This window comes from Halosimplex rubrum (assembly GCF_013415885.1).
In the GTDB taxonomy this organism is placed as follows: domain Archaea; phylum Halobacteriota; class Halobacteria; order Halobacteriales; family Haloarculaceae; genus Halosimplex; species Halosimplex rubrum.
The window spans coordinates 2,963,127-3,072,289 of sequence record NZ_CP058910.1; the positions used below are offsets into that span (position 1 = coordinate 2,963,127).

The 109,163-nt window shown below is 66.7% G+C and carries 117 protein-coding genes, 3 tRNA genes and 1 pseudogene (2 of these 121 cut by a window edge); 61 read left to right on the forward strand and 60 right to left on the reverse strand.

Going from position 1 to position 109,163, the window contains the following annotated elements; genetic code table 11:
* Positions 1 to 468: the 3' portion of a hypothetical protein gene (locus HZS55_RS14760; protein WP_179908355.1), read on the forward strand. Its footprint begins 435 nt before the window's first position; only the last 468 of its 903 coding nucleotides appear in the window; the start codon falls outside the window, past its left edge; it ends in the stop codon at positions 466 to 468.
* A 195-nt stretch (positions 469 to 663) separates the two neighbouring features.
* Here the strand turns inward: HZS55_RS14760 and HZS55_RS14765 are convergent, their stop codons facing one another.
* Both HZS55_RS14765 and HZS55_RS14770 read right to left on the reverse strand, forming a co-directional pair.
* A complete protein-coding gene (locus HZS55_RS14765; RefSeq protein ID WP_218927230.1) occupies positions 664 to 1,749 on the reverse strand; it encodes a hypothetical protein in 1,086 nt (361 codons plus the stop codon).
* Between the two features lie 25 nt (positions 1,750 to 1,774).
* Positions 1,775 to 3,115, reverse strand: coding sequence for an ISH6 family transposase (locus HZS55_RS14770; protein ID WP_179908185.1), 1,341 nt, complete (start codon positions 3,113 to 3,115; stop codon positions 1,775 to 1,777).
* A 129-nt stretch (positions 3,116 to 3,244) separates the two neighbouring features.
* Here HZS55_RS14770 and HZS55_RS14775 point away from each other — a divergent pair, with 129 nt between their 5' ends.
* The 4 genes and pseudogenes from HZS55_RS14775 (at position 3,245) to HZS55_RS14790 (ending at position 5,811) form a co-directional block, all read left to right on the forward strand.
* Entirely contained in the window at positions 3,245 to 4,078 is an 834-nt protein-coding gene (locus tag HZS55_RS14775; RefSeq protein WP_179908357.1) for a hypothetical protein, read from the forward strand.
* Complete coding sequence (locus tag HZS55_RS14780; protein WP_179908358.1) at positions 4,075 to 4,719, forward strand: hypothetical protein; 645 nt, start codon at positions 4,075 to 4,077, stop codon at positions 4,717 to 4,719. The genes HZS55_RS14775 and HZS55_RS14780 overlap by 4 nt, the downstream gene beginning before the upstream one ends.
* 191 nt (positions 4,720 to 4,910) lie before the next feature.
* Positions 4,911 to 5,546 (forward strand): annotated as a pseudogene (locus tag HZS55_RS14785) (IS6 family transposase).
* A gap of 55 nt (positions 5,547 to 5,601) precedes the next feature.
* A complete protein-coding gene (locus tag HZS55_RS14790; RefSeq protein ID WP_179908359.1) occupies positions 5,602 to 5,811 on the forward strand; it encodes a ribbon-helix-helix domain-containing protein in 210 nt (69 codons plus the stop codon).
* Between the two features lie 25 nt (positions 5,812 to 5,836).
* Here HZS55_RS14790 and HZS55_RS14795 read toward each other — a convergent pair whose 3' ends face one another.
* From HZS55_RS14795 to HZS55_RS14810, 4 genes are all read right to left on the reverse strand, one after another.
* Entirely contained in the window at positions 5,837 to 6,247 is a 411-nt protein-coding gene (locus tag HZS55_RS14795) for an MPN domain-containing protein (RefSeq protein WP_179908360.1), read from the reverse strand.
* A gap of 86 nt (positions 6,248 to 6,333) precedes the next feature.
* On the reverse strand, positions 6,334 to 7,011 hold the full coding sequence (locus HZS55_RS14800) for a hypothetical protein (RefSeq protein ID WP_179908361.1): 678 nt from the start codon (positions 7,009 to 7,011) through the stop codon (positions 6,334 to 6,336).
* Positions 7,012 to 7,092: 81 nt separating this feature from the next.
* Positions 7,093 to 7,395 (reverse strand): DUF5779 family protein, encoded by a 303-nt coding sequence (locus tag HZS55_RS14805; RefSeq protein ID WP_179908362.1) that lies wholly within the window; start codon positions 7,393 to 7,395, stop codon positions 7,093 to 7,095.
* 455 nt (positions 7,396 to 7,850) lie between these two features.
* On the reverse strand, positions 7,851 to 9,632 hold the full coding sequence (locus HZS55_RS14810) for a hypothetical protein (RefSeq protein ID WP_179908363.1): 1,782 nt from the start codon (positions 9,630 to 9,632) through the stop codon (positions 7,851 to 7,853).
* Positions 9,633 to 9,765: 133 nt separating this feature from the next.
* On the opposite strand from HZS55_RS14810, the gene HZS55_RS14815 reads away from it, so the two are divergent.
* The 4 genes from HZS55_RS14815 (at position 9,766) to HZS55_RS14830 (ending at position 13,095) form a co-directional block, all read left to right on the forward strand.
* Entirely contained in the window at positions 9,766 to 10,596 is an 831-nt protein-coding gene (locus tag HZS55_RS14815; protein WP_179908364.1) for a type IV toxin-antitoxin system AbiEi family antitoxin domain-containing protein, read from the forward strand.
* Positions 10,593 to 11,378: a nucleotidyl transferase AbiEii/AbiGii toxin family protein gene (locus HZS55_RS14820; RefSeq protein WP_179908365.1), complete on the forward strand. Its 786-nt coding sequence runs from the start codon at positions 10,593 to 10,595 to the stop codon at positions 11,376 to 11,378. The genes HZS55_RS14815 and HZS55_RS14820 overlap by 4 nt, the downstream gene beginning before the upstream one ends.
* A gap of 136 nt (positions 11,379 to 11,514) precedes the next feature.
* Positions 11,515 to 12,063, forward strand: coding sequence for a DUF1684 domain-containing protein (locus tag HZS55_RS14825; protein WP_179908366.1), 549 nt, complete (start codon positions 11,515 to 11,517; stop codon positions 12,061 to 12,063).
* Between the two features lie 63 nt (positions 12,064 to 12,126).
* Positions 12,127 to 13,095: a VOC family protein gene (locus tag HZS55_RS14830; RefSeq protein WP_179908367.1), complete on the forward strand. Its 969-nt coding sequence runs from the start codon at positions 12,127 to 12,129 to the stop codon at positions 13,093 to 13,095.
* A gap of 54 nt (positions 13,096 to 13,149) precedes the next feature.
* Here HZS55_RS14830 and HZS55_RS14835 read toward each other — a convergent pair whose 3' ends face one another.
* Positions 13,150 to 14,091 (reverse strand): VOC family protein, encoded by a 942-nt coding sequence (locus HZS55_RS14835; RefSeq protein WP_179908368.1) that lies wholly within the window; start codon positions 14,089 to 14,091, stop codon positions 13,150 to 13,152.
* A 90-nt stretch (positions 14,092 to 14,181) separates the two neighbouring features.
* On the reverse strand, positions 14,182 to 14,841 hold the full coding sequence (locus tag HZS55_RS14840) for an alpha/beta hydrolase (protein ID WP_179908369.1): 660 nt from the start codon (positions 14,839 to 14,841) through the stop codon (positions 14,182 to 14,184).
* Between the two features lie 183 nt (positions 14,842 to 15,024).
* On the opposite strand from HZS55_RS14840, the gene HZS55_RS14845 reads away from it, so the two are divergent.
* On the forward strand, positions 15,025 to 16,515 hold the full coding sequence (locus tag HZS55_RS14845; protein ID WP_179908370.1) for an aldehyde dehydrogenase family protein: 1,491 nt from the start codon (positions 15,025 to 15,027) through the stop codon (positions 16,513 to 16,515).
* Positions 16,516 to 16,547: 32 nt separating this feature from the next.
* On the opposite strand, the gene HZS55_RS14850 is transcribed toward HZS55_RS14845, so the two are convergent.
* Positions 16,548 to 17,378 carry an SDR family NAD(P)-dependent oxidoreductase gene (locus HZS55_RS14850; RefSeq protein ID WP_179908371.1) on the reverse strand — a complete coding sequence of 277 codons (831 nt, stop codon included), beginning with the start codon at positions 17,376 to 17,378 and terminating at the stop codon, positions 16,548 to 16,550.
* 477 nt (positions 17,379 to 17,855) lie between these two features.
* Between HZS55_RS14850 and HZS55_RS14855 the strand changes: the two genes are divergently transcribed.
* The 9 genes from HZS55_RS14855 (at position 17,856) to leuD (ending at position 27,010) form a co-directional block, all read left to right on the forward strand.
* Positions 17,856 to 18,932: a hypothetical protein gene (locus HZS55_RS14855; RefSeq protein WP_179908372.1), complete on the forward strand. Its 1,077-nt coding sequence runs from the start codon at positions 17,856 to 17,858 to the stop codon at positions 18,930 to 18,932.
* A gap of 15 nt (positions 18,933 to 18,947) precedes the next feature.
* A complete protein-coding gene (locus tag HZS55_RS14860) occupies positions 18,948 to 19,379 on the forward strand; it encodes a hypothetical protein (protein ID WP_179908373.1) in 432 nt (143 codons plus the stop codon).
* A gap of 247 nt (positions 19,380 to 19,626) precedes the next feature.
* Positions 19,627 to 20,847, forward strand: coding sequence for a LeuA family protein (locus HZS55_RS14865; protein WP_179911888.1), 1,221 nt, complete (start codon positions 19,627 to 19,629; stop codon positions 20,845 to 20,847).
* A gap of 306 nt (positions 20,848 to 21,153) precedes the next feature.
* Positions 21,154 to 22,989: a biosynthetic-type acetolactate synthase large subunit gene (ilvB, locus tag HZS55_RS14870; RefSeq protein WP_179908374.1), complete on the forward strand. Its 1,836-nt coding sequence runs from the start codon at positions 21,154 to 21,156 to the stop codon at positions 22,987 to 22,989.
* 1 nt (position 22,990) lies between these two features.
* Complete coding sequence (ilvN, locus tag HZS55_RS14875; RefSeq protein WP_179908375.1) at positions 22,991 to 23,647, forward strand: acetolactate synthase small subunit; 657 nt, start codon at positions 22,991 to 22,993, stop codon at positions 23,645 to 23,647.
* Positions 23,640 to 24,638: a ketol-acid reductoisomerase gene (gene ilvC / locus HZS55_RS14880; protein WP_179908376.1), complete on the forward strand. Its 999-nt coding sequence runs from the start codon at positions 23,640 to 23,642 to the stop codon at positions 24,636 to 24,638. The genes ilvN and ilvC overlap by 8 nt, the downstream gene beginning before the upstream one ends.
* A gap of 19 nt (positions 24,639 to 24,657) precedes the next feature.
* The gene (locus tag HZS55_RS14885) at positions 24,658 to 24,972 is read left to right on the forward strand and encodes a hypothetical protein (RefSeq protein ID WP_246308272.1); all 315 of its coding nucleotides are present in this window, start codon (positions 24,658 to 24,660) and stop codon (positions 24,970 to 24,972) included.
* Positions 24,969 to 26,390 carry a 3-isopropylmalate dehydratase large subunit gene (gene leuC / locus HZS55_RS14890; RefSeq protein ID WP_179908377.1) on the forward strand — a complete coding sequence of 474 codons (1,422 nt, stop codon included), beginning with the start codon at positions 24,969 to 24,971 and terminating at the stop codon, positions 26,388 to 26,390. Before HZS55_RS14885 ends, leuC begins: the two co-directional genes overlap by 4 nt.
* Positions 26,387 to 27,010 carry a 3-isopropylmalate dehydratase small subunit gene (gene leuD, locus HZS55_RS14895; protein ID WP_179908378.1) on the forward strand — a complete coding sequence of 208 codons (624 nt, stop codon included), beginning with the start codon at positions 26,387 to 26,389 and terminating at the stop codon, positions 27,008 to 27,010. Before leuC ends, leuD begins: the two co-directional genes overlap by 4 nt.
* A gap of 74 nt (positions 27,011 to 27,084) precedes the next feature.
* Here the strand turns inward: leuD and HZS55_RS14900 are convergent, their stop codons facing one another.
* The gene (locus HZS55_RS14900; protein WP_179908379.1) at positions 27,085 to 27,918 is read right to left on the reverse strand and encodes a hypothetical protein; all 834 of its coding nucleotides are present in this window, start codon (positions 27,916 to 27,918) and stop codon (positions 27,085 to 27,087) included.
* 149 nt (positions 27,919 to 28,067) lie between these two features.
* Positions 28,068 to 31,433 (reverse strand): methyl-accepting chemotaxis protein, encoded by a 3,366-nt coding sequence (locus tag HZS55_RS14905; RefSeq protein ID WP_179908380.1) that lies wholly within the window; start codon positions 31,431 to 31,433, stop codon positions 28,068 to 28,070.
* A 144-nt stretch (positions 31,434 to 31,577) separates the two neighbouring features.
* On the opposite strand from HZS55_RS14905, the gene HZS55_RS14910 reads away from it, so the two are divergent.
* Together HZS55_RS14910 and HZS55_RS14915 are read left to right on the forward strand one after the other, a co-directional pair.
* Complete coding sequence (locus tag HZS55_RS14910) at positions 31,578 to 32,249, forward strand: cyclase family protein (RefSeq protein WP_179908381.1); 672 nt, start codon at positions 31,578 to 31,580, stop codon at positions 32,247 to 32,249.
* Positions 32,250 to 32,318: 69 nt separating this feature from the next.
* The gene (locus HZS55_RS14915; RefSeq protein WP_179908382.1) at positions 32,319 to 33,299 is read left to right on the forward strand and encodes an isocitrate/isopropylmalate dehydrogenase family protein; all 981 of its coding nucleotides are present in this window, start codon (positions 32,319 to 32,321) and stop codon (positions 33,297 to 33,299) included.
* A gap of 27 nt (positions 33,300 to 33,326) precedes the next feature.
* Here HZS55_RS14915 and HZS55_RS14920 read toward each other — a convergent pair whose 3' ends face one another.
* Together HZS55_RS14920 and HZS55_RS14925 are read right to left on the reverse strand one after the other, a co-directional pair.
* Positions 33,327 to 33,776 (reverse strand): DUF5799 family protein, encoded by a 450-nt coding sequence (locus HZS55_RS14920; RefSeq protein WP_179908383.1) that lies wholly within the window; start codon positions 33,774 to 33,776, stop codon positions 33,327 to 33,329.
* Positions 33,777 to 33,847: 71 nt separating this feature from the next.
* The gene (locus tag HZS55_RS14925; protein ID WP_179908384.1) at positions 33,848 to 35,302 is read right to left on the reverse strand and encodes a DHH family phosphoesterase; all 1,455 of its coding nucleotides are present in this window, start codon (positions 35,300 to 35,302) and stop codon (positions 33,848 to 33,850) included.
* Between the two features lie 102 nt (positions 35,303 to 35,404).
* On the opposite strand from HZS55_RS14925, the gene HZS55_RS14930 reads away from it, so the two are divergent.
* Positions 35,405 to 35,478 (forward strand) — tRNA-Lys (locus HZS55_RS14930).
* Between the two features lie 136 nt (positions 35,479 to 35,614).
* Here HZS55_RS14930 and HZS55_RS14935 read toward each other — a convergent pair.
* The 3 genes from HZS55_RS14935 to HZS55_RS14945 all read right to left on the reverse strand — a co-directional run bounded on the left by HZS55_RS14935 (position 35,615) and on the right by HZS55_RS14945 (position 37,110).
* Entirely contained in the window at positions 35,615 to 35,788 is a 174-nt protein-coding gene (locus HZS55_RS14935; RefSeq protein ID WP_179908385.1) for a DUF7556 family protein, read from the reverse strand.
* 220 nt (positions 35,789 to 36,008) lie between these two features.
* A complete protein-coding gene (locus HZS55_RS14940) occupies positions 36,009 to 36,851 on the reverse strand; it encodes an aldo/keto reductase (protein ID WP_179908386.1) in 843 nt (280 codons plus the stop codon).
* Between the two features lie 70 nt (positions 36,852 to 36,921).
* The gene (locus HZS55_RS14945; RefSeq protein ID WP_179908387.1) at positions 36,922 to 37,110 is read right to left on the reverse strand and encodes a hypothetical protein; all 189 of its coding nucleotides are present in this window, start codon (positions 37,108 to 37,110) and stop codon (positions 36,922 to 36,924) included.
* A gap of 107 nt (positions 37,111 to 37,217) precedes the next feature.
* On the opposite strand from HZS55_RS14945, the gene HZS55_RS14950 reads away from it, so the two are divergent.
* From HZS55_RS14950 to HZS55_RS14965, 4 genes are all read left to right on the forward strand, one after another.
* Positions 37,218 to 37,496 (forward strand): hypothetical protein, encoded by a 279-nt coding sequence (locus HZS55_RS14950; RefSeq protein WP_179908388.1) that lies wholly within the window; start codon positions 37,218 to 37,220, stop codon positions 37,494 to 37,496.
* A 5-nt stretch (positions 37,497 to 37,501) separates the two neighbouring features.
* Positions 37,502 to 38,245: a DUF2321 domain-containing protein gene (locus HZS55_RS14955; protein WP_179908389.1), complete on the forward strand. Its 744-nt coding sequence runs from the start codon at positions 37,502 to 37,504 to the stop codon at positions 38,243 to 38,245.
* Between the two features lie 78 nt (positions 38,246 to 38,323).
* The gene (locus HZS55_RS14960) at positions 38,324 to 38,467 is read left to right on the forward strand and encodes a hypothetical protein (RefSeq protein WP_179908390.1); all 144 of its coding nucleotides are present in this window, start codon (positions 38,324 to 38,326) and stop codon (positions 38,465 to 38,467) included.
* Between the two features lie 431 nt (positions 38,468 to 38,898).
* Positions 38,899 to 39,495: a hypothetical protein gene (locus tag HZS55_RS14965; protein ID WP_179908391.1), complete on the forward strand. Its 597-nt coding sequence runs from the start codon at positions 38,899 to 38,901 to the stop codon at positions 39,493 to 39,495.
* Position 39,496: 1 nt separating this feature from the next.
* On the opposite strand, the gene HZS55_RS14970 is transcribed toward HZS55_RS14965, so the two are convergent.
* The 4 genes from HZS55_RS14970 to HZS55_RS14985 all read right to left on the reverse strand — a co-directional run bounded on the left by HZS55_RS14970 (position 39,497) and on the right by HZS55_RS14985 (position 40,737).
* Positions 39,497 to 39,769 (reverse strand): tyrosine-type recombinase/integrase, encoded by a 273-nt coding sequence (locus HZS55_RS14970; protein WP_246308273.1) that lies wholly within the window; start codon positions 39,767 to 39,769, stop codon positions 39,497 to 39,499.
* Between the two features lie 66 nt (positions 39,770 to 39,835).
* Positions 39,836 to 40,237 carry a type II toxin-antitoxin system VapC family toxin gene (locus HZS55_RS14975; RefSeq protein WP_179908393.1) on the reverse strand — a complete coding sequence of 134 codons (402 nt, stop codon included), beginning with the start codon at positions 40,235 to 40,237 and terminating at the stop codon, positions 39,836 to 39,838.
* Positions 40,234 to 40,458 carry a DUF7557 family protein gene (locus HZS55_RS14980; protein WP_179908394.1) on the reverse strand — a complete coding sequence of 75 codons (225 nt, stop codon included), beginning with the start codon at positions 40,456 to 40,458 and terminating at the stop codon, positions 40,234 to 40,236. Before HZS55_RS14980 ends, HZS55_RS14975 begins: the two co-directional genes overlap by 4 nt.
* 205 nt (positions 40,459 to 40,663) lie before the next feature.
* Positions 40,664 to 40,737: transfer RNA gene (locus HZS55_RS14985), tRNA-Val, on the reverse strand.
* An 89-nt stretch (positions 40,738 to 40,826) separates the two neighbouring features.
* Here HZS55_RS14985 and HZS55_RS14990 point away from each other — a divergent pair.
* The 4 genes from HZS55_RS14990 to HZS55_RS15005 all read left to right on the forward strand — a co-directional run bounded on the left by HZS55_RS14990 (position 40,827) and on the right by HZS55_RS15005 (position 44,404).
* Positions 40,827 to 41,342 (forward strand): DUF192 domain-containing protein, encoded by a 516-nt coding sequence (locus tag HZS55_RS14990; protein ID WP_179908395.1) that lies wholly within the window; start codon positions 40,827 to 40,829, stop codon positions 41,340 to 41,342.
* Positions 41,343 to 41,442: 100 nt separating this feature from the next.
* On the forward strand, positions 41,443 to 43,389 hold the full coding sequence (locus HZS55_RS14995; protein WP_179908396.1) for an ABC transporter ATP-binding protein: 1,947 nt from the start codon (positions 41,443 to 41,445) through the stop codon (positions 43,387 to 43,389).
* Positions 43,390 to 43,514: 125 nt separating this feature from the next.
* A complete protein-coding gene (locus tag HZS55_RS15000; protein WP_179908397.1) occupies positions 43,515 to 43,880 on the forward strand; it encodes a universal stress protein in 366 nt (121 codons plus the stop codon).
* Entirely contained in the window at positions 43,877 to 44,404 is a 528-nt protein-coding gene (locus HZS55_RS15005) for a GNAT family N-acetyltransferase (protein WP_179908398.1), read from the forward strand. The genes HZS55_RS15000 and HZS55_RS15005 overlap by 4 nt, the downstream gene beginning before the upstream one ends.
* A 64-nt stretch (positions 44,405 to 44,468) precedes the next feature.
* Here HZS55_RS15005 and HZS55_RS15010 read toward each other — a convergent pair whose 3' ends face one another.
* A complete protein-coding gene (locus HZS55_RS15010; protein WP_179908399.1) occupies positions 44,469 to 44,906 on the reverse strand; it encodes a universal stress protein in 438 nt (145 codons plus the stop codon).
* Positions 44,907 to 45,069: 163 nt separating this feature from the next.
* On the opposite strand from HZS55_RS15010, the gene HZS55_RS15015 reads away from it, so the two are divergent.
* Both HZS55_RS15015 and HZS55_RS15020 read left to right on the forward strand, forming a co-directional pair.
* Positions 45,070 to 45,519 carry a universal stress protein gene (locus tag HZS55_RS15015; protein ID WP_179908400.1) on the forward strand — a complete coding sequence of 150 codons (450 nt, stop codon included), beginning with the start codon at positions 45,070 to 45,072 and terminating at the stop codon, positions 45,517 to 45,519.
* Positions 45,520 to 45,640: 121 nt separating this feature from the next.
* Positions 45,641 to 46,735 (forward strand): DHH family phosphoesterase, encoded by a 1,095-nt coding sequence (locus HZS55_RS15020; RefSeq protein ID WP_179908401.1) that lies wholly within the window; start codon positions 45,641 to 45,643, stop codon positions 46,733 to 46,735.
* Positions 46,736 to 46,739: 4 nt separating this feature from the next.
* Here HZS55_RS15020 and HZS55_RS15025 read toward each other — a convergent pair whose 3' ends face one another.
* The 4 genes from HZS55_RS15025 to HZS55_RS15040 form a co-directional block, all read right to left on the reverse strand.
* Positions 46,740 to 47,837, reverse strand: a complete 1,098-nt coding sequence (locus HZS55_RS15025; RefSeq protein WP_179908402.1) for a phosphotransferase family protein — start codon at positions 47,835 to 47,837, stop codon at positions 46,740 to 46,742.
* A gap of 16 nt (positions 47,838 to 47,853) precedes the next feature.
* Positions 47,854 to 48,285, reverse strand: a complete 432-nt coding sequence (locus tag HZS55_RS15030; RefSeq protein WP_179908403.1) for a DUF5807 family protein — start codon at positions 48,283 to 48,285, stop codon at positions 47,854 to 47,856.
* Positions 48,286 to 48,356: 71 nt separating this feature from the next.
* Positions 48,357 to 49,154 (reverse strand): molybdate ABC transporter permease subunit, encoded by a 798-nt coding sequence (locus HZS55_RS15035; RefSeq protein WP_179908404.1) that lies wholly within the window; start codon positions 49,152 to 49,154, stop codon positions 48,357 to 48,359.
* The gene (locus tag HZS55_RS15040; protein ID WP_179908405.1) at positions 49,129 to 50,082 is read right to left on the reverse strand and encodes an extracellular solute-binding protein; all 954 of its coding nucleotides are present in this window, start codon (positions 50,080 to 50,082) and stop codon (positions 49,129 to 49,131) included. The genes HZS55_RS15035 and HZS55_RS15040 overlap by 26 nt, the downstream gene beginning before the upstream one ends.
* 65 nt (positions 50,083 to 50,147) lie before the next feature.
* Here HZS55_RS15040 and HZS55_RS15045 point away from each other — a divergent pair, with 65 nt between their 5' ends.
* Positions 50,148 to 50,852, forward strand: a complete 705-nt coding sequence (locus HZS55_RS15045) for a molybdenum-dependent transcriptional regulator (RefSeq protein WP_179908406.1) — start codon at positions 50,148 to 50,150, stop codon at positions 50,850 to 50,852.
* 18 nt (positions 50,853 to 50,870) lie between these two features.
* Here the strand turns inward: HZS55_RS15045 and HZS55_RS15050 are convergent, their stop codons facing one another.
* The 3 genes from HZS55_RS15050 to HZS55_RS22840 all read right to left on the reverse strand — a co-directional run bounded on the left by HZS55_RS15050 (position 50,871) and on the right by HZS55_RS22840 (position 53,097).
* Positions 50,871 to 51,299 (reverse strand): GNAT family N-acetyltransferase, encoded by a 429-nt coding sequence (locus HZS55_RS15050; RefSeq protein ID WP_179908407.1) that lies wholly within the window; start codon positions 51,297 to 51,299, stop codon positions 50,871 to 50,873.
* Positions 51,300 to 51,353: 54 nt separating this feature from the next.
* The gene (gene guaB, locus HZS55_RS15055; RefSeq protein ID WP_179908408.1) at positions 51,354 to 52,844 is read right to left on the reverse strand and encodes an IMP dehydrogenase; all 1,491 of its coding nucleotides are present in this window, start codon (positions 52,842 to 52,844) and stop codon (positions 51,354 to 51,356) included.
* A gap of 118 nt (positions 52,845 to 52,962) precedes the next feature.
* On the reverse strand, positions 52,963 to 53,097 hold the full coding sequence (locus HZS55_RS22840) for a hypothetical protein (RefSeq protein ID WP_281372724.1): 135 nt from the start codon (positions 53,095 to 53,097) through the stop codon (positions 52,963 to 52,965).
* 36 nt (positions 53,098 to 53,133) lie between these two features.
* On the opposite strand from HZS55_RS22840, the gene HZS55_RS15060 reads away from it, so the two are divergent.
* The 3 genes from HZS55_RS15060 to HZS55_RS15070 all read left to right on the forward strand — a co-directional run bounded on the left by HZS55_RS15060 (position 53,134) and on the right by HZS55_RS15070 (position 54,646).
* A complete protein-coding gene (locus HZS55_RS15060; protein WP_179908409.1) occupies positions 53,134 to 53,349 on the forward strand; it encodes a hypothetical protein in 216 nt (71 codons plus the stop codon).
* Positions 53,350 to 53,352: 3 nt separating this feature from the next.
* Positions 53,353 to 54,252 (forward strand): DUF5794 domain-containing protein, encoded by a 900-nt coding sequence (locus HZS55_RS15065; protein WP_179908410.1) that lies wholly within the window; start codon positions 53,353 to 53,355, stop codon positions 54,250 to 54,252.
* Positions 54,253 to 54,415: 163 nt separating this feature from the next.
* Positions 54,416 to 54,646, forward strand: coding sequence for a DUF5795 family protein (locus tag HZS55_RS15070; protein WP_179908411.1), 231 nt, complete (start codon positions 54,416 to 54,418; stop codon positions 54,644 to 54,646).
* Positions 54,647 to 54,673: 27 nt separating this feature from the next.
* Here HZS55_RS15070 and HZS55_RS15075 read toward each other — a convergent pair whose 3' ends face one another.
* Complete coding sequence (locus tag HZS55_RS15075) at positions 54,674 to 55,309, reverse strand: IS6 family transposase (RefSeq protein ID WP_179907913.1); 636 nt, start codon at positions 55,307 to 55,309, stop codon at positions 54,674 to 54,676.
* Positions 55,310 to 55,417: 108 nt separating this feature from the next.
* Here HZS55_RS15075 and HZS55_RS15080 point away from each other — a divergent pair.
* Positions 55,418 to 55,594, forward strand: a tRNA-Trp gene (locus HZS55_RS15080).
* 513 nt (positions 55,595 to 56,107) lie between these two features.
* Positions 56,108 to 56,704 carry a hypothetical protein gene (locus HZS55_RS15085; RefSeq protein WP_179908412.1) on the forward strand — a complete coding sequence of 199 codons (597 nt, stop codon included), beginning with the start codon at positions 56,108 to 56,110 and terminating at the stop codon, positions 56,702 to 56,704.
* A 347-nt stretch (positions 56,705 to 57,051) separates the two neighbouring features.
* Here the strand turns inward: HZS55_RS15085 and HZS55_RS15090 are convergent, their stop codons facing one another.
* The 8 genes from HZS55_RS15090 to HZS55_RS15125 form a co-directional block, all read right to left on the reverse strand.
* On the reverse strand, positions 57,052 to 58,089 hold the full coding sequence (locus HZS55_RS15090) for a tyrosine-type recombinase/integrase (protein WP_179908413.1): 1,038 nt from the start codon (positions 58,087 to 58,089) through the stop codon (positions 57,052 to 57,054).
* A gap of 490 nt (positions 58,090 to 58,579) precedes the next feature.
* A complete protein-coding gene (locus HZS55_RS15095) occupies positions 58,580 to 59,581 on the reverse strand; it encodes a hypothetical protein (protein WP_179908414.1) in 1,002 nt (333 codons plus the stop codon).
* Between the two features lie 82 nt (positions 59,582 to 59,663).
* Positions 59,664 to 60,530: a DUF58 domain-containing protein gene (locus tag HZS55_RS15100; protein WP_179908415.1), complete on the reverse strand. Its 867-nt coding sequence runs from the start codon at positions 60,528 to 60,530 to the stop codon at positions 59,664 to 59,666.
* 3 nt (positions 60,531 to 60,533) lie between these two features.
* A complete protein-coding gene (locus tag HZS55_RS15105; protein ID WP_179908416.1) occupies positions 60,534 to 61,484 on the reverse strand; it encodes an AAA family ATPase in 951 nt (316 codons plus the stop codon).
* Between the two features lie 10 nt (positions 61,485 to 61,494).
* On the reverse strand, positions 61,495 to 62,451 hold the full coding sequence (locus HZS55_RS15110; RefSeq protein WP_179908417.1) for a DUF7502 family protein: 957 nt from the start codon (positions 62,449 to 62,451) through the stop codon (positions 61,495 to 61,497).
* Positions 62,448 to 63,260: a chromosome partitioning protein gene (locus HZS55_RS15115; RefSeq protein WP_179908418.1), complete on the reverse strand. Its 813-nt coding sequence runs from the start codon at positions 63,258 to 63,260 to the stop codon at positions 62,448 to 62,450. Before HZS55_RS15115 ends, HZS55_RS15110 begins: the two co-directional genes overlap by 4 nt.
* Positions 63,257 to 65,689, reverse strand: coding sequence for a VWA domain-containing protein (locus HZS55_RS15120; protein WP_246308274.1), 2,433 nt, complete (start codon positions 65,687 to 65,689; stop codon positions 63,257 to 63,259). Before HZS55_RS15120 ends, HZS55_RS15115 begins: the two co-directional genes overlap by 4 nt.
* Positions 65,689 to 67,482 carry a DUF7408 domain-containing protein gene (locus HZS55_RS15125; RefSeq protein WP_179908419.1) on the reverse strand — a complete coding sequence of 598 codons (1,794 nt, stop codon included), beginning with the start codon at positions 67,480 to 67,482 and terminating at the stop codon, positions 65,689 to 65,691. The genes HZS55_RS15120 and HZS55_RS15125 overlap by 1 nt, the downstream gene beginning before the upstream one ends.
* A 161-nt stretch (positions 67,483 to 67,643) precedes the next feature.
* Here HZS55_RS15125 and HZS55_RS15130 point away from each other — a divergent pair, with 161 nt between their 5' ends.
* Positions 67,644 to 67,937 (forward strand): HalOD1 output domain-containing protein, encoded by a 294-nt coding sequence (locus HZS55_RS15130; RefSeq protein WP_179908420.1) that lies wholly within the window; start codon positions 67,644 to 67,646, stop codon positions 67,935 to 67,937.
* Between the two features lie 2 nt (positions 67,938 to 67,939).
* The gene (locus HZS55_RS23120; RefSeq protein ID WP_449405175.1) at positions 67,940 to 68,104 is read left to right on the forward strand and encodes a DUF7576 family protein; all 165 of its coding nucleotides are present in this window, start codon (positions 67,940 to 67,942) and stop codon (positions 68,102 to 68,104) included.
* Position 68,105: 1 nt separating this feature from the next.
* On the opposite strand, the gene HZS55_RS15135 is transcribed toward HZS55_RS23120, so the two are convergent.
* The 4 genes from HZS55_RS15135 to hflX form a co-directional block, all read right to left on the reverse strand.
* Positions 68,106 to 71,063 (reverse strand): MEDS domain-containing protein, encoded by a 2,958-nt coding sequence (locus HZS55_RS15135; protein WP_179908421.1) that lies wholly within the window; start codon positions 71,061 to 71,063, stop codon positions 68,106 to 68,108.
* A gap of 373 nt (positions 71,064 to 71,436) precedes the next feature.
* The gene (locus HZS55_RS15140; RefSeq protein ID WP_179908422.1) at positions 71,437 to 72,492 is read right to left on the reverse strand and encodes an alcohol dehydrogenase catalytic domain-containing protein; all 1,056 of its coding nucleotides are present in this window, start codon (positions 72,490 to 72,492) and stop codon (positions 71,437 to 71,439) included.
* 86 nt (positions 72,493 to 72,578) lie between these two features.
* A complete protein-coding gene (locus HZS55_RS15145) occupies positions 72,579 to 73,661 on the reverse strand; it encodes a lamin tail domain-containing protein (protein WP_179908423.1) in 1,083 nt (360 codons plus the stop codon).
* A gap of 88 nt (positions 73,662 to 73,749) precedes the next feature.
* Positions 73,750 to 75,048: a GTPase HflX gene (gene hflX / locus HZS55_RS15150; protein WP_179908424.1), complete on the reverse strand. Its 1,299-nt coding sequence runs from the start codon at positions 75,046 to 75,048 to the stop codon at positions 73,750 to 73,752.
* A gap of 480 nt (positions 75,049 to 75,528) precedes the next feature.
* Between hflX and HZS55_RS15155 the strand changes: the two genes are divergently transcribed.
* Together HZS55_RS15155 and HZS55_RS15160 are read left to right on the forward strand one after the other, a co-directional pair.
* Positions 75,529 to 75,957 (forward strand): NUDIX hydrolase, encoded by a 429-nt coding sequence (locus HZS55_RS15155; protein ID WP_179908425.1) that lies wholly within the window; start codon positions 75,529 to 75,531, stop codon positions 75,955 to 75,957.
* Positions 75,958 to 76,090: 133 nt separating this feature from the next.
* Positions 76,091 to 76,687, forward strand: a complete 597-nt coding sequence (locus HZS55_RS15160) for a helix-hairpin-helix domain-containing protein (protein WP_179908426.1) — start codon at positions 76,091 to 76,093, stop codon at positions 76,685 to 76,687.
* A 29-nt stretch (positions 76,688 to 76,716) separates the two neighbouring features.
* Here the strand turns inward: HZS55_RS15160 and HZS55_RS15165 are convergent, their stop codons facing one another.
* Positions 76,717 to 77,472 (reverse strand): SAM hydrolase/SAM-dependent halogenase family protein, encoded by a 756-nt coding sequence (locus HZS55_RS15165; protein ID WP_179908427.1) that lies wholly within the window; start codon positions 77,470 to 77,472, stop codon positions 76,717 to 76,719.
* 103 nt (positions 77,473 to 77,575) lie between these two features.
* On the opposite strand from HZS55_RS15165, the gene HZS55_RS15170 reads away from it, so the two are divergent.
* Together HZS55_RS15170 and HZS55_RS15175 are read left to right on the forward strand one after the other, a co-directional pair.
* Positions 77,576 to 77,863 (forward strand): AbrB/MazE/SpoVT family DNA-binding domain-containing protein, encoded by a 288-nt coding sequence (locus HZS55_RS15170; RefSeq protein WP_179908428.1) that lies wholly within the window; start codon positions 77,576 to 77,578, stop codon positions 77,861 to 77,863.
* Positions 77,856 to 78,317, forward strand: a complete 462-nt coding sequence (locus HZS55_RS15175; RefSeq protein ID WP_179908429.1) for a type II toxin-antitoxin system VapC family toxin — start codon at positions 77,856 to 77,858, stop codon at positions 78,315 to 78,317. Before HZS55_RS15170 ends, HZS55_RS15175 begins: the two co-directional genes overlap by 8 nt.
* A gap of 9 nt (positions 78,318 to 78,326) precedes the next feature.
* Here HZS55_RS15175 and HZS55_RS15180 read toward each other — a convergent pair whose 3' ends face one another.
* From HZS55_RS15180 to HZS55_RS15195, 4 genes are all read right to left on the reverse strand, one after another.
* On the reverse strand, positions 78,327 to 79,373 hold the full coding sequence (locus tag HZS55_RS15180) for an ABC transporter ATP-binding protein (protein ID WP_179908430.1): 1,047 nt from the start codon (positions 79,371 to 79,373) through the stop codon (positions 78,327 to 78,329).
* A complete protein-coding gene (locus tag HZS55_RS15185; protein WP_179908431.1) occupies positions 79,366 to 81,108 on the reverse strand; it encodes an ABC transporter permease in 1,743 nt (580 codons plus the stop codon). Before HZS55_RS15185 ends, HZS55_RS15180 begins: the two co-directional genes overlap by 8 nt.
* Positions 81,109 to 82,302 carry a thiamine ABC transporter substrate-binding protein gene (locus HZS55_RS15190; protein ID WP_179908432.1) on the reverse strand — a complete coding sequence of 398 codons (1,194 nt, stop codon included), beginning with the start codon at positions 82,300 to 82,302 and terminating at the stop codon, positions 81,109 to 81,111.
* A 169-nt stretch (positions 82,303 to 82,471) separates the two neighbouring features.
* Entirely contained in the window at positions 82,472 to 83,350 is an 879-nt protein-coding gene (locus tag HZS55_RS15195) for an aldo/keto reductase (protein ID WP_179908433.1), read from the reverse strand.
* 194 nt (positions 83,351 to 83,544) lie between these two features.
* Between HZS55_RS15195 and HZS55_RS15200 the strand changes: the two genes are divergently transcribed.
* Positions 83,545 to 84,081 carry a multiprotein bridging factor aMBF1 gene (locus HZS55_RS15200; RefSeq protein WP_179908434.1) on the forward strand — a complete coding sequence of 179 codons (537 nt, stop codon included), beginning with the start codon at positions 83,545 to 83,547 and terminating at the stop codon, positions 84,079 to 84,081.
* Positions 84,082 to 84,129: 48 nt separating this feature from the next.
* On the opposite strand, the gene HZS55_RS15205 is transcribed toward HZS55_RS15200, so the two are convergent.
* Positions 84,130 to 84,690: a response regulator transcription factor gene (locus tag HZS55_RS15205; RefSeq protein ID WP_246308276.1), complete on the reverse strand. Its 561-nt coding sequence runs from the start codon at positions 84,688 to 84,690 to the stop codon at positions 84,130 to 84,132.
* 176 nt (positions 84,691 to 84,866) lie between these two features.
* Between HZS55_RS15205 and tpiA the strand changes: the two genes are divergently transcribed.
* The 4 genes from tpiA to HZS55_RS15225 all read left to right on the forward strand — a co-directional run bounded on the left by tpiA (position 84,867) and on the right by HZS55_RS15225 (position 87,931).
* Positions 84,867 to 85,514: a triose-phosphate isomerase gene (gene tpiA / locus HZS55_RS15210; RefSeq protein ID WP_179908435.1), complete on the forward strand. Its 648-nt coding sequence runs from the start codon at positions 84,867 to 84,869 to the stop codon at positions 85,512 to 85,514.
* A gap of 291 nt (positions 85,515 to 85,805) precedes the next feature.
* Positions 85,806 to 86,162, forward strand: coding sequence for a thioredoxin (gene trxA, locus HZS55_RS15215; protein WP_179908436.1), 357 nt, complete (start codon positions 85,806 to 85,808; stop codon positions 86,160 to 86,162).
* Positions 86,163 to 86,209: 47 nt separating this feature from the next.
* Positions 86,210 to 86,590, forward strand: coding sequence for a hypothetical protein (locus tag HZS55_RS15220; protein WP_179908437.1), 381 nt, complete (start codon positions 86,210 to 86,212; stop codon positions 86,588 to 86,590).
* Positions 86,591 to 86,665: 75 nt separating this feature from the next.
* Positions 86,666 to 87,931 (forward strand): MFS transporter, encoded by a 1,266-nt coding sequence (locus HZS55_RS15225; RefSeq protein ID WP_179908438.1) that lies wholly within the window; start codon positions 86,666 to 86,668, stop codon positions 87,929 to 87,931.
* Between the two features lie 259 nt (positions 87,932 to 88,190).
* Here the strand turns inward: HZS55_RS15225 and HZS55_RS15230 are convergent, their stop codons facing one another.
* A complete protein-coding gene (locus HZS55_RS15230) occupies positions 88,191 to 90,326 on the reverse strand; it encodes a helicase HerA domain-containing protein (RefSeq protein ID WP_179908439.1) in 2,136 nt (711 codons plus the stop codon).
* A 187-nt stretch (positions 90,327 to 90,513) separates the two neighbouring features.
* Between HZS55_RS15230 and HZS55_RS15235 the strand changes: the two genes are divergently transcribed.
* Together HZS55_RS15235 and HZS55_RS15240 are read left to right on the forward strand one after the other, a co-directional pair.
* Positions 90,514 to 90,861: a hypothetical protein gene (locus tag HZS55_RS15235; protein WP_179911892.1), complete on the forward strand. Its 348-nt coding sequence runs from the start codon at positions 90,514 to 90,516 to the stop codon at positions 90,859 to 90,861.
* 66 nt (positions 90,862 to 90,927) lie between these two features.
* Complete coding sequence (locus tag HZS55_RS15240; RefSeq protein ID WP_179908440.1) at positions 90,928 to 91,722, forward strand: CAP domain-containing protein; 795 nt, start codon at positions 90,928 to 90,930, stop codon at positions 91,720 to 91,722.
* 37 nt (positions 91,723 to 91,759) lie between these two features.
* On the opposite strand, the gene HZS55_RS15245 is transcribed toward HZS55_RS15240, so the two are convergent.
* From HZS55_RS15245 to hisC, 9 genes are all read right to left on the reverse strand, one after another.
* Positions 91,760 to 93,079: an MFS transporter gene (locus tag HZS55_RS15245; protein ID WP_179908441.1), complete on the reverse strand. Its 1,320-nt coding sequence runs from the start codon at positions 93,077 to 93,079 to the stop codon at positions 91,760 to 91,762.
* Between the two features lie 85 nt (positions 93,080 to 93,164).
* A complete protein-coding gene (locus HZS55_RS15250; RefSeq protein WP_179908442.1) occupies positions 93,165 to 93,884 on the reverse strand; it encodes a fumarylacetoacetate hydrolase family protein in 720 nt (239 codons plus the stop codon).
* Positions 93,885 to 93,934: 50 nt separating this feature from the next.
* Positions 93,935 to 95,242 carry a DNA polymerase IV gene (gene dinB, locus HZS55_RS15255; RefSeq protein ID WP_179908443.1) on the reverse strand — a complete coding sequence of 436 codons (1,308 nt, stop codon included), beginning with the start codon at positions 95,240 to 95,242 and terminating at the stop codon, positions 93,935 to 93,937.
* A gap of 121 nt (positions 95,243 to 95,363) precedes the next feature.
* Positions 95,364 to 96,074, reverse strand: coding sequence for a hypothetical protein (locus HZS55_RS15260; protein ID WP_179908444.1), 711 nt, complete (start codon positions 96,072 to 96,074; stop codon positions 95,364 to 95,366).
* Positions 96,075 to 96,485: 411 nt separating this feature from the next.
* Entirely contained in the window at positions 96,486 to 96,683 is a 198-nt protein-coding gene (locus tag HZS55_RS15265) for a hypothetical protein (protein ID WP_179908445.1), read from the reverse strand.
* A gap of 146 nt (positions 96,684 to 96,829) precedes the next feature.
* On the reverse strand, positions 96,830 to 97,177 hold the full coding sequence (locus HZS55_RS15270; RefSeq protein ID WP_179908446.1) for a hypothetical protein: 348 nt from the start codon (positions 97,175 to 97,177) through the stop codon (positions 96,830 to 96,832).
* Positions 97,178 to 97,369: 192 nt separating this feature from the next.
* The gene (locus HZS55_RS15275) at positions 97,370 to 97,978 is read right to left on the reverse strand and encodes a CDP-alcohol phosphatidyltransferase family protein (RefSeq protein WP_179908447.1); all 609 of its coding nucleotides are present in this window, start codon (positions 97,976 to 97,978) and stop codon (positions 97,370 to 97,372) included.
* A 13-nt stretch (positions 97,979 to 97,991) separates the two neighbouring features.
* A complete protein-coding gene (locus HZS55_RS15280) occupies positions 97,992 to 98,498 on the reverse strand; it encodes an adenylate kinase family protein (RefSeq protein WP_179908448.1) in 507 nt (168 codons plus the stop codon).
* A gap of 34 nt (positions 98,499 to 98,532) precedes the next feature.
* On the reverse strand, positions 98,533 to 99,615 hold the full coding sequence (gene hisC, locus HZS55_RS15285) for a histidinol-phosphate transaminase (RefSeq protein WP_179908449.1): 1,083 nt from the start codon (positions 99,613 to 99,615) through the stop codon (positions 98,533 to 98,535).
* A gap of 179 nt (positions 99,616 to 99,794) precedes the next feature.
* Here hisC and HZS55_RS15290 point away from each other — a divergent pair, with 179 nt between their 5' ends.
* The 5 genes from HZS55_RS15290 (at position 99,795) to HZS55_RS15310 (ending at position 102,650) form a co-directional block, all read left to right on the forward strand.
* Positions 99,795 to 100,451 (forward strand): chemotaxis protein CheC, encoded by a 657-nt coding sequence (locus HZS55_RS15290; protein ID WP_179908450.1) that lies wholly within the window; start codon positions 99,795 to 99,797, stop codon positions 100,449 to 100,451.
* Between the two features lie 100 nt (positions 100,452 to 100,551).
* The gene (locus HZS55_RS15295) at positions 100,552 to 101,031 is read left to right on the forward strand and encodes a CopD family protein (protein ID WP_179908451.1); all 480 of its coding nucleotides are present in this window, start codon (positions 100,552 to 100,554) and stop codon (positions 101,029 to 101,031) included.
* Between the two features lie 420 nt (positions 101,032 to 101,451).
* A complete protein-coding gene (locus HZS55_RS15300) occupies positions 101,452 to 101,940 on the forward strand; it encodes a type II toxin-antitoxin system death-on-curing family toxin (protein WP_179908452.1) in 489 nt (162 codons plus the stop codon).
* Between the two features lie 25 nt (positions 101,941 to 101,965).
* A complete protein-coding gene (locus tag HZS55_RS15305; RefSeq protein ID WP_179908453.1) occupies positions 101,966 to 102,106 on the forward strand; it encodes a hypothetical protein in 141 nt (46 codons plus the stop codon).
* A gap of 181 nt (positions 102,107 to 102,287) precedes the next feature.
* The gene (locus HZS55_RS15310) at positions 102,288 to 102,650 is read left to right on the forward strand and encodes a MarR family transcriptional regulator (protein WP_179908454.1); all 363 of its coding nucleotides are present in this window, start codon (positions 102,288 to 102,290) and stop codon (positions 102,648 to 102,650) included.
* Between the two features lie 522 nt (positions 102,651 to 103,172).
* Here the strand turns inward: HZS55_RS15310 and HZS55_RS15315 are convergent.
* Together HZS55_RS15315 and HZS55_RS15320 are read right to left on the reverse strand one after the other, a co-directional pair.
* Positions 103,173 to 103,502, reverse strand: coding sequence for a hypothetical protein (locus tag HZS55_RS15315; protein ID WP_179908455.1), 330 nt, complete (start codon positions 103,500 to 103,502; stop codon positions 103,173 to 103,175).
* Entirely contained in the window at positions 103,503 to 103,865 is a 363-nt protein-coding gene (locus HZS55_RS15320; protein ID WP_179908456.1) for a hypothetical protein, read from the reverse strand.
* 222 nt (positions 103,866 to 104,087) lie between these two features.
* Between HZS55_RS15320 and HZS55_RS15325 the strand changes: the two genes are divergently transcribed.
* The gene (locus HZS55_RS15325; protein WP_179908457.1) at positions 104,088 to 104,480 is read left to right on the forward strand and encodes a hypothetical protein; all 393 of its coding nucleotides are present in this window, start codon (positions 104,088 to 104,090) and stop codon (positions 104,478 to 104,480) included.
* Positions 104,481 to 104,492: 12 nt separating this feature from the next.
* Here HZS55_RS15325 and HZS55_RS15330 read toward each other — a convergent pair whose 3' ends face one another.
* Entirely contained in the window at positions 104,493 to 105,332 is an 840-nt protein-coding gene (locus HZS55_RS15330; protein WP_179908458.1) for a CPBP family intramembrane glutamic endopeptidase, read from the reverse strand.
* Between the two features lie 195 nt (positions 105,333 to 105,527).
* On the opposite strand from HZS55_RS15330, the gene HZS55_RS15335 reads away from it, so the two are divergent.
* The 4 genes from HZS55_RS15335 to hisD all read left to right on the forward strand — a co-directional run.
* Entirely contained in the window at positions 105,528 to 105,719 is a 192-nt protein-coding gene (locus tag HZS55_RS15335) for a hypothetical protein (RefSeq protein WP_179908459.1), read from the forward strand.
* A gap of 126 nt (positions 105,720 to 105,845) precedes the next feature.
* Positions 105,846 to 106,979 (forward strand): J domain-containing protein, encoded by a 1,134-nt coding sequence (locus HZS55_RS22435; RefSeq protein ID WP_218927232.1) that lies wholly within the window; start codon positions 105,846 to 105,848, stop codon positions 106,977 to 106,979.
* Positions 106,980 to 107,072: 93 nt separating this feature from the next.
* Positions 107,073 to 108,227, forward strand: coding sequence for a winged helix-turn-helix domain-containing protein (locus HZS55_RS15345; protein WP_179908460.1), 1,155 nt, complete (start codon positions 107,073 to 107,075; stop codon positions 108,225 to 108,227).
* A 120-nt stretch (positions 108,228 to 108,347) separates the two neighbouring features.
* Positions 108,348 to 109,163, forward strand: partial view of a histidinol dehydrogenase gene (gene hisD, locus HZS55_RS15350; RefSeq protein ID WP_179908461.1) — the 5' portion only. The gene runs 504 nt beyond the window's last position; 816 of the gene's 1,320 nt are visible here — the first part of the coding sequence; the start codon lies at positions 108,348 to 108,350; its stop codon lies beyond the right edge, outside the window.

Sequence of the window (109,163 nt, forward strand, 5' to 3'; positions counted from 1 at the left end):
TCGCCAACGTGGAAACACCCGTACCTGCAGGAAGGTTTCGAGCAGGCAGTGTCAGTCCGTACGCAAGCACATTTCGCCACTGAGCTACAGTACAATTTCTTGATTCATCTCGCGGAGAGACAGCATACGAAGACACTCTTGAAGGGCGTCCTTGCCCACGGAACGCGTCGAGGCGGGATCACACCGACGGCCGTTCGTGAACTCGGTGTTACCGACGAGGAGCTGGCTGCGCTTCGATCTCACCGTTTGTGGCGGCCTCTCGGATATCTTCGCCCGCGGTACTTGTGGAGTGATGTTGCATTCCTCCCCGAATACGCCCTTTTCGGCTCATTGCTCCTTGTGAGTGAGGCAGCGGACATCTCGGGTCCCTATGCCCGGGCGTTCCACGGCAACCACCCGTGGACATCAGTTATCGACGAAATCACTGCCTCAACACCCGGCTGGTTCTGGCGTCTCTATCATCAATAACAACCATCCTGACGCACGAAGGCGAGTCTTCAGCTAGCTTATCGACCTGTTCAAGGTCCTACTCCTAGGGATCAGCGGCTGTCCTCAATAGGTTTCATCGTGGCGTAATTCCGATGGGGACCATGGCGTGACTGATCGAGAAACCAATTACAGGAGAGCAATTATGCTCGACTCGCTCTGTTACTGTGGATACTGTTATCGGTATGGATTCCACTCGTAGACAGTTTCACCATCATCTGTCTCGGAGGCTTGATAATTGACTGAGTGGTCCCAGCCACCATGTCGCCAGAGCTGATCGAACGTCTTCCGCATCACATCCGGGACATCGACATCTGGATTGTCGATTTGGACGCGATTCAACCGTATCTCGTCCTTGGTGAAAGGTCGCACATTGCTGGGTGGTCGGTTTGATCCACTTGGTCGGGAAAGTGTGTACCCCTCGGCACCCAGTATGCTGACGTACACATAGTAGGGCGGGTAGATGTCTGCTTCGTCAAACGTCCCGAGAGCAGTGGGGACGAAGTTCGCTATGAGTCGATCAATAGACGTCCGGAGTTGGGGGTTGTCGCTGGGATACAGAGCTGTGAAGATACCTTCAGTCCACCCGTCCCGATGGATAGCAGTGTATCGCTCCCTCTCGGTGCCATCATGGAAGCGTCGATTATTTTCGGTGATCTTCACCTTCGGTCGTGTTACAGCGTATGCATCACGTTTTTCGAACTGAGGTGGGTGGGGGAGGTCGCCTGCATACCGGTCGTGATGGTCGTCAACGGCTTCCTGAGGAATGACATGGACGACAACCAAGGCAGGGTCCTCGACAATTGTCCCATCGGGAGCTTGTCGGCGCTTCACACGATCCAGCAAATCCTCATAGAGATCATCTACTTCTGACTCAATGTCTACGAACGGTCGATTGGGGTTGACACGGAGGTGTTCCCGGATCAGATCGTTGTTTTCACGATCGCCCACCAAGCTGTTCCGGATTTTCGAGAAGTCCCAAACCGTCGTAGGAATTCCCCATTCCTCGTGGAGCTCCTCTTCAACCCGATCCCGTTTGGTCGTACTGGGGTCTTGTGTTGTGGCGAAAATGTAGAAATCAAAGTCACGATCGAAGTTCTCAACAGCTGTTTCGATGTCGTCGTGGGCTTTCCCGACCCAATTGTCTTTCTGCACGGAGCAATGAAGGATCCCGTCTCGGTCACCATCCACGAGGAAGGCGTCGCGACCGCCATCGGGACCGCTTGTCCCCGTTGGATCCACTGTGTATCCTTCCCGCTCCAATAAATCGGTCGCGTCGCAAAGCGGTCTAGAGTTTGCCTCTGGTGCTCTCAATTGAGAGGTCACAGCTCATTGCTGTTTTGGTCGATCGCTGGAGCAGTTCGTCGAGGAACGACTGGTAGTGCTCTGGATCGGCGTACTTCACCAGCCGAAGCTGGAGTATCGCCTCTAACCCCTCCGTTGTCCAGCGCATCCACTGGTTCTTGCACCGCTTGCTGACTTCGCCCATCAGCCGTTCGACGGGGTTCGAGGTCCACGGCACCTCGAACCCCTCGACAGCCTGCTCGGCAAACGTCACGATCGACGGCAGCCACCGCTGTAGATACCCCGCAGCTTTCTCTGACCCGAACTGATCCAACTGCCACGCTGTCTTCTCGATACGCTCGGTCGTTCGCGCGATCCGCTCGCGGATCGCCGCGAACTCCTCGTTTGGACGGTGCTTGGCGACCGAATTCTTCAGATGGAACACCTCGTCGATCACCTCCGAGACGATCTCGTTCCGCCGATCCAAGGAGAACACGCCGTCGTCCCAGAGGTTGTAGTCCAGCGTTCGGCCGACGTGGACGAGATCAAGTTGATGATTACGGTTTTCGTCGGTAAATGCCGTGACGATACCCTCATCAGCGTCACTGACGACCGTCGCGTCGTCAGTGACTGCGTCCATGTCATCGAGTTTGGCGGCTGTCTCGTCCCAGTCAGCGTTGATCGAGAGATCCAGCAGAGAGCGTGATTCCTTGGCAGTATCTTCGCCGAGCGTGGCCTGGACGGAGTGGTACGCGCGGTCGTCGTCTTGGCTGTGACACTTCGTGCCGTCAGGAATAACGGCGTCAGCGTCTGTGTCAGCGACACAGTCTGGAAGGAACTGCTTGAGCTTGTTGCCGTACTCTTTGGCGCGACGATTGATGGTGGTCGGCGACGGCATCTTCGAGAGGATGCCGTCGCCGTGGTCAGCAGCGTCACGATAGCTGACCGAAGTAGCGAGATCGACGCTCTTGGCGGCGATGTCCTGCTGATAGCGGTTTTGCCCGTCGAAGCTGAGAACATCTTCGACGGGCCGGAAGTAGCTGGATTCGTCGTGGTCAGCGGCGGTGTCTTCGACGTAGTGAAGGTCGAATTCGTGCTCACCGGCGGTTGTGACGGCTGTGCGGGTGTCAGTACCGGCGCGTTGGAATCGCTGATCACCATTGCCGTGAGCGTGTTTCTCACCACAGAGCGCCTCGACGCGGCTCGCGTCGAGGCTCTCGACCATCGATTCGAGCAGTACAGATTCGACGTTCTGCTCGGTAACGAATTCGGCAAGCGTGGCGAGCGGTACCGTTTTGTCCTCGTCGATGCTAATCGTGAACCGCACGTCGATTGTGGCGTGCATGGGACACCTCTTGGGTGGACACCAGAGGCGTCCCGTTCCTCACGGGAGCCAGTTGCTACTGAACTCTAGAGGACTTTGCGACACGACCAGAATCTTAAGAAACTTGCTGAGGATGGAGAATATGAAGATGTGGCTACTGGCGACCTCCCATCCGGACAATATGCCGATATTGGTTCCCTTGATGGCCGTGATGTGTTAATCGTCGATACTGACAATATCCCTATTCGGACTATCACCGATAAAGCTAGATCGAACGATTCAGTAGAGGAATATTCCGATCTCATAGATACCTTCAAGCATCTGCACAAGGTCTCCGATGGCTTCCCGATTAAAGACTGGCGAGGCGTTTCGAAAGTGATGAACACAGAGGGTGGGATGATTGATGAGGTAATTGACCGGTTCCATGGTCGGGTTCACCCTCAGTTCCTCCCGGTTATTGAGGAAGCGTTAGTGCTTCGGGAAATGGATCGAGTTCGCGGGCTCAGCCAGGAGGAGGTATACGACATCCGGTCCGGCATCGGACAGCGCTATGCTGATCGTGGTCATGACCCGGAGGAAGCTCAGTACCTTGTGTCAATGTGTTCGATGGGTTATCTTGACAAGGGAAGTGTGTTTGATCAGATGTACTCTGACCTCGTGATTAATGGAAAAAAGACCGAAAATGAATACCGAGATACATTTAAAATGTATGTGAGTAACAACCCGTTTGCCGTCTTCGTGCGACCACAGGACAAGAGCGTTGCCGATCTAGTTGATGAAGCCACAGATAAGGCTGGCCAGATATTTGACTGGCCAGGGTCTCCAGAATTCGTTGATGTCTGTGCCAAGGGAGGTGCGCGCGCTCTCGCTCGTGACGCACGGGCTGAACTACAAAACGAGTTTGACGGTGAGATGGAAGTCACGCGGAATGATGAGTTAGAACAGTATATTCTGACTCTCCACCCCAACGTCACTATCCGATGAGCCGTCTGACTGATGGATTACGTCTGCTGGATGAGGAGGCAATTGCGCTGGCTTTTCTCCCGGTGATCAATTTCACATATATCGTCTGGCAGCTTCCTGATCCTGGATTGGCCTTGTACGGTGTAGCCGGTCTTGCTGCTCTGGTTAGCGCAGCCACCTATAATTCATACACATATATTGACTTTAGATCCTTTGAGTTTTCACAGTATGGTGAGTTTGAAACGAAAGAAGACGGAACGCCCTATAAGAAGCGAAAGGGAAATATTGTTGGAATACCGATATTGGCGGTTTGCAGCCTACTCACTATCTCTTGGGTAGCTCTACTCGGTTACAGTCTCTACCGTCTCTATTTGCTTGATAACGGGTCTATCTGGCCGATATCTCTCATTGCTATTTCTATACTCTTTGTGTGTATAGTTAGTACAGGAGTGATTTTCTCCTCGTATGAGGTGGACGGAGATGAGGATGACTCTCCGGATATTGACCGATTCGTAGATGAGCAGGCGGGTGTCGTAATCTACATTATCACTCCTTCTAGAAGTGTAGAGTCAGTTGTTGAAGTTATTCCTATTGACGAAACGGAATTAAATTTAGAAGCGAGTGTGAACGTAGACTCTAGTAGGGAGTCGATTAGTAAGTAGTCTATATCTTGTACGGCATTTCTAATAGACTTCTTATAAGTCATCGCTAGGAGAGGTCACTGAACAACCTGTACGGACCGCTCTCGCGAGTAGACCGGGGAGCGGTGGCCGGCGGCTCTCCCCGCTCGCGGCCGGCGGGGCGGTGTTCAGATAAGGATGAAGAGTGAGGCGGTACGTTTTCAAAGTGATCTATGCCCGAAAACGACCGCCTCGGTGGATGTTTGGACGAGATTGACTTAGCGTTTGTTGAACGCGAGGCGACACCGAAGCTGCTGATGAAGCTCAGTATTCAGCTGCATCTTGCTGGACTTTCGCTTTCGAATACTGTTTCGTTTCTAGAGGTATTCGGTGTCAATCGTGCTCGTTCGACCGTTCACAACTGGGTTCACAAGGCCGATCTACAGCCGGAGGCTGGTCGGTCACCGGATCACGTTGCGGTTGACGAAACCGTGATCCGGATCGACGGCGAGCAGTACTGGCTGTACGCCGCCGTCGATCCCGATTCGAACGAATTACTCCACACGAAGCTTAAACCGACGAGAACGAACGCTCTCGCCGAGATGTTCTTCGGTGAACTCCGCGAGAAACACGATGTCGACGATGCCGTGTTTCTCGTCGACGGCGCCACTCCGCTGAAAGAAGCCTGCGACTGACACGGCCTCGATTTCAGATACGAACGCCATGGAAATCGCAACAGCGTCGAACGTGTCTTTCGCGAGGTAAAACGCCGAACTAATTCGTTCTCAAACTGTTTCAGTCATGTCGATCCAGCAACCGCCGATGACTGGCTTAGCTCTTTCGCGTTCGCATGGAATCGGCTTATCTGAACACTGCCTCGCGGCCAGCCACAACGACTAACCCCGCCCCTCCCCATCCGCCGGTATGACCGACTACACCACCGTCTCGATCCCGAAGGACCTGGCCGACCGCGTCGACGAGACCATCGAGGGGACGAGCTTCTCCTCGACGAGCGACCTCGTTCGCTTTCTCCTGCGGAGCATCGTCATCCAGAACCAGCAGCAGGGCGAGCTGACCGAGGCGGAGTTCTCCGAGATCGCCGACCAGCTCGAAGACCTGGGCTATCTCGACTGAGCCGCCGGGCCGCCGCTGACTCCGCCTACTCGGGGAACTCCTCGGGCGGCTCGACGTCGAGTAGTTCGAGCGGCTGGCGCTCGCCGCCGCGGTCGAACACCGCGACCGACTCCTCGTCCCACGGCGGGACGGCGACGAAGATGAGTTCCTTGAAATCGTCGCGCTGGCGGACGCGCAACTCGCCGTTGGGGTGGGAGACGAATCGGCCCTGCGTCTGCCCGACGGGCGTCCCCATGTCGACGCCGAAGACGAAGTTGACCGACCCCGCCGAGTCGGGATAGTAGAAGTGCGTGAACACGGGTGTCTCGGGGGGCAGATCCGCGCCGAGTAACTCCTCGGCGGGCGTCACCGACAGCGAGATCGTCACCGGGTCCGGGTCGGACTCCCGTGCGAACCTGAGACAGGACTCGACCAGTCCGCGCGTCGCGTAGACCACGGCGGGTTATTCGCGGCACCCGGCAAAACTCCGTCGTTCGCGCGCCTCGTCGCGCCGGTGGCTCTCGACGCCGTGACGGTGGTGGCTCAAAACAGGAACTCCCGCGCGGTCTTGGCGTACAGCCGCGGCGTCCGCTTGCGCGACCCGGCGAGCGCGTCCGCCAGCGCCTCGGCCGCACCCTCCATGACGCCCTCGCCGTGGCCGACCAGGATCCGCTCGGGGGAGTAGCGACCGAGCGCCTTCGGCGGTTTGAGCCGGAGCGCCGGATGGACGCCGAGGCGCTCGTCGCTCGTGCGCATGTACGACGACGTGCCGACCGCTTCGGCGACGACCAGCGTCTTCGAGTCCTCGTCGTAGAGAAAGCCCTCTTTCCAGACCGGGTTGTCCACGAGTTTGTGGAGGTCGTAGCCGCTGTCGGCCAGACTCCGCCGGATCGGCTCGACCGGTGCCGTCAGGTCCGAGCGCACGTCGTCCATCCACTCGGGGACGTAGACGGGGACCTCGTAGCGGCGGGCGAGTGCCTCCGCGTCGCGCTTGTGTCGGTCGAGCAGGAGGACGATCCCGCGGACGGTGCCGTGCTCGGCGAGGGCGTCGTCCAGCCCGTCGATGTCGATGGGGTCGACGAGCCACACGTCGCCGTCGGAGACCAGGGCGTGGCTCACCCGCTGCATCGCCTCCTCTGGGTGGGCGAGCCAACTGATGCCGCCGTCCCACCGGTTGATCTCGCGCCACGACGTCGACCGTCCGGAGCCTTTCATCGTCATACCCCGGTGTTGGCACGCCGGCTACATAAGCGACGACGCTCACGAGTTGGGCGCCTCCCACCGGTTCGCCGCGGCTGGGGGTCAGTCCAGCCGGCTCGCGTCGATGCCGACGCCCGGCGGCGTCACGACGAGAAAGCCGCGGAACTGCATGAGGTCGCCGTCGATCTCGCGCACGCCGCCGGCGAACCCCGCGGCCAGTTCGTTCACGTCCCCCTCGATGGAGAGCACGAGCGTCCCGCCGTCCTCGACGATCTCGACCCACTCCTCGTCGGGGGTGGAGCCGTCGAGCACGCCCAGCACGACCCGCCCGCCCCCGTCGTCGCCCTCCTCCTCGTCGTCAAGCTCCTCCTCGACCGTCTGGAGGTCGAGGTCGATCTCGCCCATACCCGCCCCCTCGCGGTCGACCGAGAAAAAGGTGTGTCCGACGGGTGGCGTCGGTCGTGATGAGAACGGTCGGGGACGCAAAGGTCGCGCAGTCGTCCGCCGAAATCAGACTCGGACAATTGACGAACTCGAAGTCTCCCGCCACACCATCAACCGCTACAAAACCGCCTTCGCAGACATGACCCCCACAGAAAGACTAACCCTCATCTCCTCTCTCACACAAGAAAAACTCCTCAACAAAGCAAATGGAGGAGAACAATAGTGGCTTACGAACGGCCAAGCACAGATTTTGGATAGGAATGATGAGGAAGGTCAACCGACTGAAGGCCTAAGAAGTGTATATACGGACTGGAGGGACTCATTATCAGGTAACGGAGTAGGATTCAACAGCGATACCTCATTGAGTAGTATAAACAGTGAGGTAACAAGATAGTGAAATATAGGGGAGAAGAGTTTTAAGCTGCTTCAGTCTCTAAGATGGCCTTTGCATCGTCAAATTGGCCATTTTTGTCCCCCCATATTTGGTTAACTGTTGCTCTCTCCACACCTTCAATAGTCCATGGATTATCTACAGTACCCCCTATCACATAGTTTTCATCTTTGTCTGATACCATTTCATTAAGCATTTTAGAATGGGACTTAATTTTCTCGAATGTATCAGAATCAGTTTCTTCATAATTATTCCAGAACCTTATCTTATCAGTTAGATCAATAATATAATCATTAGTAACTGATACATTAATATCATTGAATAAACCTCTGCCTGGTTCAGGGTTCTGCTCACTCTGTATTGAATCACTCCAACCTGTAGCTACACTTCTAAGCACAGAAGCAGCATACTTCTTAGCAACACCAAACCCAATTTCATTAAACCCTTCCGCTACCTCCCTCTCCTCGCTTCTATATTCGTCTGCAAATCTTAGTGGGTGATACCATTCGTCGGAGGCAGAGTGTTCCATGTCGAGGTAGTCTGATTCTTCTATTCGTGGGTGGAAGGTATCATTATTTGTCACTGGGGTATCATGTGATTCTACCAGTAGCATTTCGTTGTTGGTTTTGTCGTATGCTAGGCCGTTTCCGTGTGTAGATGCTGGGGCTTCCGGTAGATTGACTTCCCAGAACTGTGATTCTATGTCTGTGTGGTCGTCTATTCCTTTCTGAAGTACTGCTGCATACATCTGGTCTTCATCGGAGCGAGGTCCGGGACCTGGATAACGGAGTTGGAATTCGAAGAGGTATGGGTGAAGCCAGTCTAATGCTTCGGATAGTGTATCTGCATTAGAAAATTTATCGTAGTTAAATTCTCCTTTATCCCCACTGATAGTGCCATCCCCATCATTCTGCACATTATTATTGGGGTACTGATTTGTACGCGGATTTTCCATCGCTTCTCTTGCACGATTTTCTGCCTCTTCGAGTGGGCCGATGCTTTCTACGAAGTCGATGGCTTCTTGTGGGTTTCCGGCGACGCCTCCGTCTCCTTGGTACGGGTAGTCGTTGTCGTGGTGCCATTCCCATGCAGCCAAATCAATTTCTTTGTCGTAGTGTTCTACGCCGTCCGGTGTATCGTACTGGTTGAGTACCGGCGAGTCTGTTATCTCTGTCTGTCCGACTTGTTCTTCGAAGTAGTCTTCCCCATACTGGTTTTTGGCTTCGTCTCTGAGGTCTTCGTTTTTCTCATGCACCCAGTTTACTAGATGTGTTTCCGGTGTCTGTTTGGCTATTCCCACTGGATCCGACTGGATTTGAGTGTCGTCTTCGGTCACTCCCGAGACAGAGATCCGATTCTCGCCTGCGTTCAGCTGAGCCGGATTCACCGAGACCGTGACCTCTGCATCGTTGTCCACTTCGATCTCCCGTAGAACCGACTCGTCGGTGCGAAGTTGGAGTTGCTGGACCTGTTCCCCGCTCACCGTCCCGGGAACGGTCACCGCTACCTGATACGAATCGATGGTGTCGTCCGCTTCCCAGATCGGCGGTAACGAGATCCGCCCGGAATCCGATTCGCCCGGTGTCTCCACCTGAAATTCGATCTGGACTGGTGTGTTCGGCGGTGTCCCGGTCGGTGTCTCCGCGTCCGTCTCGCTCGGGGTCGCCGTCGGTCGTTCAGTAGGGGTGTCCTGGCCGGAATCCGTCGATCGGGTGTCGTTCCCCAGGTTCTGACACCCCGCGACAGATCCGACCCCAGCCAGCGAAAGCGCAGCGAGGAAGCGTCGCCGCTCCCAGCCCTCGGTCATACCTCGTGTTGTACGCGACAATCGACAAGAAAGTGGCTATCAGCGCCATCGACCTGAGAGCGTAGCCGTTCGAACGGACGGAAGGGTTTTGTAAACTACAGGTATTATATTCCTTGTAGCGTTAGATCCGATTATGGGTACCGAGTCTGAAGAGGATATAAAGAGCGGTCTGTCCAAGCGGGAAGCTCTCGCTCTGACTCGGTTAGCCGGTCGGAACGAGACCATCGTGACGATCGACGACATCGAATCGGTGCTCGGTTGCTCCCGTACCGCGGCGAAGAAGATCGCCAGCAATCTCGAAGACAAGAAGTGGTTGGACCGACTGAAACGGGGCACCTATCTGATCGTCCCGCTCGCTGCGGGAGAACGCGGCGAGTACACCGAACACGAGTACGTCATCGCCTCGCATCTCGCGGAGCCGATGTATCTCTCCTACTGGACCGCGCTGAACTACCACGGACTGACGGAGCAGGTCCCGACGACCGTCTTCGCGGCCACGACCGGCCGAGTCCCCGACCGGGAGATCCACGGCGTCACGTACCGGTTCGTCACCGTCACCGACGGGAAGTTCTTCGGCCACGAACCCGTCTCGATCCGCTCTCAGACGGTCGATGTCGCCGCCAGGGAGAAGGCGCTGGTCGACTGCGCCGACCACCCGGAACACTGCGGCGGGATCGTGGAACTCGCGAAGGCGCTGGACGGCGCCGCCGACCTCGATACCGAACGCCTGGTCGACTACGTGCTGAGACTGGGCAACGGCGCAGCGGTCAAGCGGATCGTCTACCTCGCCGATACGCTCGGTGTCGAACTCCCGCAGCGGGACGAACTGGAAGCGGGGTTTACCAGCGGGTATTCGAAACTCGATCCCACGAGAGGCGACGACGGGACACACAGCAGCGAGTATCGGTTACTGCTGAACGTCTCGACGGACGAAATCGAGACCGCGGGAGGTCGGTTCCGATGATCTCCGAGGCGCGTGTCCGCACACTGGCGCGGCAGGACGGCGTCACCGCTGGGTTGGCCGAGAAGAACTACGTCAACTCGTGGATCCTCTACGCGCTTTACAGGTCGGACATCGATGGACTGGTGTTCAAGGGCGGAACCGCACTGAGCAAGCTGTACTTCCCGGAACTGTGGCGGTTCTCCGAAGATCTCGATTTCACCGCTACCGAGGACATCTCCGACCTCCCTAGCCGTCTGGAGACCGCGATAAACGGTATCGAGGGTCGGTCGGGGATCCGATTCGAGATAACGAGCTATCACGAGGCAGGAACTCCGGTCGAATACCTCCAGGTGAAGATCCAGTACGACGCCGTGCTCGGACAGCGAAATACGACGGATCTCGACATCACGTTCGCCGAGCCGCTGGCGTTCCAGCCGGTCGAACACACCCACCGCTTCGAAGATGTCCCGGAGTTCCAACTGTCGGCGTACAGCGTCGAAGAGATCTTCGTCGAGAAACTGCGGAGCATCTACCAGAGAGCCCGAGCGAGGGACTACTACGACCTCTACCGGCTGATGGAACACCACGAATTCGAATCAGACGTGATCGCAGACGCTCTGCGGACGAAAGCGAGCAGTCAGGATGTCGAACTTCGATTGGATACTGGGATTCCGGACGGAGATCGGGAAGCCGTAGAAGCGTACTGGGACCGAGCACTCGACCGACTCGTAACCGAGAAACCGGAGTTCGATCGAGTGGTCGAGCAGGTCGATACGTATCTGAAACGTCTCTCGGACCGATAAGACCCGCTGTCCCACGAATAGTACGCTGTACCCACGCAATGTGTGATTTGTCGGAACCGACACGCTCGACGAGCCGTTCCTAGCGGACGATATCGAGGACCGCCGGACTCAAACCACCGCGGCGGCAATCCCGACTATGAGCGACACCGACGACTGGGCCGAGCGCCTGCGAGCGAACCGCGCCGAGAAAGACGAGTTCCTCGACGAACACCCCCAATCGCCGATCCCGCCGGAGGACCGCGACGGCTTCGACGGGCTGGAGTACTTCGACCCCGACCCCGAGTACCGCGTCGACGCGACGGTGACCGTCCACGACCAGCCCGACCCCGTCGAGATGGAGACCTCCGACGGCCGGACCGTGCGCTACGAGCGGGTGGTCACCTTCGCGTTCGACCTCGGCGGCGAGTCGTTCGACCTCCACGGCTACAAACAGGAGCCGGGCGACGAGGCCATCTTCGTCCCGTTCCGCGACAAGACGACCGGCCAGCAGACCTACGACGGCGGCCGCTACATGGAGCTGGAGACCGAGCGCGACCTCGAAGACGGCGACGAGGTGACGATCGACTTCAATCTCGCCTACTCGCCGTTCTGCGCGTTCAGCGACACCTTCTCCTGTCCGTACCCGCCCGAAGAGAACTGGCTGGAGACGACGGTCGAAGCGGGCGAACGCCACGAGCAGAACTGATCCGTCGGCGGATGGCCGCGGATCGCTGGTACGCTTATCGGGGTGCGGTCCGTACCTCCGTCAGTGCTCTCTGACACGCTCGGCGTGCATCACGTGTCGGTCGTCGCGGGCGATCCCACGGAGAACCGACGGTTCTACGCGGAGACGCTGGGACTGCGCTTTCTCCTGCGGACGGTGAACTTCGAGGAGCCGTTCGTCTATCACCTGTACTACGGCGACGAGCGCGGCACTCCCGGCTCGGTGCTCACGTTTTTCACCTACCCGCGTGAGGACTCCGGTCGGATCGGCAAGCCCGACATCACGACGGCGGCGTTGCGCGTTCCCGCCGACTCGATGGACTTCTGGTACGACCGACTCGCCGAGCGCGACGTGACCGTCGACCGGACCGAGCGGTTCGGCGAGCCCGTCCTGGCGTTCGCGGACCCCGATGGCACGTCGCTGGAACTCGTCGGCGTCGCCGAGAGCGAGACCGGACCCACCGACCTCGACGAGCGCGCGGACCGCCCCTGGACCGACGGCTCGTCGGAGGGCAAGGTCCCCGCCGAACGGGCGATCCGAGGCGTTCGCGGCGTGTCCGTGCGGTCGGCGGACCCGTACGTCACGGCGAGTCTGCTCGACACCTTCGGGTTCGAGATCGTCGCCGAACGCGACGACGCGGTCCGCTACCGGCTGCCGGGCGGGCGCGAGTCGACGGTCGACCTGCTGACGGACGACGCCGAGTACGGCAAGGAGGGGCGCGGGTCGATCCACCACGTCGCCCTGAGCGTCGAGAGCGGCGAGCAGCTCCGGGAGTGGCGCGCGTTGCTCGACGAGCGTGACTTCGACGTGTCGCGGGTGAAGGATCGGCACTTCTTCGAGTCGCTGTACGTCCGCGACGGCGGCGGCGTCCTGTTCGAACTCGCGACCGAGCGCCCCGGACTCGGTGTCGCCGATAGGGAGCCCGACCCGGGCGGCGACCTCGTGCTCCCGCCCTGGCTGGAAGAGGACCGCGAGATGATCGCGGGGCAACTGCCGCCGTTCGACGACGGGTGAGCCCGTCGCGGGGTCAGCTCCGACCGCTCACCGCTCGGCCGCCCGGCGACCCGGTCAGGCCTCGTGCGCGGCGGTCGACAGCTCGGGGAGATTCGGTTCGATCTCGGCGCGGCGGTCTTCGAGCCACTCGGGGAGGACGAGGTGCTCGCCGAGCTCGTCGACGCTCTCGTCGACGGTGTAGCCGGGCGATTTGGTGGCGAACTCGAACAGGACGCCGCCGGCGGTCCGGGCGTAGATCGACTTGAACCACTTCCGGTCGATGATCTGCGTCGGGCGGAGCCCGCGCTCGACGAGGGCGTCGTGCCACTGGGCCTGCTCGGCGTCGGAGACCTGGAAGGCGACGTGGTGGACCGTTCCGGTGCCCGACTCGCCCCGCGGGGCCTCCGGGTCTTCGAGCACGTCGACGACGGCGCCCAGGTCGCCGCCGGCGCGGAACCGCTGGCGGTGGTTCTCGCTTTTGGTCGGCTGGAACCCCATCGTCTTGAGCAGGTTCCCCGTCCCGCTGGCGGTCGCCAGCGAGAGGGCCACGCCGAAGAAGCCGCGGATGGCGTGCTGGTCCGGGACGGGGCCGTCTGGCGGGTCGCCCTCGGGCGCGTCCGCCCGAGCGACGAGCTCCATCGGGAGGCCGTCGGGGTCCTCGAAGGGGATCACGGTGTCGCCGAACCGCTCGCGTGGCGGGTCGTGGCCGACGCCCTCCGATTCGAGTCGGTCGGTCCAGTACTCGACGGAGCCGGCGGGGATCAGGAACTGGACGGCCGTCACCTGCCCCGTACCGACGCGGCCGGGCTGGGCGTCCGTGTAGGGGAAGTACGTCATGCTCGTTCCGGGCGTCCCGCTCCGGTCGCCGTAGAAGAGGTGATACACCGACACGTCGTCCTGGTTGACGCTGCGTTTCACCAGTCGCAACCCCAGCGCTTCGGTGAAAAACCGGTAGTTACGACCGGGGTCGTTCGCGATGGCCGTCACGTGGTGGATCCCGGGGATGTCTGCTGGCATTGGGCCCGGTTCGACGGCGACCCCGATACCCCCTCTGCCGGCACACTCAACCCCCGGACTCTCCCGCACGAACTCCGAGAGGGAGCCCGTTCACCGATCCGAACGCCCGCCGGTTTCACCTGCCAGGAGGGCCTCGGCCAGGTCACCTACCGCCGCGAGTTCGGCGTCCGTGATCCCGTGGTCGTCGCCGGGCTCGATCCGCGTCCGCACGTCCCCGCCGAGCGCCTCGAAGACGGCCGCCGTCTCGCGGACGCGTTCGACCGGGACCCGCGGGTCGCCCTCGTGACCGCCGACGAGCACCGGCGTCTCGTCGAGGCTGCCGTCGTAGTCGCCGACCTCGGGACCCATCAGCCCGCCGCTCGACAGGACGACGCCGCCGTACCTGCGGGGGTTCCGCGCGGCGAACTCCGCGACGACGCAGGCGCCCTGGGAGATCCCGAGGACGACAACGCGCTCCCGCGGGACGCCCGCCTCGCGGACCGTCGCGACGGCGTCGGCGACCGCTTCGAGGGCCGCGGAGAACTCCGGTTCGTTGGCCTCGTGGGGTGCGAGAAACGAGCCGGGGAACCACCGGTTGCGCCGCGCCGCCGGCGCGACCAGCGCGAGGCCGTGGCGGTAGCACTCGTCGGCCAGTGCGACCATCCCGTCGGCGCTCCCGCCGCGGCCGTGGACGAGGACGACCGCCGCTCCGGCGACCGACAGGGGGGCGCCGGCGGTGACGAGCGGTCGGTCCCGGTGTGAGCCAGCCATCTCAGTCCCCCCGTCGCGCGGTCGTCGACGGTCCCGCAGGTGCGACCCCCATTCGTCGTCCGGTACGGGTTGAGACGACTTGAATCCCGCTTTCTCGCCGGTCGCTCACGTTTGCGACGGGCCCCGGCAGCACCGGCCGGCTCCTCGCCCCTTTTCCGTCCGAACTCCCTAGTCGAGACACTCGTGCCCGACAGCTACGCGATCGACGACGACTGGAACGCACTGTACGTCGACGGCGAGTGGACGGCCGCCGAGAGCGACGAAACGCTCGCCGTCGAGGACCCGTCGACGCGCGAGCGGGTCGCGACGGTTCCGGCCGCCGTCGAGGCCGACGTGGACGCCGCCTACGAGGCGGCCGCCGCGGCACAGTCCGAGTGGGCCGACGCGCCGCCCGCGCGCCGCGCTGAAGTGATCCAGAACGCCATCGAGGCGCTCCAGGCCCACAGCGACGAGATCACCGAACTACTCGCCCACGAGGCCGGCGGCTCGGCGATCATGGGCGAGACTTCGGTCCAGATCGCCACCGACCAAGCCGGCGAGGCGGCGACGCTGCCCCGGCGGACGAAAGGCGACCACGCCGCCTCGAACGTTCCCGGCAAGGAGCACGTCGTCAAGCGACTTCCCCGGGGGGTCGTCACGGTCATCTCGCCGTGGAACTTCCCGCTCAACCTCTCGATGCGCGCCGTCGCGCCGGCGCTGGCGACCGGCAACGCCGTCGTCCTCAAGCCCGCGACGAACACCCCGATCACCGGCGGGCTGCTGTTCGCCAAACTGTTCGAGGAGGCCGGCCTGCCCGCGGGCGTCCTCAACGTCGTCACCGGCAGCGGCTCGGACATCGGCGACCGCGTCGCCGGCCACCCCGAGAGCGACGTGGTCGCCTTCACCGGATCGACGGAGGTCGGCCGCCACGTCGCCGCCACCGCCGGCGAGAACCTCGCCGAGCAGTCGATGGAGCTGGGCGGCAACAACGCCCACGTCGTCACCGCCGACGCCGACATCGACCGCGCCGTCGACAGCGCCACCTTCGGCTCGTTCGTCCACCAGGGCCAGGTCTGCATCTCGATCAACCGCCACGTCGTCCACGAGGATGTCTACGACGAGTACGTCGCCGCGCTGGTCGACCGCGCGGAGTCGCTCGCGGTCGGCAGCGCCCACGAGGACGACACTATCGTCGGCCCGATCGTCGACGAGTCCCAGCGCGACGAGATGCTCGACTACGTCGAGCGGACCGTCGACGCCGGCGCCACGCTGGAGACCGGCGGCGAGACCCGCGACTACGACGGCGTCGACGACTCTCTCGTGGTCGAACCCACCGTCCTCTCGGACGTGACCAACGACATGCCCGCCGCGTGCAACGAGCACTTCGGCCCCATCGCGCCGGTCATCCCCTTCTCCGACGTCGACGAAGCCGTCGAAATCGCCAACGACACCGAGTACGGGCTGGCGGGCTCGGTCCACGCCGGTGACCTCGGCGTGGGGATGGACATCGCCGACCGGATGGAGACCGGGCAGGTCCACATCAACGACCAGCCGATCAACGACGAGGCCCACGTCACCTTCAGCGGGACCGAAGCCTCGGGCGTCGGCGGCTACAACGACGGCGCCATCCTCGAACAGCTGACCGAGACGAAGTGGATCTCGATCCAGCGCGAGCCCCGCGAGTACCCGTTCTGAGCGGGGCCAGTACCTCGGGCGGCGCCCGCCGTTCAGTCGGCGGCCTGCCCGCCGTCGACGGGGAGCGTCGTCCCGGTGATGTAGGAGGCGTCGGACGAGCAGAGGAAGGCGACGGCGCCGGCCATCTCCTCGGGGTCGGCGATCCGGTCCATCGGCACGTCACGCATCGCGGAGGTGTCGAAGTCAGCCCGAAGCGTCCGGAGGATCATCCGGACCGTCCCCACGACCGAGCGAATTCGATCGAGTATCGACGACCCGCTCGAATCACCGACGATCCCCGACTGGATGTTCGTCTTCGTCGGCCCGGGCGCGATGGCGTTGACGCGGATATCGCGCTCGGCGTACTCCAGCGCGACCGACTTCGTCAGGCCGACGACGCCGTGCTTGCTGGCCGAGTAGCTGGAGAGCCCGCCCATGCCCACGAGGCCGGCCTCCGAGGCGGTGTTGACGATGGCGCCGCCGCCCGTGCGCTCCATCGCGGGGAGTTCGCCCTTCATGCACGCCCAGATCCCCTTCATGTTGATGTCGACGATCCGGTCCCAGTTGGCCTCGCTGATGCCCGTCGTCTCCACGAAGTCGGTGAGGATACCCGCGTTGTTGTGCGCGAAGTCGAGGCGCCCGTAGGTGTCGACGGTGGCGTCGACCATCCGCTCGACCGACGCCGTATCGGACACGTCGACCTCCACGAACGTCGCGTCGCCGCCGGCGTCCTCGATCAGGGCGACCGTCTCGCGGCCGCCCTCGACGTCGATATCGGCGACCACGACGTTCGCGCCCTCTTCGGCGAATCGAAGTGCCGATGCACGTCCGATGCCCGATCCCGCTCCAGTGACGAGTGCCGTTTTTCCGGCCAAGCCGTTCATGTTTCAGGGATTTTGTCGGGCAGTGAGGAAAGTGTATGCCTTCACCGGGTGGATTCTTCTGTGTGAACCGTGATATTGGTCCGAGTTCCCGCGGGTGTCGCCGCAGGCTGTGGGAACGTCAATACCGCTAGCTGCCCACTGCAGTGGACGCAGGAGTTCGACAGCATGGTGCGTATTCCTGCTGTTCCATGAGAGCAATGAAGTGGTTGACGTGCTCGCTAGAAGTCGTCAATCGCGATCAATCTCATCATTAGGGAGTAGAGCGCCACTGGCCGCACTGAGCTGAACAGACGGTAACACAAGATTCCATGGAGCCAAGATTTCTTATCCCCGTCCACTATTGTTGATGTCGGACGGGCTGCACCTAAAGTCCATACAAATTAGACAAGATCCCTACGATATGTTTGTTTGACTACAATAAAGGAGGAACCAGAAGAGTTACTAATCTCCCCTACTTCAGTCTAGTGAAAATAGAGTATGGCCCAGAATAATCTCTCTGAGCGCTGGGAAGAGTACTATTCTACAGCAATTCAGAAAGGGCTGAAAGCTGCACTTGAAGATTCGTCCATAGAAAAATCATTTGATGAGATTGAAGACGGCCACATCAAGTTGGACAAACTGATGTATATTGCGATGGCTGAACGTGGACTCCATGAAGAGATGCAGCACAGTTGGCATCGATACGGTGGTGACTTGGGAACCCTTGTTCCAAGTACTCATACCGTTGAACCAGCACCATTGGATAATCTACCAGCGACTGAACGGCCCGTTAGCCCATCAGATCAACAATCGAAAGATAATATTTGGGATGAACAAGACTATCGTGAGTTCTTCAAAGATGTATCTATTGGAGCACTTGACTCTCTCGAAGCCATTCTGAATACCGACAAGACCACTCTTCTTAGAGAGTTTTACACAGAATACAGCGGAGATATTGAGAACTGGGTTGATTTGTACTTAATTAATGTCCGCGTCCAAGAAGTTCTCCATCTGTACAAAGATAGCGAGAGTTTAAACAATTTTGATCAGGAATCATATTTAGACTTCGTAGACACGCTAGAAGCTTTTGAAGCTGAAATGTATAGCCATCAAGAGCTGTCTCCAACCGGTCTTAGCGAATACGATCTGAGTCTATCCAAAGATGAGAATCCGGCAGATCTGCTGTCCGACTTCCTTGAGCTTATAGACGATATCTATTTCACGATATCTCAGCGTGATATGGATCAATTCAGAGGGGATCTCTCGTATCAGCTCAGTATGGTTGAGGAGTTTTACCATGATCGGGCGTGGAATATTGTAACCAAAATTATATCTATGAACACAATGCACGGCCCCAATCAAGAGGCACTCTTGGAAGGCTCCATCTCAGATTTTGAAAGACTAATATCTGGATATTCTATCCGTATGGAGCGTATCGAATCTGAGTGCCGTGCAATTGAACTCTTGCCTAAGGAACAAGATAATCACAACCTGAGAGAGGAGTCGGTGAACTCTAAGAGTGGTCATCAGCTCCCAACGAGAGAAGAGTTCAGGCAGGCCTTGGAAGGTAAATAAACGGACTAGTATTAGATGAGTACTGAGACTGGCCGGCCACGATACGTAATCTATCTGAATGAGGCTTGTGAGCAATTAGATGACCTTGATAACTCTCTCGAAAGGCGAATCAGGAAGCAGAGTGAAGAATTTCTTCATGTCTGGAATGCCAGTGATGTCTTCAACAAGAGTGTAACAGATGACGTTGATTATATAAAGAAAGATCGAGGAGAAACTCGAGCATTTGGCACGTATATTGCATTGAATGGCTACCATATTCTGCTTGTGCTTACTGTATTTAAAGAAGATGTTAAAAACGATTATTGGCTACAAAATGCAATCTATCAATCAAGAGCCGAAGACTATCAGGAAGAATTAGAAGATGTAAGCCAAGACGGCCCCTTAGACACATACATCGAAAATCTCAGAAATAATGACGATTACATTGTTGTGGGCCCAAGAGAATAGCTTGACTATGAAGCTAAATTAAGTATACTAACCGATGTGCGGAGATAGATCTCCTACTTGAGGGGGACTTAGCTCTCCAAATCAAATATCCATTCTATTGTCTAACTATTTATGCCAGATTATTCGTCCTGTGCCTGGACCCGGCTCCAAATCCCCTAAGACTAATTCCGTGCCACGCGCTACCGCACGAACGCACCGAGCGGAGCCTTTATGTCCTCCGAGAGAACAGCATAGAGTACAATGTCCAATACTGAGGGCACGTCGGCTTCGCCGGCGGATCGAGTTCTTCCAGGGTACTTTAAATAGTACCTCGGAAGTTCACGAGGCACGTATTTTCGACACCACGCTCCGCGACGGGGAGCAGTCACCACGCACGTCGTTCTCCTACGAAGACAAACGGGAGATAGCGGCGGTGCTGGACGACATGGGGACCCACGTCATCGAGGCGGGCTTCCCGGTCAACTCCGACGCGGAATTCGAGGCCGTCCGCGACATCGCGGAATCGACCTCGACGACGACCTGCGGGTTAGCTCGGGTCGTCGAGAAAGACGTCGAAGCGGCACTGGACTCCGGCGTGGAGCTGGTTCACGTGTTCGTCTCGACGAGCGACGTACAGCTCGAAGACTCCATGCACGCCACCCGCGAGCAGGCCGTCGAGCGCGCCGTCCAGTCGGTCGAGCGCGTCAAAGAGGCGGGCGTCGACTGCATGTTCTCGCCGATGGACGCCACCCGAACGGACGAGGCGTTCCTGATGGAGGTCGTCGACGCCGTCAGCGAGGCGGGCACCGACTGGATCAACATCCCGGACACCTGCGGGGTGGCGACGCCCGGCCGGTTCCGCGACATGATCGCGAAGGTCGTCGACCGCACCGACGCGGACATCGACGTACACACGCACGACGACTTCGGGCTGGCGGCGGCCAACGCGCTGTCGGGCTTCGAGGCGGGCGCATCGCAGGCGCAGGTCTCGGTCAACGGCATCGGCGAGCGCGCGGGCAACGCGGCCTACGAGGAGGTCGTGATGGCCCTGGAGTCGCTGTACGATGTCGATACCGGGATCGACACGACGCGGATCACCGAGATCTCCCGGATCATCGAGGGCAAGAGCGACATTCCGGTGCCGGCGAACAAGCCGGTCGTCGGCCGCAACGCCTTCTCCCACGAGAGCGGGATCCACGCGGCCGGCGTCATCGAGAACTCCGACACGTTCGAGCCGGGGGTCATGACCCCGGAGATGGTCGGGGCCTCGCGCGAGCTCGTCCTGGGCAAGCACACCGGGCAGCATTCCGTCAGGGAGCGGCTGATCGACGCGGACTACGAGCCCACCGACGACGAGGTACGCGAGATCACCCGACGCGTCAAGGAGTTCGGCGCGGACGACAACCGCGTCACCATGGAGGTCCTGGAGGAGTTCGCCCAGGACGTCGGCGTCGACCGCGAGGTCGAAAACGAGGAGGTCCGGGCGTAGGACGATGCCCGCCTCCACGGCCGCCGAGCGCACACAGCGAGAGCTACCGTCACGGCGAGTCGCGCGACCGGTGTCGCGACGGTCGAACGGTGCGGGCGCGCGCCGGACACGGAAAATTTATTGCCGCCGGTGTGTACAACTCCGTAGTGATGACACCGACCGCTGGCGCCGGGGCTGCCGAACTCGCGTCCAGCGGCGCGCTTCGCGTCCGTATCGTAGGGGCCCCCTAGCCCCCTCATCTACAGCAGTTCATTCTCGGCGGACGCATCGATTCGACGCACAGCGGATACGACGACCACACAACACATGAGCGAGCAAACACCAGTGTCGCCACCGGAGGGCGAACGGACGGACACCGAGGAACAGACGACGGAGACAGCGGCGACGGAGGCCGCCGAGGGCGCGAAGACGACCAACGACACCGTCTCGACGGGGGCGGAGTCGGTCGTCGCGGGGCTCGAACAGGCCGGCGCGGAGACGCTCTTTGGCGTGCAGGGCGGGGCGATCATGCCCGTCTACGACGCGCTGTACGACTCCGAGGAACTGACCCACGTCACGATGGCCCACGAGCAGGGCGCCTCCCACGCGGCGGACGCCTACGGCATCGTCTCGGGGAAACCGGGCGTCTGCCTGGCGACCTCCGGGCCGGGCGCGACCAACCTCGTGACCGGCCTCGCGGACGCGAACATGGACTCGGACCCGGTCATCGCGCTGACGGGCCAGGTGCCGACGAACTTCGTCGGGAACGACGCGTTTCAAGAGACCGACACCGTCGGCGTGACCCAGCCGGTCACCAAGCACAGCTACTTCGCCGCGGACGCGGACACGGTCGGCACCGAGGTCGGCGAGGCGTTCGCGCTGGCCGACGAGGGTCGCCAGGGGCCGACGCTGGTCGACCTCCCGAAGGACGTGACCCAGGGCGAGACCGACGCGTTCCCCGGCGAACCGGAGACGCCGGACACCTACAACCCGCCGACTGAGGCCGAACCCGAGGCGGTCGACGCGGCGGCCGGCGCGCTCGCCGACGCGGAGCGCCCGGTCATCCTCGCGGGCGGCGGCGTCATCAAGGCCGACGCCAGCGACGAACTCCGGCAGTTCGCCACCGAGTACGAGATCCCGGTCATCACGACGATGCCCGGTATCGGCTCGTTCCCGGAGGACCACGAGCTGAGCCTGGAGTGGGCCGGCATGCACGGCACCGGCTACGCCAACATGGCGATCACCAACACCGACTGCATGCTCGCCATCGGGACGCGCTTCGACGACCGGCTGACCGGCGGTGTCGAGACGTTCGCGCCGGACGCCGAGCTGATCCACGTGGACATCGACCCCGCCGAGATCAGTAAAAATATCCAGGCGGACCACCCGCTGATCGGCGACGCGAAGCAGGTCCTGCGCCAGCTCGACGACGCGATGGCGGTCGCGTACGAGGCGACCGATAGCTCGCCCGAGGCCTACGCCGAGTGGCGCGAGCGGTGCCAGGCCTGGAAGGACGAGTACGAGATGGAGTACGACATGCCCGAGGACGAGCCGCTCAAACCCCAGTACGTCGTCGAGCGGTACTCCGAGCTGGCCGACGACGACGCCATCGTCACGACCGGCGTCGGCCAACACCAGATGTGGGCCAGCCAGTTCTGGACGTTCACCGAGCCACGGACCTGGGTCTCCAGTCACGGGCTGGGCACGATGGGCTACGGCGTCCCGTCGGCCATCGGCGCGAAGATCGCCGCGCCCGACCAGGAGGTCGTCTGCTTCGACGGCGACGGATCCTTCCTGATGACGGTGCAGGAACTCTCGGTCGCGGTCCGCGAGGACCTGGATATCACGTACGTCGTCCTGAACAACGAGGCGGTCGGGATGGTCCGCCAGTGGCAGGACGGTTTCTACGAGGGTCGGCGGATGGCCTCGGAGTACCCGTGGATCCCGCAGTTCGACATGCTCGCCGAGGCGTTCGGCGCTCGGGGTTTCCGCCTGGAGGACCCCGAGGAGGTCGACGAGGTCATCGAGAAGGCGCGCAACTACGACGGTCCGGCGGTGGTCGACGCGATCATCGACCCCGCGGAGAACGTCTACCCGATGGTCCCCAGCGGCGGGGACAACGGACTGTTCGCACTGAACGGCGACCAACTGGGTGACCTCTGAGATGACGCAAGGCATGGACGGCCCCCATCCCGACGAACGGATGCGACCGGCGGGCCGACGGAACTCGCAAGGTATTCGTATCGACCCGGAAGCCGAGGCGACCCACCAGCCGCGCAAGGCGGTGCTGTCGACGCTGGTGAACCACGAGCCCGGCGTCCTCGCGGAGGTCTCCGGACTCTTCAGCCGCCGGCAGTTCAACATCGAGAGCCTGACCGTGGGCGCCACGGACGACCCGGAGGTCGCCCGGATGACGATCGTCATCGAGGAGCCCGAGCCCGGCGTCGACCAGGCGAAAAAACAGCTGGAGAAGCTCGTGCCGGTCATCTCGGTTGAGGAGCTCGAACCCGAGGCCGTCCAGCGCGAGCTGATCCTCGTGAAGGTCGGCGGCGAGAAGCCCGACGACGTGAACGCGGTCGCGGACATGTACGACGGGTCGGTCGTCGACGCCTCGCCCGAGGCTATCACGGTGGAGATCACGGGTAGCCAGCAGAAGATCGAGGCCGCGGTCGAGGCGTTCGACCAGTTCGACGTGCAGGAGGTCGTCCGCACGGGCGCCGCGGCGGTCGAGCGCGGCGACGAGACGCTCGAAGACACCCGACGGAAAGCGGAGACGATATCAGAGACGGGCGAGACGCCTCAGACAGCTACAGATGACTGACGACTTCACCGTACCCGTCTACGACGACGGCGACGCCGACGCATCGCACATCGAGGACAAGACCGTGGCCATCCTGGGTTACGGCAGCCAGGGCCACGCGCAGGCCCAGAACCTCGCCGACAGCGGCGTCGACGTGGTCGTCGGCCTCCGCGAGGGGTCGAGTTCGCGCGACGAGGCCGAAGCGGACGGCCTCCGCGTCGCGGTGCCGGACGACGCCGTCGCCGAGGCGGACATCACCGTGATGCTCGTCCCGGACACCGTCCAGCCGGCGGTCTTCGAGGCGGTGAAGGACGGCCTGGAGGAGGGCGACACGCTGCAGTTCGCCCACGGGTTCAACGTCCACTACGGCCAGATCGAGCCGCCGGAGGGCGTCGACGTGACGATGGTCGCCCCCAAGAGCCCCGGTCACCTCGTCCGCCGCACCTACAAGCGCGGCGAGGGCACGCCGGGCCTGATCGCCATCGAGCAGGACGCGACCGGGGCAGCCAAGGAACAGTCGCTCGCCTACGCCCAGGCCATCGGCTGCGCCCGCGCGGGCGTCATCGAGACGAGCTTCAAGGAGGAGGTCGAGACCGACCTCTTCGGCGAGCAGGCCGTCCTCTGTGGCGGCGTGACCGAGATGGTCAAGGCCGGCTTCGAGACGCTGGTCGACGCGGGCTACGCGCCGGAGATGGCCTACTTCGAGTGTCTCAACGAGCTGAAGCTGATTGTCGACCTCATGTACGAGGGCGGCCACATGGGCATGTGGAACTCCGTCTCGGACACCGCCGAGTACGGCGGGCTCACCCGCGGCGAGGAGATAATCGACCGCGACGGCTTCGACGAGATCCTCGAAGGGGTCCAGAACGGGGAGTTCGCCCGCGAGTGGATCAACGAGAACCAGGCCCACCGGCCGGCCTACAAGCAGTACCGCGACGCCGAACAGAACCACCAGATCGAGGAAGTCGGCGGGCGCCTGCGCGAGCTGTTCGCGTGGGCCGACGAGGAGTGAGACCAGCGGAACCAGATAGATGACGGACGATTCGAACGACACGACAGACGCGACGCGAACGACCGAGACGACCACCGCGACGGTCGGCGACGCCGCCCCGAACGCGACGATGGGCGAGTTCAGCCACACTAACCCCCACACCGGGAAGGCCTTCGGCGACGACTTCGCCTTCCAGCGGGGGCCCGCAGTGGCGGCCGACGGTGGGCACGCGGAAGCCGAATACGAAGCGGAGCAGACGATGAAAGACGTCGACCACGAACATCCCGACGACGACGCGGCCGACGCCAACCGCGTCTTCCAGCGGGGCGCGGACGGACGAGACGGATCAGTATGAGTCAGGGAACACTGTACGACAAGGTGTGGGACCGGCACAAAGTGACGACGCTGCCCAACGGGCAGGACCAGCTGTTCGTCGGGCTCCACCTCATCCACGAGGTCACGAGCCCGCAGGCGTTTGGCATGCTCCGCGAGCGCGACATCGAGGTCGCGCGCCCGGATCTGACGCTCGCCACGGTCGACCATATCGTCCCGACGGCCGACCAGTCGCGGCCCTACGGCGACGACGCGGCCGAGAACATGATGTCCGAACTCGAGGAGAACGTCCGCGAGGCGGGCATCGAGTTCCTCGACCCCACCAGCGGCGAGCAGGGCATCGTCCACGTCGTCGGCCCGGAGCAGGGGCTCACCCAGCCCGGCAAGACGATCGTCTGCGGCGACTCCCACACGTCGACCCACGGCGCGTTCGGCGCGCTCGCGTTCGGGATCGGGACCTCCCAGATCCGCGACGTGCTGGCCACCCAGACCATCGCGATGGAGAAACAGAAGGTCCGCAAGATCCAGGTCGACGGCGAACTCGGCCGAGGAGTCGAGGCCAAGGACATCATCCTGGAGATCATCCGCCGTCTGGGCACCGAGGGCGGCGTCGGCTACGTCTACGAGTACGCCGGCGAGGCCATCGAGGACCTGGACATGGAAGGGCGGATGTCCATCTGCAACATGTCCATCGAGGGCGGCGCTCGCGCGGGCTACGTCAACCCCGACGAGACCACCTACGAGTGGCTGGAACAGACGGACTACTTCCAGGAAAACCCGGAGAAGTTCGACGAACTCAAACCCTACTGGGAGTCCATCAGCAGCGACGATACGGCCGAGTACGACGACGTGGTCCGCATCGACGCGAGCGAGCTGGACCCGGTCGTCACGTGGGGCACCACGCCCGGCCAGGGCATCGGCATCCACGACCCGATCCCGGCGCCGGAGGACCTGGCCGACGACAAGGTCGACACGGCCCGGCGCGCCCAGGAGCACATGCGCGTCGATCCCGGCGAGACGATGGACGGCTACGACATCGACGTGGCCTTCCTCGGCTCGTGTACCAACGCCCGCCTGCCGGACCTGCGCCGCGCGGCCCGGATCGTGAAGGGCCGACAGGTCGCCGACGACGTGCGCGCGTTCGTCGTCCCCGGCAGCCAGCGCGTCCAGAAGCAGGCCGAGGAGGAAGGGCTCAAGGACATCTTCGAGGAGGCCGGCTTCGACTGGCGCAACGCCGGCTGTTCGATGTGTCTCGGCATGAACGAGGACCAGCTAGAGGGCGACGAGGCCTGTGCCTCGTCCTCGAACCGGAACTTCGTCGGCCGTCAGGGGAGCAAGGACGGCCGGACCGTCCTGATGAACCCGCGGATGGTCGCCGCGGCGGCGATCACCGGCGAGGTTTCCGACGTGCGCGACCTGGAGGAGGTGCAGGTGTCATGAGCGACGCCACCGAGGACATCCCGTCGGTCGACTACGTCGAGGGGTCGGGCATCCCGATCCGCGGCAACGACATCGACACCGACCAGATCATCCCGGCGCGGTTCATGAAGGTCGTCACCTTCGACGGGCTGGGCCAGTTCTCCTTCTTCGACCTGCGGTTCGACGACGACGACAACGAGAAAGAGCACCCGTTCAACGAGGAGCGCTTCGGGGACGCCAACGTCATGGTGGTCAACAACAACTTCGGCTGTGGCTCCTCCCGCGAGCACGCCCCACAGGCGCTGATGCGCTGGGGCATCGACGCCATCATCGGCGAGGGCTTCGCGGAGATCTTCGCGGGCAACTGCCTCGCGCTCGGCATCCCGACGGTCACGGCCGACCACGAGACGATCAACGCGCTCCAGCAGTGGGTCGACGACAACCCCGATGGCGAGATCGAGGTCGACGTGCGCGCCGAGACCGTCACCTACGGCGACAACGAGATCAACGTCAGCGTCGACCGCGCCCAGCGCGAGGCGCTGGTCGAGGGCAACTGGGACACCACCGCGCTGATGAAGGCCAACCGGAACGCCATCGAGGAGACGGCCGGCTCGCTGCCGTACCTCGGATCGGCGGACTGACTCGTTCGACCGACGCGCCCTTCGGAACGCGTTCGGTTGCAGTGGTTCGTCGACCCGTTCCTCGCCGCCAGTCGTCACTGGTCCGCGAGCAACGCGTCGGCGTCGTCACCGAGCGCGGCGGGCAGTTCGCCGTCGACGGCGTAGCGGTACAGGGCGGTCTCGACGACGCCTCTGACGGTGGTAGTGAGAGCCGTCGCGGTGAACAGCCCGGCGACCGGTAACGCGACGGAGAGCGTGTAACCGCCGAGCGGCGGGACCTCGATCGAGAAGACACCGAGGACGGCCAGGACCGCGAGCGCTACCGACGTGATGATCGCCGACCAGACGATGCCCATCCCGACCGCGCGCGTGCCGGTCGCGGTGACGACGGCGGTCCCCCAGCGCCGCTCGGCGGCCGCCCATACCTCCTCGGCGGTCTCCCCGAGCGACCCCTCGGAGACCGCGACGGCGGGGTAGAGGAAGCCGTTCAGGGCGCGCAGTGCCGTGGCCGAGGAGATACCGACCAGCCCGCCGAACGGGACCGAATCGTCGTCGCCCGACTCCGCCAGCAGCGACCCGAGACTCGCGAGCAGCGACGCGACGACGAGCACTCTGAACCTTGCGATGGCGCGCGCGATCCCTGAGCCCGGCGTCGGCGTCCGACCGGCGAACAGTTCGTCGAGCTCGTGGCAGTACGCCACCATCAACAACCCGAACAGGGGCGCGAGGCCGAAGAGGTAGATCGGGACGGTGAGCCAGACCAGTCGGATGTCGATCAGGCCCAGACCGACCGCGATCACGGCCGGCAGCAGGAGTGCGAGCATCGACGCGAGGACCGGATACACGAGGACGTACGGTCTCCACAGGACGGCTCGAAGCGCGCGGAGCGCGACCGGACCCTGGACCCGTATCCGGCTCAGCCATCCCATCGGTCGGTCCCCCCGAAACCGGGCTCGTCTCCCGGAGTGATCCACCGAGCGTGCATCACGACGGTCGTGGCTCCCGATCCCTTTTGAACGTTCGCACGTGACGCGGATCTCCGGCGGGAGAAACGTCGACGCCGGGTTCCGGGCGCGGTTCAGTCCTCGCGACCGCCGTCGGAGGGGGACTCCGACGAGGTCGCGCTCTCCTCGCTCGCGCGACCGCCGTCGGAGTCGGCTTCCGACGAAGCCGCGCTCTCCTCGCTCGCGCGACCGCCGTCGGAGTCGGCTTCCGACGAAGCCGCGCTCTCCTCGCTCGCGCGACCGCCGTCGGTCGCCGCCGCGTCCGGATCGTCTCCGGTCGCCGCGGGGTCGTCGAGCGCGGGGTCGCCGCTTTCGTCGCCGCCACTCAGCGCAGGGTCGTCGCCGCCTCCGCCGCCGAATGCGGGGTCGTCGTCCTCGCTGGACCCGCTCCCGTCGTCGACGGTGAACTCGTCGAGCTGCTCGCGAAGCTGGTCGGCGAGGCCGTCGAGTTCGTCGGCGGTGCCGGCCATCTGCGTGGCGGTCATCGTCTGCTGTTCGGCGGCGGAGGCGACTTCCTGGGCCTCCGAGCGCGTCTCGCGGCTGGCGTCGGCCACGTCGTCGGCCATCGCGACGACCTCCTGGGCGGAGGCGGCCTGCTCGTCGGTTGCGTCGTTGATCGACTGGACGCCGGTGTTGGCCTCCTCGACGTGGTCGGCGATCTCTTGCAGAGTCCGCAGGCTCTCGTCGATGGTCTCGCGACCGTCCTCGACGGCCTCGTGCATTTCGCGCATGTCCGCGACGGTCTCGGTGGTCGAGGACTCGACCCCGTCGATGAGGCCGGCGATCTCGTCGGTCGCCTCGCTCGTCTCCTCGGCGAGATTTTTGACCTCGTTGGCGACGACGGCGAAGCCCTCGCCGGCCTCGCCGGCGCGGGCGGCTTCGATGGAGGCGTTCAGGGCGAGGACGTTCGTCTGCTCGGCGATGTCGTCGATGAGCGTGACGATCTCGTCGATCTCCGAGACCTCCCGTTCCAGCCGCTCCATCTCGTCGACGGTCTCGTCGGCCTGGTCCTCGATGGTCTCGATCATCTCGATGGACTCCTCGGCCAGATCGGTCCCCTCGCGGGCGTCGGCGGCGGCCTCGGCGGAGAGTTCGGCCACCTCGTCGGACGAAGAGGCGATCTCCTCGACGGTGGCCGACAGGTCGTTCATCTCGCCGGAGACCTCCTCGAGGCTCCCGGTCTGTTCGGCCGCCCGGGCGGCGATGTCTTCGATGGATTCCGCGACCTCCTGGCTGGCGGAGGACACCTCGTTCGACCCGCGGGAGACCTGCTCGCTGACGCCCGCGACCTCGTCGCTGAAGCGTTTGATGTCGACGACGGTGTCCTCCAGTTCGCCGAGCATGGCGTTGAATTCGGTGGCGATGGTCCGCATGGCGTCGCTGTCGCGCGTTTCGTCCATCCGGGCGGTCAGGTCGCCGTCGGCCGCCCGTTCGAGGACGCCCGCGGCCTCCTCGGCCTGCCGTCGCAGGTCGGCGGCGAGCTGTTCGGCCTCCTCGCGGGCGGCCTCGGCCTCGCTGCGGGCCTCGTCGAGATCGGCGACGAACGCCTCGGTGTTCTCGTGCATGGTCGACAGGGCGGCGCCCAGCCGGCCGGGGACCTCCTCGTCGAGGACGGGCGCGTCGAACTCCTGGTCGGCCAGCGCGTCGGCCTGGGCGGCGGCCATCGAGAGGTTGCCGTGCATCTCCTCGAAGGCGGTGACCATCTCACCGATCTCGTCGTTGCCGGCGTCGACGTCGAGCTGTTCGTCGAACTCGCCGCGGGCGAGCCGTTGGGCGTGGTCGCGGACCTGCTCGATCGGTCTGGCGAAGTACCGCGCTAGCCCGTAGCCGGTCGCGACGACGCCGACGAGGATGGCGCCGAGGATGAGCAGGATGGTCTGGCGGGTCGCGTCGGCCTCCGCGCGGAGCTGCGCGCCGAGGGCGGCCGCGGGGTCGGTCACGTCGGACTCGGGGACGGTCGCGACCATCGTGTAGGTCCGTTCGCCCACGTCGAGCGGGCGGAAGCCGATGTAGCGCTGGGCGGCGTCGGTGTCGTTGCCGAGGCTGTAGGTCGCGAGTCCCGCCTCGCCCTGGATCATCCGCTCGTTGACGGTCGTCGCCAGCGAGTCGCCGAGCGCTCCCTGTGCGAGGTTGGCCTTCTCCCGCAGCAGCGACTCGCGGGGGTAACTGACCAGTTCCCCCCGGTCGTTGACGATGTAGAGGTAACCCGACTCGGCGACGGTGACGCTGTTGGTGATGTTGGTGACGTGGTGGTAGTTGAACTCCGCGGCGAGGACGCCCGCCAGGCGACCGTCGTGGTACACCGGCGTCGCGAGCATGTTGCGCTGTTCGCCGCTTCGCATCGTGATCTCGCCGACGACGACCCGCCCGGGGCGGGCGCTCTTCGCCCGTGAGAACCACCCGGTGTCGGCGTAGGAGTTCTCGTCCTCCGAGACGTTGACCGAGCCGGCGTCGGTGCGGGTGACGCTGACGACCTCCCGGCCGTCGGCGTCGGTCAGGCGGAGGCTCCGGTAGGCCTGTGCGTCCTGGCCGTCGACCGTCATCGTCTGCGTCCAGAGCGCGCTCTCGAAGGAGCCCGCGATGTTCGACCGAGCCTCGGTGACGCTGTTCCGGCGGAACTCGTCGACGAAGACGCCCGGTGCGATCACCCAGTCGAACCGGTCGTAGTAGGTGTAGGAGACGACGCGGGTCCCCTCGGCGTCGTCGCCCGCTCCGGTCTCGGCGGTGTAGGTCTCGCTCGCCCAGTCCGCGCCCGTGCGGACGCCCTCGTCCGAGCGGACCGTCCGGTTGATCGCGTCGTAGGCCATCGACAGCCCGCCGGCGTCGCCGCCGAGGCGCTCGCCGTCGCCGACCTCGTGGTGGACGACGACGGCCCCCTCGCGGTCGGTGACCATCGCGTAGCCCGTCTCGCCGACGTAGCCGGGTCGGAAGGTGTCGGCGAGCGCGCCCGCGTCGGTCGTCCCGTTCCCGGCCGTGCCGGCGATCCGCCGCTCGACGGCGGTCTCGACGGCCATCTGTTCCTCGGCGCTCAGCTCCTCCCAGACCCGTCCGTCGTAGCGCTCTTCGAGGAGGGTCTCGGTGGTGCTCTCGACGGCGTCGCGGACGTGGAGCGCGACGTAGCCGAGCTGGCGCGCGCTCCGCTCGCGCGCCTGAGCCGACTCGCCGCTCGCCGCCGCGTAGTAGTCGCCGACCGCGGCGGTGCCCGCCAGCGACTTCACGTCGGCGCGCCGCTCGTTGAGGAGGTTCCCGATCTCTTCGGAGCGGGCCTCGACACTGTTGTTCAGCTCGTCGGTCACTTGCGCCTCCAGCGACGCCGCGCTCGCGCGCTGGGACTGCTCGCTCAGATCCGTCATGGACTGGTTCGCCGTCACCCCAACCACCGCCGTCGGTATCAGCGAAACCACCAGAAAGACGAGGATGAGCTTCGCACTCAGTCTCATTATATCCCCAGATATCATCGGGTCTCTTATGCTTGATTCATCAATTCTCAGTCGTGATATCGGTTCGGCGGCGTTTCGCGGGGTCGACGGGCTGGCCGCGACCGTCCCGACGGCCACTTCATCCGGGCGGGCGTAGGATCGCGGGTGAGACCGCTGGACCTCAGTCACTCGCTGGCGACCGACATGCCGGTGTACCCCGGTACCGAGCCGGTCCGCGTCGAGCCCGACGCGACTCTCGATACGGACGGCTACCGGACGACCCGGCTGGATCTGGACTCCCACGCGGGGACGCACGTCGACGCGCCCGCACATCTCACGGACGGGCCGTCGCTCGACGAGTTCCCCGTCGACCGGTTTCGCTTCGACGCCGCCGCGGCGGATCTCCGGCCGCTCGACGCCCGCGAACCGGTCTCCCTCGACGCGCTCCGGGACGCGCTGGCCGTCGATCCCCACGAGGTCGACCTCGTCGCGGTCGTCACCGGCTGGGACCGCCACTGGGGGAACGACCGATACTTCGAGCACCCGTATCTCACCGCCGAGGCCGCGGCGTGGCTGGCCGACCGCGACTGCGACCTCGGGGTCGATACGGTCAACCCGGACCCGACGCCGGCCGAGCGGGCGGGCGACGACGAGCCCGACGGGTTCCCGGTCCACGAGCGGCTGTTCGAACGCGAGCGGGTGATCGTCGAGAACCTCCGCGGCCTCGACCGGACGCCCGAGCGGTTCGAACTGCACGCCTACCCGTTGCGGTTCGCGGGTGCTGACGCCTCGCCGGTACGGGCAGTGGCGCACGCGGGGGACGGTGAGTCGCGCTGACATCGAGGGAACCGTAGTCCGCCGAGACACATCGACACCCTCTTTTCGGCACCCGGAGGACGTTGGGGCATGACTCACGAGATCGCCGTGATCCCCGGCGACGGGATCGGACAGGAGGTCACACCCGCCGCGGTCGACGTGCTCGAAGCGGTCGACGCCGACTTCGACTTCGTCGAGGGCGACGCCGGCGACGCCGTGGAGGAAGCCACCGGCGAGGCCCTGCCCGCCGAGACCCGAGAGCTGGCCGCCGACGCCGACGCGACGCTGTTCGGCGCCGCCGGCGAGACCGCCGCCGACGTGATCCTCCCGCTGCGCGAGGTCGTCGGTTCGTTCGCCAACGTCCGCCCCGCGCGCTCCTACCCCGGCCTGGACGCCGTCCAGCCCGACACCGACCTCGTGTTCATCCGCGAGAACACCGAGGGCGTCTACGCCGGCATCGAGGCGGAGATCGACGACGGCGTCCGCACGCTGACGCGCGTGATCACCGAGGACGCCTCCCGGGAGATCGCCGAGTTCGGATTCAAGTACGCGAAACGGAACGGCTTCGAGAACGTCACCATCGCCCACAAGGCCAACGTCATGCGCGAGACCGACGGCCTCTTCCTGGAGACCGCCGAGGAAGTCGGCGATTCGTTCGACGTCGACTACGACACGGCGCTGATGGACGCGCTGGCGATGCACCTGGTCATGCACCCCGGCGAGTACGGGGTCGTCATCTGCCCGAACCTCGCGGGCGACATGCTCTCGGACCTGGCCGCCGGACTGGTCGGCGGGCTGGGCCTGCTCCCGAGCGCGAACGTCGGCGAGGACAACGCGCTGTTCGAACCGGTCCACGGTTCGGCGCCCGACATCGCCGGACAGGGGATCGCCAACCCCTCCGCGATGATCCTCTCGGCCGCGATGTTGCTCGACCACCTCGACTACGGCGACGAAGCGACGGCCGTCCGCGACGCCGTCGAAGGCGTCCTCGCCGACGGGCCGCGCACGCCGGACCTCGGCGGCGACGCTTCGACCGACGAGGTGACCGCGGCGGTCGTCGACCGCCTCTGAGCGGACGATCGGCGAAAACGGGGCCGCTCACTCCCGCGCGAGGACGCAGACCTCTTCCCACTTCCCGCGCGATTCGAGTTTCTCCTGGAGGTCGCCGGCGTACATCTGGGCCATCTCCTCGGCCGCGGCCAACTGCTCGCGGTCGATGCCGTCGCTCCCACCGCCGAGCCCGAGCGCGTCCTTGACGCCGTCGAGGATGCCCCCGGAGTCGTCGGACTGCCGGCCGCCGCCCGCGGCCATCCCCGCCGCCTGGTCGACCTTCTCCAGTTCCGGGACGATGCTCTCGACCTTGCTCGTGTTCGCCACCAGCCGGGCGGACTCGGGGTCGTCGGGGTTCTCGATCTCGAACTCGACGGCGGTCATGATGAGGCCCCACTGCTGGCGCGAGAAGTTCGAGGCGGCGACCTTCTCGGCGAACTCCTGGTCGGTCTGCATCCGCTCGCCGACGATCCGGTCGCTCCACTCGCTGTCGCTCATGGCTTCGAGTAACACGCTCTCCGGTATGTATCTCCCGCTCGCCTCGGGAACTCGGGACCGAGAGGCGCCCGTCAGCTGCCGTTGCTCTCGCCGGCCGAGTCGACGCCCATCGCGTCGAAGAGCTTCTTGCGGACGGCCTCCTCGGTGAGCTGCAGCAGCGTCTCGCGGTTGTCCTCGCTGGTCTCGATGCCCGTGAAGATGCCCAGCGGGATCTCGACGGCGGCGTCGGTGGAGTGGCCCTTCGCCTCGCCCATCTCGCCGAAGGCGTCGTCTAACACCTTCCCGATGTTCATCCGGATGTCCTTCGACCGGGCGGCGAGGTAGATGGTGTCGTCGGCGATGGCGAAGACGGCGGTCGTCGTGATTCCCTCCAGGTTCAGGAGGTGCTGGGCGGCCTGGGCCAGCGCGTCGCGGTCGCGGATGAACCCCGCGTTGGAGACGAGGTGGCTCCCGCTGACCTCCCGGTTGCGGATGGCCTCGGCGAGCACGTCCAGCGTCTCGGGCGACATCGACGGCGACTCGACCTGTTCGAGCGTGTCGTGGTCGGCGAACGGGTAGAGGTAGGCGGCGGCCGTCAGGTCGGCGGGCGTCGTGTCGCGTTTGAAGTCGAGCGTCTCGGCGCGGATGCCGTACAGCAGGGCCGTGGCGACCTCCTGGCTGAGGTTCAGGTCCAGTTCCTGGATGTACTTGGTGAGGATCGTCGAGGTGGCCGAGACGTTCGAGCGCACGTCCTCGAAGCTGGCGTCGACCTCGTCGTCCTCCTGCTCGTAGTGGTCGACGAGGATGTCGATGGCCTCGGCCTCGGCGGGCGCGCCGCCCTTCGCGTAGTCGACCAGGGCGACGGTGTCGTAGTCGGTCATGTCGATTTCGTCCCGGGAGACCAGGTCGATGCCCAGGAGGTTGACGAACGCGCGATTCTCCTGGTGGCCGATCTCGCCCTCGTAGATGATGTCGGCCTCCACGTCGCGACTGGCCGCGATGTCCCGGAGGGCCGCGGCGCTGGCGATGGAGTCGGGGTCGGGGCTGCGGTGGACGAGGATCGCCATCCGGCCGTCCGTGTCGTCGATGACCTCGGCGAGGTTGCGGGCCTTGTACTCGAGTTCGCCGGTCTCCAGCGCGCGCAGCGCGGAGTCGGCGATGACGGCGGAGGGGTTGATCACCACGTCGGCGCCCAGATCCGTGAGTTCGTCGGCGGAGACGGGGTCCGAAGCGCGAGCGACGATGAAGTGGTCGTCGCCGCGGGCGCGGATGTTCTCGACGGCGGCGGAGTTGGCTTCGACGTCGGAGGACATGATGAGGACCACGTCGCAGTCGGCGACCTCGTCGACGACCGACTCGTCGCGGATGTCGGCGACGTTGGCGTCGAGGTCCTGGTCGCGCAGCGCCTCGACCCGGCCCTCGTCGCGGTCGATGATCTCGACCTCCTTGCCCTCGCCCACGAGTTCCTCGGCGACGGCGTGACCCACGCTCCCGCACCCGAGGATAGCGTAGCGAGACATCGACGCCATCGTGATGCCGGTACTCATAGTGTCACGTCAAAGGCGACGACGCATATAATTCCCCCTTGTTCCGAGCTCCCCGGCCCGAACAGTAACGTATTTCAGTCAACCTCCGTAACTCGAATTCGTGGGCCGGTAGCTCAGTCCGGCAGAGCGTCTGACTCTTAATCAGACGGTCAGGGGTTCAAATCCCTTCCGGCCCGCTTTCTGCCGCGAATCGTCTCGAACACGGGTTAGTACGTGTTCTGAGCCCGCAGGGGACCTACCACGTGGTACCCGTCTGCAGTGGTACCGCGGAAAACGCAGGAATCGGAGCCGAACGGCGCACCGACTGCGGCCTTACCGCCACTCGTCGAGCGAGCAGGCGTCCGTCTCCTCGATGGAGACCCACGCCTCGTCGCGGGCGATATCGGCGACGACGAACTGCGCCGCCCCGTCGGCGTCGTCCACCGTCGAGACGACCTCCCGTTCGTCCACCGATCGTTCGTCGACTGACCACACATCGGTGCTCATATCCAGATGATCGCCGTATTGTGTGATGAATGTTTTGGTATACGCCCCATCCCGCTATCCATCTAAAGAAGTATTCGGAATAACTGAACTCTCGTCCCGATTTCGACGATAGATGTGTACGGAGCCGATCGCTACTGTCGGACGCGAGCCGCTCGTCGTCCTTCTGTCCCTCCGAAACAGCGCTGAACGCGGAAAAGAGGGCCGCACGCGGGCTGGGACGCTACTGGTGGATGCCGTACACGTCGCCCGACCAGTCGCGGGCCGGGTGGTCGTACACCGGTGCGTCGCGGTCGCGGTCGTCGAGCGTCTCCAGGTCCTCGTCGGCCATCGACCAGTCGAACAGGTCGAGGTTCGACGCGACGTGGTCGGGCGAGGAGGATTTGGGCAGGACGACGATATCGCGCTCGGTCGCCCACTTCAGGACGATCTGTGCCGGGTGCCTGTCGTACTCGTCGGCCAGCCGCTGGACGACCTCGTCCTCGAAGACCTCGGTACGGGCCAGCGGCGCCGCGGCCTCGACCACGGTGTCGGTCTCGCGGCAGTACTCCACCAGATCCGGCCGCTGGAGCCACGGGTGGAACTCGATCTGGTTGACCGCGATCGGTACGTCGGAGATGTGGTGGGCGCAGCTGAGCTGGTAGGCGCTGAAGTTCGAGACCCCCACGTTCCTGATCAGGCCCTCGTCGTGTAGCGTCGCCATCGCGTCCAGCGTCTCCCGAAGCGAGATCGCGGGGTTCGGCCAGTGGATCAGGTACAGGTCGAGGTAGTCCGTTCCGAGTCGGTCCAGCGAGTCCCGACAGGACTCGATCACCGAGTCGTAGTTGAGGTTCTTCGCGAGCACCTTCGACGTGAGAAACACGTCCTCGCGGTCGTAGTCGGCCAGCGCCTCGCCGATCTCGGCTTCGTTCTTGTACCCCTCCGCGGTGTCGACGTGAGCGTAGCCGGCGTCGAGGGCGGCGCGGACGCCCTCCTGGACCGTCTCGCCGCCGATGTTCCACGTACCGTACCCGATCTGCGGGAGTTCGTCGCCGCTCGGCAGTGTCTGCGTCGGAACGTCGGTCATAGAAGTCTCACCGGTCTCCAGTTGTGTCGCTCGCGGATTCAACCTACTGGTCGACAGCGAACTCGCCGGTTCAGCCCCGGTGGAACACCAGCCCCGTCAGCCCCGCCAGGAACCCGCACCCGAGCGCGAACGCGAACCGGTCGAGTCCCCATCCGTCGACCGGCGAGAAGACCAGCGGCGCGAGCGTGAGCGCGGCCGTCGTCCCCGCGACTATCTTCAGTTCTTCGGACGTGTAGCCGTAGTATCCCCCGTCGGTCATCGGTGTCTCCGTCGTCGACGGGCGCCGTGAACATTCCGATTTTTCAGGACGGAGATCGGTGTGGGCAACTCTTAAACTACGAGCACCGATCAGATATTCGAAAGAGAATGTCGGATTACTGGTTGCAGCAGTTGGCCGAGCGGATTGTAGAGACGCTGGACCGTAAGGGCTGGTCGACGCCGAAGACGATCGCCCGCGAGAATCGGACTTCGTGCTCGAAGGGCCACGTCCACGAGCGTATCGAGAAGCTCCGGCACATCGAGTTCGTCGGCCAGCTCCACGGCGACATGTTCGTGTTGACCCGCGACGGGAAGCTCTATCTCGACGGGGAGATCGACGCGGATAATCAGCCGTGGCCGCCGGGCGACCGGATGCTAAGGAGATAAGGAAAATGGATAATTCAAAGACTGCTCGCGTTTGTCGAAATGGGCATGTGAAAAAAGTAGTTGCTCACCCCAGTGCAAGAAATGATAATAAATGGAGCGTATACGAGGGAAACGCCTATTGTGGAAGATGTGGGGAGGAAATAATTAACAAATGCGAGTGTTGTGACTCGTTAATTGGACTACAATCAGATTGGAATAAAGATTTCAACGAACTACCCAATAACTGCAAAAAATGCGGGACTGCGTACCCTTGGGTAGACCCGATCGAGAAAAACGAAGAGAGGGAAGGGAAATTTATAGAAATCGATGACAAAGAAATAGATGGTCACTTCTACCCATCGACAGTTTATGAGGCCAATCTCTGTTATCGAGTGAAAGCAGACCATGCTACGTTGATTCTGACGAGAAAACTAATTGAAAATCTGTTATTAGACATAATTCGTAAACACGTCAGCATGACTAATGTCCATGTGTTTTTCGATACGGAACAGAGACAGCATGCATCTTTCGGGGAGCTAATTGATGCTTTCAAAGAAAGAACGGATGAATTTCAGCAATATTTCACTGTTGAAGAAGAAGACATTGTCGATAAGATCTATCGAATCAAATATGACGGAGATGCCTCTGCTCACTCGATTGAAGAACGAGTAGATGCTGATGATTTAGAATCAATCTCTGACGATGTTACGTATGTCGTAAAAGTCCTATTCCGACTCCGAAGGGAGGTAGAGACGGCACACAGGGGTTAACGTAGCGGTAATCATGGCTACCCGAGGACTGGATGTTTCGAAGGTAGTTTTATGACCTATATTCGACATGACACACTCATGATTATCGAAGGGATGCCAACGATTGTACTGTACATCGGATTCCTGCTCGCGGTCTTGGCCGGTGTCGGGCTCGTCGGGATGTACCTGTTCACCCACTTTCTGAAGGGATACAACAACGCTGCCGGGTACTCCGACGACTAAAGCCACTCAACTTTTCGCGCTCGCGCCGCTGCGCCTCCGGGGAGTGAGTCCCCCGATAGTGGTCGAGAAACGTCTCCAAATCGTCCCAACCGCCCCAGTCGCAGACGACCATGGCATCTACATCCTCGCTCCGGAGACTCGTCGCCCAGGTCCGCCGGAGATCGGGAAGCCGACGTACTCCCAGCCCGGTTCATCTGCCTCGTCGAGCAGCTCGTCGGTGGCCTTCGCGGTTCACTGCCGGGCGACCGAATGTTAAGGAGATAGCTTTTTAGCACATAATAATCAGTAATTGGGACGTACTGATGAGACGGCGATATTTCCTCGCAACGGGTGCGCTTCTGACGACGGGATGTACTGGACTTACCGGAGATCAAGGTTCTGGCGACAACAGCGACGGTGGCGACGACATTCAAGACTCCGACGGTGACGGCGTGATCGACTCCGAAGACTACGCACCGAATGACCCGGACGTACAAGAGAAATCCGACCTACAAGGTGGATCTGGTGGTTCCGATGGGTCGGACGATACGCCGACACCGACCGAGACACCTACAGAGACACCGACGGACACGCCGACCGACACGCCGGAACCAACGCCCACGCCGACCGACACGCCGGAACCGACGCCGACCAGCACGCCGGTTCCTGAGAGTTTCACGTACGACGAGACCCACGAGGTACCCGGTCCGGGCTACTATCAGGTTCCCTTCGAGTCGGTGAATCAGTTCACCCTGAACTGGACCGTCACGAACGAGCTAACGGATGAACGTGACTTCGACGTGTTCCTGATGTCGCGGAGCGAATTCAATCAGTACATCGACTATATCGACGACGAGAGTGACCACAAACCGGAGGTGTTTCCGGGCGGGTCGGCCGAAGGGGTCACTCACGACGCGACACGCACGGCGACCCTCGACCCTGGAGAGTACAATCTCGTCGTCGACAACACCGATCTCGGTGACGCGGGAGACTGGGGAGAGGAGGACCCGCGTGAGGTCCGCATCGAGATTTACGGCGAGGACAACTAACTCAGAGCCACTCAACCTTTTCGCGCTCCCGCCGCTGCGCCTCGGGCGTGTGCGTCCCTCTGTAGTGGTCGAGGAACGTCTGTAGGTCGTCCCAGCCGCCCCAGTCGCAGACGACCATCGCATCCACGTCCTCGCTCCGGAGACTCGTCGCCCACGTCCGCCGGAGATCGTGAAAGCCGACGTACTCCCAGCCCGGCTCGTCGGTCTCGTCGAGCAGCTCGTCGGTAGCCTTCGCGGTCCATCGCCTGAGCGTCCGCGTTGACACGTCGACCACAGGCGCGTCTGTCGGCGTCCACATCTCTCACTACCCTGCGATTGCGAGTCGTACCACTAGACCCGCTCACTCGGTATCGATTACGTCCACGTCGACGAGGTCGCGCAACACTGGCTTATCAAAATCTCGCTTGTTGTGGGTGATGAACGTGCCACCTTGGGCGTGAGCCGTCGCCACGTTCAGTAGGTCGACGGCATCGAGAGACACGCCCTGCGATCGTAGCTTCTCGTCCAGGTATGCAGCCTCCAGCGCCGTATCATCGGTGAACTGGAGGATCCGATCGAAGTTCTCTCGAAGCGTGCTCTGTATACGGAGCATCTCCGACCGTGACGACTGAGCCTTGTACGACTCCCACGCGACGAGCGAGGGGATCGTCCACTCTTCGGCGCTGTACTGCTGTAGGTGCTGGACTACATCAGCCTCCGATTCGGTGAGTTTGACCAGAACATCCCTGTCGAGGACGATCATTCCTCGGTGCGCCGCTCGAGCGACTCGTTCAGTTCGTTGTGGGCTTCCTCCATCCGCTCTCCGAGATTCCCGTCGTTGATCGCACCCAGCGATCGCGCGATCTCCTCTACATCCTTCTCGCTCCGACTGAGTCGGTCGAGCAGGTCATTGAAACTCTCGTCTTCGCGTTTGAGGTCACGAAGACGCTCTTTCACGTCGTCGCTGACTCTGATGGTGCTCATATGTATACGGTGTGTACAAGCTCTTGTATCTCTTACGCCGTTACGGCCAGTTCACTCACTCACGAGGTCGCTCGCGACAGGACAGTGGGTTCGGGCGGATTGTGAACCGGAGGAAGACGTGCTCACTTCGTTGCGCGCGTCTTCGAGGGTTCGAATCGCCCTCACGGATGTATTCGCTCCTCGCGTCCGCTCGTCGCAGAATACATGGGTTCGGGCGGATTTGAACCACCGATCTCGGCCTTGTAAAGGCCGCGTCATAACCAACTAGACCACGAACCCTCGCTCGGATTTTCCCCCTGGGTCGGAATAACGCTTTCTCTCTGGACCGAACCCGCAGGCTTACGCCGGCGGCGACCCTTCCGCCGGCCATGGTCGACGGTCGGATCGTCTGGGGGTTCGGAATCTGTCTGCTCCTACTCGTGGGCGGCGTCTACGCGGTCCAGTCCGGACTGCTCTACCAGCTGAACCCGCCGGACGCCGACAGCTACGACCGGGTGACGGTCACCGCCTACGACGGCAACGGGACGGAACTCGCGACGGTGGAGGCCCTCGTGGCCGACACGCGGCCCAAACGGGTCGTCGGTCTCAGCAACACCTCCGAACTCGGGAGGGGCGAAGGGATGCTGTTCGTCCACGAAGAAGTCGGCAGCTACGGCTACGTGATGCGCGAGATGGCGTTCCCGCTGGATATCGTCTTCGTGGGGGCCGACGAGCGCGTCACGACGATCCACCACGCGGCCGTCCCGGAGGGGGACTACGAGCGGGCGTATCGCGGCCGCGGGAAGTGGGTGCTGGAGGTCCCGCGCGGGTGGACCAACCGGACGGGCGTCGCGGTCGGCGACCGGATCGCGATTCCCGAGGCGGCGCACGACGCGAGCGGGTGACCCGCAGGGGCGTCGCCCCGACGGACGGGCGAGTTCCGATACGGGAAGGTCTCTCACGGCTTCGACGCGCTTTAGGAACCTCGTCCCCTGAGCGTATGCGATGAGTGTAGACCTCGACGAGGAGGAGGTCTTCGAGGACGTACGCGACCGGGTCGACTACCCGATGCGACGGCTGTTCGCCGAGTACGGACGGGAGAACGCCTTCCAGTTCGTGATCGGGTTCGTCAGCAGCGTCGCCGCGCGTATCCTCGATCTCCTCCCGCCGCTCCTGCTGGCAGTCGCTATCGACTCTATCTTCGGCGAGCAACAGTACAGCCTCTGGCTGGTTCCCCAGTCGTGGCTCCCGGAGTCGCAGATCGGACAGATCTGGCTGACCGTCGGCATCATCGCCGCCGCGTTCCTGATCGGAGCGGGCTTTCACTGGACGCGCAACTGGGGGTGGAACTCCTTCGCCCAGAACATCCAGCACGACGTGCGCACGGACACCTACGACAAGATGCAGCGGCTGAACATGGACTTCTTCGCCGACAAGCAGACCGGCGAGCTGATGTCCATCCTCTCGAACGACGTGAACCGGCTGGAGCGCTTTCTCAACGACGGGATGAACTCCTTCTTCCGGCTGTCGATCATGGTGCTGGGGATCTCGGTCATCCTGTTCTCGATGAACTGGCATCTGGCGCTGATCGCCCTGGTTCCGGTGCCGGTCATCGCCTTCTTCACGAAGAAGTTCATCGACGTGATCCAGCCCAAGTACGCGGACGTGCGGTCGTCGGTCGGCCAGCTCAACTCCCGGCTGGAGAACAACCTCGGCGGCATCCAGGTCATCAAGACCGCCAACACCGAAACCTTCGAGTCCGACCGCGTCGACGACGTCTCGGAGGACTACTTCGACGCCAACTGGGACGCCATCGACACGCGGATAAAATTCTTCCCGGGGTTGCGGCTCATCTCGGGGCTCGGGTTCGTGCTGACGTTCGTCGTCGGCGCGTTCTGGGTGGTCGGCGAGCCGCTCGGGCCGCTGTCGGGTGAACTGAGTTCCGGCGCGTTCGTCGCCTTCATCCTCTACACCCAGCGGTTCATCTGGCCGATGGCGCAGTTCGGACAGATAATCAACATGTACCAGCGCGCTCACGCCTCCAGCGAGCGCATCTTCGGGCTGATGGACACGCCGAGTCGCATCGTCGAGGACCCCGACGCGGAACCGCTCGCGGTCGAGGAGGGGGGCGTCGAGTTCGACGACGTGAGCTTCGGATACGGGGACGGCCCCGAGGCCGAGACCATCGTGGAGGACGTCACCTTCGACGTCGAGGGCGGCGAGACGGTCGCGCTCGTCGGTCCGACGGGGGCTGGCAAGTCGACGGTGATGAAGCTCCTGCTGCGGATGTACGACGTGGACGAGGGCGCCATCCGCATCGACGACACCGACCTGCGGGAGGCGACCATCCCGAGCCTGCGCCAGGCGCTGGGCTACGTGAGCCAGGAGACGTTCCTCTTCTACGGGACGGTCCAGGAGAACATCGAGTACGGCACCTTCGACGCCGACCGCGCGGACATCGTCGAGGCGGCGAAGATGGCCGAGGCCCACCAGTTCATCCAGAATCTCCCCGACGGCTACGACACGAAGGTCGGTGAACGGGGGGTCAAACTCTCCGGCGGGCAGCGCCAGCGGATCGCCCTCGCGCGGGCGATCCTCAAGGACCCGGACATCCTCGTGCTGGACGAGGCGACCTCGGACGTGGACACGGAGACGGAGATGCTCATCCAGCGCTCGCTGGACAAGCTGACCGCCGACCGGACGACCTTCGCCATCGCCCACCGCCTGTCGACGATCAAGGACGCGGACAAGATCGTCGTGCTGGAGGACGGCGCGATCGTCGAACGCGGGTCACACGAGGCCCTGCTGGAGGAGGACGGCCTCTACGCGAAGCTGTGGGCGGTCCAGGCCGGGGAGATCGACGAACTCCCCGAGGAGTTCGTCGAGCGGGCCGCGCGCCGGCGGTCGCAGGTCGACGCCGACGCCGAGGTCGAGGCGAGCGACGACGACTGAGTCGCCGCGGTCGCGACCGGCGGGTCGCGAGGACGCAACGCGGGGGCGACACCGGTCGGCCCAGCGGGGTTCCCGGGCGGGTGCAGGCGGGAAGCTTTTTGCGTCCGGGCGTGGCACCGTCGGGTATGAAGGTCCTCCTGGGCATGGGCGGGAGTCCGGACGGATTCGACGCGCTGGAGGAGACACTGGTTCGGGCCCGCGACGCGGGCGACGAGCTGACGGTGGCGGTCCTCGACACGTCGGACGACCACGACCCCGACGACGTGGAGTCGGAGATCCGCGACCGGATCGACGAGGCGGGCGTCGAGGCCGGGGTGACCCAGCTCCCGGGCCACCCCGGGAGCCAGCTCTCGCAGTTCGCCGAGCGCGAGGAGTTCGACCGTATCGTCATCGGGGGCGGCCAGCGCAGCCCGATGGGAAAGATCGAACTCGGCGAGGTCGCCGAGTTCGTGCTGCTGAACGCCGACACGACGGTGACTCTCGTTCGATGACCGGACGCACGTACCCCGACGCGACGGCCGGCTCGTTCCCGGAGCCGCCGGTCGAGTTCACCGACGGCGAGGACCGGGCGATCCGCATCGAGGAGAGCGGCGTCGACGACTTCGACCGACTGGTCGCGATGTACGACGCGTTCGACGCGGCCGACCGCGCCCAGGGTATCCCGCCGGTCAAGGAGGAGGCCGTCCGCGAGTGGCTGGACACGCTGCTGTCGGAAGGGTCGGTCAACGTCGTCGCCGTCCACGAGGGATCGCCGGTCGGTCACGCCATCCTCGTCCCCGACCGGGAGGCCGCCTACGAACTCGCCGTGTTCGTCCTCCACGACTACCAGAGCGCCGGGATCGGTACGGAACTGCTCGAAGCGCTGCTGGGGAGCGGTCGGGCCGCGGGCGTCGAGAAGGTGTGGCTCACCGTCGAGCGCTGGAACGAGCCGGCCATCGCGCTGTACAAGAAACTCGGCTTCGAGACGAGCAACGCCGAGAGCTTCGAGCTGGAGATGGCGATCCGGCTGGGCTGACCGGGCCGTCTACCCGGCCGGCCCGACCGGGCGGCCGCGGCGGTCGCATCCGGAGACCCGATTTCTACACGGAGAGGACGGGCTGGCTGGCGTATTCGACGACGTACTGTGCGGACTTGCCGAGCGTCTCGTCGGGTTCCGTCCCGCGTTCGCGCGGGATGACGACGAAGTCCGCGGGGAGTTCCTCGGCCACGTCGAGGATGGCGCTGCCGGGGTGTTGGCGCAGCCGCGAGCGCGAGAAGCCGACGACCGTCGAGTGGGTGACCGGCACGTCGTCGGCGAACTCGTCGGCGTCGTCGGCGAACGACACCTGCTCGTCGGCGACGGCCTCGGCGTCGACGTCGCCGGTCTCGATCCCCCGCTTGACGGGCTCGTCGATCACGTGCAGGACGTGGACGGCCGCGTCGTACTCGTCGGCGATCGCGAGGCCGTACCGGACCGCCTGCTCGGCCTGGTCCGTGGCGTCGACCGGCACGAGGACCTGCTCGATGTCCAGACTCATTGACTACCGCTCGGTCGGGCGAGGGCAAAAAGTCACCGAGGTTCGACCGTCCGGGCCGTACGCCGCGGTCGCCGGGGCCCGCCGTGGCGGCCGACGACCCGGCGGGGGTGTCGTCGCGTCGGCGATGGCGTGGTTTATACCCCTGGCGGGGGATCACTCGACCATGTTCGACACGGTGGTCATCGCGACCGACGGCTCGGACAGCGCCTCGCGCGCCGTCGACGTGGCGCTGGACGTCGCCGAGAAGTTCGCGGCCGAGGTCCACGCGCTGTACGTGGTCGACAGGGGGGACGTAGCGGCGTCGCCGGACGAACTGCGGAAGGAACTCGTCGACGCGCTGGAAGCGGCGGCCGACGAGGCCCTCGACGACGTGCGCGACCGCACCGACGGCTCCGTCGAGACGGCCGTCCGCAACGGCCGCCCGGGCGCCGAGATCACCCAGTACGTCGAGGAGGTCGACGCCGACGTGGTCACGCTGGGCACCCGCGGCCGCCACGGCGACCACGGGTTCGTCCTCGGCAGCGTCGCCGAGGCCGTCGTCCGCCGGTGTGACCGCCCCGTCCTCACCGTCCGCCAGCTCGACGACGCGGAGGTCGCGGCGGCCGACGCCTGAGCTGTCGCGCTCCGGCGGTCGCGTCTCGGCATCGCGCTCCGGCGGTCGCGTCTCGGCATCGCGCTCCGGACTCGCCCCTCGCAACCGGGGACTTGATACCCTCGCGGGCGCTCTCGGGCGTATGGACGACTGGATCATCGACGGCGACCGGCTCCCGCTCGAGCGGAAGTCGGTCCTGCCGGGCGAGGGATTTTTCTACCCGGATTCGCTGCGTGAGACGAAAAAGGAGAGCGAGGCGGTCGAGGCGCTGTCGGGCGCCGAGACGGTCGTGATAGCCGACACCGACGCCGACGGCCTCGGCTGTGTCGCGCTGATCCGCGAGGTCCACGGCGACGACGCCGCCCTGGTCCCCTCGGGCCCGCACGAACTCCGCCAGAGCATCGAGTGGGCCGTCGAGTACGCACCCGACGACGCGGTCGTCTTCGTCTGCGACCTCTGTCCGGACGGCGAGGGCGACATCGAGGGCATCGAGGCGCTCGCCGAGCGGACGACGGTCCGCTGGTTCGACCACCACCAGTGGGATGACGGGATCGCCGCCGCCGTCGAGGCCGCGGGGGTCGAGTTGACCGTCGGCGACTCCGACGAGGTCTGTACGACCGACGTGGCGCTCGCGCAACTCGACTACGGCTTCCCCGAGCAGTTCGAGGCGCTCGCGCGGGTCACGCGCGACCACGACCTGTGGATCAAGGAAGACGAGCGCAGCGACGACCTCGCGGACTACGCGATGTGGGCCGACCCCGAGGAGTACGTCCGCGTGATCCGCCGCTACGGCGTCGACTTCCCCGAGGCCGTCGAGGAGTTCCTCGCGGAGGAGCGGATCGAGAAGGAGGCGCTCATCGAGAAGGCCGTCGAGCGGGGCGAACTCCGCGAAGTCGGCGAGTGGACCGTCGGCGTCACCTACGGCCGCTGTTCGCAAAACGAGGTCGCCGAAGCGATGCGCCGGGAGGGCGCCGACGCGTCGGTCATCGTCAAGCCGGCCGGCAGCGCCTCGATCCGCGGCTCCGAGGGGTTCGAGCGCGCCCACGAAGTCGCCGAGCAGGTCAACGGCGGCGGCCACCCCCGCGCCGCGGGCTGCAAACCGCACATCTACGACGACATGCTCGACTACGCCCACCACTGGACGACCCGAGGTGCGGTCGCGAAGCAGGCCATCCTCGACGCGTTCCGCGCGCTCCCGCCCGAGGAGGAAGCGGAAGGCGTCGACACCGAGCGCTGACCGCTTACAGCTCTTCGACGTTCTCACGGAGTCGCGTCGCTCGTTTCTCGCGGACCGACTCGTCGGCACCGCCCCACCAGTAGTCGAACCACCGGAGTTCGGTTATCCACGTCACGGCGCGGTAGAAGCGTTGTCGCTCCTCGAACTCGCCGCTCCCGCGTTCGAAGGAGCGTCCGCGTTCGCCCTCGTAGGCGTCGAACAGGGCGTCGCGGACGCGCTCGCCGACGGACGAGTCGAGCGGCGCTCGCGCGGAGAACTCGCGGACGACCCAGGCGAGTTCGTAGCGCGGGTCGCCGGCCTGGGCGGCGCCCCAGTCGAGGACGGCCGTCACCCGGCCGGTTTCGGGGTCGCCCAGCAGGTTCCCCGGGCGGTAGTCGCCGTGCAGGAGCGCGGCCTCGGCGGCGAAGTCGAGCGTCGCCAACCGCTCGTCGGCGTACTCCCGGAGGTCGGATTCGAGGTCGGCGAACCTGGTGTCAGCGAGACCGTCGAGCGAGAACGCTATCAGGGTCCCGACCCGGCCGGTCCAGGTGTTGTGGCCGTCGCGGACGACCGGTTTCGCGGCGGGGGATCCGCCGTCGGCCGTCGTCCGGCGGTCCGGGTCCGCGACGAGTTCTCCGAACGACTCGAACGTGCGCAGGTCGTGGATGCGGGCGAGATGCCGACCCGACTCGCGGAGCAGGCGGTCGGCGGCGCGCCCCTCGCCGGAGTCGTCGGGCGTCGGGTCGGTGACCGGCGGTGGGGAGTCGCCGGGCAGGTGCTCCATCAGGAACGCGGGCGCCGGCGCCGACTCGTGGGACTCGCGGACGCCGTAGCGTTCGGGCACCGGCAGGTCGGTCTCGCGGCCGACGATGCCCAGCAGGTCGACCTCGACGAGGAACCGCTCGGGCGTGTGCGTCGGCGACTTCCCGGGGCGAAAGCACTTGAGGACGGCCTCGCGGGGCTCGCCGTCGCCCTCGCGTACCGTGACGCCGTAGACGATGTCGCTGCCGTCGGGCATCGGCTCGGCGTCGACGAGTCGCCAGTCGGGCCGGACGGCCGCGACGGCCGCGGCCAGTTCGTCCGCCGAGAGCGACGCGTCGCGGCCGTAGCCCGGGGCGGTCATCGTCGGACGGCAGCGCTCACTTCTCGCCGGCGAGCCACTTCTCGGAGTAGGCGGTGCCGCAGGTACACTGGACGTAGGCGTGGATCACGTCGCCCTCGTTGTAGATCCCGTCGACCTCCTCGTTCTGTTCCTCGGCGAAGGCGAAGACGAACCGGGCGTCGTGCGGTCCCTCAGTGTCGTCGATATCGGGGCAGACGCCGCCGGTCGCGTCGGCGTCGACGGTCCCCTCGTTCGGCATGGCCTGCTTGGCGAAGGCCATCGGGTCCGTGTCGGTCGCGCGCTGGAAGGCGCTGCGGCCGCTGTCGCCCTCGACGACGAGGACGACCCCGTCGTCGACGCGCTCGCCGTGGCCCGCCAGGGCGTCGACTCCCGAGACGGCGTCGTCTGCGAAGTACATGAACACGTCTTCGGGCCGGTCGCCGGCCAGGAATGCCTCGCGGTCGCTCATGGCCGACGAGAGGCTTCCCCCGGTGAAAAAGGGCGCGTCTCCGCCCGGCCGTGGTCGGCCGCTCCGAGCGCTCACTCGCTCGGGAGAACGAGCGACGACTCGCCGAGCAGGTCGATGCAGACCAGCGCGCCCGAGGCGAGGGCGAGGAGGACGACGGCGACCGGGAAGGCGGCGTCGAGGCCGCGACCCTGGAAGGTCGCCCAGATCTGGACCGGGAGAGTTCGGGGGTAGTACGCCAGCATGAGCGTCGCCCCGAACTCGCCGGCGGCGCGGGCGAACGCCAGCGTGACCCCCGCGAGGATCCCCCGCCAGGCCAGCGGCAGGGTCACTCGCCGGAAGGTCCGCCACTCCGTCGCGCCGAGCGTCCGGGCGGCCTCCTCGGTGTGGGCGTCGACCCGCCCGAAGGCGCTCCTGGCGGTGAGGACGACGAACGGCGAGGCGACGAACGTCTGGGCGAGGACGACGCCGGCGAGGGTCCCGGTGATCCGGACCCCGAGCAGTCCGCCGAGCCCCTCGCTCCCGACCGCGCCGACCAGGACCATTCCGCTGACGACGGGCGGAAGGACGAGCGGAAAGGCGACGACGGCGGTGACGAGCGTCCGCCCGCGGAATCGCGTGCTGGCGAGCCAGTAGGCCAGCGGCACGCCGAACAGCGTCGCCAGCGCGGTGCTGACCGTCGCCGAGACCAGCGTGTTCCGCGCGGCGCCGACGACGAACGGCGCGTCGAGCGCTGCGAGGACCGCCCCCGGCGGTTGCGCGACCAGCAGCCACGCGACCGGGGCGGCGTAGAGGACGAGCAACAGACCGCCGAGCAGGGGCGCGGCCGTCCCCCACGGCGAGGACTCACGGGCGGTGGCCACGCGGGACATCACCACTGTACTCGGGGAACTCGTCGGGGACGACGACGCCGTGGTCACGCAGGTACTCGCCGCCGACGAGCGTCTCGAAGGCCTCGGCGACCGGTTCGTTGCCGCTCCTGGCGCGGGCGCCGTAGGCGATGGGTGCTCCGCGGACGGCCTCACCGCTCGGGAGATCGTAGCTCACCCCGTCGTACGCCGCCGCCCGAGCGGGGTCGCTCAGGTCGATCTCGGCGGGGAGGTCGACGTAGTCGTAGCCCCGGTCCTCGGCCATGCTCCGGTAGACGACCGCGGCGTCCAGATCCCCGGTCTCGAACCGCGAGAGCAAGGCGGTTTCGGGATAGACTCCCCGGGGGTCGGTGAGCGCCTCGCGCAGCCCCGGTCGGTCGTAGTGCTCGCTCGCGAGGTCAAGCGCGAACAGTGTCCGGTAGCCCAGCGGGTCGAGATCCGGGTCGGTCCGGCCGAGCGTCGCGTCGTCCGCGAGCAGCGGGTCGAACCAGCGGTCCGCCGCGCCGACGCGTCGGCCCGTCTCGCTGACATCGTCGTACGCGACCACGAGCGCGTTCGTCGCGAACTCGGCGTGCCAGTCGGCCGGGAGCACCCGGTCGAACAGCGCCGTGTCGGCCAGCGCGACGATATCGGGGTCGCGCTTGCCCTCGGCGACGAGCCGCGCGGCCGTCACCGACCCGTGCGCTTCCACCTGCACCGGCCCGTCGACCGCCGCGCGGAGCCCCTCGGAGAACGCGAGCTGGAGGCTCCCCGCCGCGAGGACGGAGACGGGGTTACGTGCGGTCCCGCCGTCGCCCGCGTCCGCGACGCTCCCGACGTTCCCGACGCAGCCACTCAGGGCGGATACGGTTCCCACCGAACCGAGCGCCGCGAGGAACCCGCGGCGGCTCGTCCCGCCCCCTCGGGCGTCGCCCGACCGTTGTGTCGGCATAGACATATCGACGTTATGCCGGTCGAGACATAACGATTTTGGTCGACGGGGTCGACTCGGGTGGTATGGACGCGGGGTTCGAGGCCCACTTGCGAGTCGGCGAGGAAGCCTTCGACGAGCGGGACGCCGCGCTGTTGCGCGCGGTGGCTGCCGAAGGGTCGCTCAACGCCGCGGCGACGGCGCTCGGTCGGTCGTACTCGCGGGCGCACGCCCGAATCGGCGACCTGGAGGACGCAGCGGGGCCGCTCGTCGAACGCCGCCGCGGCGGGACGGAGGGCGGCGGCAGCCGACTGACCGACGAAGGCCGCGAACTCCTCGCCGAGTTCGACCGCCTGCGAGCGGCGCTATCGGGAACGGCGGCCACCGAGCGCCTCGTCCTCGACGGCCGCGTGACGGGTCGGGACGGCGACCTCGCGACCGTGGAGACCGACGCCGGGACCGTCCGCGCGCTCGCGCTGACCGATGTCGACGACGTACGGGTGGCCTTCCGCTCGGACGCGGTGACGCTGCACGACCCCGACAGTGCTCCCGAGGGCGGCGAGACGAGCGCTCGAAACCGGTTCCGCGGCGCGGTCGTCGACGTCGACCGCGGCGACGGGACCGCGCTCGTCCGCATCGACGTGGGCGCGAGCGACCCGCTCGCGGTTCGGATCACCGAGACGAGTCTCGACGCGCTCGGGCTGGAACCCGGCGCCGAGGTGGTCGCCTCGTTCAAAGCCACCGCGACGCGCGCGACGGCGGCGCCCGGCTCCGCGGAACCTGAGGGGTAAGTCCGTCTCCCGTCGCTCTCAGATCTCTTTCTCCATCTCGACGTGGTCGATGCCCGCCTCCTCGAACACGTCGCTGGTCCGTTCGTAGCCGAGTCGCTCGTAGAACGCTTCGACGCGCGTCTGGGCGTGCATCACCAGTCGGTCGATCCCGCGGTCGGCGGCCGCGGTCTCCAGCCGCGCCACCAGATCGCGCCCGACACCCTCGCCGCGGCGGTCGGCGACCACGGCGACTCGCTCGACTTTGCCGACGCCCGACTCGACCTCCCGGAGTCGCGCCGCGCCGACCGGTTCGTCGTCGACGGCGACGAAGTGGACCGCCTCGTCGTCTCTGCCGTCCATCTCGATGTCTTCGGGGACGCCCTGTTCCTCGATGAAGACCTCGCGCCGAACGGCGAGGGCGATCTCGCGGTCGGCTTCACCCGCCGCGACGCGAACGTCGACGCTCATGTCCGAACGAGGGGTCCCGACGGCCCTGAGAATTACGGTCGCGGGGGAGCGAAATCAGGCGTCGTCGGGGCTGTAGTTGGGCGCCTCGTCGGTGATGACCACGTCGTGGGGGTGGCCCTCCTGCTGGCCGGCCTGAGAGACCTTGACGAACTCGGCGCGCTGCCTGAACTCGGGGACGGTCTCGGCGCCGACGTAGCCCATGCCCGAGCGCATGCCGCCGACGAGCTGGTGGAGTTCGCTGGCGACCGAACCCTTGTACGGCGTCGCCGCCTCGACGCCCTCGGGGACCATCTCCTCTTCCTCGTCCTCGTCGACGTCCTTGAGGTAGCGGTCGCCGCCGCCGGACTGCATCGCGCCGACGCTTCCCATGCCGCGGTACTGCTTGTACTTCTTGCCGTTCATCGTGACGACGCGGCCCGGCGCCTCGTCGGTGCCGGCGAAATAGGAGCCCAGCATGACCGCGTCCGCGCCCGCGGCGATGGCCTTGATGGCGTCGCCGGAGTAGCGGATGCCCCCGTCGGCGATGACCGGCACGTTCTCACGGTCGGCCACGTCGGCGACCTGCGCGACGGCGGTGATCTGGGGCATTCCGGCGCCCGTGACGACGCGGGTCGTACAGATCGAGCCCGGCCCGATGCCGACCTTGATGCCGTCGGCGAAGTCGACGACGGCCTCGGCCGCTTCTCTGGTGCCGACGTTGCCGACGACCACGTCGGCGTCGACCTCCTCGGTGATCTCGCGGGCGCTCTCGATGACGTTCAGGTTGTGCGCGTGCGCGCAGTCGATGAACAGCACGTCCGCGCCGGCCTCGTCGGCCGCCTGGGCGCGCTCGGCTTCGAAGGGACCGACAGCGACCCCCGCCCGGAGGGCGCCGTCGTCGTCGCGCGCCGCCGAGTCGTACTCGCGGCGCTGGAGGATGCCCTGCATCGTGATGAGGCCGATGAGTCCGTCGTCGTCGTCGACGATCGGGACGCGCTCGATCTTGTGCTCGTACATGAGTTCGAGCGCCTCGCGGGGGGTCACGTCCTCGGGCGCGGTGATGACCTCGTCGGTCATCGCCTCGCGCACCTCGTCGGACTCGCCGACCTCCAGGTACGGGCGGATGTCCGTGCCGGAGATGATCCCCAGCACCTCGTCGTCGTCGCTGACGACGGGCGCGCCGGAGACGCCAGCGCGGGCCATCATCTCGTCGACCTCGCGGACCGTCTGGTCGGGCGAGGCGGTCACCACGTCGCGGATGATGAGCTCGTCGGCGCGCTTGACGCGCTCGATCGCCGCGACCATCTCGTCGACGTCCATGTTGCGGTGCATGACGCCCAGGCCGCCCTCCCGGGCCATCGCGATCGCCATGTCGCTCTCGGTGACGGTGTCCATCGCCGCCGAGAGAACCGGCACCTGCAACTGGACGTTCTTCGAGACGCGCGTCGTCGTGTCGGCGTCGTCCGGTTCGACGCGGCTCTCCTTGGGCCGCAGGAGCACGTCGTCGAACGTCAGCGCCTCCGGTACGCGGAGTTTCTCCGAGAAAGGTTCGGGATCGTTCGCCATGTAAACCGTCGCCCCCGCCGGCCCAAAAACGTTGCGAGACGCCCGCTCCGTGCCAGCCGTTCCCGAGACACCGGACCGCCCGCGTCCGGCGATCCGCCGATCGGAACGATTGTTCGACTCACCGGTCAAGCAATTCGGGCCGGTGGTCGGACGGTTCGACCGCGCCGCCGTCCGAGTCCGTCTGTTCGTCGCGGAATCCCTCCGTCTCGACCGCCGAGCCACGGGTGCCACACTGCATGTGGCCGTCTCTCACGCAATTCTTATACTCGATTGGAAAATAATGATAGATATGGACTCCGCCAGTCCCGCCACCGCTGGCATCGGTCAGAAGACCGCACGCGACGCGTCGAGCGTCGCGTTCACACCTTCTGCCGGCTTCTTCAAACGGGACTTCGCGGAGCACCCGACCTGGACCGTCGGCGCGAACTGGCAGTCCGTCGCCGGTCGCCCGTGCGCGCATCGCAGGTCGGACCCCCCACTGGCCACGGGAGACGGCCACGCCTGACCGATGAGTAGCTCCCAGCACCCGGTCGCACTCACCGTCGAGCGGCGCGTCGGCGGCGCGACGAAACTCCTCGCGACCATCATGTGTCTCCCGCTGGTCGACGGCATCTTCCCCGCCCTCGTCCTCGCGGGCGCGCTCGGCGACCCCATCGGCATCCTCGAAGTCGGCCTGCTAATCTTCGGCGGCAGCGCCACCGTCGCCGTCGTCCTCGCCGAGATGGACGGCTCCCGCCGCGAGGTCGCGACGGCCATCCTCGCCGTCGGCGCGGTCCTGATACCGGTCGCCGCCGTCGAGGCCGCGCTGGCGCCGACCATCCGCGACATGCTGAACATGCCGGTGTTCTCGCGGTTCGCCGGCCTCGTCATCCTGACCGTCGCCGCCAAGACCGCCAGCGCACGCATCGGCGAGTACCTCCCCCGGCCCGCCGTCGTCATCGCGCTCGGCCTCGTCGCGAGTTTCGACCCGAGCGGCGTCTCGCTGTCGGTGACGACCGACCCCGAACTCATCGGCCGGGCGGTCGCCGCGGCCGGCGTCGGCGTCGGCTTCGCCCTCTTCGTGGCCCTCTCGGGTCCGTGGCTCCGCGCCGTCGTCGACATCGACCGCTTCCGCTTCGGTAGTGCGGTCGCGCTCGGCGTCCTCCCGCTGTCGATCTTCGGATTGGTGCCGGGCGACGCGCCCATCGCGCTCGCCGTGCTCGGCGTCACCGCGCTGTTCGCCTTCGACCCGGGAGGCGACCGCGACTACGACGGCGTTCCCGGCGACGCGTCCGACGACGCCGCGGTCGCCGACGGCGGCGACCCCGAAGATGGCTCCGAGGAAGCGGCCGAGGACGACGAGGAGTCCGTGCCCGGCCGCGTCTCCGACTACGTCACCAGCGACGACGAACGCGCACCCTGGCTATGAGTCGTGAGGGTAACTATCTTCGATTCCGACCGCACCGCTGTTGAGCTCGTGGTCACGCTGTTTGCGGTCGCTGTATCGATGCTCGATGTAGTCGCACACAGCCCAACCACGACTGCTAGCCACGAGTGGAAGGGCTTACGGACGGGCGCGACGACGTACGGGTATGGCAGACAACCGCGTCGTGCAGGGGCGGATGGTCACGCCCAAGCGCCTTGCCGAGCTGATCGAGGGCGAGTCGGTCATGGATGCCGAACCCATCGAAGACGCCGACCGGGACTGTCCCGACTGCGGCGAGAACGTACTGCAAGTCGGCTACATGCCGGGCGTCACCTCCTTCGTCACCGGCTACAAGTGCCAGGAGTGCGACTGGTCCGAGGTCGAAGACGACGACTGATCGGCCAGTCGATCGGCAGGGCAGTGTTCAGATAAGCCGATTCCATGCGAACGCGAAAGAGCTAAGCCAGTCATCGGCGGTTGCTGGATCGACATGACTGAAACAGTTTGAGAACGAATTAGTTCGGCGTTTTACCTCGCGAAAGACACGTTCGACGCTGTTGCGATTTCCATGGCGTTCGTATCTGAAATCGAGGCCGTGTCGGTCGCAGGCTTCTTTCAGCGGAGTGGCGCCGTCGACGAGAAACACGGCATCGTCGACATCGTGTTTCTCGCGGAGTTCACCGAAGAACATCTCGGCGAGAGCGTTCGTTCTCGTCGGTTCAAGCTTCGTGTGGAGTAATTCGTTCGAATCGGGATCGACGGCGGCGTACAGCCAGTACTGCTCGCCGTCGATCCGGATCACGGTTTCGTCAACCGCAACGTGATCCGGTGACCGACCAGCCTCCGGCTGTAGATCGGCCTTGTGAACCCAGTTGTGAACGGTCGAACGAGCACGATTGACACCGAATACCTCTAGAAACGAAACAGTATTCGAAAGCGAAAGTCCAGCAAGATGCAGCTGAATACTGAGCTTCATCAGCAGCTTCGGTGTCGCCTCGCGTTCAACAAACGCTAAGTCAATCTCGTCCAAACATCCACCGAGGCGGTCGTTTTCGGGCATAGATCACTTTGAAAACGTACCGCCTCACTCTTCATCCTTATCTGAACACCGCCATCGGCAGAGACCGAAACCCCTTTAGTGCGATTGGGCTTATCCGGTGATGCAGGCGGGGTCGTGGCCAAGTCCGGCATGGCGACTGACTCCAGAGGCAACGGCGCCCGGGACGACACTCCAGCTGATATACTGAACGGGTCGGCTGATCACTGACCCTGTGATGACCCTCTGGGGTTCCGAGGCGCTACCGGAGATATCAGTCGATCGGGGGTTCAAATCCCTCCGACCCCATATTCCCTCGTCCACGTTCGATAATCGCCAGACTGCAGTCCATCGGCTCCTCGTCCCTTATATATCAGACTGGAGATTCCATCGTTTGATTTGAACGCTCTCATTTCGACCAGCGCGTCGTGTTGCGGTGACGGAGATTTGGACGCTCCATGTAAGTAATTGTCGTGGATGAGCATGGCCCTCTCCGATTCGGGGGAATCCACTAATGTATTCACAGTATCCAGATAATCTTAGGAAATATGACTCGACACCAGCACGTGATGTATGCTTCAAAGGGTACTGTAGAGCAAGTCTATTCAGAATTATATGGCGATGTGAATCAGGTCACAATTGAGCAGGGATCGAGCGTTTCAGGATCTGTCCGAGGAAAATTGGGTGAGTTGGCTCTGTTGAAATCCTCAGTAATTGATGGTTTCGCTCCCTCAATCGCTCAGTACAGGTGATGAGGGGAGCGCTCATCATAGCGAGTGAAATGACACAAGACCTTTATCGAATATGCCATATACGAGGATCATGTATCAATGCCGGAGAAGGACGGTTCTTACCGGCCTTGCGAGCCTTGTTGCGCTATCTGGGTGTTCTTTCGAGGAAAGTAGCCCAGAACGTCCAACGAGGTCGCAACCGAACGAAACCACAACCAGAAATCGCTCTCCTCCCAAAATTAGTTCTACCACCGAGAAGGCGACGCAAACACCGGAACTGTCTGTCAGAGAAGTTCTTCCCGAAGAAGGGGATGACTGGACGCTTCTCGATACCGGGGATGTCGTTCCCGCACCACTGACTGCGGAATCTCACATCCGTGGCGATTATCGCGGTCCCAATGGGACGGACTTTCGCGTGATTGTCATCAAACTTCCCAGACCCGGGGTTGCGAACTTCAATGCCGAACGCTTAGCTTGCGAGGCCCAGTGGAGCGTTGCACTTCAGTATCGAGCCTTTGCTATCGCGGCCAGTACCGGAACAACACAGAAAGAATTCACCCCGGAACACCCCCCTCAGATGACCCAGACAGCCATTCCTGATACGAGTGCAGAAGCCAGACAACTCCTTCAGCAGTCACCCGTTTTGTCCCAAGAGATTATCGAGGACAACGAAATTGATTCGTGCTAAGTTCGCAGTTCCCACCAACCGGCTGTTTCAGGTGAGAATATGTTTGAAGAATAGGATTTCAACAGAGCCGGGCAGACCTATATCGAAGTATCTGGTGAACGAAACAATATCAAGTTCCGTGGCGACACTTCTGTCGATAATTGGGGTCTACGAAGCCACATCATCCAATCTGTGCGTGCGGCGAAACATGGCGAAACATACCCGTATCAAGGACTAATGTGGCCGCTGTCGAAAACAAATGAGGAGAGAAACACAGTAGAATACGATGTGAATTATCTCCTAATCTGCGGCCCCCGAAGGGAATTAATGGATGATTGGTACGATAGAACTACGAGATGATTTGATTCCTATTCTAAATACTGTCGTCGATTCTTTCTCGCCTTCTCCTCTGTACGGGCGTCGTAGTGTTTGTCGAGGACTTCCACTGACACATCTACCCGCTCGGACAGTTTTTCCTTGGGCCAGCCTTCGTTGATATGGTTCGTGATGGATCCTCTCCGAACTGGATGCAGCGACACGGAGGAAGGGCAAGACGGTGACTGTTCCTTGTTTTGTGCCGCCTCACAGTCGTCAATTACCCGGCTATGCGGGCAGTTCCCGCCGTGAACGCATGGCCGAGAAATTGCGACAATGTTCTTGTAGGCGCGCTGTCGATAGAGACGACCACTTGGGACGGTGAATAATGGTTCTCGTCCGTTCTCGTCGGTCGCGCCTTCCCGCCGCATAGAGATGTAGTCTTTGAGCGTTTCGGCTAACGGGTCGCGGATAGTGATCGCCCGCTGGCTCTTGTTCCCATTCTTCAGTGGCGTCCCCTCTGCTTCACGGTTCTTGAACCGGAGTACGTTATCTCCGTGTTCTTGGGGCTCAAAATCATCGAGATCAAGGGACATGGCGCCGCTGATTCGACAGCCGGTGTACCACATCGTCTGAAAGAGCGCGTGATACAGACTGGCGTAATGATAGGTGTTCAGATAGGCAAGGACACTTTCGGCTTCCCCGGCTCGAAGGACTTCATCGCTGACCTTCCCGTCACCGGGTACAGCCGGAACCTCGATTTTGTCGTAGGTCCCGTACTCAACGAGATCAGCGCCTTCCAGCCACTTGATGAACACCCGAAGATGTTTGACGTTGTTGTGGACAGTGATTGGTTTGACTTCGTCTTGCCGTTTCTGCTTCCAGTTCTCGATGACGTAGCCGTTTACGTCACCCGGAACCTCAATGCCATGATTCTCGCAGAACTCGATAAAACTCTTAGTGGGATATTTGTACGCGCGAGCGGTCGATTCTTTCTGGGTTTCCTTTTTGTGGTTCAAGAAGTCACGTCGGGCTTTCCGTAGCTGTACGACCTCTGAAGGATCGCGGTCAGGATTTGGATTGAAGTCCATGTGCTGTTTCCACCGCTCAGACTCCGCTGGTGGCCTGAGGCGCGATCTCCCGTCCGGAGATGGCGGGCCGATGACCTCACGCGCCACACGAAGTGGGCGCGATGGGGTTGGAGGGTGAGCGCGTGGCAGTGTCCGCCGCGCGCGAACGCACCCCGCGACCGCCCGAACCCGTGAGGGCGGGAGCGTCGGGGGTGAAACGTCCCTCCGACCCCATACTTCTGCGCCGAACTACTCGGCGAGCACCTCGTGTGCTCGCCAACCGTGAGGCGCGACGGATGTCTCGGTGGGATTTGAACCACGCGAGTCGCAGCGCGAACGGAGTGAGCGACCGTCTCGCATCGGGTGAAAATCCTCTCCGACCCCATTCCGTATTTAAATTCGCGTAGTTCAATCGCCAATTGGGACCAACTCATTCTTGGCGCAGAACCGCGATCCGCACAGCGGAATATTCCCTTGCGGAAGCCGTGCAATGGCGATCTGACTCGAAACCCTATGTATCGGCGAATTCGAGAACGGAGTGTTCGAATCTGTACGTCGATATCTCGTTCTCGTCGCAGTGGTCCTTGAGATTTGCTGGCTCGACCTCGCCCCCGAGTTGGCGCTCGAACGTGACGGTTACCTCTTCTCCAACCTCGACGGCGACCCCAACGTCGGGGTCGCTATACGACGGCTTGATCACGTAATCTCCTACAGTAAACGGATTTTCGGCGAATTTCAGGTTGTCGTGCTTGTAGGTGTAGAGGCTGATGTCTTGATCGTCACAGTAGGAAGACAGCAGCGCCCGGTCGAACTCCCGCCAATCCGCGGGACCCTCGTCCAGCGAACTCGGGAACGCAACCCGAACCCCTTCGCCATCCAACTCCTGCCCGTACAGTTCGATCTGCGTCTCCGGCGGCAGCACCTCGACGACGACTCCGACGGACGGGTCCGCCTCGCCCTTCTTCTCCACCCGGTCACCCGGCTCGAAGGGGTTCTCGGGCTTCTGGTTCATGTTCGCCATGTTCGGCCCGAGGTCCTGCAGATCGTTCATCGGCCTCGATGCCAGGTGTTTCAACTTCTCCGGCTCGTTCCCCGAAAACTCCGCCTGCGTCTGGACCTTCGACTGCAGCGTCTGGACGTGCTCCCAGCCGAGCAGAATCAGCGAATCCTCGTTGTCCCGGTGCCACGCCATGACGATGATGTCGTCCTCCGAATCGTTCTCGATCAGCGACTTCGGCAGGAACGCAGCCACGTCCCGGGAGGTCTTCACGTCGACCTCGTACCCGAAGACCTCGAAATCGTGGGCCGAGAAGCTTTCAGGATTACAGCGGCGGATCGCGTCCTCGTTTTCCCACTCCCACATCTCCGCCGGCAGATACTCGCGACAGAACTGCTCGAAGGCCAGCTCTCCCAGATTGCCGACTCGCTTCGCGTCCTTGTCCTCTGCGCCCTGCTTCTCCGCCTGATAGTCCGCCCGGACTCTGTCGATTTCGTCCGGAATATACTGATACACATCGTATCGACAAACGGCATTTGATTTATATTTTCACGTTCGCTCCACTGATGCCTGCCTCCCGCGTTACCCTCCTGCAACTTCACCCCAACCAAACACTCGCGAAGGAGTCGAAGTACTCGTCGCCGGTATCGACGACCACGTGCTCGCCACCGAGCGCGGTCACCCGCTCGTTCACCTCGTCGACGTGGGCGTCCAGCCGAGAGCGATACGTGTCGGCCAGCGACTGACTGAAATACGACCGACGAGTCGTCTCCGATTCCGGATCCGCGAACAGCGCGTCGCCCACGACGTCGGGGTCGCGCTCGTCGGGGGCCATCACGCGAACGAGCAACACGTCGACTTCGTTGCGCGCCAGCGCCGACACGCCCGATTCGATGGCTTCGGGTTCGGCGAGGCAGTCGGTCAGCACGACGACGAGCGAGCGCGAGCGGATCCGGTCGGCGTAGGCTTCGAGGACCGTCTCGAAGTCCGCCTCGCCCTCCGGGCGGAGGTCGTTGATCTGGTCGATCAGCTCCAGTACTTCGCCGCGGTTCGACCGCCCGGTGTCCAGCCGCTCGGAGCGCTCGCCCATCGTCGAGAAGCGGAAGTCGTTGTGCTCCTCGGCCGTGAGATAGCAAAAGCCCAGGCCGATCTTCGCCGCGTACTCGAACTTGTGGCTCTCGCCGTCGCCGTAGTCCATCGACGCGGAGGCGTCCAGCAGGACGTGGACGGTGAGGTTGCGCTCCTCCTCGAACTGCTTGATGTAGTACTCCTCGGTGCGGGCGAACAGCTTCCAGTCGACGAGGCGGGTGTCGTCGCCGGGGGAGTACCTGCGGTAGTCGCTGAACGTGAGCCCCTCGCCGACGCGGGGGGACTGCTGTTCGCCCTGGCGGACGGCGGCGGTCTCCCGGTCGAGCGCCGCGTCGAAGCGGTCGAGTTCGTCGAGGAAGTCGGGGTCGATCGCCACGGGTCACTCCAGCAGGTCGGCGATCACGTCGTCGGGGGTCTGTCCGTCCCGCTCGGCGCGGAAGTCGAGGATGATGCGGTGGCGGAGGACGGGCGCCGCCAGCGCCTCGATGTCCTCCGCCGAGACGTGGTTGCGCCCGCGGAGGAAGGCTCTGGCCTTCGACGCGACGACGAGCGCCATGCTCGCGCGGGGGCTGGCGCCGAACTCGACTTCGTCGGCCTCGCGGGTCCGCCGGACGAGGTCGATGGCCCGGTCGCGCAGGTCCTCGGCGATGGGGACCTCGCGGACCAGCGCCTGGGCCTCGCGGATCTCCGCGCGGGTGAGCGACTGCTCGACGGGGACCTGCTGGCTGCCGCTGGTGTACAGGTCGACGATGTCGCGCTCCTCGTCGGCTTCGGGGTAGTCGACCAGGAGCTTGAACATGAAGCGGTCGGTCTGGGCCTCCGGGAGGGCGTAGGTGCCGCCCTGGTCGATGGGGTTCTGGGTGGCGAGGACGAAGAACGGGTCGGGCAGTTCGTAGGTCTCGCCGCCGGCGGTGACCTGTCGCTCCTGCATGGCCTCCAGCAGCGCGGCCTGGGTCTTCGGCGTCGCGCGGTTGATCTCGTCGGCGAGCACGACGTTGGCGAAGATCGGCCCCTTCTCGAAGACGAACTCGCGGCCGTCGTCGGTCTCGCGGATGATCTCGGTCCCGGTGATGTCCGAGGGCATCAGGTCCGGGGTGTTCTGGACCCGCGAGAAGGCCAGATCGGTCACCTCGGCGACGGTGCGGACCATCGTCGTCTTGCCGAGGCCGGGGTTCGATTCGAGCAGGGCGTTGCCGTCGGCGAGGATGCACACGAAGAGTCCTTCGAGCACCTCGCGCTGGCCGACGATGCGCTCGCCGACCTCCTCGCGGGCCGTCGCGAGTTTCGCCTGCAGTGCGTCCACGTCGTCCGTATCGGGTTCGTCTTGCATGGTAGGAGGGTCAGTTGGTGGCGTCGTCTCCGTCCTCGTCGTCTCCGCTCCCGTCGCGGATGCGGCGATTGTACTCGCGGACGAGGTCGGCGTCCTCGACCTGTTCGGGGGCGGCGAACTCCGCCTGCTGGCTGTCGACGCCGCCGGAGCTCCCGCCGGAAGCGCCGCTCGACTCGCGGTCGGGGAACGTGCGGTCGTCCTCGACGTCGCGGCCGCCGCCGGAGGACTCGATCTCGGCGGTCTGGTTGTCGTCGCCCGCGGAGACCGACTCGCGGTCGCCGAGGACGCGGTCGCCGTCGAGCAACCCGGTGTAGTTGTTCGGCTCGTCCGCCGAACCGTCCGTCGTCGGCTCGGGCCGGTCGAACAGCGCCAGGTCGACGACGGCCACCTGGACGGTCGCGAGGCTCAGCGCGGCGATCACGACCGCCACCGCGCCGAGCCGACCGACGTTCAGCAAGCCGACGGCCGAACTCTCGCGCAGGTCGGCCAGCACCTCGTCGTAGAGCCGGCGGGCCATCCGCGAGTCGGCGTCCGCCTCGACGGCGTCCCTGGCGGTCCGCAGCTTCTCGGACACCGCCGGATTGACCGCCTCGAACTGCTCGACGAGGGGTTCGCGCACCCGCAGCCACACCGCGGCCGCGAACGCGACTGCGCCGGCAGCGGCGGCCACCGTCGCGGATCCCGGGACTGCGACCGTCCCGAGGTCCCGGCCGAGCGCCGAGCCGACCGACTCCGTCAGGGCCGTCGGGACGGGGAGGCTGGCCGGGAGCCACGCCGGGTCCAGCGCCGCGAGGACGAGGTTGGCGCCGAGGAAGACCGCCGCCGCCACGACGGCCGCGGCCGTCACCGCCGCCTTCCATGCCTCCCGGCGGATCTCGGCGACCGCCGCGTCCATCCGCTCGCGGGAGTCGCCCTCCGGCCCGGCCTCACCGTTCGGCCCGCCTCTACCGTCCGACGGCTCGGTCATCGATACCCCTCACAGGCCGTCGCGTTCCGGCTCTCGCCGTTCGAACAGAGCTCGCGCAGGTCGGATTCGAGGTCGTCGATCGTCTCGTTTTTCGCGTTGAGCAGGACTTCGCGCGAGCGCACCTGCTCCTCCAGGTTCGCCACGTCCTCCTCCAGGTTCGCGATGGTCTCCTCGTCCCGCTCGACCTCGGACCGGAGGCTGCTCACGTTCGATTCGAGGTCGTCGATGCGCTCGTCGCGCTCGTCGAGCGCCACCTCCAGTTCGTCGACCTGCGTCTGTAGCGCCTCGGCGCGGTCCTCGGCCTCGGAGAGGTCCGCTTCGAGACCGTCGACCTCGCTCTGCAGGTCCGACACCTGCGACTGCAGCTGGTCGCGGCGGTCCCGGAGGTCCGACACCTGCGACTGTAGCTCGTCGCGGCTCTCTTCGAGGTCGGCCACTTCGCCTTCCAGCCGGGAGATGTTCTCGTTGGCGTTCGCGAGCTGCTCGCGCGTCTGCGCGAGCTGGGCCTCGGTGGTGTTGAGCTGGCGCTCGGTCTGGTTGAGCGCCCCGGCGACCTGGTCGACATCTTCGGTCCGGGTGTTCAACTGCGCCCGCGTCTCGTTGAGCCGCTGGCGCGTCGCCCGCAGCTCGGTCCGGGTCTCGTTGAGCCGCGTGGTCAGCTGGGCTTTCTCGGTGCGGAGGGCGTCGCTCTGGGACCGGAGTTGCTGGGCCGAGTCCTGATAGAGGACGGTCGCGCCCGCCGCGCCCGAGGCGGTGAGGACGACCAGGGCGACCAGACCCAGACTGATCTTACGGCCGACTGCGCTCATGGGAGACCACTCGTGAGTGAGGTGCGGCCGCGATACACTTGAACTCGCCGGACGATCACTTCGGTTGAGAAGACGACCAGCGCGGCGAGCAGCGCCGCCCAGCCCCAGGCGTCTCGCACCGAGCGGACACGCGTCGACTGCTCGCGGGCCAACTCCGCGATCCGGGCGCCCTCGTCGGGACCGAACTCCCGGCCGCCGGTCACGTCGACCAGCCGTTCGAGGTCGGGGTCGACGCCCAGGCGGGCGTACTCGACCGGGTAGTTGGCCGCGTAGGTCGCGTCGAGCAGTTCGTGATAGCCGGCCTCGCGGGGGGTGAACTCCCCGCGGAAGGTCCGCTCGGCGACCTGCCGGAAGGTGACGTTCGCGACGGTCGGGCGCTCGTCGCCGCGGTAGGTGAGCGTCGCCGGGCTCCCGACGCGGGCGTCGCTCACGTCGGTCACGCCGGTCCGGCCCCGCGCCGGGTCGCCGATGGCGTAGTTGACCGACTTCGTGACGACCAGCGAGTCCGGTCGGTCGAGCAGGCCGTCCAGTCCGCCGGAATCGCCGTAGGCGGTCAGCGAGACGACGCGACCGAGCCCGAAGCGCCAGGAGGCGATCGCGGGCGTCCCCTCACCGGTCGCGACCTGGTAGTCCGCGCCCGCTTTGACCGCCACGTCGTTGGCCTGCGAGGGACTGGCCGTCAGCGTCACCCCGGAGGTGATGAACGTGTTCTGTCTGACGACGGTCAGGTTCTGGCCGCGGAACTGTCGGGAGCTCCCGCCGAACAGTAGGCGCAGGCGGCTGGTCTCGTTCGCCGCGAAGTACGAGCCGCCGGACTCCCGGGCGATCCGACGGAGGGTGCCCTCGTCGACCCGGTCGCCGGCGCCGACGGTGATGACGCGGACGCCCTCCCGGCCGAGCTGGCTGGCGACCGCCGCCGGTCGCTCGACGTCGTCGGCGCCGTCCGACAGCAGGATGACCGTCCCGGGGTTGTCGCCGAGCATGTCGGCCGCGCCCAGCAGGCCGACGGCGATGTCGGTGCCGCCGCGAGTGGTCTGGAGCCGGCGGATCCGCTCGGCGACCGCGTCGCGGGCGTCCTCGAGCGGCTGGCGGTCGGCGATCCGGAAGGCCTCGCCGCCGAACGCGACGACGCCGACCTGGTTGCGGTCGCCCAGCTGGTCCAGCACGTCCAGGGCGATCCCCTTCTGGGTGGACAGCCCCTCCTCGGCGCTGCCGGAGATGTCGACGAGCACGACGATGTTCGTCCGGCCGCCGGTCGCGTTGCCCATCCTGACCGGGAGCATCGCCGCGATGGGCGACTCGCCGTAGCCGCCCCGCTGGTAGGCGTTCTCGCCGCCGACCGACACGAGCCCGCCGCCGTCGATGACGTGCTCCTGCAGGGCGCTGACGTTGCCCAGCCCCCCGGCGGGCGTGTCCTGCACCACGACCGCCGCGTAGTCGTCGAGGTCGCCGGGCACCGACGAGGCGTTGGTCACGTTGTACAGCGACCCCAGATACCCTCGCAGCGGGTACTCCCCCTGGGCGACGTACAGCAGCTTCGGCTTCTCGACGACCCGCACGTCGTGGTAGAAGACGTCGTTGCGCTGGTACACGTCGTCGCCGTCGACCCTGGCGGTCACGCGATGGTCGCCGACCGACTCGAAGGTGTGGTTGACCGCCAGCGACTCCCCGGCGGCCAGCTGCCCCGTTCGGACCTCCTCGCCGTCGATCTCGACGGCGACCGGAACGGAGTCGTCGGCCTCGACGCCCGAGAGGGAGACGACGAACTCGGTCGGGAGGCCGACGCTCGCGGTCGACGGGCCGGCGACGGCGACGGCTCGCTCGGTGCGCTCGGGCGAGAGTTCGACGGCGCTGACGGTCGCGTTCAGGCCGTTGGCGTCTTCGGCGGCGGCGGCGAGGCTTCGCCCGCCGGTCACCTGTCCGTCGGAGGCGACGACGACGGTGCCGTTCTCCCGCAGATTCGCGGCGATGCCGTCGCCGAGCCGCGACTCGTCGCCGCTGCCGACGGTCGCGGTCGTCACCGGGACGCCCGCATCCTCGATCCCGGCCACGAGGTCGCCGGTCGCGTTCGGGAACGGCCCCATGCTCGCCGACTCGTCGGTCAGCAGCGTCACGCGCGGCTCGCCCGGCGTCTCCCGCGTCTGGACCGTGTACGGCCCCATCGCGCCGACGACCAGCAGCGCGACGACCAGCAGCCGGCTGGCGAACAGCAGCTTCCGGCTCCGCGCCGAGGCCGACCGGGATCCCCCCTCGCCGCGGAAGATCAGGTACGCGAGCAGCGCGACGGCGACCGGCAGCGCCGCAAGCGGCCACAGGTGCTCGACGCCGACGGTCAGCCCGTCGACCGAGTACGAGACCGCGAGCGGGAGCGAGGGCAAGGGATCGGTCGTCGACGCGGCCGCCCCCGCGGCCGACAGCGCGACCGCCATCACAGCTCACCCCGCCGGCGCAGGTAGCCGACCTCGAGGACGGCCACGAGCAACGCCGCGACGGCCGCGAACTCGGTCACTCGCTGCGGGACCGTCCGCGTCTCCGACCGCGTGACGTTCCCGACCGGCCCCGACCGGTCGCCCAGGTCGGCGGCGTCGACGGTCGACTCCCGCTCGGAGAGCAGCGCCGCGCTCTCGGCGGTCCCGCCGGCGGTGTAGACGCCGGCCTCCCGGACGGTGACCGTGGGCCCCGACAGGCGCCCGGACGGCCCCTCGACGCGCTCGGCGCCGAACTGGACGGTGTCGCCCGTCTCGTGGTTCAGCGCCGACAGGGGCTCCCGGCCGGCCAGGTGGAAGACGGCGCGCTTCCAGAACACGGGGTACTGGTAGTTGTACTTGAAACTCGACCGGTCCTCGATGTAGCCGTAGTACAGCAGCCGGCCCCCGTCGCGGCGGTCGGTCGCGATCAGCGGCGTCCCGTCGCGCAGCTCGACGAGCGTCTCGCCCGACTGCAGCGACCCGGTCAGGTACTCGTCGGGCGCCTGGAAGTCGATGCCCTCCGTCAGGGCGGTCTCTGTGGTTCGACGGACCGTCGGCGCCGTGTCCGTCCCGGAGGGCTCGATCAGGAGGAGGTCGCGCAGCCGGTCGGGCATCTCCTCCTGGGCCTGGACGGCGACCCCGCCGCCGCTCGCGACCGCGTCGCGGCCCGCCTGGACGTTCCCGGGCAGCAGCGAGTCGGCGTCGACGTTGCTGTAGAGTATCACGTCGTAGTCGTCCTCGACGGTCGTGGGCGGGTTGTCGACGGTCAGGTCGACCTGGTCGACCAGCGAGAGCGCGGTCGTCAGGTAGCGGTTGCGGTCGTTGGTCAACACGAGGGTGTCCACCGTCGGGTCCTCGGGGGCGACCACGGACACCGCATCGTCGGTCGCGAAGTCGTCACCGGGTGAGAGCCGGGCCTCGCTCGCGCCCGCGGGGACGGGGAACGTCACCGTCGCCACGTCGCCGCCGCCCAGCTCCAGTTCCCGCTGGCTGTCGCCCAGCGAGACGGTGCGCGTGACCGACTCCTCGCCGAAGTTCCGCACCGAGAACGTCACCTCGGAGCCGCCGAACCGGCGGTCGACGAAGCCGACGTTGCCCGCGCCGCCCCCGGCGAACTGCCGGAGGCTGACGCTCACGTCCCGGGCGCGCAGGCTCCGGACGGCGTCGACCCACTCCGAGCCCTGGAAGTCGCTCAGGACGACGACGCGCACGTCCTCCTCGGCGAGCGCCCGCGCCTGCGCGACGGCGCCCCGCAGGTCGCCGGGGGCGTCCGTCGCTCCGAGACCGCCGAGCGCGTCGCGGGCGGCGCTGGGCGGGCCGCGACGCACGAGGACCCGTCCGCCGCCGCTGGTCGTCACGACGGAGGTCCGGGTCGTCACCTCCTCGCGAGCCGCGGCGAGCGCGCGGTCGAGTCGCGTCCCGTCGCCGTCGGTCGTCGCCATGCTCGCGCTCGTGTCGACGACCAGCACCGTCTCCTCGACGACGGCCCGCTCCTGAACGGGGACGTACGGCGCGGCGAGCGACCCCGCCAGGAGCAGTATCGCGAGGATCTGGATCAGAAGCAGGAGACTCCGGGAGATCCGCTCGAACAGGGGAGTGGTCGCTCGCTGGCGCTGTTCGTCGGCGACGAAGCGGAACGTGGGCAGTTCGACGCGCTCGGGCTCCGGACGGATGAGATAGAGGACGACGACGGGAACCACGAGGAGGGCGGCGGCGAGGCCGAGCGGTGCGAGGAACACGTCGGAGAGGGCCATTCGTGTTGCGGGGACGACTGGAACCCACATTGGTCTTGTGGCGTTCGACCCGCGGACCCGGCGGCGATCCGGCGCCGTCTAGACTGATAGCCCCCGGTTCGCGGCGACGCTTCACACTGAGGTACAACGGCTTTGCCCGAACGGTGCCTGGACGATAGTAGATGATGCAGTCATCCATCGGAACGGAGTTCACCTACCGGATCGACGACGACCAGTCGGCCAGCGAGGCCGTCCTCGACGCGGTCGCGGAACGCGTGGGCGTGGACGTGCTCGACCTCTCGATACCGCTCTACGACGCCGTCGACCCGGAGGCGCTCGACACCTTCTACCGGACGGCCGACGGGGCGGCGCCGACACGGGTCTCTTTCGCCTACTGCGGGTACGACGTGACCGTGTCCGGCGACGGGACGGTCGTCCTCGACGACGCGACTGACTGCGACGTGGTACTCGGGTAACCGTGGCGTCGCCCGCCGACAGCGGTGGATTCGAGACCTGCGCGCACTGCGGCGCGCGGCTGTCGGGTTCGGCGTGGTTCCCGGCGACGACTCGCGGTGACGGTGAGTCGTTCGCGGTTCTCTCCTTCTGCGACGGGGACTGTCTGACCGCCTGGCGCGAGAGGTAGCTCAGCCGTCGGGCGCGCCGGACTCGAACAGCTGCCGACAGAGCTTGCGGTGGGCGGCGCGGACGTGCGTGTTGAACGTCGGTTGCGCGATGTCGAGCGACTCGGCGACCTCGCTCCCGGTCCGGCCCCGCGGCGTGTCGAAGTAGCCGCCGAAGTACGCCGTCTGTAACACCTCGAGCTGTCGGTCCGTGAGTTCCTCCGTCAGCGTCGCCCGCAGCTCCGTCGGCGACTGGCGCGGCCGCTCGCGGCTCCGCTGGGCGACCAGCTCCGTGTCCGCGTAGGCGTCGGCGAAGACCTCGACGAACTCGCGAACGTCCGCGTCGGCCCCGAGTTCGACGACGAGGGTCGCGGCGCTCTCGGAGACGGTGAGCGTTCGCGGCCGCCCTCCGTGGCGCAGCGCCGTCTCGCAGAGGCTCCGCTCGCCCAGCGTCGCCTCGAAGAGACACACCGGCTCGTCGCCGTCCTCGTACTGGGAGACGAGCGTCGCGTCGCTCGTCTCCAGGTCGACCGCGGTCGCGCGGAGGTCCTCGACGGCGGCACCGCGCGTCGAGGCGTACACTCTCGGTCGTCCCTCCGGAGTCGGGACGATCCCCTCCAGAGAGAGGTCACAGCCCGTCTCGGACGCGATTTCGACGACCCCAAGGTCGTCGTCGCCGACGACGAACTCCAGCTCGGTCACCTCGTCGCTGACCAGCGACCGCTTGCTCTCGACGGCGTTGATGGCGTAGGCGATGGTGTCGGCGAGCTCGGCCAGCACCGACCGCTCGAGCTCGTCGAACACGCCGGGCTGGTTGGCGTAGACGTTGAGCACGCCGTAGAGGGCGTCCTCGTAGACGAGCGGCAGGGCGATCGAGGCGTGGTAGCCGCGGGTCAGCGCCGCCTGGCGCCACGGCTCGAACTCCGGGGCCTCGACGATGTTGTTGACGACCTGCGGCTCGTGCGTCCGGACGGCCTCCCCCGAGGGGCCGCGCCCGGTCGTCCGTTCGTCGGCCGTGACCGTCGTCGCGTCGAGGTAGCCCTTCTCGGCGCCGGCCCACTCGCGGGGCGTGACCTCGCCGGTGACCGAGTCGTGGTCGCCGACCCACGCCAGCTCGTAGGGGCCCACGTCGGCCAGCTGCTCGCAGACCACCGTCTCGATCTCCCCGCGGGTCGACGCGCCCACGAGCGACTGCCCGATCGAGCGGATGGTGTCGTTGATGCGGTTGAGCCGCTCGAGCGAGTCGTTCTGCTCCTCGAGGGCCCGCTCGCGCTCCGCGAGGAGCCGCTCGCGGTCGGCCCGGCCGCAGGCCGTCTCGACCGTCGCGGCCGTCGTCTCGACGAACTCCAGGGCCGCCTCGGAGAACCCTCCGGACGCCTCGGTCGCGGTGACGAACACGCCGTGGGAACCCAACGGCACCGCCGCGATCTCGGTCACGTCGTCGCCGGCCCCCGATACGTCCACGTCGTCGACGACGCGCGTCTCGCCCGCCGTGAACGCCTCCCAGAGCGGTCCCGACGGCGTCTCGCTCAGCGCGGCCGTCGGGAGCTCGTCGACCGCCCGCTCGGTCCGCGCGGCCGTCCCCAGGCGCCCCTCCGCTCTCTCGTACCGGACGACCGCCGTCAGCGGCAGCGCGAGCGTCGCGGCCGCGTGGTCGACGGTCGCCTCGGCGATCGCCGCCTCAGTCTCGGCGTCCATCAGGTCGCGGCTCATCTCGTTGAGCGCGGCCAGTTGCGCCTGGCGCTGCTCGCGTTCGAGCTCGTAGCCGACCCACTGGGCGGTCAGCTCCAGGAAGGTCCGTTCGGCCTCGGAGAACGGCCGACCGCGCGCCTCCCGGGAGGCGAAACAGAGCGTCCCGTAGCGCTCGCCGCCGACGGTCACCGTCGTCCCGATGTAGCTGTCGAGGCCGTACGTCTCGTAGGCCCGCTCGCCCGGCCAGTCTTCGGCGGGCGCGTCCGAGACGGCGACGACCCCGTCGGTCTCCAGTACCCGACGACAGTACGTCCCCGAGAGGTCCGCCGTCCGCCCGGGCTGGACCAGTTCGTGCGGGCCGACCGCGTCCACCAGTTCGAACACCCCGCCCGCCGTGTGCGAGAGGAACCCGATATCGAGGTCGAAGTGGTGGCACCCGACCTCCAGAAACCGGCGGAGCTTCTCGGCGAACGTGCGGTCCGGCCGCGAGACGAGGTCGTGGTGTCTGCGGAGCGTCGCCGTCTGCTCGTGGAGCGACGCCTTCGCCCGGGCCCGCTCGCGCAGCGTCCCCAGCATCCGGTCGAGTTCGTTCTCGGGTCGGTCCGGTCCGCAGAACTCCGCGGGCGGCGTGTAGTAGACGTTGTGACAGACCGTCGTGTCGTAGATGAGGTGCGGGTGGACGCGGACGATCTCGATCAGTTCCTCGGCCGGGAACCGCTCGCGGTCGTACTGACAGAGCGCGATCGCGTCGGCGTCGTCGAACAGGTCGTTTATCCGGCTCTCGTACTCCATGAACGCCTCGATCGGGACGCCCTCCTCGAGGATCCAGTCCGTCTCGGCGACCACCCGGAGCGCCTCGAACTCCGCCGTGGCGGCCTCTATCTCGGCACCGTATACCTCCATCATCGACTCCGGATCGAACGAGCTGTCCCGGAGGTACGTGTCCTGAACGCTCTCGAAGACGAGGGCGCCCGATTCGACCGCGCCGCCGACGTCGACGGCGCGGTCGCGGAGCAGGTCGGCGACCGTCTCCAGCGACCCTTCGTCGCCGACGTACAGACACTTCTCGCCCGCTTCGAGACCCTGTCGCAGGAACGGCACCACCGCCGCGAACCGCTCCTCGCGACCCTCGTAGACGAGCGCGAAGTGGTCGTTGGCGTGTTCGTGGCCGTCCAGCGGTTCGACGGGCCCGCGGAACTCCGCGCTCTCCCGGAGCGCGTCGACTCCGTCGTTCAACCCGAGTACGCGGCTGTGACCCTCGCTCCGGCCCGGGCGGCCGTCCGCACTCATCCGTCGTGACTCACCACCCGAGCCGGCGGCCACCCGCGCTCGCGAACGGCGGGCCGGCGGCGCCGACCGCGCCGTCCCGTGGCGCCGGCGCCGTCACGCGCGCCCCGCCCGACGCGCCGACCGAGTTCGATTCCGGATCCGGAGAGAGATGTTCGTGTCATGGTAGGGAGGCCGCGGAGCAGTCCCGCGGTTGTCGTCGAGGGTAGGAAGACGCTAACCGGCATAAGGGACTCGATAGTTCGCTGACAATACGTGCCGGCTCCGCGTCGGAAACGCACGGTTGGTCGCCGGCTACGGCGGTCGAGGTGGCCGGATAGTTGCCGGCCCGGCGGCGGCGGCGGCGATCGAGGGGCCGCGGACGAGCGACGCGCGCTCAGAAATCGGTGACGACCTCGACGCCGACAGTGTCGAACTCGCTCATCGCCGCCAGCCGGTCGGGCACCTCGTCGAGCGCGACGCGGTCGGTCACCAAGGCCCCGGGGTCGACCCGCCCGGCGTCGACCATCGCGAAGATGTCGTCGTACCGGCGCGGGGGCATCCCCCGCGAGCCCGAAATCGTCAGGTCCCTCTGCACCAGGCGGTCGACCGGGAGGGAGACCTCGCCGCGGTCGTCGTCGCCGGTCAGCCCGACCTGGACGTGCGTGCCGCCGCTCCCCAGCGAGTCGACCGCCGTCCGGAACGTCTCGCCCGACCCCAGTGCGTCGACCGACACGTCCGCGCCGCCGAAGCGTTCGCGGACGCGTGCGGGCGCGTCGACCTCGTCGGCGTTCAGCGTCGCGACGGCGCCGACCTCGGCGGCCAGTTCGAGCGGCGCGTCGCGCACGTCGACGGCGACGGGCGCGGCACCGAGCGCGGCGGCGACCTGGACCGCGGAGAGGCCGACGCCGCCGCAGCCGACGACGACCACCGCGTCGCCCCCGCCCACGTCGGCGGTCGCGTCCAGCGCCTCGAAGGCGGTGACGAACCGACAGCCCGTGCTCGCCGCGGCGACCGCCGAGACGCCGTCGGGGAGGTGGACCGCGTTCACGTCCGCCGCGGGCACGTGAAACCGCTCGGCGAAGGCCCCCGGCGCAGCCGGACCGAACCCGAGCGCGGTCGCGCCCTCGCAGTAGTTCTGTCGCCCCGCTCGGCAGGCCGGGCAGGTGCCGTCGGCGAGACTGAACGGGACGACCACCCGGTCGCCGACCGCGACCGTCTCCACGTCGGCGCCGACCTCGCGGACGGTCCCCACCGGCTCGTGACCCAGCACCTGCCCCGTCGGGACGCGGTCGTCGACCCAGTCGCCGTGGCCCTGCCAGGCGTGCCAGTCGCTCCGGCAGATCCCGCAGGCCTCGGTCTCGACGACGACCCCCTCGGGGGCACAGTCGGGTTCGGGCACGTCGCGGAGTTCGAGCGGTTCGCCGTGCTCGGCGAGGACGACTGCGCGCATGGTCGCCCTTCCCGCCCGCGGAGGGTCACCGTTTCGGTCCCGGGACCGGCGGCCGGTCGCATCCGGTGCCCGCCCACCGTCGCCGCTCAGTAGGCGTGTCGCAGGACCGTCTCGCCGCTGCGTTCGACGACCACCGTGTCGTCCCCGTTGTTCCATATCGCCGAGTCGCTGCCCCAGTAGAGGGTGTCGTCGGTGTCGGTCCCCGAGCCCGTGCGGAGCGTCACCGTCTTGCCGACCGCGAGCGTGAACCCCGTCGGGAACGCGTACGTGTGGTCGGCCTCGTCGGCGACCGTCCAGCCGCCCAGCGCCAGCGACCCGTCGCCGTCGTTGCCGAACACGACGTACTCGTCGTCGCGGTTCTCGTGGTCGTTGCCCGCGGCGTCGGTGTGGACTCGCTCGACCGTCAGTCCCGACTCCGAGGTGGCGAGCGGGGCGTCCGCGCCGGATGGGGGTCCGCCGTCGCCGTCGTCCGAGGCGCCGCCCTCGCCGTCGGCCACGGTCGCGTTCGGGTCCCGACAGCGCCACAGTCCGCGCCGGTCGGCCTGGGCGTCCGACTCGGCGGCGTAGTACCGCTCCGAGCGCTGAAACGTGCTGTCGTACACCCGTGCGTGCCCGGTCGCGAGCAGTCGGTAGGTGAAGTCCGTGCGGTTCGCCGCGGTCGCGGTGCCGTCCGTCGCGGTTCTCCGGGTGGCCGTCACGCTCCCGTTCGCACCGCTCGCGTTCACGTGGACGTACGCCAGCAGCCGCCCGTAGCTACCCCGTCGGTCGGACGCCGGGTCGGTGACCAGCGTGACCCGCTCGCCGGCCAGCCACCGCTCGGCGAACGCGCTGGCGTCCTCCCCCGCCGATTCGAGGCAGGCCGCACCCGCCTCGTCGTCCGGCACGCCCTCGTACTCCGCGGGGTCGGTGTCGGCGTGGACTTCGGGAGTGTCGACCCCCAGCAGCCGCACCGTGTCCGTCGACCCGTTCGCGTACCGCACGTCGATGGTGTCGCCGTCGACCACGTCGACCACGGTCGCCGCCGTCCCGTTCGCCACGTCCGGCGCCGCCGCCGTCGGCCCCGTGGGCGTCTCCTCGCCGACCGAGACCGGGAATCCGGCGCAGCCGCTCAGGGCCGCCAAAAGAGCCACTGCGAAGACCGTCGCGACCCGGGCGGGTCGGCCGTTCATACTGGCGTTCCGGTCGCCAGTCGCAAGAGCGTTGGTACCTCGGAGGGGACGGTGTTCGAACCGGAGCGCGTCGGCACCGTCCACAGTATTACCCGTCGAGCGCGTCGGCGTCGGCTCGCAGTCGGTCGACGACCGCCGGCCGTCCGCGGACGGACAGCGCGACCGTTTCGGTCCCGTACTCGACGGATTCGACGACCGCCCGGTCGTGGGCTCGCGAGACGATCCCCATCGCGCCGTCGCGGTTGGGGAGCAGCAACTCGGCGCGCTCGGTCGGGAGTCGGTCGACGACCGCCGCGCGGAGGCGGTCGAGGTTCGTCCCCTCGCGGACGCTGACCGGGACCGGCTCGGGGGCGAGGTCGGCGACCGCCTCGCGGCGCTCGGCCAGCGCGGCGTCGTCGAGCAGGTCGACCTTGTTCAGCGCCGTGACGACGGCCGATCCGTCGACGCCCTGGCCGTCGAACACGTCCAGCGCGACTCCGACCTTCTCGCGCAACTCTGGGGGCGGGTCGCTCGCGTCGGCGACGAGGACGACCGCGTCGGCCGCCGCGGCGTCCGAGAGCGTCTCGCTGAACGACTCGACCAGCCAGTGGGGCAGGTCGGCGACGAATCCCACGGTGTCGGTACACAGCACGCGCCGGCCGTCGACCGTCGCCCGCCGCGTCGTCGTCTCCAGCGTCTCGAACAGCCGGTCCCCCACTGCCGCCGTCACCGTCGCCGCGTCGGGGTGCTGTTCCGAGTCGCTCTCGGCGGTCCCCTCGGCCGCCATGTCGTCGGCCAGCCGGCGCAACAGCGCCGACTTCCCGGCGTTGGTGTAGCCGGCGAGGGTCACCAGGTCGAACCCCTGCTCGCGGCGCTCGGCGCGGTGCTGCTCGGCCGGGTGCGGGAGGTCCGCGAGTTTGCGTTCGAGGTCGGCGATCCGGTTTTTCACCCCGTCGAGGGGCGTCCCCTTCTCGGCGCGCCTGTTCAGCCCCTGCACGTCCGAACGCGCTTTCAGTCGCGGGAGGTCGTATCTCAACCGAGCGAGTTCGGTCTGCAGTTGCGCCCGACGCGCGCCCGCCCGGTCGGCGAAGATGGCGAGCACGAGCCGATAGCGGTCGAAGACCGCGGTTCCGTCGGGCAGCGCCTCCCTGATGGCGGCCGTCTGCCGGGGCGTCAGCTCCCCGTCGACGGCGACGAGGTCGGCGTCCGCTTCCCCCGCGCGTGCCGCGAGGTCGGCGACTTTCCCGACTCCGAAGCACGTGCCCGGATCCTCGGCGCGGGCCTGGGTCACCGCGCCGCGGACCTCGTAGCCCGCGGCCTCTGTCAACGCTCGTATCTCCTCGGTGTCGACCGGTCGTTCGTCCGCTCGCGCCGCGATGATCGCCGTCGATCCCGTTCGTCGTCTCATGTTCGTGTGGATGTCTCTATCGTGTCGGTCTGCGTGCGATACCACCGCCCCGGCCGCCGGACCGCTGCCCGACAGCGGCCGGGCTATCGACCCGTCAGCAGTCGCCGGTCACGGCGACAGCGAACCGTCACACCGTCGCGAGCGGGCCCGTACGCGGTCGCCTCTTCCGGAGACGACACGCCAGGGCCGATGACCGGTCAGCAGAAGTGTCTGATCTCCATCGCCGTGTTCACACCGTCTCTCGCGTCCGTCAAGAGCGTTACCGTGGGGCGACACTCGTTCGCACACCTTCCAGAAAGCGCCCACTGTCGCTGGTCGGCGTCGAACGACCGTAGGGGGTCCACGGTTTCCGCCTCCATTCGACGTGAGTTTCGCGTATACTTTGTATGTTCCCGAATACACAGACGAAGGCACGGCCCTCCGCCACGGTCGGTCCGCGCCCGTAACGATTATGCGACCGACACCGGTAGCGAGCGGCCCGTGAGCTGGCGCGACATCCGGCCGGTAGCGGTCGGCGTTCCCCGACGCGAGGACGAGGTGCTCCTGAGTCGACTCCGCGAGGACGACGACGACATCGAGACGTTCTATCGCCCGATCGGCGGCGGGATCGAGTTCGGCGAGTCGAGCGACGAGGCGCTGGCCCGGGAGTTCGACGAGGAACTCGACGTCGCGATCGCCGAGGCCGACCTGCTGGAGACCCTGGAGAACACGTTCACGTTCGACGGTCAGCGGGGCCACGAGATCTGGTTCCTCTACGAGGTGACGCTCGCGGAGTCGTGGCCCTACGAGCGCGACGAGTTCGAGGGCAGAGAGCCCGAGGCCGACGAGACCTACAGGGCGGTCTGGACGTCGGTCGACGCGCTCGACGGCGTGACCGTCTACCCCGAACACCTCGCCTCGCTGCTCTGACTCGCCCGACGCGCCGCCCACGGCGCGCAACCAGCGATGTCCGGAATCGACAGGCGCAAATCGCCCGAGAGCGTGCCGATCGTACGGGGTACGTGCCGCCGAGAAACAACCAGGCACGGCTTCGAACCCGACCATGGCAGACCCAACCCTCGATCCGTCGAGAACCAACAGGATCGGCACGGCGATCGGACTCGTCCTCGAAGACCAGCGCACCGCCGAGCGACGGCAGGTGATCTACACCGACGCGCGGGTGGTGCTCCTGCGCGACGAATCCGGGGGCACGACGCTCGTCCGTCGCGACGCCTTCGACGCCGAACTCGGGACGCGCTACCGGCCGCGACCGGGCGCCGAGACGCCGAGCGACGCCGGCCAGTACGACCGCCTCCGCGAACGGCTCGCCGCCTACGAGCGCGCGGAGGGCCGCAAGGCGAAACACAAGGCCGACGCCCTCCGCGAGGCGCTGGACCTGCTCGCCGCCCCGAGCGACGGGGACGCAGACGGTGGCAGCGGCGATACGGACGACGGCGACCCGGAGGAGAGCGGCGGCGACACCGACCCGGAGGTCCCCTTCGAGGAGGTGTCCGGGATCGGCCCGAAGACCGCCGGGAAGCTCCGGACCGCCGGCTACGTCACCGAGAGCGACGTGCGCGGCGCGGCGGACGACGCGCTGCTGGCGGTCGCCGGGCTCGGCCCGGAGAGCCTGTCGAGCCTCCGCGAGTTCGTCGGCTGAGGCCCGGCTACCACTCCAGCAAGGCGCGGCTACCACTCCAGCAACACGCTGTCGCCGACGGACAGGCCGAACGCCTCGTCGCCGCGGCCCCTGTTGACGGCGAGTTCGACGTTGCCGTGGCTGCCGACGGTGACGAGCCTGTCGCCGGGATCCCGGGCCGCGTAGGCGTCGCGGACCGGGATCAGTTCGTCGTCGACGCGGATCCCCTCACAGCCCTCGACGGGGCCGCCGGGGACGTTCGTGATGACGTTGCCGAACCCGTCGACGACGAGCACCTCGCCGCGGGCCCCCTTGGCGACCATATCCGGCTCCGGGAACGTCAGGTCCACCCAGTCGTCGGTCCGAGAGCAGCGGTCGAGCGCGGCCGGGCCGCCCTCGTCGTGTACGTCGGCGGCGGCGGGCGCGAACACGTCCCGGCCGTGGAACGTGGTGCTCGCCGTCGCCGCGTCGTCGTACTCGATCTCCCACACGTCGAAATCGTCCCCGCTCGCGAGTTCGCGGGCGACCGGGACCGCGACGCCGTTGTCGGGTGCGACGATGTGGTGGTCGCCGGCCTCGACGACGAGCGCGCTGCGGTCGGTCCCGACGCCGGGGTCGACCACGACGCAGTGCGTGGCGGGCGGGAAGTACGGCAGCACCTCGCGCAGCCAGAAGGCCGCCGCTCGCACGTCCTGGCGCGGGAAGTCGTGAGCGACGTCCTCGATCCGGGCGTCCGAGCGCGAGCAGACCACGCCCCGCATCGCCGCGGGGTACGGGCTCGGGAAGTCCGAGGCGAGCGTTATCATGTCCGACTACACGGCGATTCGTCGGTTAACTCCCCCGATCCGGCTTCCGGATGGCGGTCCGCCACCCGAAACCCCTTTCACTTTTCCCACGGAAAGTGGGAACATGGCGAAGGTGGATTCGAAGGGCCGGATCGTCCTCCCGAAGGAGCTTCGGGACCGGCTCGGGATCGAGGCGGGGACGGAAGTCGAGGTCCGTGCGGACGACGGGCGGGCGGTCATCGAGCCCGAACGAGAGCCGGACGAGATCGTCGATCGGCTGGAAGCACTCGTCGAAGACGCCGCGACGGACCGATCTGCGACAGAGGGGTCGGACATCGAAGACCCGTACGCCCGGGACCACGCCGAGACGATACGGCGAGGGGTCGACCGGGAGACCGGGAACGATGAGTGAGGGGCCGTATCTCTTCGACGTGGGCGTCGTCGCGCTCGCACACGCCGGCACACCGGTCAGCGAGGTGCCGTTGTCGTATCTCCGCGAAGCGATCAGGGGTGAGATCGAGGCGGTGCTCCCCTATCCCGCGCTCGTCGGTGCGCACCACATCCTGGTGTCCTATTACGGATTCTCGGGGGACGACGCGTCGCGGATGATGCGAAATCTCGCGGACGCGAAACGGATCGACTGGTACGACCGAGTGCCCGAACGAGTGGTCCGTTCGGGGTTCGACCTCGCCGCCGACCTGGGGATCGACGGCTGGGACGGCTACTACGCGCAGGTGGCACTCGACGAAGGGGTCGAGACGATACTCACGCTCGACGACGACTTCGAAGCGGCGGACGGAGTCGAGTCGGAGGTGATCCTCTCGCCCGCCGAGTTCGCTACGCTGAACGACCACCTCGAGAACTGACGACCGCGCTCACAGCACCCGGGCGTCTCCCGGGTCGAACCCGAGCGCCAGCGCGTCGCCGTCGTGGGCGTCGGGCGTCCGGAAGACCACGGTCCGGTCGCCCCAGTCGGCGTAGTAGCGGGTGGTCTCGCCGAGGAACTCCGCGGTGTCGACCGCGACCTCGAAGCGGTTCGCGTCGGCGTCGACGGTCAGGTCCTCGGGACGGACGCAGAAGGTGAGGCGGTCGCCGGCGGTCGCGTCCCTGCCACTGACCTCGGCGGCGTCGACCCGGAACTCCGTCCCGTCGACCGACACCGCGGTCGCCTCGGCCTCACGGCCGACGACTTCGCCGCGGAACAGGTTGTTCTCGCCGACGAACGAGGCGACGAACTCCGTCGCGGGGCGCTCGTACACCTCCCGGGGAGTGCCGACCTGTTCGACCCCGCCGTCGCTCATGACGGCGAGTCGGTCGGAGATGGCCAGCGCCTCCGCCTGGTCGTGGGTGACGTAGACGGTGGTCACTCCCAGGTCCGTCTGGATGCGCTTGACCTGCCGGCGCAGCGTCTCGCGCAGTCGGGCGTCCAGCGCCGACATCGGTTCGTCGAGCAGGAGCACGTCCGGCGCCGGCGCGAGCGCGCGGGCCAGCGCGACCCGCTGTTGCTGGCCGCCCGACAGCTGGTCGGGCTCGCGGTCGCCCATGCCCGAGAGATCCACCAGATCGAGCAGTTCGGACACGCGCCCGTCGGTCGACTGGCCGTCGGGCGGGTCGGCGAACTGCAGCCCGTAGGCGACGTTCTCGCGGACGCTCATGTGCGGAAACAGGGCGTAGTTCTGGAAGACGATGCCCACGTCGCGGTCCTCGGTGGGGACGCCGGCCACGTCCTCGCCGCCGAAGCGCACGGTGCCCGCGGTGGGCGATTCGAGGCCGGCGATCGTCCGGAGCGTCGTCGTCTTGCCGCAACCGGAGGGACCGACGAGGGTGAAAAACTCACCCTCGTCGATGTCGAGGGTGACGTCGTCGAGCGCGACGGTGTCGTCGAAGGCCTTGCGGACGCCGTCCAGTTCGAGGTCAGCCACCGAACCCACTCCCCTCGCCGAGCCTGTCGATTATCACGAAGCTCACGCTCGTCACGACCAGCAGGACCACGCCCATCGCGGTCGCGGGGCCGAGCCGTCGGCCGATGAACCGCTCGATGGCGACCGGCATGGTGTAACTTCCGTCGCCGGTGGCCAGTATAACCGTCGAATCGAACTCGCCGATGCTGATGGCGAAGGCGAAGGCCGTCCCCGCGAGGACGGCCGGAACCACCAGCGGCAGTTCGATGTCGAGCACGACGCGGGCGCGGGAGGCGCCGAGCGAGCGGGCCGACTCGACGATCGAGTCGTCGATGCCGGCCAGCGCCGGCGCGACGTTGCGCGTGACGAACGGGTAGGCGCCGACGGCGTGGGCGGCGACGATAGCGAGCCCGCCGGTGACGGTGAACCGGTAGCCGAAGGCCTCGGTGCCGAAGACGAACCCGCGAAGCAGGCCGAGGCCGACGACGACGCCGCTCACCGCGAACGGCGCCATCGAGAGCGTGTCGATCAGCTTGCGCCCGCGGAACTGTCGTGTGCTGACGATGGCCAGGAACACGCCCATCGGAACCGCCAGCAGGAGCGTCCCCGCGCCGAATATCAGGGAGTTGGTGACGGCCGTCAGCGGCTTGATCTGGAAGGCGTAGGCGCTGGCCTGGCGCTCGACCAGGAAACGATAGTTGCGGAGCGTGAGTCCCTCCGGGCCGGTGACGCTGCTGTAGACCAGGCTGACGATGGGGACGACGAAGACGACGAGGGCGACGACGGCGTAGCCCCAGGCGAACAGGCGGCGTTTCGTCGCTGGCCCGAACAGGTCGGTCCGCTCGGCCGGGCGCGCGGCGCCGGTCGCCCGCTGGCGCGCCTCGTAGCGCAGGTAGGCGTAGGTGAGCGCCAGCGAGAACAGCATCTCCAGCGTCGCGAGCGTCGACGCCGTCCCGTAGTCGAGCTGGCCGATCCGGTGGTAGACCCACACCTCGACGGTCGCCAGCGAGAGCCCGCCGAGCGCGAGGACGATCGCGAACGACATAAAGGAGAAGATGAAGGTGAGCAGTGCGCCGGTCAGGATCGCGGGGAGTAGCTGGGGAACGACCACGTCCCGGAACGCTCGGAGCGGCGACGCGCCCAGCGAGCGGGCGGTCTCGGTCATCTCGGCGTCGATCCCCTCCCACGAGGCGGCGGTGATCCGCGCTATCAGCGGCGCGTCGTAGAACGCGTGGGCGAGGACGATGATCCCGAGCGTGCCGGTGAACGACGACACCTGCAGGCCGAGCGCTCCCAGCGCCCCGGTGACGACGCCGTCGGCGCCGAACGTGGCGACGAACCCGATCGCAACGAGGATCGTCGGCATCACGAACGGCAGCGCCGTCAGCGACCGGATCGTCTTCCGGCCGGGGAACTCGAAGCGGGCGAGGACGTACGCGCCGGGCAGCCCCAGCGCGATCGCGGCGACCGTCGACAGCAGCGCCTGGTAGGCGGTGAACCCGAACAGGCCCAGCCGGTAGTCCGGGAACGACCGCACGACGACCGCCGGGTCGTCGAGCGCCTGCGCGAACACGCCGAAGTAGAACGGGTCCCGGAGCACCTCGACGACGGTCGCGAGCGTGTAGACGCCGTCGACGCGGACCGCCTCGACGAGGACGATCCCGACCGGGTAGAAGAACAGCAGCGCGAGCAGCGCGAGCGTCGCGACTGCGAGGGCCGGGGCGGTGAGCCGTTCGGCGACCCGGGTGGGTCGCATCTACTGGGTCGCGATCTGTCGCGACCAGTCGCTGAGCCACGGCTCGACGTTGCCCATCAGCTCGTCGTAGCCGAAGCTGACGATCTCCTCGGGCTCGTGGACGAGGTCGTAGTAGTCGTCGGGGAGCTCCGCGTTGTCGACCGCCGGGAGCGCGACGTTTCGCTGGGCGATCTCCGCCTGGACCTCCGGTTGCAGGACGAAGTCGATGAACTCCGTCGCCAGGCCCAGGTTGTCGGTGTCCGTGAACGGTGCCGCACCCTCCAGATACGCGTAGCCGGAGTTATTCAGGAACCCGACCTGATGGCGGGCCATGTCCTGGTCGTAGCGGTCGGCGTACACCTGGTCGGTCGAGAAGGAGACGACCATCGGCGCCTCGTCGTTCGAGTAGGCGTCGTAGGCGGTCCCCCAGTCCTGCAGGATGCGCGTCCCGTTGTTCATCAGGTCGCTCCAGTAGTCGAGGTAGCCGTCCTCGCCGAACTGGTCGATCGTCCAGAACATGAACTCCAGCCCCGTCTCGCTGCTCTGGGGGTTCGGCACGAGCATCCCGTTCTCGTAGGGGGCGCTCGCCAGGTCGTCGAACGTCTCGGGCGCGGCGACGCCGCGCTCGTCGAGGGCGTTCTGGTTGTAGACGAGGCTGATGTAGGAGGCGCCGACGGGGATGGCCCGCTCCTGTGGGTCGAAGCGGTAGTCGTCGACGATGGCGCCCGCGTTCGAGAGGTCGGCCGTGTCGACGCCGGTGAACAGCGACTCGCCCTCGCCGACCGCGCGGTCGGCCTTGACGAGGTTCTCCGGCGCCAGCCCGAGGAACAGGTCGGTGTCGATGCTGACCCCCTGCTGGCGCCGCTGGAGGAAGTAGTCCATGCTGTTCTCGGGCGCGAACCACCGCAGCTCGGCATCGAACTCCGACTCGAAGCGCTCCTTGAGCCAGGGGCCGGGGCTGGAACTCGGCGCGTCGACGAACGACGGGTACGTGCCCACGCGCAGCAGCGGCGTCCCGCCCGAGGCCGTCCCGGTCACCGTGCCGTCGGCGGTGGCGGTCCCGTCGCCCCCCGTGGTCGTCCCCCCGCTCTCGGGCGTGTCCGTCGACCCGCCGTCCGTGTCGGTCGAGCCGTCGTCGGTCGGTTCGGCGCTACAGCCGGCCACCAGTCCAGCCACACCAGCACCCGCGGTTGTGAGGAAACGTCGTCGGTCCATAACCGGGGAATATGGGTGGCGAATAAAATACCTCGCGATCCGGAGCCGCCGGTTCCGGACAAAATCTCCCGTTCTGGAACGTGAGTGTGCAGAATCGGACAACGAAACGGAACGAACTCGAACCGGAGTGGGGGTCCGGGCCCTCGTGGTCGGGGTCGGACGGTCGCTCTCAGATGTCGACCGTCGGCACGGGCGACTCCTCGGAGCGGCGCTCGTCGACCATCGCGGCCTGTTCGTCGTCGTCCATCGGCTCGAAGTCGGCCGCGGCGTCGAGGATGTCGTCGACGAGTCGCGGGTCGCCGGCGTTGGTCAGCGTCGTGACGCCGTCCTGGGCGAGCGTGAAGCGGAGACTCCGCCGCAGCTCGGCGGGGTCGTCGTAGGGCTCGTACCAGGTGTTGTACGGGCGTTCCTCGTCGGCCAGGTCGTCGGGCCACGGCTGCTTCGCGAAGGTCTTGATCGCCAGCACGCCCATCCCCTGCTCGGAGAGTTCGCGGGCCAGCGCGGGGAACGCGTGGGCGTCGTCGTCCTTGGCGGCGACGGTGGCGTTGACCGGAAACATCGCCGTCTCCAGGTCGGGGATGCGATCGACGGCCTCGCGGATCACGTCCGGAGATCCGTGGCTCGTCAGGCCGATGTGGTCGATGATCCCCTCCTCCTGTGCCTCGCGGTAGGCCTTCAGAGCGCCGTCGTCGGCGGTGATATCGTCGATCTCGGAGGATTCGGTGACGGCGTGGAACTGGTAGAGGTCGATGTGGTCGACGCCCAGCCGGTCGAGCGAGGCTTCCAGTTTCTCCCAGGCGCCCTCGTAGCTCCGTTCGAGCGTCTTACAGCCGAGGAACACCTCCTCGCGGCGGTCGGCCAGGGTCGGCGCGAGTTTCACCTCGGCGGTGCCGTACTGCGGGGCCACGTCGACGTGGTTGACCCCGCGGTCGAGGACTTGCTCCGTGAGGTCGTCGGCGTCGTCCTGGTCGAGGAAGTCGAGCGCGATGGCGCCGAAGGTGAGGACCGTGCTCTCCTGACCGGTGTCGCCCAGCGGTCTGGTCTCCATACCCGCCGTTGGGCCGACGGAGAGAAAAACCCCGGTGGCCCCGGCGCGTGCGTCCGGGACGGCGACGCGTGCGACCGGTCGGCGGTGGCCGCCGCCGGTGTGTGTCCGGGACGGTCGGGACGACGCCGGACCGGGCGCGGGCCGTGTGTCCCACTGGCGTATGCTTTATCACCGGTGACCGGCAAGGGGCGATCATGGTTCAGTGTGAGATGTGCGGGAGCGAGACGAGTTCCCCCAACCGCGTCAAGGTCGAGGGGGCGGAGCTCGACGTCTGCGACGAGTGTACCGACTTCGGTACTGAGGTCAAACAGCAGTCCTCGTCGTCGGCCTCGACGAAGTACTCCACGTCGTCGTCGGGGTCGTCGAGCTCCTCGAGTGGGTCCTCGTCGTCCGGCTCGTCGTCGAGTTCGGGCGGCTCCTCGCGGCGCCGAGACATGTTCGACGAGATGGACGAACTCGCCCAGGACTACGACGAGACCGTCCGCTCGGCCCGGGAGGCCGCGGGCATGAGCCAGGAGGACCTCGCCCGCAAGCTCAACGAGAAGGCAAGTCTCATCCGGAAGATCGAGCGGGGCGACACGCTGCCCAGCGACGACGTGCAGCGCAAGTTAGAGAGCGCTCTGGACGTGAACCTCTCCGCGGGCGGGACGGCCGACGAGTCCGAGTGGTCCGGCGGCGACTCGACCGGCGAGTACACGCTCGGCGACGTGGTCGAACGGAAAGACTCCTGAGAACTCGCCGCGGAGCCGAGGTCGGCGACGGCGCCCGAGCGCGGCCGCTCAGTGTTTGTTGGCGACGTAGTCGTCGCCCAGGTCGTCGGCGATCCCCTGGATGGTCTCCTCCATCTCGGCGATCTCCCGCTGGAGGCGCTGGAAGGTGTCGCTGTCGGCGAGTTCCGATTCGGTCTTCTCGACCTGCAGGACGTTCCGCTTGAGCTTCTTCGAGGTGAGATCGCGCTTGCGGTCGGTGTACTCCGAGAGCTTCAGCAGGCGGTCGACCACCTCGGTGAGCCGGTCCCTGGTCACGGGCTTGACGACGTAGTCGTCACAGCCCATGTCGATGATGTCGAAGTCCGGGTCGACGGCGGTGACCATGGCGACCCGGCACTGGAGCCCGCGCTCCTCGATCTCCGCGAGGACTTCGTTGCCGGAGACGATGGGCATCCGCCGGTCGAGCAGGACCACGTCGAGATCCGAGGCGAGCATCTCCATGGCCTCGACGCCGCCGTAGGCGGTGCGCACGTCGTACTCGCCGTCGAGGTACTCCGTGTACAACTCGGCGAGGTGATCCTCGTCTTCGACGACCAGCACCGTCCCTCGATCGACGGACCCCTGTGTCACAACGCTCTGATATTGCGAGTTGACTGCCTTAACTCTCACCCCTCGGCGCCCGGACCGGTTCCCCCGACCGACAGCCGACGACCGGCGGCCGGTTCGCGACCGTTCGTCCGGCTCCCGACCGGTCCGTCGTCGCCGCACTCGCAACCTATTTGCCCGTCGGGGTCCGCCACTCGGGTATGTTCGTTCTGGTCAACCTGAAGGCCTACCCGTGTGACCCCGTCGAGATAGCCGAGGCGGCCGCCGACGTGAGCGACGAGACCGGCGTGCGGATCGCCGTCGCACCCCAGGCCGCCCACCTCTCGGCGGTCGCCGAGACGGGCGTCGAGACGTGGGCCCAGCACGTCAGCCCCGTCGAACACGGCAGCCACACCGGCAGCACGCTCGCCGAAGCGGTCGCCGACGCCGGCGCCGAGGGCACGCTGATCAACCACTCCGAGGCGCGGCGCAAGCTCGCCGACATCGACGCGAGCCTCGGCGCGGCCGAGCGAGCGGATCTGGAGACGGTGGTCTGCGCGAACAACCCCGACCAGGTCGGCGCCGCGGCCGCGCTCGGACCCGACGCCGTCGCCGTCGAACCGCCGGAGCTCATCGGGACGGGGACGCCCGTCAGCAAGGCCGACCCCGATATCGTCACCGACGCCGTCGAGGCGGCCGCGGCGGTCGACGAGTCGGTCGACGTGTTCTGCGGCGCCGGCATCTCGACCGGCGACGACCTCGACGCGGCCGCCGACCTGGGCGCGACCGGCGTCCTGCTCGCCAGCGGCGTCGCGAAGGCCGACGACCCGCGCGCCGCGCTCGAAGACCTCGTCGAACCGCTCGCCTGAGCGGCCCGACCGATAGCCCGCAGTCGCGACGACATCCGCTGGGTCGGCGTCGAGATCGACCACGCAGTTCCTCGACGACGGCGACCTCGCGACGGGGTCCGACCGCTGTCCGACTCGTCCCGCCCGACACTAGTATTGTAGCCGATACACAACTCTACGTGTGGGGGAAAGACAGTGAACGCGTCCTTTTGGATGTTTGAGTGAGACAAGGTAGGTGTCGGGCGAATCGTCCGCTCGTGTATTGCACATATTAACCAAAACTATAAACCCATCGCGGCCGTAGATCCGGTGATGGCAACCGAGACAGCAAGCGACTCCGACGGGTCGGCGGACGCGCCGGTCACCGTCGACGGCGAATCGGATCTGGACGAGCTGGTCGCGAGCGGCGGCGTCGTACTCGCGGACTTCTACGCGGACTGGTGTGGCCCGTGCAAGGCCCTCGAACCGGTGGTCGAGCGACTCGCCGAGACGACCGCGGCGACGGTCGCGAAGGTCGACGTGGACGCCAACCAGCAGCTCGCCTCGACGTACGGAGTCCGCGGCGTCCCGACGCTGGTCCTGTTCGCCGGCGGGGAGCAGGTCGAACAGGTGGTCGGCGCACAGCCCGAGCCCCAACTGCGGGAACTGATCGGCGAGTACGCCGAGTAGATGACGGGCGAAGAGAGGCGGACGGACGACACTCCGGCGGCGAACCGATGACGGGGACCGACCGCGCGGTGAACACCACCGACCCGTCGACCGTCGACGACGCCGCCGACCGGATCGTCGTCTCGTTCCGCTCGCCCGAGGTCGACGCCGACGGGGCGGACGGCTGGTGGGTCGCAGACAGCGCCTGGATCGTCGAGAAGATGGCCGAGCCGTCCTACCGGCGATACCTCCGCTGGGCCCACGCCGGCCCGGTCGCCGTCGGCGAGGAGTGGGAGGAGTTCGTCAACTGCGGCTGCGCCAACCCCGAAGACGTGATCCTCCGCGTCGAGACCGTCGAGGGCGGGAGCGCGATGGGCGGAGACACCGACGTCGAGGTCGTCCCGCGCAAGGCCGTCGTCGACGACGAGGTCGCCGGCGCGTCGGCCTGATTCCGACGGCTCCCCGACCCGTTTTTCGGCGTCCGCTGTCGGAGGGTATTTCCTCGGTTCGTCGCTAGGCGGGGCATGGTCGACGACGCGGGGCGCGACGGGACCGGCGACGAGACTGCCGGCGAGTCCCGGGACGCGGTGCCGCCGAGTTCCTACGCGCTGGTCGCCCTCGGCGCGGTGAGCTATCTCCTCCTGATGGCTAACTGGTTCGCCCTGGCGGCCTTCCTCGAACCCATCGGCCGGGGGCTCGGCCTCTCGGACACCCAGGCCGGCGCGCTGGTCGGCGCGGTCCCGCTCACCTACGTCCCGCTCTCCCTGTTGTCGGGGCTCGCGCTCGACCGGATCGGCGCCCGTCGCGGCATCGCGCTCGCCGTCGGGATCTTCGGGGTCGCACAGTTGCTCCGGTCGGCGACGACCGGCTTCGCCGGGATGCTCGCGACGACCGTCCTGTTCGCCGTCGGCGCCACGGGGATCACCTTCGGCCTGCCGAAGCTCGTCGCGAGCGTCTTCCCCTCGCGACTCCTGGGGACGATGTCGACGGTGTACATCCTCGGCTCGTACGCCGGCACGGCCACGGCCTACAGCGTCGGCCGCGCGATACTTGGCCCGGCCCTGGGCGGCTGGCGTCCCACCTTCCGCGTCCTCGCCGCCGCGGCGCTGGCCTTCCTCGTCGTCTGGCTCCCGGTCGCCGCCTGGCACGCCCGTCGCCACGGGACGCCCTACGGCGGCGACGCCGAGAGTTCGTTCGCGCTGGGCTCACTTCGGGCGGACGTGGCCAGCGTGTTCTCCCACCGCGTGATGCGACTGCTCGTCGTCGTCGGCACCGTCTACCTCCTGCTGAGCCACAGTCTCCAGGGGTGGCTCCCGACGCTGGCCGGCGCCCGCGGCGCGACGACGGCGAGGGCCGCCACCGTCGCGACGCTGTTCGTCGTCGGCCAGGCCGCGGGCACGGTGGTCGTCCCGCCGCTCTCCGACCGTCTGGGACGCCGCCGCGGCGCGGTCGTCGCCTGCGGCGGTGCGGCGCTCCTCGGGGTCGCCGGCCTTGCGCTCGGCGGGGGCGTCCTCGCGGCGAGCGTCGCCGCGGTCGTCGTCGGGACGGGTGTCGGCGGCGTCTCGCCGCTCGTCCGCGCCATCCCGACCGAGATCGACGAGATCGGCCCCGCGCTGACCGCGACCGCCGTGAGCCTCGTGTTCGCCGTCGGCGAGCTCGGCGGCTTCTTCGGGCCCTTGTTCGTCGGCGGTCTGCGGGACCTGACCGGCTCGTTCCTCCCCGGGCTCGCCGTGCTCGGGGTCGGCGCGCTGGCGATGGTCGCTGCCGGGTTGCGACTGCCCGAAATCTGACGACGCTCGTCCGCCAGCAGAGTGGTGCCTGTCGGACTCTCCGACGGAGAGCGGCTGGCACCAAGCCTCACCCGGCGGAATCGCCGAGGATCGATCCCGCGGAAGTCGTCGCGCTGTACCCGAGCGACCAGTCGCCGTGCGGGACGTAGGTCACCGTCGAGATATCGAGGCACGGCGCCTCAGCGGACAGGTTCTCACCCTGCAAAGACACCGCAGCAAAGAGCGACAGCGTGAGCAGCCTCGACGCCCGGTCGGCCAGTCAGTCGAGGAGTTCGACCTCGTCGTTGTCGGCTGCGACGGACAGGTAGTCGTCCGGGTCGTCGTCGGGCGTGTCGGAGTCGCCGGCTGCGTCGTCGGGAGTGCTGTCAGTGGCTTCGTTCGCGGTGGCGTCCTCGGTCGGCGCGTCCTCGGCTGGCGCGTCTTCGGCTGGCACGTCCGCGGCGTCCTCGTCCGCGGTCGGTGGGGCTTCGAGCGCGTCGCCGTCGAGCGCGCGCTCGACCTGCTGGACGAACGAGTCGACGGCGTCGCGGTCGGTGCGCTCGCGCAGGAGGGCGGGGACGCGGTAGTCGTAGCGGCCGCGGCCGACGTGTTCGACGAGGCCGTGGACGCGCAGCCGCCGGTTGCGGGCGTAAGCCTCGGTGCGGTCGTCCGAGCCACCGGCGGCGAACAGCGCGTCCGTCGCCGTCCCGGGCCCGTGGTCGCGGTAGTACCGCAGCATCTGCCGCGTCTCGGCGTCCAGATCCGCCAAGTCGTCGGCCAGCTCGCGGGCGAATTCGGCGGCGTCCTCGACCGCCCCGTCGTCGACGGCCGTCGAGGTGCCCGCCTCGAAGGCGTCGGTCGCGCGGTCGCCCAGCGGGTCGTCCTCGACGCCGTCGAACCCGCGGGTCATCTTCATCCCGTCGTCCGTGCCCGACTCGGTGTCGTCCGCCCGCGGGGCGGTCCCGCCGTCCGTCGCGGCGCTCTCGGCGGGCTCGGCGTCGTCGCCGAAGGCGTCGCCCATCCCGCCGAACATCTCGCCGTCGTCGGTCGGTGCGTCCGCGGTTGCGTCGGCGTCCGCGTCGGCCGCGTCGACGACCTCGGCGTTTTCCGTGGCCTCCTCAGCCTCGGGGCCGCCCTCCCAGGCTTCGGCGCGGGCGGCTTCGTCGCCCGGCCAGGTCATCGTCGAGTCGTCGTACCCGTCGTCCTCGCGGGCGGTCTCATCGGGCAGCGGCGGCTCGTCGCCGTCGGAGTCGAGCGCTTCCGAGCCGTCGGCCCACTCGTCGGCGTCGTCGAACGACGACTGGTCGCCGTTCGCGGCCGCGCGGCGGTCGCGCATCCGCGCCTGCTCGGTGCGGCCCGGATTCGCCCCCTTGACGTGGTCGACTAAGGCCTGCGTGAACTGGTCGGCCATCCGCTGCATGTCCCGCGCGTCCTGCAGCTCCGCTTCGAGCTCGGCGATCCGCGAGTTCTTCTCGTCGAGCTCCTCGCGCAGTTCGGCGATGCGGTCCTCGGTCTGTTCTTTCTCCTCGCTGATCTCCGCGAGTTCGGAGACCAGATCGTCGCTGACGGACTTGAGATCGGGGCGCTCGAAGTCGTCGAGGCCGGGCGTGGCGCCGGCGTCGAACGTCTGCTTGCGGCGGAACTGCACCCGCTGGATCTCCTCGGCCCAGTCGTTCATCATGAACGCCTCGCCGTCGTCCAGGTCCTCGACCGCGGAGGCGTAGTCGCCGTCGAGCACCCGTTTGACGACTTTCGTGTCGTTGTTCCAGGTGAGCCGGTGCCAGACGAGCCAGTCGCACTGGGTGATGAAGTCCTTCTTCACGTCGGCGGGGCGCTGGCTGATGCCGACGATGCCCAGGCCGTGCTTGCGGCCGCGCTTGGAGATCTTGATGAGCATCTTGCCGCACTCGCCGACGCTGCCCTTCTGTGGGATCCACTCGTGGACCTCCTCGACGAGCATGAGGAAGGGCTGTTTGAGCTTCTTGGCCTTCGCGAAGAGGCGCTTCGATACCTCCGTCAGGAGGTCTGCGGCCTCGTCCTCGTCGAGGAACGACGACACGTCGAGGATGATGGGGACGTTCTGTTCCAGCGCGAGGGTGGCGATCTTCTCGGCGTGCTCGACGGTGACCTGGATGTCGCACTCGTCGTCGGCGCCGGCGTGGAGGATCTCGTACTCCTCCTTGAGGCCGTAGTACTCGCCGTCGATGTCGACGATGAGCATGCCGAAGCCGTTGTCGAGCAGCTTCTCGACGACGACGCTGGCCGTGTTGGACTTGCCCGAGCCGGACTTGCCGGTGACGAACCCGCGCCCGGTCAGCAACTCGACGACCGGGAGGTCGACGGCTCGGCCCGGCTCGCCCGACCCGCACGGTCCGTCGCTCACGTCCGCGACGGTGATCGACTCTGTCTCTGCCATTACCGATCGGAACCCGCGGCCGAGCCATAAGCCCCCGTCAGACGGAGGTCTGACGCCGCGAACCGAACCGTTCGCTCGCCGTTCCCGGGCGCTGTCGGTCGCGGGCACCGTCGAGATGGTCAATACATTTACCAGCGGAGCCCGAATCGGGGGTAGAGTGGTGGCGACCGATGGAGTGGACGGGACCGTGACGCGCTACGAGACCCACGTCGAGGAGGGGACCGTCTACGTCGGCGGTCCCGACGGGCCGCTGGAGGTCGGCCCGCTCGACGCGGTGCTCGACGCGGTGGGCGGCCCCTCGTGGACGATCAGCTACTCGCCCGCCGAGCGCGAGCGCCACCCCGAGATGGACACCTCCGACGCCGGCCTCACCGTCGACGTGGTCGACATGATGCACACCATGACCTTCGGCGAGCGCTTCGTCGAGACGATGGCCGCCCACCCCGTCGAGCCCCCCGAGAACGACGAGCTGTCCCCGCGGATGGGGCTGTTCGTCGGCAAGCTGCTGGACAACCTGGAGAACGGCGTGGACTGACTCGGCCGGCGTGGTCCGCCGGCGTCGGCGACGAGGATTTCCGCACGCGCCGGCTAGGACCGTCCGATGGACCGCAACCGGGGCGGCGATACTGTCCGGGCGCCCGGATCGACCGCGCTCGCCAGCCGGAGCGCCGTCGCGGGCGTTCTCGTCGTTCTGGTCCTCGCCGTCGCCGCGGCGGTCGGACTGGGGGTCGTCGCACTCGACGGCGGACCGGGTCCCGCGGTCGACGCGCCGAACGGGACCGCGACCGACGGCGGGTCCGCGGACGCGCACGCGACCGACCGGGAGGGGACGGTCGTCGGCGGTTCGGACCCGGTCGCGCTGACCGACGACGGCGGCTCGTCCGCGACCGACGAGAGCGTGACCGCCGCCAGAGAGATCGACGTGGCCCGGATCGAGCGGGCGATCCACGAGCGGGTCAACGAGATCCGCCGCGATCGGGACCTCCCGACGCTGGCCGCTGACGAGGACCTGACGGAGATCGCCACTTACTACAGCCGCCGGATGGCCGACAAGGAGTTCTTCTCGCACACCGGACCCGGCGGACAGACCCTGCTCGACCGCTACGACCGCTTCGGCTACGACTGCCGGGTCGACACCGGCGGACAGCGGTACGTGACCGGCGGCGAGAACCTCGCGTACACCTACGCCTACACCCCGGTGCGGACCGAGGGCGGCGTCGTCAGCTACGACGGCAACGAGACCGAAATCGCCCGCGGTATCGTCGAGGGGTGGATGAACTCCTCCGGACACCGGCGGAACCTCCTGCGACCCTACTGGAACCGCGAGGGGATCGGCGTCGTCCTCGACCCCGAGGACGGTCGGACACAGGTGATCGCCACGCAGAACTTCTGTTGACGGTCGACGCCGGCTCGCCGGGGCGCGGGCCGGTCGCTCAGTCGTCGGCTCGCCGGGCCAGTACGAGCCCGGTTATCGACCCGACCGCGGCGATGCCGGCGAGGGTGAGAAACAGCGCGGTCGCGTCCGCGACGGCGAGGATCCCGCCGGCGATGGTGCCGCCGAGCGCGCCGACGCCGAACACGCCGAGGTAGGTGAACCCGTAGGAGAGCCCGCGCGTGCCCGACGGCGTGTACTCGGCGACGGTCGCCTGGTACATCGGCTGGACGACGAACAGGAAGGCCCCGAGCAGCGCGCCCAGGGCCATCAGCGGGGCGAGTCCCGCCTCGGAGACGGGGACGAACAGGAGCGCGAGGACCGCGAGCACGCCGAACGACCCCGCCAGTCCGTACTCGACGGGGATCCGGTCGGTGAGCTTCCCGCCGGCGTACTGGCCGAGGACGCCGACCAGCAGCAGGCCCGAGTAGAAGTAGTCCTGCGGTTTCAGGGTCTGTCCGCTCCCCGACTCGACGCCGAGCGTCGACCGCATCGACTCGGGCAGGAGCGTGTCGACTGGGATCGGCTCGAACCCGGGCAGGCTCCGCAGTAGCTCCGGCAGGAAGGTGAGGACGCCGCGGTAGTACAGCCCCGAGCACATCACGACGACGAACACGAGCGCGAACCCACTCACCAGAAGGCGGCGCGACTCCGTGAGGAACTCGCTCAGGTCGTCGACGCCGCTGGACGCTTTCGAGCCGCCGCCGTCGGTCGCGGCACCGCTGTCGGCCACCGCCGCGGTCTCGTCGAAGTCCGCGCGGGCGGCGTAGACGGCGGCGAGGACGGCTGGTGCGCCCAGCACGAGCGCGACGGTGCGCCACTCGACGAACAGCAGCATGACCGCGGCCGCGAGCGGTCCGAGGCCGATGCCGAGGTTGCCGGCCATGCCGTGGTAGGCGAGTCCGGTGCCGCGTTCCTCGACGCCCTTGCTGATGAGCGAGAGGCCCGCCGGGTGGTAGACGCTGGCGGCGATCCCCCACAGGACCAGCGCGAGCGCGACGACCACCATGTTCGGTGCGAGGCCGAGCAGGACGTAGGACAGTCCCATCCCGAGCAGGCAGGCGCTGATGAGCCGCCGCGACCCGATCCGGTCGACGAGGACCCCGCCGGGGAGCGCGCCGACGCCGAACAGCCCGTACCCGAGCGTGACGACCACGCCGACGGTCGCCGTCGTCACGTCGACACTGGCGACGCCGAGCGGAATGGTGTCGAACTCGGTGAGCCAGACGACGACGAACAGCGGGACCGTCATCTCGTAGGTGTGGACCGCCGCGTGGGCCAGCGACGCGATCCCCGTGATCGCCCTGTCGTTACCGTTCACTGGACGCCCGTACCGCGGCGACCGTCTTTACCCCGACGATAGCGGAACCCGACGCGCGCCCGCGGCGACCGTGTCATCGTACCCGTCACTCCGTCCCGACGACCTCGTTGCGCAAGGTCCCGACGCCCTCGTAGGTGATCTCGACGGTCTCGCCCGGTTCGACGGTGCCCGGATTCGCCGGGCTCCCGAACGCGATGCAGTCGCCGGGGCGGAAGGTGAACCGCCGGGAGAGGAACGAAACGACCTCGTAGGGGTCGAACAGCATCAGCTCGGTGTTGGCGTCCTGGCGCCGCTCGCCGCCCACGGTGGTCTCGATGTCCAGCCCCGTCGGGTCCACGTCCGTCTCGATCCACGGCCCCAGCGGCGCCGAGGTGTCGAAGGCCTTCCGCGCGGTACGACCCTGCTGGTCGAGCGCGTCCACGTCGTTCATAATCGTGTAGCCGCGGACGACTTCGGGCACCTCCTCCGGCGCCACGTCGCGACAGCGCTCGTCGACGACGGCGACGAGTTCGCCGGCGTACGTGAGTTCGTCGGTCCACTCGGGGTAGCGCACCGGCTCGTCGGGCCCGACGAGCGCGGCCGGTGGCTTGACGAAGAAGTCGGGCTCGTCGGGGCGCTCGTAGTCCATCTGGTCGAGCGTCGCGGCGTAGTTGCGGCCGACGCAGTACAGCGCCGACGGCGAGCAGGGGTAGGTCAACTCGCCGTCGCGGCCGACGGCGTACTCGCCGTCGTCGGTGACGACCGTCCCGTCCTCGTAGCGGCCCTCGACGACGCCTTCGGGGGTCTGCAGCCGTGCCAGTCGCATGGCTCGCCGTTCGACGCTCTCCGATAACAATCCCCGGTATCGGTGCGACGCTACTCGTACTCCCGAAGCGAGCGCTGGCCCTCGGCGGCCGGATCGGCGCGCTCCCTCTCGTCCGTGTCCGGATCGTCGTCCGCGGACGCGACGGACGACTCGCCGTCCGCCGTTGCGCTATCCGTCGTCGCGCCGTCGGCCGCCCCCGACGACTGGCCCTCGAACCCGGCGAGGCTGGCCTGGTCGCTCTCCGCGAAGTCGAGCTTCGAGACGCGGACGCCCAGCTTGCGGACGCGGTCGTCGTCGAACTCTTCCAGTAGATCCAGCGCCGTGGACTCCAGCAGGTCGGGGTCGTCGACCGGTCCCGGGAGCGACTCGGCGCGCGTGTTCACGTCGTAGGGCGGGGTAACGACCTTGATCCCGATCGTCCGGTAGAGCGCCCCCTCCCGCTGGGCGCGGTCGGCGACATCGGCGGCCAGCGCCCGGACCTTCTCGCGCTTGCGCTCGCCGTCGTCGGTCGCCTGGGTGAACGCCGACTCCCGCGAGAGGCTCTTGGGCTCACCGACCGGCGTCACCTCCCGGGGGTCCTCGCCGCGGGCGTACCGCCGGACGGCCAGCCCGCGCTCGCCGAACCGCTCCCGGACGCGCTCGGGGTCGGCGGCGGCCAGGTCGCCGGCCGTCTCGATGCCCATGTCGCGTAGCTGTCGGGCGGTGACGGGGCCGACGTTGTGGATCTCGGCCACGTCCAGCGGCGCGAGAAACTCCCTGACCTCCCCCGGTTCGACGACGACGAGGCCGTCGGGTTTGTCGTAGTCGCTGGCGATCTTCGCCGCGCTCATCGTCGGTGCGACGCCGACGCTCGCGACGACCCCTACCTCGGCCTCGATGCGCTCTTTCAGATCGCGGGCGAAGCGCTCGACCTCGTCCCAGTCGACCCGGTCGGTCACGTCGAGATACGCCTCGTCGATGCTGACCTCCCGGACCACCTCGGCGGCGTCGTGGAGGAGCGCCTTCACGTCCGCCGCGACCTCGCCGTAGTAGTCCAGGTCGACCGGCCGGTAGAACCCCGCCCGTTCGACGTCCAGATCCGGGTCACGCGCGGCCTCGACCTTCCGAGGGAGCCGTTCGAGGGCCTCGGAGATGGCCATCGCGCTCTCGACGCCGAACTCCCGGGCCTCGTAGCTGGCGGTGGCCACGGCGCCGTGGGTCTCCGCGGACTCGTAGCCCATCCCGACGACGAGCGGCTGGCCCTCCAGGGCGGGCTCGCGCAGGCGTTCGCAGGCCGCGTAGAAACAGTCCATGTCGACGTGACAGACGACTCGATCGGGCGTCGCGTCGGTCCCGAGCGTCCCGAGGTCGCCGCTCATCGGTCCCGGTACCTCCCGGTCGGCGTCGGTCGGCAGTCCGCGGTCCGGCGCTCGCTCGCGGCCATCGCTTCCGCTCGCTCCCTAGCGTCGCGGGGCGAGACCCTCTCGCCGGCGTCGTCGGTCATCCGCTTGCGCGAGCGAGCGCCGGCGCTTCGGAACCGGCCGGCGTCGCCGCGCCGGTCGGCGTACTCGTCCCGTTCGGTGCGGGTGTGCCCTCGGGTGCGGCGGTGCCGTTCGGTCCCGGCGTGAGCGTTCCGTTCGGCGCAACCGTCCCGTTGCCCGGCGTCGCGGTGCCGTTGGGCGGCGTTTCGGGGGTCTCCGCGCCCGGTGTCGGCGTCGGCGTGGGGGTCGGGGTCACAGTCGGCGTGGCCGTCGGCGTCGCAGTGGGCGTCGGCGTCGCGGTCGGCGTCGGCGAGGGCGTCGGGTCCGCGGGTCGGCGGTCGAGGACGAGCCGGTCGCCGCCCGAGCCGTTCCAGACGACGTAGAGCTGTTCGTAGACCGCGCCGGGGACCCGACACTCGCTGCCGCGGGTGATGTTCTCGACCGGCGTCGCACAGGCCCCGTCGTCGGTGCCGGCGAAGGTGCCGAGTCGTCCGCGAGTCGCCGACTCGACCGAGACGTGCGAGCCGTTGAGGCGGTCGCCGCCGAAGTGGGTGACGACCACGTCCGTCCCGTCGGACTCGAAGACGAAACTCGCCCGCGGGCGGTCCGGGTCGGTCGGCCCGCCCGAGATGGACGTGACCAGCGACATCGCCAGCAGCACCGCCGCCAGCGCCATCGCCAGCAGGACGGCGTTCTCCGAGACCCCGCGAGCGCCCCAGCGTCCGTTCACACACTCCCGTTTCCGTCCTCCCCAATAGAGTTACTGGCCGAGAGGTTCGAGGCGTTCGATCGGTCTCGGTCGTCACGAGTGCCGCCGAGGGTCGGTATCTGTCAGCTCTGACCGCTGACTGACTCCCGCTTGCGGTCGCGGTTCTCTGTTCGCCTGCGGTCGCCATTCGATACTCGTCCGCGGCCGAGGAGTTGCGACCGCTCGCGTCGTCATCGAACCCACTCCGCAGTAACACGCCAGTCGCTCTCACCGATTTACGTCGATAAAAGCCTCGAGGTGCGACGGGGTGGCCAGTCCCCGTCGCGAGTCGCCCGCTCGTTCGTGTACGGTGCCAATATTCCGGGAGTTCACGACGGTGGTTCACGTCGGGAGCCCCGTATGGCTCCATCTGTGTGTTAATGCCACGCATACTTAACCCTTCCCGTTGCGGTACGGTTTGCAGGAATCGATCCGTCTGTCGACCAGCTCGCGCGCGTGGTACGACTCGCGGCAGCTCCGGCAGTAGGCGCTGGGGGTGGTCGCGGCGGGTTTCAGCGCCGTGTGGCCGTTCGGGCAGGCCACCCGGTAGGGGTCCGCGAGCAGGCCGGCGAGGTCCTCAGGGTCCACCATCCGTCGCCTCCGCGAGCGCGCCCGTCCGCTCGTGGTCGCCGATGCAGCCACACCGCGGACACGGGGCCGCTCCGACGGCCCCGACGCCGAACTCAAGCCCGCAGGCGCGACACCGGTAGCCCACTCGCGCGTCCGCTCTCGCCGCGTCAGCCATCGCGGCCTCCCCGGCCGTTCGCCGTCGATTCCCCCTCGCCCGCGGGGTTGCGCTCCTCGCACTCGTCGCTCGCCCCGCCCGCACGCCGCTCGGCCGTCTCGGCGATCCGCCGGCAGTACGCCGCGGCGGCGTCGGCCGCGGTGTCGCCGTGGCCCTCCGCGGCGACGCCCGTCTGCGTCGCCCGCCAGCCGCCGCCGCACTCCTCCAGCACGATGGTCGTCCACCGCCGCCGATGCCACGGCGCGTCCTCGTCGTCCGATCCCTCGGTCGGCGACGGCCGACGGTCGCCCGCCGTACCGTCACCTGCCCTGCCGTCGTCCGCGTACTCGCTCGCCGTCACACCTCCGACCAGCGACCCCCGTGCAAAAGCCGTTAGCCGCACCTCCGGAGTGAAAGTGGAGGCCGAATCTCGGAGGCGATCGCCGCGCCGTCCCGCGGGTGAAAGTGGTTTTTCCGCCGCGAAAGTAGTCCGCGTCGAACCGGGAGGGACCTGTCGGTCGCTGGGGAGCCGATGGCGACTACAGTCGTCCCCTCACAGCGCCTTCATCGCGTAGTAGAACCGCTGGAGCGCGGTGACGTGGCCGACGACGGCGAAGAAGACGAGCAGCCAGCCCACCACCGTGAGCCCCGAGAACGGTTCCGTGAGGAACGCGGCCGCCGCGCCGACGGCGACGACCAGCGCCAGGCGGTCGGCGCGGCCGACGAGCCCGCCGTAGACGCGGTCGAGGCCGACCGCCTGGGCCTGCGTGCCGAGGTAGGAGGTCATCAGGACGCCGGTGACGGCGGCCAGTCCCAGCGCGTAGGCTTCGAGGCCGGCGGCGAGTCCGGCTATCATCGCGATGTCGGCGTAGCGGTCGAGGACGTGGTCGAGCAGGTCGCCGGCGTCGCTGCCGGTGCCGGTCTCGTGGGCGAGTTCGCCGTCGACCAGGTCGAGCCAGCCGTTCAGCGCCACCGCGAGGGCACCGCCGAGGTAGAGCAACGGATCGCGACGCGGTGCGACGGCGAAGGCGGCGGCGCCGACGAGCGCGAGCGCGAGCGCGATGACGCTCACCCCGTTTGGCGTCAGCCCGACGCGCTTGGCCAGCGCCACCGACGGCGCGACGGCGCCTCTCACCGCGGGGCGGAACTGGTCCAGTGTCATCTGCTCGGACCGGTCATAGATAGTCGAGGAACGAAACTGTACCGGCCTGGGGATCGCGCTCGCCCGCGACGACCGCCTCGATCGCCCCCGCGACCGCCTCGGGGTCCATCTCCGTCGCGTCGACCTCGTAGACGCTCCCCTCGCCGTGGCGCTCGACGGCTTCCGTGAGGATCACGTCCAGCGCCTCCGACTCGGCGTTCTCCTCGGCCTTGGCGGCGGGTTCGCCCCGGTCGGTGAGCCGACGCTCCAGCTCCTCGGGGTGGGTCCGGAGGACGACCACGCGGTCGGCGTCGAAGTGGTGGGCGAGATGGGACTCGAAGAGCACGTCGTCGCGACCGTCGAGGTAGTCGGCGACCGCCTCGATGTCCGCGACCGCCGAGTCGCGCTCGTCGTCGTGCTCGACGACGAACTCCTCCTCGTGGATCACGTCGTTGAGATGCTCGACGGCCAGGTCGGTGTCGAGGTGCTCGACGGCGGTCGTCTTCCCCGTTCCCGGCGTTCCGGTGACCGCGACGCGCATCAGACGGACACCGCCTGCATCCGCGGCGACGGCCTCACGCCGACACCTCCGCGACGATCTCGTTGATCGTCTCGACGGCGCGGCGCGTCTCGGCTTCGGTGCCGCAGGTGATCCGGATGCACTCCGGGAGGCCGAAACTGGTGCAGTCGCGGACGATGACCCCCTCGCGCTGGGCGGCGTCGGCGACCGCGCTCGCGTCGCCCACCTCGACGAGGACGAAATTGCCGCCGCTCTCCCAGGTCTTCGCGTCCAGGGTTTCGTGCATGTACTCGCGGGCCCACTTGGCGGTCTCGACGGTCTTCTCGACGTGGTCGTCGTCGTCGAGCGCGGCGAGGCCGGCCCGACACGTGAGTTCGGTCACGCCGAAGGGGGTGGTCACGCGGGCGTACGCGTCGGCCCACTCGGACGGCGCGACGGCGTAGCCCAGCCGCATCCCCGCGAGGCCGTACGCCTTCGAGAACGTCCGTATCACGGCCACGTCCTCGCGCTCCTCGACGAGGTCGATCCCCGACGGGGAGTCGGTGAACTCGGTGTAGGCCTCGTCGTAGACGATCAGGGTCTCCTCGTCGGTCTCCTCGGCGACCGTCCGCACGTCGCCCAGGCTCATCTCCGAGCCGGTCGGGTTGTGCGGGCTGGTGACGTAGACGATGCGGTGGCCGTCGTAGGCGTCGAGGACGGTCTCGGGCCGCTGGGCGAAGTTCTCGGACTTCTCCAGTCGGTACTCGTCGACCTCGCCGTGGTGGTAGCGCGCGGACATCGGGTAGTAGGCGAAGCCCGGCGTCGGGACGAGCACGCGGTCGCCCGGTTCGATGAACGCCCGGGCGAGGTTGTCCAGCGCGGTGTCGCCGCTGGGGGTCAGCCAGATCTGCTCGGGGTCGAGGCCGTGGCGGTCGGCGACCTTCTCGGTGAGGTCGGTGTGTGAAGACTTGGGGTAGCTCGAGACGCGGTCGGCGTGTTCGCGGACGGCCTCGACGGCCTTCGGGCTGGCGCCGAAGGGGTTCTCGTTCGAGGAGAGCTTGACGAGGTCGTCGGGGTCGAGCCCGAGCTCGCGGGCCACCTCCTCGATGCCCCTCCCGGCGCGGTAGACGGTGTGGTCGGAGAGGTCCCGTGGTTCCATACCCGTTCGAAGCGGTCGCCGGGTCTTAAGGGTGCTCGTCGCGCGTCGCGGCCCGCCCGCTCGGTCGGCCCCGAGTCGGTTCGACCGGACCGCGCCGAACTACCCGCGTCCCTGTCGAATTTCGAATTTGATACGCCGGGGGAAACGGCTAACACGCCGGTCCGGAAACGGAGTGGCAGATGCCGATCCTGATCGACATCCGAAAACTCCGGATCATCAATCGTCTGATCAAAGACGGCGCCGGCAACGTCGCCGCCGCGCTGGAGACGATGGCCGGGGTGGAGTCGACGGTGAAGATCAAGAGCCTCGCGTTCGTCGACCCGTCGGACATCCCCGACGAGATCGGCCCGAATCCCCGGTACAGCGCGCAGGTCCGACTCCGAGAGCCACCCTACGGCACGTTCTTCCTCACCTTCGCGGACGCGACGGCGGACGAGCTCGCGGGCCTGCTGACGGGCGTCGACCCGACCGACGGGTTCAACGAGATGCACGAGAGCGCGCTCCAGGAGATCTGTAACATCATGACGTCGGGGTTCATCGACGGTATCGCCAACACGCTCGGGACGACCATCGATATCGGGACCCCCGACGTCTACCGGGGGACCGGTGCGGAGATCGCCGAGAAGTCGCTCTCGCACGTCCACACCGACTCGCTGTCGATCGTCCTCGACGCGGTGGTCGACATGGCCGAACGCGACACCGACTTCGAGGTCCGGATCTTCCTCGTCCCCGACCCCGGCGCGTTCGTCAACCTCATCGACAAGATCGAACTCGACGAACTCTCCTCCGCCGTCGACGGGAAGTACGTCGACGACCTCGAGACGAGCGATCTGTAGATCGACGGGGCGTTTCCCCGCGCTGGGTCCGCCGGGGTGACGTCGGACGGTCGGTCCGGACTTGGGTACGTTCAAGTGGGTCGCGTCCTCCCGAACGCACATGTCAGCGCTGGACACGGCGATGTACGTCCTGCACCTCGTCTTCGGCGGGGTGTGGACCGGCAGCGTCGTCTTCGTCACTCTGGGTGTCCTGCCCACCGCGCAGGACGGCACCGCCAACGCCGAACCGCTCCGGGCCGTCGTCGAACGACTGCGGTGGGTCTCGCGGGCGAGCGCGCTTGTGCTGCTCGCGTCCGGCGGCCACATGGCCGGCGGCACCGGAAGGTACACGGTCGAGTCGCTGACCGGGACGCCCCGCGGCCACCTCGTCCTCTCGATGGTCGCGCTGTGGTTCCTCCTCGCCGGCCTCGTCGAGGTCGGGTCGAGCAAGCTCGCCGACGGCTTCGATCAGAAGAAGGTCCGCCAGCCGGCCCGGGAGGCCCGTCCGTTCTTCCTCGCCGCGTCGGTCGTCGCCGCCCTGCTGTTGGTCGTCGGCGGCGTCCTCGCCTCCGGGTTCGTTTCGGTCGACTCGCTCCTCTGACCGCCGCGGACGCCCCGGTCTCCGGTGCGGAGCGTTTAATCGTGCCGGCCGACTACCTCGAGTGCGTGCCTTTAGTCCCCGCCCGAGCGCACCCAGACGGGAGCGATGACCGCGCGGCGAACCCGGGCACGCGACACCGAGTGGCGCCGCAAGCGCCGGCCCGCCGAGGGGCCGCGGTCGCCTCGGCAACCGCTTCGACGGCTCACGCCGTCTGGCAATCGGGCTCCTCACGGAGCCTCGCCCGGCACGAGGGTTTCCCGGCTGACCCGGCACGCCGCCAGGGATGATGTCGGTCGTTAGTGTTCCGGGCGTACATCCTTCGATACGATGGTTCCACTCACGAACGATCTGCAGAGTCCTCCCGAGAGTCGTCAGTCGTAGAGAGAAAACAATAGGTCCGTTCGGCGTGAGACTCCGACGATGACCGACCCGTTCTGGTATCCGTCGGTCGAAGATGTCCTCGGCATCCACGAGGATATCGTCTCGGAGTACCCCGACACCAGCCCGGGAATCCAGAGTCGTGGCGACATCGAATTCGCGCTGGAGTACGTCAGTGAGGGAAGCTTTGGGTCAGTTCCGGAGACGGTTCATGAGAAGGCGTTTCATCTGCTTCGGCTCCTCGTCGCCAATCACCCGTTCGTGGACGGCAACAAGCGCACTGCGCTCAACGCGACGACTGTGTTCTATCTACTCAACGGGTATCGATTCGATTACGACGACGAGGTCAGGGAGATACTGAAGCAGTTCGGGACTGACGAGACGACGGTCGATGAGGACTTCGTGCTCGAATATCTCCAAATGCAGACGACAGAAGTTAATTTGAACGAAGTGGTCGAGCGATGGCGCGGCGACCTTGTCGAAGACGGACTCAATCAGCTGTCCGACGAATCATCGGACCCGAACGATTAACCGGACCGACGGACAAGAAGAAGTCATGGCGACAGAAGAGGAAACAGGCGAACGCACCCCTCTCGACGACGTGATGGAGGATATCCGTCGAGAACTCGTAATGCGCGTCGCCGAGGCTGACCGAGACGAACACCGCGAGATTTACGACGCTCTCGAACACGAGTAAAACACTCACATCCGCCGGTTTCCGACTCACAGATTTCGAGTGTTCCAGTTCCGTTGAGTCTACTGGTAGATTTTCTCCCGGTAGTGTTCCGGGCGTACATTTTGAGTACGTCTACGGCCACAGATAGACGCAAAAGAGCACCCAGCAAACTCTTTAGTACATCTAATACAAAACAGTACATATGCCAATCAGTGCTGATCGGTTCGAGGAGATCGATACCGATGAGGAACAACCGAAGCCCGAGACGAATGCTGCCAAGATACTCGAATTTCTCGAAGAGCATACAATCGAGGCGTTCACTCAGACCGAGATCGCACAGGCGACCGAGGTCAAGCGTGGCTCGGTCGGACCGACGCTGGTACGGCTTCGGGAACGCGGGCAAGTAGACCACAGAGGGCAGTACTGGCGGATAAGTGACCACGATCGGAGTATCGACGCTGCAACGGCCCACGCTAGTGAAGTCGCAGCAAGTCACGAAGAAGCACCGTTCGAGTACGGCGAGTGGCAGGAGTACGCGGTCGATCCGCGTGAACAGCGTGAGTGACGCCTATCGAAAAGGGGATGTATTCTGGGCACCCGATCCCTTCAGACAGGGCTCAAACCCTCGACTTTGGTTAGTTTTGGTCGCAGAACCGCTACCGTATCCCGATGAGGAGTACGTTTGTGCTGCACTCACGACGAGCGATCTCCCGGCAAATTACGAGGTCGGAGATGCGTGGATTACAGGCCAAAATCCCGATAAGAAATCATACTGCTCTCCGTGGGTTATCGGAACGGTCAAACATCGTGCAGTAGCGGATCCACAGGGACGTATCACGACGGAGTTCACCAACCAAATAATCGAACAGAGTACAGCAGTTCTTGACGGATCTTGGGAGCTGGCGGAGTAGATCGGGGCGTCCGTGCTATAGTAGAAGTTGAAACCGTTTGCACAGTCGATCGAACGATTGCGTGCGATCGTCCGGGCGATGTCTTTCAAATTCTACGATAGTGAGCTGATCGTTACACTTCCACCGAGCCTACTAGTAAATTCTCGCTCGGTAGTGTTCCGGGCGTACATTTCGGGCTACCGTAGATACTTCTCCAACGCAGTAACGACATCCTCGACGATCTCGTCCGCGACTCGTCCCTGCCACGCGACGAGATCTTCGATGCGAGGTGAATGAACTGCCCACGGGGAGACGAACGATTCTTGTGGTACTCCGCCAACCGTCCATACGTCCGGATTCAGTGCGATCGAGTCCTCGTACTCTTTGGTCGAGATAGCGACTGCGACGAACTGTTCGTCACTGAACGGATGCGAATCGTTGTTGACAATTAGCCACGGTCGCTGGGTATCATCACCCAGTTTGAATGGGTCCGCGCTTCGCACCACGTCGCCTTGCTCCGGCCGCATTTATCTGTCTCGCTCGCTGGGATGTGGTTCGTCGGGGGCAACAGCGTCCCACTCGTCCGGATCGATCCCCTCGTCTTCCTCATTCAGTCGTTCCGTGATAGCGTGAAGATCGTAGGCGTCTCTCACCCGATCCAGATCCCCTGTTATCGCCCAGTACTCTCCTTTATGTCGGACGAGATCGCGCTGTTTCAGTCGAGAGAGAGAAGTCCCGACTGTGTTCGGATCTTCGTCGATTCCGGTCGCAATCTCGGAACGAGTGAATGCGTTATCTCTGTTCGTGTACAGATAGGTGAGCACCTGCTCGGGAACGCTCGGGCCGTTGGGCAGATCTCCGGTTTCGAACTCTTCGATACGTACTGGCATATACCGTACTTAGTGTACTGACGTAATTAATGTACTGCTGTACTGGATCTGTCGTCGTCCTCGGATTCGACCCCGGAAATGGTGGCGCTTTACTTCCACCGAGCCTACTAGTAGAAACTCGTCCGGTAGTGTTCCGGGCGTACATTCGACACCCGGAGCGACGGCGCCGGCTCCGCCACGAGTGATCCACCGTTAAGACGGGGTGTTTCGAACGATGTGACTATGCCAGTCGACCCGGAGACCGCGACGATCGCGCTCGTCTCGCTGTGCGGTGCGGTCGCGGTCGCGGTCGTCACGCGCCGCCACTACGAGCCGCCGCCGCGGGACGGCGAGGACGAACCCCCCGAGCCCGTCTTTGAGGCGGTCGTGTTCTTCGTCCTGGCGGGAGGGCTGTTCGCCGGGCTCGGGTACGCTATCGCGACCGTCGGTCGCTGGGGGACGCTGGGACGGGTCGCGACGCTCCTGTTCTCGCTCGTCGGCTGCTACTCGGCGTACGCGACCTACACCGGCCGGATCGCCGACGACGCCGACCCGGCGAGCGCGCTCATGGGCGTGGTCAGCGCGACGGTGCTCGGTGTGTATCCGCCGATCCTCTTCGCGCTCGCGCAGCTGTAGCGCGGAGCGCGGTCAGAGGAGCGCGAGCGCCGCCGCGGTCGCGTTCTGGGGGTCGGGGAGCTGGTCGCTGAAGGCGATCACGACGTACAGGAGCGTGAACAGCGTCGCGTTGTAGATCCCGTGGATCAGCGACGGGACGACGATGTTGTCCGTGAGTTCGTAGGCCGCGCCGAAGACGAGCGAGGGGCCGACGAGGACGCCCAGTGCGACGAAGTTACCGGCCGCGGAGCCGCCGGTCAGCGCGAACCAGTGGAGGCCGGCGAAGACGGTGCTGGCGAGGAGGATGCCGGCGACCGGGCCGAGCACCTCGCGGAGTCGCCCCTGGACGACGCCGCGGAAGAGCAACTCCTCGCCCGGTCCGATGATCAGGATCGACGCGGGGATCAGTATCAGCAGGACCTCGGGGTTTTCCATCCCGATCTCGGCGGCCTGGTTGGTGCCGGTGTCGACCTGGAGGAGGGTGACGAGGATCGACCCGCCGAAGGCGGCGCCGAGCGCGAGGACGTAGCCGCCGACGACGACGGCGACCGCGCGAAGATCCGGGAGGTCGGCGTCGATGTCGAACGGGCCGGGGACGCCCTCGAACCCGAGGAGCGACCTGATCTTCGGCCCGACGGTCGGGCGGAGTTCGAGGTACGCGAGCGCGACGCCGGCACAGCCCACCCCCTGGACGAAGACGAGACTCAGGACGATCACCGCCGCCGGCGAGATCTCGATACCCAGACCGAGAGTCAGTACGGCGGCCGCGACGGAAGCGAGGACGAACCCGAACGCCAGCCCGCCGCCGCCGAGGCCGAGGGCGGAGACCAGCGCGACGACTGTTCGAAGCGGAGACCAGTCACTCGTTGCCATTCTCGTCCGTCCGTACGCCCGTCCGCGTCAAAAGCGATCCCCTCTCGCGGACGGCCTCTCGACGGTCGACGGCCTCCAGCCGCCGGCGACCGACGACTCACTCCGGACCGTATAAGGACATCTTACGACTTCCCGGGCGTCCATACTCGTTTCAGGGCAAGCTATATGTGAACGTCTGTCACACTGTGAGATACGATGGTAGAATGTGACCACTGCGGCGACGACGTATTCCGAGCGTGGCGGCGACGCGAGCGGACGGAGACGATGACCCACCGGACGGTCGCGTGGGTCTGCGAGGACTGCCACCCCGAACTGGGCGAGACCGGTCGGACGAGCGCGCCGGAGCGCCGCGCGGTGGCCGACGGCGGCCGACGGACCGAGTCGTAGCGTTCCGGTGTCCCGGGCGCGAGTGGGGGTTCGTACTCGCGGAATTTCGGGTCCTCGCCCGTGTCTCCGGTAGCAACTTACTTGTAGGTGAAGCCGAAAGAAGGGGGCGAAACAGTCACTGGGCGTATGAGCAGGACGTTCTACGGCGTCCTCGGGGTGAGACCCGGCGCCGACGAGGAAGCGATCCGCGCCGCCTACCGCGAGCGCGTCAAGGAGCACCACCCGGACGTGAGTTCGGATCCCGACGCCGCCGACCGGTTCAAGCGGCTGACTGCCGCGAAGGAGACGCTCCTCGACGCGGCCGAGCGCGCCAGGTACGACCGGCTCGGACATCGAGCGTACGTCGGGTCGCACGCCGACTCGTCGCTCTGGACCACCGACTCCGCGACGGGAGCGAGCGCGCCGCCCGACGACGGACCGACGACAGGGGGGACTGGCTCCCGCGGCGCGGCGAGCGACGGCGGCGACGCGGCGGCCGGCCGGCGCCGGACTCGCGACCCGGGGGCCGGTCGGAGTCGGACCCGCGACGGGACCGGCCGTTCGTCCCGGTCGACGAACGCCACGGCCTCGAAGCCCGACGACGATGCCGACGGGGCGACGGGCGGGACCGCGCGCGCCCGTTCGACGGGTTCGGGCGTCGGTCCCGGTTCGTCGGGTTCGACCGGACCCCGCGACAGCGAACCGTCGAACGGCGGCGAACGATCGGCGGGTGGTGAACCGTCGAACGGCGACCAGTCACCGAGCGGTGACGACACCGAGACGGCCGGTTCCGGCGCGACGGCGTCCGAGCGGGCGAACGACGGGTCGGCGTCGAGGGCGACGAAGAGCGCGACAGCGTCGGGGACGACGAAGAGCGAGACGGCGCGGGCGGACGTAGCGGATCGGGGGACGGACTCCGGGAACCGACGGCGTCGTCGCGCGAGCGTCGGGACGGCGACCGACGGGACGCGGCGGCGTGAGCGGTCGTCGGGCTCGTACGCCACGACCAGCTTCTGGGATGTCACCGAGGAGCGCCCGAGCCCAGGGCGGTCGTCGCGGTCGGTGACTCGCCGCGCGCTCGCCGCGCTCCGCCGGCTCGGCCCGTGGGTTCTGGTCCACGTCCTGTTCCTCTCGCTGGCGGTCGGGACCGGCTGGTACGTCTACACCGTCGTCCTGCCGCCGGCCGAGCGGTCGGTCGCGCTGCTGTTCGTACTGATCGGCGAAGTGGGGGTCGCGGCGGTTCTGTCGTCGTTGCACATACTCTCGCGGCTCTACCGATAACGGACGCTGGGCGGTCCTACGCGCGATCCGAGCTTCAAACGAGTTTTTGTCTTTTGGGAAAGCCCATTATGGTCGGCCATCTGTGCTAGGGCAATGGGTCGTCTGCTGCCGTTCAAGTCGGAGCCGACGCGGACGCCCGACGAGCCGCGAGTCCTCGACCTCGACGACGATGCGACCGAGGAGGCGCTGTCCGCGCTCTCGTCGGACACCGCGCGGAAGATCCTGGCGACGCTGTACGAGGAGCCGAAGACGCCGCCGGAGATCCGCGACGAGGTGGGCACGTCGCTGCAGAACGTCCACTACCACGTCGAGCGTCTGGAAGCGGCCGAGCTGATCCAGCCCGCCGGCGAGGGGTACTCCGAGAAGGGCACGGAGATGACCATCTACGCGCCGGCCAGCGAGGCGCTCGTCCTCTTCGCCGGTCGGGAACACGACCGATCGCGCCTGAAGACCGCGCTGACGCGCCTGCTCGGCTCCGTCGGCCTGCTCGCCGTCGCGAGCCTCGCGGTTCGACGGCTGTTCGGCGGGTCCGGGGCGAACCTCGGCGACTACGGCGTCTCGTTCGGGATGGGTTCGCAGTCCGGCGCCGAGCGCGGCGCCGACGACGGCGGTGACGGCGGGGGAGCGGGCGGTGGCGACGGCGCTAGCGATGCTGGCGGTGGCGACGGCGGCGACGCCGGTGCCTCGGGCGGCGACGGCGGCGGAGCCGGTCCGGAACCGGAAGACGACGCGGTGACGTCGACGACGACCGACGGCGGCGACATCGGTATCTTCGGCGGCGAGGACACGGCGACGGACACTGCCGGGGCCACCCCGAGCCCGACGCCCGACCCCGCGACCGCGACGCAGTCGACGCCGGCCGCGACGGAGGTGCCGTCCGCCACGCCGACGCCCGCGGGCACTCCGTCACCGACGCCGGCCGGGACGCCCACGCCCGCAGCGACGCCGAGCCCGACCGTGACGGCCACGCCGACGGCGACGACGACGCCCACCGCGACGCAGACGGCGACGCCCCAGCCGACCCCCACGACGACGGAGCCGCCCTCGCCGACGCCGACCGAGACGGGCATGGACTCGGGGACGATCACCCTCGACACCGCCACGCAGGTCCCTGCGGAGACGGTCGACGGCGCCCGTCGTGTCGCCGGGAGCGGCGACTCGCTGCTGGCCGACCCCGCGGTCGCCTTCTTCCTCGGCGGGCTGTTCATGCTCCTCGTCGTCACCGCCTGGTGGTACGTCCAGAGCTGACGGCCCGACGCGGTTCGATCGAGCGGTCGCGCTCCCGGCGACCGCTTCGGCGGCACCGGTCGGCGGTGCCGGCCGGCCGCGATAGCAAGTCGTATGGGCCAGTCGCGGCAAGGGCTCGGTATGAACGTGCGACGAGTGGACGCGCTGGACCCCGGCGAGCGGGCCGCGCTGTTCGACCGCGACGCGGGGGTCGACGCCGTCCGCGACGACGCCCGCGACATCGTCGACCGCGTGCGGTCCGAGGGCGATGTCGCGATCAGGGACCTCTCGCGTGAGATCGACGGCGTCGAGGTCGGGAACGTCGACGTGACCGACCGCGTCGAACGCGCCGCCGAGGCGATCGACGAGGAGACCCGCGCGGCCATCGAGGACGCGGCAGCCAACATCCGCGAGTTCCACGAGCGTCAGCTGCCCGAGGACTGGACCGAGGACTTCGGCGGTCGCGAACTCGGCCGACGCTTTCGGCCGCTGGACACGGTCGGCGTCTACGCCCCCGGCGGAACGGCCGCCTACCCCTCCAGCGTGCTGATGGGCGTGATCCCGGCGGTCGTCGCTGGCGTCGAGCACGTCGCCGTCGCGACCCCGCCGGCCGAGGAGATCAACCCGGTGACGCTGGCGGCCGCCGACATCGCCGGCGCTGACGCCGTCTACCAGGTCGGCGGCGCCCAGGCCGTCGCCGCGCTCGCCTACGGCACCGAGACGATAAACGCCGTCCAGAAGGTCGTCGGTCCCGGCAACCAGTGGGTCACCGCCGCCAAGGCCGAAGTCCGGGGCGACGTGGAGATCGACTTCCTCGCGGGGCCGAGCGAGGTACTGGTCATCGCCGACGGGACGGCCGACCCGTCGCTCGTGGCGGCGGATCTGGTCGCCCAGGCCGAACACGGCGAGACGAGCTCCGTCGTCGCCGTCACCGACGACGAGGCGACCGCCGAGGCC

Coding starts and splice junctions, on each gene's coding strand:
- HZS55_RS15330 (WP_179908458.1), bottom strand. CDS start 105,332: ATGGCAACGAGTGACTGGTCTCCGCTTCGAACAGTCGTCGCGCTGGTC.
- HZS55_RS15090 (WP_179908413.1), bottom strand. CDS start 58,089: ATGGACTTCAATCCAAATCCTGACCGCGATCCTTCAGAGGTCGTACAG.
- HZS55_RS15010 (WP_179908399.1), bottom strand. CDS start 44,906: ATGAGTCTGGACATCGAGCAGGTCCTCGTGCCGGTCGACGCCACGGAC.
- HZS55_RS15310 (WP_179908454.1), top strand. CDS start 102,288: ATGCCAATCAGTGCTGATCGGTTCGAGGAGATCGATACCGATGAGGAA.
- HZS55_RS15240 (WP_179908440.1), top strand. CDS start 90,928: ATGGACCGCAACCGGGGCGGCGATACTGTCCGGGCGCCCGGATCGACC.
- HZS55_RS14815 (WP_179908364.1), top strand. CDS start 9,766: ATGGGTACCGAGTCTGAAGAGGATATAAAGAGCGGTCTGTCCAAGCGG.
- HZS55_RS15160 (WP_179908426.1), top strand. CDS start 76,091: ATGGCAGACCCAACCCTCGATCCGTCGAGAACCAACAGGATCGGCACG.
- HZS55_RS15190 (WP_179908432.1), bottom strand. CDS start 82,302: ATGGACCGACGACGTTTCCTCACAACCGCGGGTGCTGGTGTGGCTGGA.
- HZS55_RS14945 (WP_179908387.1), bottom strand. CDS start 37,110: ATGACCGACGGGGGATACTACGGCTACACGTCCGAAGAACTGAAGATA.
- HZS55_RS14905 (WP_179908380.1), bottom strand. CDS start 31,433: ATGAGACTGAGTGCGAAGCTCATCCTCGTCTTTCTGGTGGTTTCGCTG.
- tpiA (WP_179908435.1), top strand. CDS start 84,867: ATGTTCGTTCTGGTCAACCTGAAGGCCTACCCGTGTGACCCCGTCGAG.
- HZS55_RS15105 (WP_179908416.1), bottom strand. CDS start 61,484: ATGCAAGACGAACCCGATACGGACGACGTGGACGCACTGCAGGCGAAA.
- HZS55_RS14980 (WP_179908394.1), bottom strand. CDS start 40,458: ATGAGCACCATCAGAGTCAGCGACGACGTGAAAGAGCGTCTTCGTGAC.
- HZS55_RS14960 (WP_179908390.1), top strand. CDS start 38,324: ATGATTATCGAAGGGATGCCAACGATTGTACTGTACATCGGATTCCTG.
- ilvB (WP_179908374.1), top strand. CDS start 21,154: ATGAGCGAGCAAACACCAGTGTCGCCACCGGAGGGCGAACGGACGGAC.
- HZS55_RS14860 (WP_179908373.1), top strand. CDS start 18,948: ATGAGTACTGAGACTGGCCGGCCACGATACGTAATCTATCTGAATGAG.
- HZS55_RS14975 (WP_179908393.1), bottom strand. CDS start 40,237: ATGATCGTCCTCGACAGGGATGTTCTGGTCAAACTCACCGAATCGGAG.
- HZS55_RS15220 (WP_179908437.1), top strand. CDS start 86,210: ATGACGGGGACCGACCGCGCGGTGAACACCACCGACCCGTCGACCGTC.
- HZS55_RS15185 (WP_179908431.1), bottom strand. CDS start 81,108: ATGCGACCCACCCGGGTCGCCGAACGGCTCACCGCCCCGGCCCTCGCA.
- HZS55_RS14955 (WP_179908389.1), top strand. CDS start 37,502: ATGGATAATTCAAAGACTGCTCGCGTTTGTCGAAATGGGCATGTGAAA.
- HZS55_RS15125 (WP_179908419.1), bottom strand. CDS start 67,482: ATGGCCCTCTCCGACGTGTTCCTCGCACCGCTCGGCCTCGCCGCCGCC.
- HZS55_RS14850 (WP_179908371.1), bottom strand. CDS start 17,378: ATGAACGGCTTGGCCGGAAAAACGGCACTCGTCACTGGAGCGGGATCG.
- HZS55_RS15315 (WP_179908455.1), bottom strand. CDS start 103,502: ATGCGGCCGGAGCAAGGCGACGTGGTGCGAAGCGCGGACCCATTCAAA.
- HZS55_RS15070 (WP_179908411.1), top strand. CDS start 54,416: ATGGCAGACAACCGCGTCGTGCAGGGGCGGATGGTCACGCCCAAGCGC.
- HZS55_RS15140 (WP_179908422.1), bottom strand. CDS start 72,492: ATGCGCGCAGTCGTCCTCGCCGAGCACGGCGAACCGCTCGAACTCCGC.
- HZS55_RS15065 (WP_179908410.1), top strand. CDS start 53,353: ATGAGTAGCTCCCAGCACCCGGTCGCACTCACCGTCGAGCGGCGCGTC.
- HZS55_RS14885 (WP_246308272.1), top strand. CDS start 24,658: ATGACGGACGATTCGAACGACACGACAGACGCGACGCGAACGACCGAG.
- HZS55_RS15030 (WP_179908403.1), bottom strand. CDS start 48,285: ATGAGCGACCGCGAGGCATTCCTGGCCGGCGACCGGCCCGAAGACGTG.
- HZS55_RS14790 (WP_179908359.1), top strand. CDS start 5,602: ATGACCGACTACACCACCGTCTCGATCCCGAAGGACCTGGCCGACCGC.
- HZS55_RS15280 (WP_179908448.1), bottom strand. CDS start 98,498: ATGCGCGTCGCGGTCACCGGAACGCCGGGAACGGGGAAGACGACCGCC.
- HZS55_RS15225 (WP_179908438.1), top strand. CDS start 86,666: ATGGTCGACGACGCGGGGCGCGACGGGACCGGCGACGAGACTGCCGGC.
- HZS55_RS14805 (WP_179908362.1), bottom strand. CDS start 7,395: ATGGGCGAGATCGACCTCGACCTCCAGACGGTCGAGGAGGAGCTTGAC.
- HZS55_RS15335 (WP_179908459.1), top strand. CDS start 105,528: ATGGTAGAATGTGACCACTGCGGCGACGACGTATTCCGAGCGTGGCGG.
- HZS55_RS14995 (WP_179908396.1), top strand. CDS start 41,443: ATGAGTGTAGACCTCGACGAGGAGGAGGTCTTCGAGGACGTACGCGAC.
- HZS55_RS15075 (WP_179907913.1), bottom strand. CDS start 55,309: ATGCCCGAAAACGACCGCCTCGGTGGATGTTTGGACGAGATTGACTTA.
- HZS55_RS14835 (WP_179908368.1), bottom strand. CDS start 14,091: ATGCCAGCAGACATCCCCGGGATCCACCACGTGACGGCCATCGCGAAC.
- HZS55_RS15145 (WP_179908423.1), bottom strand. CDS start 73,661: ATGAACGGCCGACCCGCCCGGGTCGCGACGGTCTTCGCAGTGGCTCTT.
- HZS55_RS14780 (WP_179908358.1), top strand. CDS start 4,075: ATGAGCCGTCTGACTGATGGATTACGTCTGCTGGATGAGGAGGCAATT.
- HZS55_RS14925 (WP_179908384.1), bottom strand. CDS start 35,302: ATGAGTACCGGCATCACGATGGCGTCGATGTCTCGCTACGCTATCCTC.
- HZS55_RS15000 (WP_179908397.1), top strand. CDS start 43,515: ATGAAGGTCCTCCTGGGCATGGGCGGGAGTCCGGACGGATTCGACGCG.
- HZS55_RS22435 (WP_218927232.1), top strand. CDS start 105,846: ATGAGCAGGACGTTCTACGGCGTCCTCGGGGTGAGACCCGGCGCCGAC.
- HZS55_RS14825 (WP_179908366.1), top strand. CDS start 11,515: ATGAGCGACACCGACGACTGGGCCGAGCGCCTGCGAGCGAACCGCGCC.
- HZS55_RS15275 (WP_179908447.1), bottom strand. CDS start 97,978: ATGACACTGGACCAGTTCCGCCCCGCGGTGAGAGGCGCCGTCGCGCCG.
- HZS55_RS15115 (WP_179908418.1), bottom strand. CDS start 63,260: ATGAGCGCAGTCGGCCGTAAGATCAGTCTGGGTCTGGTCGCCCTGGTC.
- HZS55_RS15130 (WP_179908420.1), top strand. CDS start 67,644: ATGATGCAGTCATCCATCGGAACGGAGTTCACCTACCGGATCGACGAC.
- HZS55_RS15050 (WP_179908407.1), bottom strand. CDS start 51,299: ATGAGCGTCGACGTTCGCGTCGCGGCGGGTGAAGCCGACCGCGAGATC.
- HZS55_RS15135 (WP_179908421.1), bottom strand. CDS start 71,063: ATGAGTGCGGACGGCCGCCCGGGCCGGAGCGAGGGTCACAGCCGCGTA.
- HZS55_RS15320 (WP_179908456.1), bottom strand. CDS start 103,865: ATGCCAGTACGTATCGAAGAGTTCGAAACCGGAGATCTGCCCAACGGC.
- dinB (WP_179908443.1), bottom strand. CDS start 95,242: ATGAGCGGCGACCTCGGGACGCTCGGGACCGACGCGACGCCCGATCGA.
- HZS55_RS15170 (WP_179908428.1), top strand. CDS start 77,576: ATGGCGAAGGTGGATTCGAAGGGCCGGATCGTCCTCCCGAAGGAGCTT.
- HZS55_RS15195 (WP_179908433.1), bottom strand. CDS start 83,350: ATGGAGACCAGACCGCTGGGCGACACCGGTCAGGAGAGCACGGTCCTC.
- HZS55_RS14840 (WP_179908369.1), bottom strand. CDS start 14,841: ATGGCTGGCTCACACCGGGACCGACCGCTCGTCACCGCCGGCGCCCCC.
- HZS55_RS14855 (WP_179908372.1), top strand. CDS start 17,856: ATGGCCCAGAATAATCTCTCTGAGCGCTGGGAAGAGTACTATTCTACA.
- HZS55_RS15165 (WP_179908427.1), bottom strand. CDS start 77,472: ATGATAACGCTCGCCTCGGACTTCCCGAGCCCGTACCCCGCGGCGATG.
- HZS55_RS15005 (WP_179908398.1), top strand. CDS start 43,877: ATGACCGGACGCACGTACCCCGACGCGACGGCCGGCTCGTTCCCGGAG.
- HZS55_RS14940 (WP_179908386.1), bottom strand. CDS start 36,851: ATGACCGACGTTCCGACGCAGACACTGCCGAGCGGCGACGAACTCCCG.
- ilvN (WP_179908375.1), top strand. CDS start 22,991: ATGACGCAAGGCATGGACGGCCCCCATCCCGACGAACGGATGCGACCG.
- HZS55_RS15345 (WP_179908460.1), top strand. CDS start 107,073: ATGGGTCGTCTGCTGCCGTTCAAGTCGGAGCCGACGCGGACGCCCGAC.
- HZS55_RS15015 (WP_179908400.1), top strand. CDS start 45,070: ATGTTCGACACGGTGGTCATCGCGACCGACGGCTCGGACAGCGCCTCG.
- HZS55_RS15110 (WP_179908417.1), bottom strand. CDS start 62,451: ATGACCGAGCCGTCGGACGGTAGAGGCGGGCCGAACGGTGAGGCCGGG.
- HZS55_RS15020 (WP_179908401.1), top strand. CDS start 45,641: ATGGACGACTGGATCATCGACGGCGACCGGCTCCCGCTCGAGCGGAAG.
- HZS55_RS14950 (WP_179908388.1), top strand. CDS start 37,218: ATGTCGGATTACTGGTTGCAGCAGTTGGCCGAGCGGATTGTAGAGACG.
- HZS55_RS15175 (WP_179908429.1), top strand. CDS start 77,856: ATGAGTGAGGGGCCGTATCTCTTCGACGTGGGCGTCGTCGCGCTCGCA.
- HZS55_RS15300 (WP_179908452.1), top strand. CDS start 101,452: ATGACCGACCCGTTCTGGTATCCGTCGGTCGAAGATGTCCTCGGCATC.
- HZS55_RS15040 (WP_179908405.1), bottom strand. CDS start 50,082: ATGCCGACACAACGGTCGGGCGACGCCCGAGGGGGCGGGACGAGCCGC.
- HZS55_RS14920 (WP_179908383.1), bottom strand. CDS start 33,776: ATGAGCGACAGCGAGTGGAGCGACCGGATCGTCGGCGAGCGGATGCAG.
- HZS55_RS15230 (WP_179908439.1), bottom strand. CDS start 90,326: ATGGCAGAGACAGAGTCGATCACCGTCGCGGACGTGAGCGACGGACCG.
- HZS55_RS15120 (WP_246308274.1), bottom strand. CDS start 65,689: ATGGCGGTCGCGCTGTCGGCCGCGGGGGCGGCCGCGTCGACGACCGAT.
- HZS55_RS15305 (WP_179908453.1), top strand. CDS start 101,966: ATGGCGACAGAAGAGGAAACAGGCGAACGCACCCCTCTCGACGACGTG.
- HZS55_RS15060 (WP_179908409.1), top strand. CDS start 53,134: ATGGACTCCGCCAGTCCCGCCACCGCTGGCATCGGTCAGAAGACCGCA.
- HZS55_RS14810 (WP_179908363.1), bottom strand. CDS start 9,632: ATGACCGAGGGCTGGGAGCGGCGACGCTTCCTCGCTGCGCTTTCGCTG.
- HZS55_RS14900 (WP_179908379.1), bottom strand. CDS start 27,918: ATGGGATGGCTGAGCCGGATACGGGTCCAGGGTCCGGTCGCGCTCCGC.
- leuC (WP_179908377.1), top strand. CDS start 24,969: ATGAGTCAGGGAACACTGTACGACAAGGTGTGGGACCGGCACAAAGTG.
- HZS55_RS15045 (WP_179908406.1), top strand. CDS start 50,148: ATGGACGCGGGGTTCGAGGCCCACTTGCGAGTCGGCGAGGAAGCCTTC.
- hisC (WP_179908449.1), bottom strand. CDS start 99,615: ATGGAACCACGGGACCTCTCCGACCACACCGTCTACCGCGCCGGGAGG.
- trxA (WP_179908436.1), top strand. CDS start 85,806: ATGGCAACCGAGACAGCAAGCGACTCCGACGGGTCGGCGGACGCGCCG.
- HZS55_RS14770 (WP_179908185.1), bottom strand. CDS start 3,115: ATGCACGCCACAATCGACGTGCGGTTCACGATTAGCATCGACGAGGAC.
- leuD (WP_179908378.1), top strand. CDS start 26,387: ATGAGCGACGCCACCGAGGACATCCCGTCGGTCGACTACGTCGAGGGG.
- HZS55_RS14990 (WP_179908395.1), top strand. CDS start 40,827: ATGGTCGACGGTCGGATCGTCTGGGGGTTCGGAATCTGTCTGCTCCTA.
- HZS55_RS15290 (WP_179908450.1), top strand. CDS start 99,795: ATGCCGATCCTGATCGACATCCGAAAACTCCGGATCATCAATCGTCTG.
- HZS55_RS15035 (WP_179908404.1), bottom strand. CDS start 49,154: ATGTCCCGCGTGGCCACCGCCCGTGAGTCCTCGCCGTGGGGGACGGCC.
- HZS55_RS14915 (WP_179908382.1), top strand. CDS start 32,319: ATGACTCACGAGATCGCCGTGATCCCCGGCGACGGGATCGGACAGGAG.
- HZS55_RS15085 (WP_179908412.1), top strand. CDS start 56,108: ATGTATCAATGCCGGAGAAGGACGGTTCTTACCGGCCTTGCGAGCCTT.
- HZS55_RS14820 (WP_179908365.1), top strand. CDS start 10,593: ATGATCTCCGAGGCGCGTGTCCGCACACTGGCGCGGCAGGACGGCGTC.
- guaB (WP_179908408.1), bottom strand. CDS start 52,844: ATGGCGAACGATCCCGAACCTTTCTCGGAGAAACTCCGCGTACCGGAG.
- HZS55_RS15265 (WP_179908445.1), bottom strand. CDS start 96,683: ATGGTGGACCCTGAGGACCTCGCCGGCCTGCTCGCGGACCCCTACCGG.
- hflX (WP_179908424.1), bottom strand. CDS start 75,048: ATGAGACGACGAACGGGATCGACGGCGATCATCGCGGCGCGAGCGGAC.
- HZS55_RS14800 (WP_179908361.1), bottom strand. CDS start 7,011: ATGACGATGAAAGGCTCCGGACGGTCGACGTCGTGGCGCGAGATCAAC.
- HZS55_RS15295 (WP_179908451.1), top strand. CDS start 100,552: ATGTCAGCGCTGGACACGGCGATGTACGTCCTGCACCTCGTCTTCGGC.
- HZS55_RS15025 (WP_179908402.1), bottom strand. CDS start 47,837: ATGACCGCCCCGGGCTACGGCCGCGACGCGTCGCTCTCGGCGGACGAA.
- HZS55_RS15200 (WP_179908434.1), top strand. CDS start 83,545: ATGGTTCAGTGTGAGATGTGCGGGAGCGAGACGAGTTCCCCCAACCGC.
- HZS55_RS14935 (WP_179908385.1), bottom strand. CDS start 35,788: ATGAGCACCGATGTGTGGTCAGTCGACGAACGATCGGTGGACGAACGG.
- HZS55_RS15250 (WP_179908442.1), bottom strand. CDS start 93,884: ATGCGACTGGCACGGCTGCAGACCCCCGAAGGCGTCGTCGAGGGCCGC.
- HZS55_RS15325 (WP_179908457.1), top strand. CDS start 104,088: ATGCCAGTCGACCCGGAGACCGCGACGATCGCGCTCGTCTCGCTGTGC.
- ilvC (WP_179908376.1), top strand. CDS start 23,640: ATGACTGACGACTTCACCGTACCCGTCTACGACGACGGCGACGCCGAC.